Origin of the sequence: Promicromonospora kroppenstedtii (assembly GCF_044389675.1) — a bacterium.
Classification (GTDB): domain Bacteria; phylum Actinomycetota; class Actinomycetes; order Actinomycetales; family Cellulomonadaceae; genus Promicromonospora; species Promicromonospora kroppenstedtii.
Map to the genome: position 1 here is coordinate 1 of NZ_JBIRYI010000005.1, position 113,885 is coordinate 113,885.

Sequence of the window (113,885 nt, forward strand, 5' to 3'; positions counted from 1 at the left end):
AGGCCTCCTGGCAGTGAAGAACTAGACAGCTCCACTAAGCCAGGAGGCCTCCTTGCGTTACAAGCCGAACGTCACCAACGTCATGGCCGAGTACACCTAGGCGCGGGCGGCCCGGGCGTCAGACCTCGTCCTGCCAGCGGTGCTGCGGCGCGTAACCGAGCACCCGGCGGGCCTTGTCGATGCTCAGCAGGGTCTCGCGGCCCTGCAGCGGACGACGCAGCGGCACGCCGGGGAACTGCTCGGCCACCAGGTCCGCCGAGTCCCGCTCCATGACCGTGTCGTCGTTCGCGATGACGAACGCCTCGAACCCCGTGAAGTCCGCCTCCAGGGCGCGGCGCACGGCCTGGGCCCCGTCGCGCCCGTCGATGTAGCCCCACAGGTTCCAGCGCCGGGCCGCGGCGTCGTCCTGCCAGGACGGGAAGCGCGCGTAGTCCTCCGGGCGCATCACGTTGGAGAACCTCAGTGCCGCCACCTTGAGCTCCGGCTCCCAGCGCGTGAAGTGCCGGGCCATCTCCTCCTCGAGCGACTTGCCGAGCGAGTATGTGGACTGCGGCAGCACGTCGTACTCCTCGTCCACCGGGACGTACGGCGGCGGCACGTCGAACGGCAGGCCGAGCACGGTCTCGGAGGACGCCGTGACCACGTTCCGCACACCCACGACCTGGGCCGCGCGCAGCACGTTGTAGGTGCTCGGCACGTTGTTGCGGAACGTCGCGGCGTTGGTCGCCAGCCCGGGCGCGGGGATGGCGGACAGGTGCACGACGGCGTCGGCCGCGCGGCCCTCGTCCACGCCGGACAGCAGCTCGACCACCTGCCCGAGGTCGGTCAGGTCGGCGACCGTGAACCGGCCCGCACCGCCCTGCTCGGGCGGCACCCGGTCGGTCGCGACGACGTCGTACCCGGAGTCCACCAGGTGCTCCACCACGAACCGGCCCAGCTTGCCGCTCGCGCCCGTGACCACTACCCGCTGCGTCGTTGCCATGCGTCTGATCCTGCCAGGTGGTCCCGCCAGGCTCGACCACCGGAGCAGGCTCGGCCGCCAGGGCCTGGTGTCAGCCCAGGTTCTCGCGCAGCCAGGCGATGTCCGGCGCCATGTCGCCCTTGGTCTCGCAGATCACGGGGGCGCCCGCCGCGGCGATCACGCCGATCAGCAGGTCCTGGGGGATCTGCCCCTGGCCGAAGTTGGTGTGCCGGTCCGCACCCGAGCCCGCCTCGTCGCGCGAGTCGTTGGCGTGCACCAGGTCGATGCGGCCCGTGATCGCGCGGATCTGGTCGGCGGCCGCCGCGAGGTCGATGCCGCCGGCCCAGGCGTGGCAGGTGTCGAGCGTGAAGCCGACGTCAGCCCCGCCGTCCGCCTTGCTCACGGCCGCCCAGAGCTGCTCGATCCGCTCCAGGCGCCGCGCCATCGAGTGGTCGCCGCCCGCCGTGTTCTCGATGAGCACCGGGACGTCGGTCTCCAGCGCGTCGATCGCCTTGCGCCAGTTGTCGAAGCCCTTGGCCGGGTCGTCGTTCGCCGTGACGTGCCCGCCGTGCACCACGACGCCCTTCGCGCCGATCGCGCCCGCCCCGTCCATGATCTGCTGCAGCAGCTTGCGGCTCGGGATGCGGATCCGGTTGTTGGTCGAGGCCACGTTGATCACGTACGGCGCGTGCACGTAGAGGTCCAGGTCGGCCGCAGCGGCGTCGGCCCGGAGCGCCTCCGCGCCGCCCTCGTAGGGCAGGTCCGGGACCTTCCACGCCTGGGGGTCGCTGAGGAACACCTGCACCGCGTCCGCGTCGAGCGTCTTCGCCGCCCCGATCGCGTCGGCCAGGTCCACGTGCGCGCCGATTCTCACCATGGGCCCACCCTAGTTCTCCGTCGCCGCTGAACGTCTGATACGGGCATCACCGGCCGGTCGCGATCCGCGCCTCGCCGTGCGCCGCACCGTTCGCACCCGAGGATCTGTTCAGACCACGAGCTCCTGCCCGTGGGAAATGAGCTTGAAACGTTGCAACATCGTGGCTTGAACAGAACCTCGGACGTCAGCCGGCGGCGGTCGCGAAGCGACACCGACGTGGGTCAGCCCAGCCGGCGGACTCCCACCTGGGAGACCTCCAGCAGGTTCCCGTCCACCGCCAGCAGCATCGTGTCCAGCCGCTCCGTCAGCACGTGCGACGACGTCCCGTCCCAGACCAGCTCGCCGGAGGCGATGTCGAGCGAGACGAGCTCGGTGTCGCCCGACCCGCTCTCCAGGAGCATCAGCAGGGACTGCCCGTCAGTGAAGGCCTGAGAGACGTAGCCGCTCTCGTACGGCCAGTCGTACAGGCCGGACGCGGTGCGCCAGGTCCAGCGCACGGCACCCGTGGCGAGGTCCATCCCGCGGACGTCGCCGGTCCAGGTCGTGGTCACGACCGTGTCGTCGACCTGGGCGAGGTACTGCGCGGAGCCGTCCCGCACCGCGACGTCCCAGCGCTGCGCGCCGTCCGGGGTGTACGACCGCAGCCGCCCGCCGGGCGGGTCCGTCGAGAGAAGCGTCGCCGTGGCGGGCGCATCGGTGGTCCGCGGGCGGTTCAGGCTTCCGGCCACCTGGGCGATGACGTCGCCGTCCGCGGTGAAGAGCGTGCTGTCCATCGTGCCGTCGGAGCGCTGGGCGACGGTCTGCGCGACGTACCCGCCCGTGTCCAGCCCGAACACCCAGCCGAACCCGGGCACGCCCGCCATCGGCAGCACCGCGCCGTCGGTGGTGACGCCGACCCGGAAGCCGCAGCCCCACAGCTGCACGAGGGCAGGCTCGATCCGGGCGCCGAACCCCTCGGCGTCGAGGCGCTCACCGGTCCTGACGATGTCGTCCGTCCGGTCCCAGGGCAGGGCGGGGCCGGCGCGGCAGCCCTCGGCCGCCATCGGGCGGAACGGCACGGTCGCGCGCCAGCGCTCCTCGCCCGTGGCCGCGTCCTCGGCGCGGACCAGCAGGTCCCGGCCGGCCGTCACCGTGCCGCTGCACTCCCCCTCGTCCGGGCACTGGGCGCCCTCCGGCGCCGTCGGCTCGGGGCCCACCCGCCGGGCGCGCAGCACGGTCCCGTCCGGCCCGGGCCGGGCGTAGCCGTAGCGCTGCTCGTCCTCCGCGCCGAGCACGCGCGGGTCGGAGGGCACACCGTCGGGTCCCACCGTGAAGACCTCGCGGGCGGCGCCGGAGCCCTGCAGGCAGACGAGGATCTTCGTCTCGACGTCCGACCAGCCGAGATAGCCGGTGGGCCCGCAGTCGGGGTCCGCGCCCAGGGGCACCGTCCACGCCTCCTCGCCGGAGGCGGCGCGCAGGGCGAGCAGGCCCCCGGCGGACTCGAACGCGAGCAGGGGGCCGAGGGCCGCGACCTGGTTGCCCTCGCCCTCGACGAACGCCCTGCGGGAGCCGACGACGCCGCTCCACTCCCACACCTCGTCGAGCGGTGCCGACACGTCCACCACGCCGCCGCGCACGTCCCGGATCTCCTCGGCCCGGGCGGCGTCGTGCATGGCGTCGACGGCGACGCCGGTGCCCAGCACCGTGGCCAGGACCGCCCCGGCCGCGAGCGCCCGCCGCAGCCCGACCGAGCTGCGCGCGGCGTCCGCCGGGTAGGCCGCGGGAGGGCCCTCCGGGTCCGGGGCGGCCCCCGGACCGGCCCGGTCCTGCAGCTCGGCGAGGGCCGGGGCTGGCGGCGCGTCCCGGTCCCCCTCGTCCTCGACGAGGTCGAAGACGAAAGCGTCGTCGTCCTCGTGACGAGCCATACGTCCGAGCGTATGCCGCGGAGGGCCGCGGCTCACCCAGAGCGCCGGGCCTCATCCGGTCCGGTCAGCCCAGCCCGCGGACGCCGGACGGCGTGACCTCCAGGAGCCGGCCGTCCACGGCCACCAGTGAGGTGTCGAACCCCTGGGCGAGGCCCCCGCCCTGCGTCGTGTCGCCGTGCTGCTCCCAGGCGACCTCGCCGGAGGCCGCGTCCAGCGCCACCAGACCCGTGCCGCCGGAGCCGTTCTCGGTGACCAGCAGCACCGACTCGCCGTCCGTGAAGGTCTGCGACACGTAGTGGTCCTCGCTGTGGTCGCCCGTGGCCCCGGTGCCGTCCCACCGCCAGAGCGGCGCGCCGGTCGCGGCGTCGAGCCCCCGGACGTCACCGACGCCGGTCATCACCAGCATCGTCCCGGCGACCTCGGCGAGGAAGCGCTGGCCGCCCGCCCGGGCGGCCGTCCGCCAGCGGAGCGTCCCGTCGGCGTCGTAGGCACGCAGGACGGCATCGGGGGAACCCACGGCGAGCAGCGTGCCCGAGCCGGAGCCGTCGGACACGGCCGGCTCCACCGCGTACCCCGGGACGTCGGCGACGACGCGGCCGTCGGCGTCGTACACGACGGTGCGCACCTCGTCGTCGAACATGACCTCGGTGAAGCCGCCCGTGGACAGGATGTCCACACCGCCCCTGCCCGGCTGCACCCCCGTGCCGACCTGTTCCCCGCCCGGGGTGACGGCGGACTCGATGCCGCAGCCGTACAGCTGCACCAGGTCGGGGTCGATCCGCGCGCCGAACACCCCCGGGTCGATCATCTGGCCGAGGTCGACGGCGTTGGGCGAACCGTCCCAGGACGTGCCGAGCCAGTTGTTGCACTGGTCGGCCCGGGTGGGCCGGAACGGGACCTCGACGCTCCAGCGCTCGGCCCCCGTGACGGCGTCCTCGGCGCGGACGGCGAGATCCTGGCCCGCCTCCACCGTCCCCTCGCACTCACCGGTGTCGGTGCAGCGGGCGTCGCCCCGGTCCACGGCGGACGCCGGGCCCGTGCGCCGCGCGCGCAGCACCGTCCCGTCCGGGCCGGGCCTGGGCTGCCCGTACCGCTCCGTGTCCGCGGGCGCGAGGCCCCGCGGCACCGAGACCCGGCCGCCCGGCCCGACGACCACGACGGACCGGTCCTCGGCGGGACCCGTGAGGCAGACCAGGGAAGCCGTCGCGATCCGCGACCATCCCGCGGCGCCGAGGGGCCCGCAGTCCGGGTCCTCACCGAGCGGGACGGTCCACGCCTCCTCGCCCGTCTCCGGGCGCAGCCCGACGAGCTCGCGGTCGGACCGCAGCACGAGGACGTCGCCGAGCACCGCCACCTCGCTCCCGCGCCCCTCGTCCACGGCTTCGCGGGAGCCCACGAGCCCCGCCCACCGCCAGGTCTGGCTCAACGGCGCGGAGACGTCGGCGACGCCGCCGTGCACGTCACGCATCCGCTCCATCCGGGCGTCGTCCCGGGCACCCTCGACGGCCAGGCCGGTACCGAGCACCACGGCGAGCACCGCGGCCACCGGCCCGAGGACACGCAGCCTGCGGTCCGGACGGCCCGACGGCGACCGGGGTTCGCCCGGCCCGGGACCGTCGGGGTCGCCGTCCCCGTCGGCAGCCGCCGGTTCTGCGGCGCGGGCGCGGACGGACGGCGTCGCCGGGTCCCCCACGTCGTCGTCGACCAGGTCGAAGACGATCCGACCGCCATCGCCCGGCTCGCGCACCATGTCGTCGAGGGTATGTCGCCCGGCGCGCGCTCTCATCCGAGACCGCGGACGCCGAGCGACCCGACCTCCAGCAGGTGCCCGTCCACGGCGATCAGGTCGCCGGTCACGCCCTGCCGCACGACGTCGCCGTCGTGCGGGTCGAGCGTGGTGCGGGCCCCGCCGGCCTCCTCCCAGAGGAGCTCGCCCGTGCCAGCATCGAGGGCCACCATGCCTCGCGCCACGGTGCCGCTGCCCTCGGCGAGCAGCAGCACGACCTCGCCGTCGGTGAACGCCTGGACCACGTAGGCGGTCCCGAAGTAGCCGCCGTCCGTCTCCTCGTCGGGGTCCGAGCCGTCCCAGAGCCACCGCTCCTCGCCCGTGGCCAGGTCCAGCCCGCGGACGGTCCCGGCGCCGCTGGTGATCACGGCCGTCTCGCCCACCTGGGCGAGGAACTCCTGCCCGCCGGACTGGAGCGCGATGTCCCAGCGCGCGGACCCGTCGGCGTCGTGGGCCGCGAGGCGACGCCGCGGCTCGTCGATCGCCAGCAGGGTGTCGGCGCCGGTCCGGTCCGTGGCCTTGGGCGTGATGACGTACCCGGCGACCTCCCCGACCGTCGTGCCGTCGGCGGCGTACATCAGGGTGCGCGCGACGTCGTCCCAGCTCATGCCGAGGTAGCCGCCCGAGTCGAGGCGGCCGACGACGCCGGACCCCGGTTCGAGCCTGCTGCCCAGCAGCACGCCCGAGGCCGTGACCGCCGCCTGGACGCCACAGCCCTCCACGTTCACGAGGTCCGCGCGCACGCGAGCGCCGAAGGCGTCGGGCGCGAGCTGGCCGATGAGGTGGATGCGGTTGCCCGAGCTGCCCCAGGCCGAGCCGAACGTGCTGGTGCACAGCGTGGCCTCGGTGGGGCGGAAGGGGATGGTCACCCGCCAGCGCTCCTCGCCGGTGACGGCGTCCTCGGCGCGCAGCACGAGGTCACGACCGTTCGTGACGCTCCCCGAGCACTCGCCCGACGTGTCGCACCGGACGTCGCTCGGGAGCCGCGTCTCGGGTCCCGTGCGCCGCGCGCGCAGCACCGTGCCGTCCGGCCCGGTGTGGGGCGACCCGAACTCCCTCGTGTCCGCGGCGTCGAGCAGCCGCGGGCGCGAGGCCGCGCCGTCGGGGCCCACCACGAACACCTCGGTGTCCCGACCCCGTTCCTGCAGGCAGACCAGGGCGGGGGTCACCGGGTCGTCCCACACGGGCGACACCGTGGGACCGCACTCCGCGCCCTCGCCGAGCCCGACCGTCCAGGCCTCCTCACCCGTGGCCGGGTCCAGCGCGACCAGCTCGCCCTCGGACTCGAACACCAGCGCGTCACCGAGCACGGCGACGTCGGTGGTGCCCTCGCCGACGTCGACCTTCCCGGACCAGGACCACACCTCGCCGAGCGGCACGGACAGGTCCGCGACGCCCCCTGGCACCTCACGCATCCGGTCCATCCGGGCGGCGTCGCGTGCGCCGTCGACCCCCAGGCCCGTGCCCAGCGCCACGGCGACGAGCGCGAGGACCGGCGCGGCCCGGCGCCACGTCAGTACCTGGCCGCCCGCCGCCTGCGCGCCCGCCGGGAGCCCGTCCGTGCCGTCGTCGTTCCCGTCGGCGCCGTCGGCCGGGCGGTCCCGGTCGTCGACGCCGACCGTCCGGGTCGCGCCGGCATCGGCCGCGTCGTCGTCGACCAGATCGAAGACGAACGCAGCGCCGTCGTCCGGATCGCGCGCCATGCGGCGAGCGTAACGCCGCGGGACGCCTCGGATCAGCCCCCTGCGGGCGTCAGTCCAGGCCGGTCAGACCGTCCTTGCTGATCTCCACGAGCTCGCCGTCGACGGCGACGGCGGTGCCCGCGACCGGTGCGATCCAGCGCTTCTCACCCGTGCCCAGGTCGAGCGCCACGATCAGGCCGCCGAGCTTGCCGTCCTGGGGCAGGTGCTCCATGGCCACGGTCCGCCCGTCGGTCAGCGTCCGGTAGCGGGCCATCCCGGTCGTGTCGCCGCCGTCCCAGGCCCAGACCTGGTCCCCGGTCTCGCGGGCCAGCCCGACCACCCGGCCCCCTCGGTCCGCGACCACCACGTCCCGGCCGACGAGCAGGATGCCCTGGCTCTTCCGGTCCGTCCAGGCCACCGAGCCGTCCCTGCGCACCGCGTCGAACCCGTAGCCACCGGTCCTGGTGACGAACCAGAGGTCGTCGGGGGCGTCGGGCGAGATGATGGTCTCGGTCCGCACCCACCCCGGCAGGGTCCGCAGGACCTGCCCCTCGTCGTCCACGACGAGGGTCTCCGTGGAGCCCGTCTCGACGGCGAACAGGCCCGCACCGATCTCGGTCACCCAGGCCGACGACGCCGGTACCTCGGCGCCCGCGTCACCCGCACCGCCGGTGTCGTCGCCGGACTCGCCGGCGAGGTCGAGCCGGACTCCCCGTGTCGACAGCGTCGCCGCGACACCACAGCCGTCCACGGCCACCGACTCGGCCCCGGTGCGCATCGTGACCCGGTACGTGTCGACGGTCGTCCGCCCGCTGTCGGCGACCTGCTGCTGGCAGTTGACGGTCTCCGTCGGCCGGAACTCGACGGTGGTGGCCCAGCGTTCCGCGCCGGTCGCGGCGTCCTCGGCCACGACGCGCACGTCCCGGCCCCGTTCCAGGACCGACGGCGTGCACGTGCCGAGATCGTCGCACAGCACCTCCTCGGCAGCGGCGCCGCCACCGGTGCGGGTGACCCGGACCAGCATGCCGTCGGGGCCGGGAAAGACCTGCTCGCCGTCCGCCGGGTCCGCCGGCCGGGACCGGGTGGCGCCGTCGGGCGCGACGGTAACCACCTCGCGGGCGTCCTCCGGGCCGTGCACGCACACCAGCGCGTCGACGGACATCGACGCGTCCGGGCTGGTCGGCCCACACACGGGGGCCTCGTTCAGGGGCACCCGCCAGGCGACCTCGCCCGAGTCCGGGTCAACCGCGACGACGTCGTCGAACCCGACCGGGACTGCCTCGGCCAGGCCGGTGAACGGGTCCACGGTGTAGCTCTGCGCGCTGCCCGGCGGGAGCACCAGCAGCCCGTCCATGGTCACGAGCGGCTGGTCCACGTACGCCTCGTCGCTCGGCGGCGTGGGGACGTCGAACGGCACGGTCCAGCCCCGCTCGGGCATCTCGGCCAGCGACGCCACCCCGACGGGCGAGGTGCGCATCAGCTCGGCGCGCAGGTGGCCCCGCACCAGGTCGACGGTGGTCGTGCCCGCCACGACGACGGCGACGACCGCCGCGGCGACCAGCCAGGTGCGGCGGGACAGCCGCGGCAGCAGGGGCAGGCGCCGCCCGGGGGAGTCCGCCGGGGGCGCGCCGACGGGCGCCGCCACACCGTCCGGCCCCTCGCCCTCGACCAGCTCGAAGACGACGGGTTCCTGCTGGTCAGGCCGCGGCATGGCCGGATCCTAGCCGCGTCATCCGCGAGTCACCCCAGTCCCACGACGCCCTGCTGGGTGATCTGCGCGAGATAGCCGTCCACGCTGACCAGCTGCGTGTACGGGGTGTCCTGGTCGATCTCCCAGCGCACCGAGCCGTCGCGCAGGTCGATCGCGACCAGACGCAGCCCCGAGTCGCCGCCGGCGGGGTCGCCGGACACCGGCAGCAGCAGGGTGTCGCCGTCCGTGAAGGCCCCGAAGACCAGCGAGCTCACGTCCCACGTCCCGTCGCCGAGGCCGAGCACGTCGGGGTCGAGCGTCCAGCGCTCCGCCCCCGTGCCGAGGTCGATCCCCCGCACCGGTCCGAGCTCGTCCACGACGACGCCGGTGCCGGCGACCCGGGCGAGCAGGTCGGTGGCGCGGAGCACCGGAGCGTTCCAGAGCTGCTCCCCGGCGTCGCGCCCTTCGGTGGACCGGGCCTCGGTGTGCACGCCCACCCGCTCCAGCAGCAGGCCCGGGTCCCGGCCGTCCGTGGCCCACGGCACGAGTACCTGACCGTCGAGCCTCAGGGTCTCGCCGTCGGGCAGGTGCACCACCTGGCCGGCCGTCCCGGCGGCGGCCGCCGCCGGGTCGGGCCCGGCCCAGCCCCCGTCGGGCAGCGCCGTGAACGATCCCGTCACCCCGCCCGCCGGTGCGTCGGTCATGTCCTTCGGGTCGTCGAGGCGCGTGCCGTCGAGCAGGAAGGCTGCCGAGACCCCGCAGCCGTCGATCTCCAGCACCCCGTTGCTCAGGTCGCCGTAGACCGAACCGGCGAGGTCCAGCACCGGGGTGGGGGTGTCGGGGTCCTCCGGACCGGAGGTGTACGTGACGCACAGGTTCGCGTCTGCTGGGCCGGCGGCGACGTCCGCGCTCCAGCGCTCCGCGCCGGTCGCCGCGTCCTCGACCCGAACCGTCAGGTCGGGCGCGACGAAGCCCTTGGGCAGGTGCGGCGTGCCCACCTTGTCGACCACGACCGGCTCCTGCTCGTGCTCGCCGCCCGCGAGCTCGAGGTGGATCAGGCCGCCGTCGGGCGCGGGCTGCACCATCGCGCCTGGGTCCAGCTCGCGGGTGGTCGATCCGCCGTCCGGCTCGATCACCGTGACGCCCCGGTCGCCGTCCTCCGACGTCGTGACGCAGACCAGCTTCTCGACCGGGAGCGCCCCCAGCGGGCCGCCGACGCCGAGCGTCCCCAGCGGGCCGCAGTCCACGGCGTCGGCGACGTCCACGGTCCACCGCACCTCGCCCGTCGCCGGGTCGAGGCCCTGGACCTTCGCGTCACCCACGACCGCGAGCACACCCGGCATCCGGACCAGGGTCGCGGAGATCGGGTTCTCCAGCTCGACCGACCACTGCTCGGTGGGTTTCTCCGCCAGGCTGCGGGTGCCGGACGGCGTGGCGAGCAGCGCGCGCTCGCGCAGCGCGCCGTCGACCAGCACCCCGGCCACGACCGCCACCACGACCACCGCGGCGGTACCACCCGCCAGCAACGCCCTGCCGCGGCGGGTGGCGGGCACCCGCCGGCGCACTGCCGCCCCGCCGCGCCGCACCGTCCGCCCGACGGCGGACCGCGCGCCCGCCAGCGCCACCGCCGCCCGGCCCGGCACGCGGGGCGCGGCCTCCGCCTCCGGCTCTGCCGCTGCGTCGGTGTCGGCGCCGTCGGTGTCGTCGGGTCCGGTGCCGTCCGGGTCCGCCCCGTCGCGGAACGCGCCCGGGACCTCGTCGATCAGGTCGAAGGTGTGCACCTTCTCGGGATCGGAGCTCCCGGGCGCGGCGGAGTCGGGCTGGGTGCGTTCGGTCACGCCCCGAGGGTAGTGCCCTTGTCCGGGGCCAGGGCGGACCTCCACGTGACCCGGCCACCGGTCTGCATCAGGGCGCCGCGGTAGGCGCGCTCGCTGAGCAGCACGGCTCCGAGGGTCGTGACCACGAGCACGAGGAGCGAGACGATCGGCTCCCACCACAGCGCGTCGCCGTTGAGCACCCGCACCGGCATGGACACGATGGACGCCGGCGGCACGTACGACAGGACCCGTTCGAGCACGCCGTCGGCCGAGAACGTCACGATGTAGACGCCCATGAGCAGCATCATCAGGGGGGTCGTCGTGTACTGGAGGTCCTCGGTGCGGGACGCGAGCGAGCCCGCGACCGCGTAGAGGGCCGCGACGGCGACGAACCCGACGGTGAAGAAGACGACGAACCAGATCATCGTGGCCGTCATCGCGGGCAGCACCGCCGACAGGTCGGTGAAGCTGAGCCCGATGAGCCCGATGCCGGCGAGCAGCAGGTTCTGCGCCAGCGCGATCACGGAGCTGCCGATGATCTTGCCCGCCAGAAGCTGCCGCAGCGGCACGGCGGTCGCGATGATCTCGACCAGCCGGGACTGCTTCTCCTCGATCACGCTGCCCGCGATCATGGCGCCCGAGCCGACCGCACCCGTGAAGAACAGGAACGCCAGCACGAACCCGGCGAAGAACACGACCTGCGGGTCCACGGGGTTGCCGTCGAGTCGCTCGGTCTCGATCTCGCTGCCCGCCGTGAGCGCCTCGATGGTGGTGCCGGCGCCGGCGGCCCGGTCGGCCATGACCTGGTCGCGCACCGTCGTCCCCAGCAGGTCGGCCAGGCCGCCGTCGGGCTCGCGCCAGCCGGACAGGGACCAGCCCGTCGCGGCGTCGTCGGCGGCGTCCGTCGCGCCGGTCGTGCCGGAGCTGAGCCAGGCGTCGGCGGTCTCGTCCTCGAGGGCGGCCTCGGCCGCCGCGGCGTCGTCCACGCGGAGGACGGTGAGCTCGATCCCCTCGTCCGCCGTCGCGGCCTCCTCGCGAGCCGACTCGGCGGCCGTCAGGGCCGCCTCGTCCCCGGTCACGACGGTGACGTCGAACGAGTCGGTGCGGCTGTCCATGTAGGCGCTGAAGCCGATCAGGCCGCCGATCATCGCCACGGTGACCGCGAGGCCGATCAGGAACCCCTTGTTGAGGGCCCGCACCACGATCTCGCGGGTCGCCACCAGCATCCATGCACTGCTCATGAGGTCACTTCCCGGTAGATCTGGGCCAGCGTGGGCCGTACGGGGGAGAACTCCTGGACGGCGCCGCGCTCCAGGGCGGTGGACAGGAGGCGGGTGGCCGCGGCGTCGTCGTACACCTCGACCAGGGCGGACGAGCCGTCGACGTCGACGGCGAGCACACCCGGCACGTCGCGCACGAACCCGGCGTCGCCCGCGAGCACGAGCCGGTGCCGGGTGACCCCCTTGGCACGCAGGTCGTCGGGGGTGCCGTCCGCGAGGACCTGGCCGCCGCCGAGGATGACGAGCCGCTCGCACAGCCGCTCCACGAGGTCGAGCTGGTGCGAGCTGAACAGCACGGGCACGCCGCGCCGGGTGTGCTCGCGCAGCAGGTCGGCCATCGCGTCGACGGCCGCGGGGTCGAGCCCGCTGAACGGCTCGTCCAGGACGAGTGCCTTGGGCTGCCCCATGACCGCCGCGATGATCTGCACCCGCTGCTGGTTGCCGAGCGACAGCTTCTCCACGTGGTCCTTGGCCCGTCCGGCCAGCCCCAGCCGCTCGAGGTGCTCCAGCACCTCACTACGAGCGGCGGGCGCGTCGATACCGCGCAGACGCGCCAGGTAGACGAGCTGGTCCAGCACGGGCTGCTTGGGGTAGAGGCCGCGTTCCTCGGGCATGTAGCCGAACTCGCGGCGGTCGTGACGGGTGACCGGAGCGCCGTCGAACAGCACCTCGCCACTCGTGATCGCCAGGACGCCCATGATCATCCGCATGGTCGTCGTCTTGCCGGCGCCGTTCCCGCCGACGAACCCCGTGAGCAGGCCTGACGTCGCGGTGAAGCTCACGCCGTCCACCGCCCGCCGGGGTGTGTCGCCCGAGGCGAACACGCGGGTCAGGTCCCGCACCTCCAGATCGCTCATGGCCGTCACGCTAAGGGGCCGACGGCGGCGGCGGGATCCGCCGCAAGGCGGAACCGCACTCCGCCCCAGGCCGGAACTGCGCTGGCGCGGGGTGCCCGCCCGAGACTCGGCTGATCGGCAGAATGTCATGTGGTCGGCATTTCGAGTTGCCGATCACCTGACATTCTGCCGATCAGCCTGCACGCCGTGACCTCTCCTGCGCGCTTTGACCTGGTATTACACGCCCCGGTTGCCGTTGACGTTCTGCCACGTATTGTCCCGTCCGGAACGCCGTTCAGCACAGAGCGGCGCTGAACTGTTCGAAATGCCCGTCCCCGCCGGAATACGTCACACATTCCGGCGGAGGACGCGCACCCGGTCCCCACGGACCGGAGCGTCCGGCCGAGGGGCACCGGGCAACAACTGAACCCGCAGGGGGAGCGAAGCGTGCGCAAGCGATTGTTCGTCACAGGGGCGGCGGCAGCCTTGGTGCTGACTGCCGGGATCATGGGTGCCGTCGCGGTGCAGCCGGCGGGCAAGGACCAGGGTCGGCTCACGTCGGCCGGGGCCGCACTGCCCGACACCACGCAGGGGCTGCCGCCGATGATGCTGAAGCGCGAGCCGGTGGCGAGCTCCGGCGAGAAGGGAACCGTGGACGTCCACGGCAAGCCCGCGGCGCAGGGGAACCCGTTCACCTACACGCCGCCGCCCGCCCGCGAGCCCGCGCAGGAACCCGTGCGGGAACGGCCCCGCGAGACCTACCGGCCCCCGTCGTTCGCGCCCGGGCAGGGCGGCGGCAGCGGCGGCGGGACCATCCCCGTCCGGCCGGCGAAGCCCACCGTCAAGCCCACGCCCGAGCCGACGGACCCGCCCACCCAGAGGCCGACGCCCACGCCGAAGCCCACGCCGACTCCGACCCCCACCCCGACGCCGGAGCCGACTCCCACGCCGGAGCCGACTCCCGAGCCGTCGGACCCGCCGTCGGAGGAGCCCACCGACCCGCCGACCGTCGAGCCCACGTCACGGCCGACCCCGGAGCCGTCGCCCACGCCGACGCCGTCGGACAGCCCGTCCCCGGAGCCCTCGGCGAGCCCGTCAGCGGAACCGTCGACGAGCCCGTCGCCGGAGCCTTCGGTCAGCCCTTCCGCGGAATAGGCTGAATAGTCCTTTTTTGGGAAATCGCCGGAAAGGTGAAAGCGGGGTCCGGTGGCGGACCCCGCTTTCATGATGACCTTACCGATCATCATGCCCGGGAATTGCCTGGGCCCCAGGAGCTTGCGCGGCCGGCTACACGGGTTTGAGGCTCCGGTTCAGGCCCGCGATGCCATCCTTGAACTGCTTGCGCACCGGAGCGCTGATCGCAGCGCCCGCCTCGTCGATCACCTGAGCGAATACCGCCGGGATCTCCTCCCACAGCTCTCGGCCGCGCAGGATCAGCCAGTCAGCATCGACTCCGAGGTCGACGGCAGCCTTCTCTACCTCGCTCCAGCCGATGCGTCGGATCTTGTACTCACCGCCAAGCTTCATGGCGAGCTTGCCCTGGTAGAAGACTTCCCGTTCGTCCATGACGAGCGCGGCGGACATCAGGTCATACAGCGGAGCGAGGGCAGTGATACCTCCTGCGTGGATCAGCGCGTAGTTCTTCGCGTGCGCGTCCGTGCCCGCGGTCAGCCAGTTGAACAGCACCGCCTCGGCGAACCTCTGCCTTGCGCGCCCGCGCCGCCGGGGAGCGACCACCGTTCCGAGCAGGGCCGCGATGTCCGCCACGGACGGACCCCCGTCAGCCTGATACTTGAGCGTCCGGGGCAGGCCAAGCGCTTGACACATGTCTTCCTGGTGGACTCGCCGGGGCGCAGCGCCCGGAGGCGCTGCCCCTGCCGAGTCCGTGCGATCGAAACGCTCGACGACGACGGCCAGCTCGTCCCCGAACCTGCAGAGCTCGGTCTCGGCAACGAGCAGGCCCAGCCTCCGCGCCGCCTGCATGGTCACGTACTCGGCGGCGTCGCTGCTGTCGAGGCGCGCGACACCGACCTTGAAGATGTGGGTACTGGGCGAGCGGCCCGTTGGCAGCCCCCACCCGCCATCGACACCCCGGGCCAGCGCGAACTTGCCCTGCTGACCACCGAGCGACCACCTGCCGCCGGTCTCCTCAAAGTCCCATGCACTGTCGTCCCGCCGGAGCGCCCGGAGGTGCGCCGCGATCTCGCCGTCGTCGAGCGGGACGAAGTCACCGGCGCTGTCGAACGTCTCGCCGTCACGCAGGAACTGAACCGCACCCGCACAGTCCACCCCCATGTGCTTGAGCAGGTTGAACGCCGTGACGCGGCGCTCGTCGAACTCCCGTGCCCATCGGACACGCACGTCGTCGTTGTCCGGCAGCAGGTTGTCGATCCAGGGTCGGACACTCGCATCGGCATGGTCCTGGACGAGGAGAGGAAGCGAGACGGACAAGGGAGTGGCTCCCGGCGCGGACCGATACACATCGTCATACCGAAACCGGAGCGACCCGTCGTCCGCCTGATCCAGCGTTCCGATGAAGGTGCCGTCGAACCAGACGGTGAGCCGCTCAGCCATCGCCGTCACCGATCAGGCGATCGAGCTGCGCGGACGCCTCGTCCGGGGAGACATCCACCACCAGGTCGACCCACTGAAGCGCACGCAGCACGAGGTCGAGCCGAGCATTCGGCGACCCCGACTCCACGGCCACCACCCACGCCCGGGAGGTCCCGACCGCATCAGCGAGCTGGGCCTGTGTCATCCCCTGGCGTGTTCGACCCTCGCGCAGCAGCGCACCCACGTCTGCGGCACTCGCGACACGCATCCGAGCCTCCCATGTCAGCGATCGGTGACATCCGCAGTGTATGTCACCGATCGTTGACATGCCCTCACCATGTCAGCGATCGGTGACATCAGTTCAGACCAGGCCCACCCGGTGGGCCAGGACCACCGCCTGGACCCGGTCGCGCAGGTGCAGCTTGGACAGCACGTTCGAGACGTGCGTCTTGATCGTCGCCTCGCCGAGGAACAGGGTCGAGGCGATCTCGGCGTTCGACAGCCCGGTGCCCACGAGCTCCAGCACCTCGCGCTCGCGCGGCGTGAGCTGGGCGAGGCCCGGGGGCGCCTGGTCCGGCGTCGGCCTCGCGGCGCCCGGCACGCCCGCCGGGCCGGCTGCGCCCGCCGGGCCCGACGGCGCCCGCTCGCCCGCCACCATCTGCTCGATCACACGCCGCGTGACCTGCGGGGCAAGCAGCGCGTGACCGGCGGCGACCGTCCGCACCGCCTCGACGAGGTGCTCCGCGTCGGAGTTCTTCAGCAGGAACCCCGAGGCTCCGGCCGCGAGCCCGTCGAACACGTACTCGTCGTGGTCGAACGTCGTCAGCACCAGCACCTTCGCCAGGTTCTCCGCGACGATGCGGCGCGTTGCCTCGATACCGTCCATGACCGGCATCTGCACATCCATCAGCACGATGTCGGGCCGCAGCTCACGGGTCAGCTCGATGGCCGCCGCGCCGTCACCGGCCTGGCCGACCACCTCGAAGTCGTCCTCCACCGAGAGGATGAGGGAGAAACCGGAGCGCACCAGGGCCTGGTCGTCGACCAGCAGCACGCGCGTCATCAGGCCACCTCCGTGCGGGCCCCGGTCCGGACCTGTGGCCGGACGGACGCCGCCGCTTCCTCCGGGGCGGGCAGCGGCAGCCGCACGCGCACCCGGTACCCGCCGGTCGCCCGCGGCCCGATCTCGACGACGCCCCGGTGCGTCGAGACGCGTTCCCGGATGCCGAGCTGCCCCAGCCCGGAGCCCGACGTCCCGTGGCGCGGCCGGCCGTCGTCGAGCACCTCCACCTCCGCGAACCCGTGCGCGAACCGCTCGTCCGCGAGCATCTCCGGGCTGCGCACCACGCGGAGCGTGACCGTCGCGGACCGGGCCGTCGAGTGCTTGCGCACGTTCGCCATCGCTTCCTGGGCGGTGCGGTAGAGGCTGAGCCCCATGGGGTCGGGCACGTCGCGTGCGGCGCCCGGGGGCTCCTCGACCTGACGGAACGTGGTGTCCAGGCCGTCGTGGTCGGCGGCGGCCAGCGCCGGGAGGTCGGCCAGCCCCGGTTCCGGCGCGCGGGAGGCGGTGTCCGGGCCGGTGGAGCCTCCGCCGTCGGGCACCGACCGCAGGGTGCCCACCAGGTTGCGCATCTGCGTCACACCCTCGCGCGACTCGCGCTCGATGGTCGCGAGGGCCTCCGCGGCCAGGGCGGGGTCCCGGTCCAGCACGCGCCGCGCCGCCGCCGCCTGGATACCGATGACGGACACGTGGTGCGCGACGACGTCGTGCAGCTCGCGTGCGATCCGGACCCGCTCGGTGACGACGGCCTGGTCGGTGAGCGCGGCAGCCTGCCGCTCGATGGTGACGGTCTGGTCGGCCAGCAGCTCGCGCCTGCACGCGGCGTTCCACTGCATCTGCCCCGCCAGCACCGCGCCGCCGAAGAAGGCGATGTTCATGATGACCTGGTAGATCGCGCTGGCGAGGTACGGGTCCACCTGGCCGGGCCAGTCGGCGGGCGTCGGGAACTCGTCCAGGATGGTCTCGATGCCCTGCTGCACCGCGAACATCCAGACGACCCACCCCAGCATCACCATGGTGCAGGCGCTGACCACGATCAGCATGGCCCGCCGGTCGCGCGCCCACGCCACGGCGGTGAACATCGCGACGAAGTACATGATCTGCATCGGCATGAGCATCGTGACCGCGGGGATGGTCAGCCCGAGCGCGAACCATGCCGCGTAGACGAGCACGAGCGAGATCAGCGGATAGCGGCGCCGCCACGCGAGCGGGACGGTGCTGGCGACGCCGAGGACGAAGACCAGCCAGATCGGCAGGTCGATGTCCTCGAACATGCCCATGCTGTGGCCGAGCTCGATCGAGAGGGCCGCGAACACCGCGAAGCCCGCACCGAGCAGCAGGTCCCGGCGGTAGGCCCGCTGCCCTGCGGGGACCCGCTCCCAGTCGGCGTCGACGCCGAACCACTCGGCCAGCCGGCCGAGGGCGCTTCCGGCGGGCACGCCGTCGGCGGCCCGTGCGGACGAGGCATCGGCGGGGCGTCCGGCGTCGGGCTGCCCGGAAGCGGGTGGTGGTGGTGGTGCTGCGGCCATGCCCCCAGGGTAGGAACCTGGGAGCCCAGGCGCTTCCGCCTTGAGGCGGAGTCTTATTGCTGGACATGACCGGCCGGCTGGCGCAAGGTGGCGAGCACCGGTCCGACGAAGGGAAGTCCGACGATGACGTTCTGGATCTGCAGCACCTGCGGTGTGGAGCACGACTCCCGGCCCGCGGTCTGCGCGGTCTGCGCCGACGAGCGGCAGTGGGTGCCCGCCGACGGGCAGCGGTGGACCACGCTCGACGAGCTCGCGGCCAACGGCGAGAGCATCGCGGTCGAGGAGCTCGAACCCGACCTGTTCGGCCTCGACACGGTGCCGGACGTCGGTATCGGACCGACCGCGAAGATCGTCCGGACGGCGGCGGGGAACCTGATGTTCGACGTCCCTGGCTACCTCGACGACGCGGCCGTCGCCGCCGTCCAGGATCTGGGCGGGCTGGCGTACATCGTGGCGAGCCATCCGCACATGTACGGGGTGCAGGTCGAGTGGAGCCGACGCCTGGGCGGTGTCCCGATCCTGGTCAGCGAGGCCGACGCCGGCTGGCTCGCGCGGACCGACGAGGCCGTCGAGCTGTGGAAGGGGGACCGCGAGATCCTGCCGGGTGTGACGCTGACCCAGCCGGGCGGGCACTTCCCGGGGTCCGTGGTGGCGCACTGGGCGGCCGGTGCGGAGGGCAGGGGTGTGCTGCTCAGTGGTGACACGATCTTCGCGAACCCGGACCGGACGTCGGTGTCGTTCATGCGCAGCTACCCGAACCGGATCCCGTTGTCGGGGGCGGTGGTGCAAAGGGTGGCGCGGCACGTGGCGCGGTTCGAGTTCGACCGGCTCTACAACAATTTCCGGGGCGTGATCCCGGTCGATGCCCGGGCGGTCGTGCTGCGTTCGGCGGACCGGCACGCGGCCTGGACCAGCGGCGCCAACGACCACCTCACGTAGGGAGCGCTGGCGGGCGCGGCCGGCGGGTCGCGCGATCACAGTGGTCGGTAGAAAGTCAGGTGGTCGGCAACTCGGGTTGCCGACCACCTGACTTTCTACCGATCACCCGCCCGACGGCGGAAGCGCCCGCTCACCGGCTCAGCAGCAGCGGGCGCCTGGGTCGGCGTCCTGGGCCGCGTACCGGTCCCGCCAGAACTCCCCGACGGTCGGCACCGCGGCGTCCGGGTGCACGCGGCGCAGGTGCGCCACGTACCGCTGGTAGTCGCTCTCGCCCAGCACGCCGGTGACGTACCAGGTCAGGGCGCGCCAGCCGCGGCGGAGCGAGCTCACGCGTGCGTCCCCGTCCTGAGCTTGTCCGGGTTCTCCTCGTAGTAGGCGGCCCACTGGGCAGCCACCTCCTTCTCGGCATCGGTCGGGATCAGGCCCGACGGCGCGAACGTCGCCGACCTCGCGTCCGGTTCCTCGGTGGTGGGCAGGCCGCCCGCCCGGATCGCCTTGACGCACACCCACAGCGCCACCAGGGCGACCACCAGGACGAGCACCGCGAAGACGATCGACAGCGTGCCCTGGAGGAACGTGTTGCGGATGACGGCGTCCATGGCGGCCGGGTCGGCCGCGGTGCCGAACGACGTCTCGCCCGCGGCCCGCGCCTCGCGGAACGCGTTGTGCTGCGCCCAGTACCCGAGGCTCGGTTCGGGCGAGAAGATCTTCTGGTACGACGCCGTCATGGTCACCGCGAGGTCCCACAGCAGTGGCACCGCGGGGATCCAGGCCCACCTGAGGTATCCCTTCTTCACCACGACGACGGTCACCAGGGCCAGCGCCATGGCGGCGAGGAGCTGGTTGGCGATGCCGAACAGCGGGAACAGCGTGTTGATGCCACCCAGCGGGTCGGTCACGCCCATCAGCAGGATGGCGCCCCACAGGCCGCAGACCACGATCGAGCAGATCCAGGCCCCCACGCGCCAGGACGGGTCACGGAACTTCTTGAGCGGGCCGCCGAGGTTGCCCAGGGTGTCCGACAGCATGAAGCGGGCCACGCGCGTACCGGCGTCGACCGTGGTGAGGATGAACAGCGCCTCGAACATGATCGCGAAGTGGTACCAGAACGCCTGCATGCTCGCCCCGCCCAGGAACGAGCCGAGGATCTGCGACATGCCGAACGCGAGCGTGGGGGCGCCGCCGGTACGGGAGATGATCGACTCCTCGCCCACGCCGTCGGCGGCGGACTGGATCTCCTCGCCCGTGACCGGCGGACCGGCCAGGCCGAGGCCGTTCACGTAGTCCGCCGCGGAACCCGGCTCGCCGCCCGTGAGCGTGGCCGGGGCGTTCATCGTGAAGTACAGGTGCTGGTCGATGGAGATGGCCGTGACCAGCGCCATGATCGCCACGAACGACTCGGTGAGCATGCCGCCGTAGCCGATGAGCCGGAGCTGGCTCTCCTTCTCGACCAGCTTGGGCGTGGTTCCCGACGAGATCAGGGCGTGGAAGCCGGACAGGGCGCCGCACGCGATGGTGATGAACAGGAACGGGAACAGCGAGCCGGCGAACGCCGGGCCGTTGCCCTCGACGGCGAAGCTGGAGACGGCCGGCGCCTGGACGGCGGGCTGCGCCACGATCACGCCCACGGCGAGCAGGATGATGGTGCCCACCTTCATGAACGTGGAGAGGTAGTCGCGCGGCGCGAGCAGCAGCCACACCGGCAGCACGGAGGCGAGGAACCCGTAGCCCACGATCAGCCAGGCGACGGTGACCGGCTCCAGCGTGAACGTCTCGGCGCCCCAGGGGGTGTCGGCCACCCAGCCGCCCGCGACGATCGCGAGCACCAGCAGCACGACGCCGATGATCGACACCTCGGACACCCGTCCCGGACGGATGTACCGCAGGTAGACGCCCATGAACAGGGCGATCGGGATGGTCATGCCCACGGAGAACACGCCCCACGGCGACTCTGCCAGGGCGTTGACCACCACGAGGGCGAGGACCGCAAGGATGATGATCATGATGACGAAGACGCCGATCAGGCCCGCGGCACCGCCGACCGATCCCATCTCGTCGCGGATCATCTGACCGAGCGAGCGGCCGCGACGGCGGGTGGACAGCCACAGGACGAGGTAGTCCTGGACGCATCCGGCGAGCACGGCGCCGATGATGATCCAGATGGTGCCCGGCAGGTAGCCCATCTGGGCCGCGAGCACCGGTCCGACCAGCGGGCCGGCGCCCGCGATGGCCGCGAAGTGGTGGCCGAACAGGACCCGGCGGTCGGTCGGGGCGAAGTCGCGGCCGTTCTCGTGCTCCTCGCCCGGCGTCGCGCGGTCGTCCCGAGGGCGCACCACCTTGTACTCGATCAGGCGGGCGTAGAAGCGGTACGCGACCACGTAGGTGCCGACGGCCGCGACCACGAAGTACGCGCCGTTGACCGACTCCCCGCGCACGAACGCGACCAGGGCCCACGCAACCGCCGCGACGACCCCGATCGCGGCGAAGATCAGCTTCTTGCTGGTGGTCATGGGTCTGCGGTCGATGACCGCGACCGGGGGAAGGTCCGGATTGTTCCGAACGAGCTCAACGTGCTCGGGTGAGCGCACGACGGCCTCCTTGCCGGGTGGCCGGCCCGTGGCGGGCCGGATGCTGGGTGAATCCTGACTACCCGCCGACTCTAGTTGTCCCGGAACACCAAGTACCAGGCCCGATCACTCGGAATCGACGTGTCAGACGTACAGATCCCTCCCGTGACCAGTACGTCTGACACGTGAGGTGTGGGAGTCTCGTCCCCGTGACCCTCACCCTGCCCACGCCGCTGGTCGGCCCGGCACGCCTCACGGCCGCCTTCCTCGTGTCCGCGTCCGCGATCCTGCTGTTCGCGATCCACATCCGGCCGATCGCGTACCTGCCGCTGGTGCTGGGTATCGCGCTGGGCCTGTGGGCCGACCGGGCTCTCGGCCGCGACCTGGCGCTGATCGGCGTGGGCATGGGGATCATCTCGCTGATCTCGTTGAAGGCCGACCTGTCCGACGCCGGGATGCTGCGCTTCACGCTCGCGCTCGGCGGGTCGGTGCTGGTGCCGTGGGCGCTGTCCCGGTTCGTGTTCCAGCAGGACACGATCCGGTTCCCTGTGGCGACCGGACAGCGCTGGAGCCGCGGACAGTGGATCTACCTCGCCCTCGTGGTGATCATCGGCTACCTCCTGCTGCCGTTCTACTTCCTGGGCTCGGGCGCGTACCTGAACTGGCCGGACCTGGAGGGCTCGCAGGACATCTGGCGGCTGTTCGTCGGCGTGAACGCCGTGGGCATCTGGGACGAGCTGTTCTTCATCTGCGTCGTGTTCGCCCTGTACTGCAAGCACTTCCCGATGTGGCAGGCCAACGTCCTGCAGTCGATGATCTTCGTGTCGTTCCTGTGGGAGCTCGGCTACCGCGAGTGGGGGCCGCTGCTGACCGTGCCGTTCGCGCTGGTCCAGGGCTGGATCTTCGCGAAGTTCAAGTCGCTCAGCTACGTGGTGGCGGTACACCTGCTGTTCGACGCCGTGGTGTTCGCCGTCCTGGTGCACGGGCACCACCCGGAGCTGTTCGACGTCTTCGTCACGGCGCCCTGACCGGGGCGACGACGCCGGCCTGGTCAGGGCGCCGTGGCGCCGTCCGGCTAGCTCGTCTGGTCGTTCGTGGAGCCCGGCCCGCCGACGGCGGCCAGCAGGTCGCGCACGTCCTCGACCTCGACCCGGATCGCGTCCGCCTCGGACTGCGCGAGCGCCACGGCCTCCGCGTCCGTGCCGCCCTCGATCTCCTCGTCCGCTGGCTGCAGCCCGCCGTAGTGGTGCTCGACGAGGGCCGCGAGCAGCGCGATGTCGAACTCCGAACCGTCGAGCCGGGCCATGGCGTCGATCTGCTCGTCGGTGAGCATGCCGTGGTTGCCGCCCTCGTGCGAGTGCGCGGTGGCACCGGCCCGGGGGCCGCTGCCGTCGTCGGGCACCTCGGTCTTCAGGCCGCCCTCGGCGAGTGCCAGCGCCTCCCGACCCGCCGCGGGGACCGGGATGTCCCGCGCCTCCAGCCAGGCGGCGAGCTCGTCGACCCGGCCCGCGGATGCCTCGCCGACCTCGACAGCCAGGGCCAGCACGTCGTCGTCGGTGGACCGCCCCGGGGCGAGCGCCGCGAGCTGCACGGCCTGCGCGTTGTGCTCGATCGCGACGGCGGCGTAGCCGGAGTCGGCCTCGGAGTACCCGGCGGCCTCCTGCTTGGCCGGGACGAGCACGCCGAGCCAGAGCAGCAGCGCCAGCACGACGGCGAGTCCGCCGGCGAGCACGGCGCCCATGATCCGCAGCCTGCGCCCCAGCCCGTAGGCCGACGACGGCGTCGTCGGCTCCTGGTCGGAGACCTCGCCCGACGGCGGGGCGGTGTCCTCGGTCGTCGAGTCCTGGGGCGTCATGTCCGGGAGGTTCCCATACAAGGCACCGTCCGCGCCATCACGGAAAACCCTCATGTGGTTTGCCGTCAGCAACGACCGGGCCTGACACTCCCCTTCACTCCCCTTCGAAGCCTAAGTTTCTCCGCTTTGAGCCAGTCGAAAGCGAACAAACTTAGGCCTCGAGAGCGAGGGCCGGGTACGGCCGAGGCCCACCGGCAAACGATCTGCCGGTGGGCCTCGGGGGTGTCAGACGTCGGAGACGGCTCTCGGGTCAGCGCCCGAACGACTCCTGCATCTGCGGGTTGAGCGACTTCTGCTTGACCCGCTCGGCCTTGCCGTCGATCGAGTCGTCGATGTCGAACGTGTCGAAACCGATGCCGAGGTCGTTCGAGTAGGCATAGCCGTTGTAGTAGTACGTCGACCAGGTGCCGCCGCTGCTCACGCCCTCGCCGCGGTCGAACCAGGCGAGCTCACGCGGGTTGGACGAGTCCGTGAAGTCGTACACCGAGACGCCGCCCTGGTACCAGGACTGGACCATGATGTCCTTGCCCTTGACCGGGATGAGCGAGCCGTTGTGCGCCACGCAGTTCTCGTCGGCCGTGTTGATCCGCGGGATCTTGTAGTACGACTTGAGCTCGAGCTCCTTCTTGCCGTGGCGCCCGCGCTCGATGTCGTAGATGCCGTTGGCGCCCAGCTCCGGCGCGTACTCGCCGGTGCAGGTCGCGAGACCGCCGCCGCCGAGCTCGTCGGTGAAGACCACCTTGGTGGCGTCGTTGTTGAACGTGGCCGAGTGCCAGAACGCGAAGTTCTCCGTGTCGCGCACCTGGCTGATCACCTTCGGACGCTCGCGGTCCTTGATGTCCATGAGGATCCCGTCACCCATGCACGCACCGGCCGCCAGGTCGTACTTGGCGTAGGTGGTGATGTCGTGGCAGCCGCTCGTCGTGGAGGCGCGGCGGTCGGGGTCACCCTCGTAGCCGCCGTCCGGGAAGAGGACGGGCGTGGAGACGACCTTGGCCGACGTCGGCTTCTTCAAGGGGATCTTCACGATCGAGACGAAGTCGTGCGGCGGCTGGCAGTCCGGGAACGTCGCGTTCGGCGAGTACGACGAGACGTAGGCGTACAGGTTCCGGCCGTCCTTGGACGGCGCGAGCGAGTGGGTGTGCGAACCGCAGGAAGTCTCGACCGACTTGATGTACTCCGGGGCGAGCGGGTTCGAGATGTCCCAGATCTTGATGCCTTCCCAGGCCGACTTCTCAGTCGCCGGGAGGGACGTCGAAGCACAGGAGTCGTCGCTGCGGGACGAGTCCGTGGACAGCACGAGGATGTCCTTGTAGACCGAGACGTCGTTCTGGGAACCGGGGCAGTAGACCTGCACGACCTGCTCCGGGTTCTCCTTGTCGGAGAGGTCGTACACGGTGAAGCCGTCGTAGTTGCCGGCGAACGCGTACTTGCCCTGGAACGCGATGTCCGAACCGGTGCCCTGGAGCGCACCGTTCTTGGGCTGGTTGCTCAGGTGGGTCATGTTCTCGGACGCGGTCTCGCCCGGCGGGACGTCCGGAGCTGCGACGTCCGCGGCGACGGGCGCCGCGAAGGCCGTGGCCGCGATCATCGCGGCCAGGGCGGCGCCTGCGGCGCCCCGCACACGAGGTCGGGTAAAGGTTGGACGACGCACGGGCGTCACACCTCCTAGGTCGGTTGTGGGCAGTGTTGCTCACAGGGACCTCTCAGGACCAGGAGTTTCGGGATCTTTAACATGGTGGTGACAAAGCGCCACCTAGTGGCGCGGAAGCGACATCGGGCTTGGTGTCCGCATGTGATGACCTGTTGGTAGATTCCGGCGCTAACGTCCTCCGATGGTCTGCGGCCACCCCGCCCATGACCGAACGATGACGCGGACTTCAGCCCGTACGAGAGGATCCGCCCGTGAAGACGCTGACAGGTGCCGGACGACGATCGCTTGTCCGGACGGTCGCGATCGGCCTGGCCGTGCTGGCGCCGGCCCTTGTGCTGTCCGCCTGCGGGCCCGACGAGGAGCCCGAGGAGGTCTCGACGCCGAGCTCCGTCGTGGTGCAGCCCGGCAAGCCCGGGGAACCGGCGCAGACCATCGCGCCCGAGGACTACGAGGGGGCGCCCAACGCCGAGGCGCCGTTCTCGAAGGCTGACGCCGAGTTCCTCACCGACATGATCTGGCACCACGGGCAGGCGGTCGACATGTCGGTGCTGGCGCCGGAGCGCGCGGAGTCCGAGCAGATCAAGACCTTCGCCACCCGCATCGACGTGGTGCAGGGCAGCGAGATCAAGCTGATGTCCGACTGGCTGGAGGAGAACGACTACCCCGTGCCGGTGACCGCCGAGAGCGGTGACGGCTCGGGCCCGCGAGCGCCCGGGCACGGGCACGACGCCGAGATGCCCGGCATGCTGAGCGAGGCCGAGATGGCCGAGATGGAGGACGCGTCCGGGGCCGAGTTCGACCGGCTGTACCTGGAGGGCATGATCAAGCACCACGAGGGTGCGCTGGCCATGTGCAAGGACGTCGCCGGGGCGGGCAGCGAGGAGCGGGTCCTGGAGCTGGCGAACAACATCGCGGCCGACCAGATGGCGGAGATCGACCGGCTGGACGAGATGCTCGACGCGCTCTGACGCGCTGACCGGGCTCGCCGACCCGGGACAGGACGATCGCCGGGAAACGGAGCAGGTGCTCCGTTTCCCGGCGATCAACGGAGGTCGGCGGCGGCCCCACCAGCCGCCGCCGACCGGTCAGATGCGGCGCCGACCCAGCAGGATCAGGCCCGCGACGGCGGCCAACGCACCGAGCGCTGCCGCGATGATCACGCCGACGCCGATCGCCCCTGTTGGTGCGCCGTCCACGCTGGATCGGAGCACACCGGTGCCGTCGGACAGCTGCGCCGTACCGGACGCGACGTCCGACGTGCCCGCGGCGAGCTTCACGGAACCGTCGGCGAGCTGCTGCGTGCCGTCGGCGAGGGTGACCGCACCCGCGGCCAGAGTGTGCGTGCCGTCGTCGACGGCACCCGTGCCTTCGACCAGGTCGCCCGCACCCTCGCGAGCGTCCTTGAGGCCGTCGCGCACCTTGACCGACCCGTCGGCCAGCCGCTGCGACTTCTCGACCTTGGGGACGACGCGGTCGCGCACCTCGATGATGCCGTCGAGAATCTGGCCGGAGCCGTTGTGAAGCTGGCCGACGCCGGAGACGAGCGCCGGCGTCTGGCCCGCCAGCGTGGCGTTGCCGTCGGCGAGCCGGTTCGCACCTGAGACCAGCTTGGGCACCCCACTCTTGAGCGCGTCAGCACCGGCAGCGAGCTCAGCGCTGCCGGCCGCCGCGCGCTCAGCGCCTCCGACGAGCCGTGAGCTTCCCGCGTAGGCCGAACCGACGCCCGCCACATACTGCTGAATTCCGGGAACAAGCTTTCCGGTGCCAGCATGCAGATCTGCCGCACCGCCCTTGAGCTGCTCCGAACCCGCTGCAACACGAGCCGCGCCCACGGCGAGCGGCTCGAGCCCATCGGACACCAGCTGAACGCCGCCGGATACCTGCGCAGCGCCTGCGGCCACGGACTGAGCGCCGTTGGATACGCCCGTCGCCCCCGCAGACAGGGTGCCGAGAGACGCGGCGAGACCGCCTGCGCCGTCACGAGCCTGCGCCGCTCCGGCGCTCACCTGCCCGGCACCGTCAGCCAGGCTGCCCGATGACGCAGCGAGCGCCTCGAGCTGCGCCTTCAGGGCCGGGTCGTCAGCGGCGCCGGCAAGCTGCGTCAGCTTCTGCTGCAGAGCTCGGTTGCCACCCTGGACCTGGTCCGCCCCGGAGACGAGGCCACCGATCTTCGTCGAGAGAGTGTCCGCACCGCCCTGCGCAGCAGCAACGCCCCCGGCCACCGCGGCCGCGCCGTCGGCCACGCTCTTTGCTCCTGCCGCCGTGTCGCCAGCGCCCTTGACAAGCGCGGGAGCGCCCGCCTTCAGTTGCTGAGCGCCCGCAGCCACCTGGTCCGCTCCCTCGTCCAGAGCCACAGCACCCGTCGCGAGGGCACCTGCGCCTTCCTGGACCGAACTCGTCCCGCCAAGAATCACCTTGTTGTTGGCGGCAAGCTGCGACAACCCGGAGTTGAGCTCCTTGTTGCCGCCATAGAGCTGGGCGTTCCCATCGGCGAGCCGGTTCGCCCCGTCGATCAGCTTGGGCGTCCTGCCGCTCAGCGTCATCAGACCGGTCTGCAGCTCCGCGGACCCGTCCGCGAGCCGCTCCGCACCTTCCGCCAGCGCCGGCGCCTTGGTGTTGAGCTCGCCGAGCCCGTCGTTCAGCTTCGTCTGACCAGCGGTGAGCAGCAGCGACGCGTCGGCCAGGTCCGCGACGTCCGACGCGGTCTCGGCCGTGCCGTCGGCGATCTGCTTGGACCCGTCGTGCAGCTTGATCACACCCGCGCGCAGCTTCGCGGCACCTGCGTCGAGCTCCTCGGTCCCGTCCGCGAGCTTCTCCGCGCCCGGCACCACGTCGTTCTGCACGCCGTTGTTGAGCTCGGTGGCGCCGGCGCTCAGGTCGCCGACGCCGGAGACCAGCTCAGCCTGGACGCCGTCGTTCAGCGTGCTCGCGCCGTCGTCGAGCTGGACCGCGCCGTCCGCGACGCTGCCCTGGAACAGGAGCATGAAGGCCGTGGCCACGATGGCGCCGACCAGCAGCATGGCCACGCCAACGGCTGCGAGGATCGTCGGTCCGGGTCCTGATCGTGGTCTCGGTGATGCATGAAGCTGCGTCATCGGTTCGCCTCTCGCTCTGCGGGCTTCGTCGCCCCGCGGAAGTTGTCGGACCGGCGCCCCTGCCCGCCGGGCTCGCCGCCGTTGGCGAGCACGAAGCCCGTGATGGTGGGCATCTGCGCAGAAGTTACCCGCGCGTTCAGTCCTGCGGAACGCTTTTACTGATCACAACTCAGTAAAGGAGAGAAGATCACCCACTCGCCCGAAACGGTTCTACTGATCCGAAGTCAGCCGAGCCGCGCGTCGACCGCGTCGGCCGAGAACCGGTCGTCGACGGCGACCCGCGCCAGCCCGACGAGCACGGCGTCCGCCCCCAGCGCGGCGGCCCGGATCCGCAGCCGGGCGGTTGCCCGCGGTTGCGCGCCCGCGTACACGCCCGCCCGGATGCCCGCGATCATGGCCGGCACGGCCAGCTCGCCGGCCACGACGAGGTCGGCAGGGTTGAGCACCCCGACCACCACCGCCAGCACGCGCCCGATCAGCCCGGCGGCCCGTTCGAGCTCGGCCGTGACGAGCGGGTCGCCGCCCTCTGCGAGCGCCCGCAGCTCGGCCAGGGATCCGACGTCGGACCCTGCCTCCCCGAGCCGGCGCAGCAGCGCCGTGCCGCCTGCCTCCGCGGCGAGACAGCCCCTGCGGCCGCATCGGCAGACGGCGTCGCCACCCACGTCGACGTGCCCGATGTCGCCCGCCCCACCGTCGGTCCCGCGATAGGTGCAGCCGTCGATGACGAGGCCTGCCCCGAGGAACCGTGACACCTTGACCAGCACGAACGGCTCTGGCCGACCGGTTCGGCCGGAGCCGAGCTCGGTGAACTCGCCGTACGCCGTCGCGTCGGCGTCGTTCTCCAGGTGCACCGGCACGTCGAAGCGGGCGCGCACGGCCTCGACCACGGGCCACGCACCCCAGCCGGGCATGACCGGTGGGTCGGACAACCGGTGGTCGTGCGGGTCCACGGGACCGGGCACCGACAGCGCGACCCCGCCGACGGAGGCCGGTTTGATCCCGGCGTCGGCAAGCAGCGTGTCGAAGCCGTTCAGCAGCTCGGGCAGCACGGTCTCCGGCCCGGCGGCGAGGTCGACGGCCAGCGGCATCCGTGCCAACAGCGTCCCGTGCGGGTCGACGACGGCGAGCACCGCCGCGTCCGAGGTGTGAGCGTGCGAGTCCCCCGAGTGCGCGGCATCGTGCGCGGGCTCGCCGAGCTCCAGCGCGGCCACGAGCACCAGCGAGTCGGCCGGGTCGAACACGAACCGCTCCGAGCGCCGTCCGCCGGTCGCGCCCGCGTCCCCCTGGGCGCGGACGATGCCCGCCGCCACCAGCGCGTCGATGCGCTGCGCCACGGTGACCCGGGACAAGCCCGTCGCCTCCAGCACCTGGATGCGCGTCGTCGCCCGCCCGCTCCGGATGAGCTGCAGGATCTCGCCCGCGCCTGCTGCCACGTTCTTCCTCAGTTCTTTCCCGGGCCGACCAGCCCTCACTCGTGCCGGGCGGATCAGCCCTTGTCGGCCCCCGCGGTCAGTCCCTCGGTGAGGGCACGCTCGGCCACTCCATACAAAATCACGATCGGGACGGTGAGGAGCACGCTGCCCGCCATGAGAACCGTCTTCGACACCTCCTGACCGTCCGCGAGGCGGGTGAGGCCGAGGGAGACCGTCCACAGGTCCTGCTTGGCCGACAGGAACAGCAGCGCGAACAGGAACTCGTTCCAGGCGATCATGAACGAGTACAACGCTGTCGACATGATGGTCGGCATCGCGAGCGGCACGGTGATGCGGGTCATGATCTGGAACCGGGAGGCGCCGTCGATCACGGCCGCCTCGTCGATCGACTCGGGGATGCCCGCGAGGTAGTTGCGCAGCATGTGCACCGAGACGGGCACCGTCAGCGCGATGTACGCGATGACCAGCCCCACCAGCGACGAGCCGAGGCCCAGCACCTGGAACCCGACGAACACGGGCACCGCGATGATGATCGTCGGGAACAGGTACACGGCCAGGAACAGCCACGAGACCTGCGAGCGCCCGGCGAACCGCAGCCGGGTGAGCGCGTAGGACGCCGGCACCACGAGCGCCACGGTCAGCGCCGACGCCGCCACGGCGACGACGGCGGAGTTTCGCATGAAGCGCCCGAACCCGTACCCGCCGTCCTCCTCGGAGGCCAGCACCGCACGGTAGGTCTCGGTGGTGATCCGGTCGAGCTGGGGCAGCACCCGCAACGGGTCCCGCAGCAGGTCGTCGATGCGCACGAAGCTCAGGCTCAGCATGTACACGAACGGGAGCACGGTCGCCGCGACGAGCGCGACGATGACGACGACGCGCAGCACCCGCAGCACGCTGCTCTGGACCGACACGGCGCTCATCGGTTCTCCTCCCGCTGCCTGGCCGTGAGCCGCAGGTAGATCGCCAGCGCGACCCCCAGGAACACGGCCATCACCGCGGCGGTCGCGCTGGCGCCGCCGATGTCGCTCGACCCGGTGAGCTGCTCGAACACTCGCACCGAGGCCACCTGCGTCCCGGCGGCGCCGCCGGTGAGCAGGTAGACGTCGTCGAACTCGTTGAAGGCCATGACCATGCGGAACAGCACCAGCAGGGCGATCGTGGGCAGCAGCTGGGGCAGCACCACGAACCGGAACTTCTGCAGCGGTGTGGCGCCGTCGACCACGGCGGCCTCCTCGATCTCCTTGCCGAGGCCCGTCAGGGCCGCCCCGAGAAAGAGGAACGCGAACGGGAAGTACCGCCAGATGTCGTAGACGATCACGGTGCCGAGCGCCGTGGGCGCGGCGGAGAGGAAGCTGACCGGGTGCTCCCAGCCGAGCACCTGCGTGCCGAACGCGTTGACCACGCCGTACTGCGGGTTCAGCGCCACCTGCCACACGAACGTGGTGGCCACGACCGGTGCCACGTACGGCAGGAGCATGACGGCGCGCAGGGGCGCGCGGAACCGGAACCGGTCCCGGAACGCGAGCGCCGCCACGAGGCCGACGGTGATCGACCCGACGGTGGTCGCCACGGAGTACTGGACCGTGGTGACCAGCGCCCGCCAGAAGGCGGGCGCGGTGAGCACGTCGGCGTAGTTGTCGAGCGTGAGCTCGTTGAACAGGCCGTTGCGCGCCACGTCCACGTAGCGCGCGTCCTGGAAGGACAGCACCACGGTCCAGACGATCGGCACCACGATGATCGCGGCCACGACCAGCACCACCGGCGCGACGAGCGTGATCCCGTCGCGGTTCTCCCGCCCGCGTAGCTTCGAGGTCGCCCCGCCCGACCCCGGGCGGAGACGACGCTCTCTGACCCGCGCCATGGGTCAGTCCCGGCCGGCGATCTCGGCCACCGCTTCCTGCATGGCGGCCTGCGCCTGCGCGGCGTCCACGCTGCCCGACCCGAGGTCGGCCGCCGCCTTGGCGAGCGGCAGCTCGCTCGTGATCGGGCCCAGGATCGCGCCCTGCCCCTGCGGCAGCGCCCAACGGTCGGCGGACGCCGGGGCGGCGGCCAGGGTGTCGGTCACCTCGGCGGGCCAGACGTCGGAGAACGTCTGCCGGGAGTCGATGCCGATCTCCAGCCCGGACCAGGCGTCCGTGTACTCGGTCGGGTTCTCGGCCGTGCCCGTCCGCACGGGGACCTTGCCCTCGGGCGCCATGGCCAGCCAGTCCACGTAGGCGTCGGACATCATGTACTCGACGAAGTCCGCGGTCTCGGGGTCCGCCCCGTCGGTGATGCCCCAGGACACGAACTCGACGTAGCCGGCGGCGTCCCCGCCGTCGCCGCCCGCCGACGGCCCCTCCACCACGGGTACCACACCGGTGTTCTCGGCGAGCCAGCCCGGGTCGTCCGCGCACTCGTCGCACGACGGTGTGAACTCCTCCCGCAGGCCGGCCATCTCGTCCAGCAGGAACGACGACCAGACGGTCATGGCCGCCTGCCCGGCGAAGTATGACGCGCGGGTGGACTCGACGCCCTGCGAGCCCTCCGGCGAGAAGTCGGCCGCCAGGGCCCCGTACAGGTCGATCGTCTCGGTGCACGCGGGGCTGTCGAGGGTGGCCTCCCCGGCGTCGTCCACGAGCTCGCAGCCGTTGCCCTGGGCCAGGAACTCCAGCGTCTGCTGCGTGAACGGGTCGGCCGCGTCCGTGGACAGCGTGATCCCGTACCGCCCGTCGGCCGACAGCTCCTCGGCTGCGGCGCGCAGGTCGTCGTACGCGGCGGGCGGCTCCAAGCCCGCCTCCTCGAAGAGGTCGGTGCGGTAGTAGACCATCATCGGCCAGGCGTCGGACGGGACGGCCAGCAGCTCGTCGCCGTCGCTGGTCAGCTCCAGGGCCTCGGGCGTGAAGGTGTCGGCGCCGAGCGCGTCGACCACCTCGGCGGCCGCGTCCCGGTCGAGGTAGCCGTCCCGGTCGAAGGACCGGACCAGCCCCGGGCTGATCGCGTTGACGACGTCGGGCATGTCCTCGCCGGAGAGCGCCGCGGCGGACAGGAGCTGGGAGACCTGGTCCTCCTCGACCGGCACCAGCTCGGTCTCCAGACCGGAGTCCTCGGCCCAGACGTCCATCGCGGCCTGCTGGATCGCGAGGCGCTCGGGCTGGGTCTCGACCGTCCAGACGGTGACCGTCCCGTCCGACTCAGGGCCTCCGCTGCCGCAGGCGGTGAGCGTGACGACCACTGCCACGGCGGCGCCCGCCGCGATCGTGAGGCGGGCCGTAGCCGCGCGATGGTGCCGGAGCATGACTTCTCCTCGTCGTCGAGTGAGTAGATCCGCACTTATGTCTAGCCTACTGTCGAAAGATGTACAAGGACTTTGAGGAAGATGCGGCCGACGCCGCCATCCGCGTCCTGAACAGCAACTGGACCGGCCGGCACACCGTCCCGGCGACCGGGCTGTACCCCCACCAGTGGAGCTGGGACTCCGCGTTCGTCGCGATCGGGACGCGGCACCACGCACCGGCGCGCGCTCGGGCCGAGCTGGTCACGCTGTTCGACGCCCAGTGGGCCGACGGACGGGTGCCGCAGATCGTCTACGACGTCGGTCGTGACGACGACTACGCGCCCGGGGCGGGGTTCTGGGGTGCGGCGACCTCCGGACTGGTGCAGCCGCCCGTGCACGCGTGGGCCGCATGGCTGGTGCACTGCGCGGACCCGGCCGGGTCCGCGCGGGAGGGCTTCCTCGCACGGTTGTACCCGCGGCTCACACGCTGGCACGGCTACCTGCACGGACCTCGCCGGGGCGGCGTCGGGCTGCCGGTGACCAAGCACCCGTGGGAGACCGGGACCGACAACTCGCCGCTGTGGGACGCCGCGCTCGAACGGGTGCCGCCCCGGTCGCGCACGCCCGTACGACGACCGGACCTGCGGCACGCCGGCACCGGCGAACGGCCAGGGAGCCGCGACTATCGCCGCTACTACGGGCTCGCCGAGACCTACCGCGACGCCGGCTGCGCCGACGACGCGCCGATCGGCTTCGGCATGGTGTGCCCCCTGTTCAGCACGCTGCTGGCGGTCTCGGAGCTCGCTCTCGGCCGCATAGCGGCCACGCTGCCCGACGCCGGACGTGGGCCCGGTGTGGACGTGGGGGGCGCGGCGCACAGGGTGCCCGGCGCGCACGAGGCGGCGGCCGCCCGCGTGGCCGTCGCCATGGACGAGCATCTCTGGGACGAGAATCTGGGTCTATACGTCGCGCTCGACGACACGACGGGGCGGACGGTCCGGCGGGCGACCGTCAACGGCCTGGCCCCGTTGCTTCTCGCCGGCGTTTCGACGCGCACCGGTGCCAGCACGACGACAGGTGCAACTGCGGACAGGAGGGCGGGCACCGCTGCGGGCGGACGGGCGGGCCTGGCGCCGGGCCGCAGCGAACGGCTGCTCACGACGCTCGCCGGACCGGGGTTCCTCGGCGGCGGACCGTACCTGCCGAGCACCTCGCGCGACGACCCCGCGTTCGACCCAGCCCTGTACTGGCGGGGGCCAGCGTGGTTCAACACGTCGTGGCTGCTCCTGCGCGCCGTGCAGGCTCTGGGCCAGGACGAGCCAACAGCCCGCCTGCGCGAGCACTTCGCTGTGGCCGCGCCCGGGAAGTTTCCCGAGTACGTGGACCCCGACACAGGGGCCGGCCGCGGGACCCACCAGTTCTCGTGGACTGCGGCACTGACCCTGGACGTGCTGCTCTCGGACGAGTCAACGGTGTTCCCAGGCCCCGGACGCTGAACCATCACGGGAGGCGCGAGATCGCCGGACGGCGACCTCATCGGTCGCGGCACGCCTGGGGAATCTCCAGCGAGTCCGGCGAGGCACCTCCGAACGGAGACAGCTCGTAGGTGTGGCACGGGTCGTAACCGTCGGGGGCTTCGAGATGGACGACTATCCGGTACCCCTCGCCGAACTGCCCTCCCCACTCGACCGGTGACGTGTTGCTGAAAACCGAATCGATATCCGACTGCTCCAAACGGCCCTGTGCCGCACGAGTCTCCAACTCGTACTCAAATTTGTCGATCAGGTTCTCGTAGAACTGGACGTTGTATCCATCACTGGGGTTCGTCATCCCGAGACCGGGCAGGAACTGCATCAGCAGCACCACGCCCAGGACCCCGGCGAGGACGAGCGAAAGGAGCACCACGATCGCCCATTCCGGCCAGCCAAGCCTCATCTCGCGACGACGGGTCACGGCACCACACTCTCCAGAGATTCGATCGAAGACGCCTATACCTGGCCGCAGGTGGGACATCTACCCAGCGATTGCGCCCGAAAACAGCCGTGCTTCGGGCGCAATCGCTGGGTAGAAGCGCACTTTCTGCGACCTCGCCGACTCGCCCCGGCACAACAGAAAGCCCCGGCTCCCACAGGGGGAACCGGGGCCTTCTCGCGATCAGGCGATCAGCCGAGCGATGCTCAGCCGGCAACGACCTGGACGCCGATCTTGGCCGACACCTCGGGGTGCAGGCGGATCGACACGGTGTAGTCACCGGTCGTCTTGATGGACTGACCGATCTCGATCTTGCGCTTGTCGACCGACGGGCCGCCGGCGGCGGCAACCGCACCGGCGATGTCCGCCGTGGTCACCGCGCCGAACAGACGGCCACCGGGGCCGGCGTTCGCCGTGACGACGACCGGCTTCGCGGACAGCGAGGAGGCCAGGGCCTTCGCGTCGTCCAGCGAGGCGATCTCGCGGGTCTTGCGAGCCTTGCGGATCGCGTTGATGTCGGACTCGGCGCCCTTGGTCCAGGGGGTCGCCAGCGAACGCGGGATGAGGAAGTTACGGGCGTACCCGTCCTTCACCTCAACAACGTCGCCGGGCTCGCCCAGGCCGGTCACCTCGTGGGTCAGGATCAGCTTTGCCATTGTTCTCGATCCCTTCCTCAGCGAGCCGTCGACGTGTACGGCAGCAGGGCCATCTCGCGGGCGTTCTTCACGGCCTTCGCGATCTGACGCTGCTCCTGGACGGAGACGCCGGTGACGCGACGGGCGCGGATCTTTCCGCGGTCGGAGATGAACTTGCGCAGAAGCGCCGTGTCCTTGTAGTCGATGTTGGCGATCTTCGCGGACTTCAGCGGGTTGATCTTCTTCTTGGGCTTGCGCACCACAGGCTTCGCCATGGTGTTGCTCCTTCGTCAGGTGCTGCTCACTTCGCCTGGCGGGCTGTATGAGCACAAAAGGTGAACTGGGTGGTAACGGTTAGAACGGCGGGTCGTCCGAGAACGAGCCGCCCGACGACGCCGGGCCTGCCGTGGCCCACGGGTCGTCATTGCTCTGACCGCCACCGGAAGAGCTGAATCCTCCGCCGGAGCCGCCGCCCTGCTGGCCGCCGCCTCCGTTGTAGCCACCGCCGCCGCCGCCGAAGCCGCCGCCACCGGACCGCTGGGCCCGGGTGACCTTGGCCGTGGCGTAGCGCAGGGACGGACCGATCTCGTCCACCTGCAGCTCCACGACGGTGCGCTTCTCGCCCTCACGGGTCTCGTAGGAGCGCTGGACCAGGCGACCCTGCGCGATGACGCGCGTGCCCTTGGTCAGCGATTCCGCGACACTCTCCGCGGCCTCGCGCCAGATGGAGCAGCGCATGAACAGGGTCTCCCCGTCCTTCCACTCGTTGCTCTGGCGGTCGAAGGTCCGCGGGGTCGACGCCACCGTGAAGTTGGCGACCGCCGCACCGGAAGGGGTGAAGCGCAGCTCCGGGTCCCCGGTGAGGTTCCCGATCACTGTGATGACAGTTTCACCAGCCATGCCAATTCCTCGATTCAGTCGACGTTCCGTACGCGGTGTCCGGGCTCGCGGTGAATGCAACCACGAACCACTGACACTCGCGCGGGCGTTGGAGGTTCAGATCCGACGACTCACTTGTCGCCGGTGCGCAGGATCTTGGTACGGAGGACGACCTCGTTGAGGCCGAGCTGCCGGTCCAGCTCCTTGGCGGTGTCCGACGTCGAGGTGAAGTCGACGACGGCGTAGATGCCCTCGGACTTCTTCGCGATGTCGAACGCCAGGCGGCGGCGGCCCCAGATGTCCACCTTGTCGACGGACCCACCCTCGGTCGTGATGACCGACAGGTACTTGTCGAGCGACGGGGCAACGGTGCGCTCCTCGACCTCCGGGTCCAGGATCACCATCAGTTCGTACTGACGCATGTGTATACCCACCTCCTCTGGTCTCAGCGGTCACGGTCGTTCCGTGACAGGAGGGTTCACAGCAAGGGTCAAGCCTACCTGGCATGTGCGCGACGACCGAAACGAGCGCGGGAGACGCCTCTCACACCCCCGGCGGACCGACGCGTGCCACCCCGCCCGAACCGGGCAGCCCCTCGGGAAACGGCCGAGGGGCCGTCCCCCGCAGGAGACGACCCCTCGTTCATCGGCGGCCGGACGGTTACGGGCTGTCGTTCCCGTTGCCGCCACCACCGCCGCCGCCCCCGCCACCGGTGGGCTCACCGGTCGGAAGGCCGACCTCGGGGCCGGACGAGACGATCAGCCGCACCTGGCTGCCCGCTTCCGCCGGACTGCCCTCGCCCGGACTCACGTCGATGACGGTGCCCTGCCGGACGTCGTCGGACGGCTGGTACTCGACGACCGGTTCGAGGTTGGCGCCCTGAACCTTGCCGCGGGCACTGCCCTCGCTGCTGCCGATCAGGCCGTTGGGGACCGTGGTGGCCTCGGGCTGCTCGGGACCGGTCGAGACCTCGACCCGGATGCTCGAGTTGCGCGGCACCTCCTGCCCCTCCTTCTCCACGGAGAGCACGGTGCCCGGCGGCTGGTCGCTCGGGACCTCCACGAGCTGCGGGTTCACCCCGGCGCCCGAGAGTGCGGCAGCGGCGGCCGCGAACTGCTGGCCCACGAGCCCGGTCGGGACCATCACCTTCTGCTCCTCCGACGGCGTCGGCGACGGGGTGGGCGTGGGCGACGGCTTGGGGGCCGGCGGCACGTAGGGCGGGAACTCCTCGACCTCCATGCCCTTCGTGACCTCCTGCATGTACTGCGTCCAGGCCGCGACCGGCCAGGTGCCACCGGTCAGGCTGCCGCCGGCCCACTGGCCGAAGGGCGTGATCGAGGCCTGCGCGACGCCGTCCTCGGCAGACTGGTACAGGCCCACGACGGTGGCGAGCTGCGGGATGTAGCCCGCGAACCACGCCGACTTGTTGTCGTTCGTGGAGCCGGTCTTGCCGGCCACGGGGCGCTGCTTCCCGTCGGGGCCGAGCAGCTCCTTCGCGGGGACTCCGGAGCCCTCGTTGACGACCTGCTGCATCGCGTAGGTGGCCTTGGCCATCACGACGGGGTCGATGATGTCCTTCTTGGTGTTCTTGCCGCTGAACTCCCAGACCGTGTCCTCGCCCTGCTTCACCGAGGTCAGGATGTGCGTCTCGTGCCGCGTGCCCTGCGCGGCAAACGTGGCGTACGCGCCCGCCAGGTCGACCGGGTGCACGTCGGAGGTACCGAGCACGTTGGACAGGGTGTCGTTGGTGGCGTCCTCGGGGATGCCTGCCCGGATCGCGACGTCCTGCGACTTCTTCGCCCCGATGTCCACGTTGAGCTGTGCGTAGACGGTGTTCACGGAGTTGGCCGTGGCGTCGACGAGGTCGATGTCACCGTAGGACTCGCCACCCGCCTGGGTGCCGAAGTTGGTGAGCTTCACCTCCTCCTCGACGCCGGTCTCCTTGTTCCGGACCGTCCAGCCCGGGATCTGCATCGGGCTGTTGCCGTTGTAGTACTCGTTGAGCTCGTGGCCGTCCTCGAGCGCGCCGATCAGGGTGAACGGCTTGAACGTCGAGCCGCCCTGCGCCTTGCCGTCGGTGGCGGCGTTGAACTGGACCTCCTCGTAGTTCTTGCCGCCGTACAGGGCGCGGATGGCACCGTTCTTGGGGTCGATCGACACGATCGAGACCCCGAGCCGCTTGGAGGCAGCACCATCGCCCTTGTACGGGATGGTGTTCGCGGCCTTGACCGCCGCCTTCTGGAACTTCGAGTTGATGGTGGTGTGGATCTCATAACCCTTGGTCATGAGCTCCTCTTCGCTGATGTTCGCCCCCTCGGGGTCGGCGAGCTCCTTGCGGACCTCCTCGAGCAGGTAGCCCACCTGGCCGGCGCGCGAGGCCGGCTTGTACTCGATGGGCTCGGGGAAGGTGGCGGACTTGCGCTCCTCCTGGGTGATGTACCCCATGTCGGCCATGTTCCGCAGGACGCGGCCCCACTTCTCCTGCGCGACGGCCTTCGACTCCTCGCCGAAGCGCGGGTCCCAGTACGACGGTGACGGGATGATGCCCACCAGCATCGCCGTCTCCGAGACGGTGAGCTCGGCCGCCGGCTTGTTGAAGTACGCCTTCGCCGCGGCCTCGAACCCGTAGGCGCCGCGGCCCAGGTAGATGCTGTTGACGTAACCCTCGAGGATCTCGTCCTTCGACTTCTCCTGGTCCACCTTGAGGGCCAGGATGATCTCGCGGAACTTGTCCGCGTAGGACGACTGTCCGGGCTGGAAGTAGGTGTTCTCCACGTACTGCTGCGTCAGCGTCGACGCGCCCTGGCGGCCGCCGCCGGTCGCGTTGCTGATGGCCGCCCGGACGATGCCCAGCGGGTCGACGCCCATGTGGTCCTCGAAGGCCTGGTCCTCGGACGCGATGACGGCCTGGCCGATGTACGGGGGCAGCTCGTCGAGCGGGCGGATCGTGCGGTCGATGGCCGCGAACTTACCCATCACCTTGTTGTCCGCGTAGTAGACCGTGGTGGTCTCCGAGCCGATCTCCGCGCGCTCCTTCGGTACGGCCCAGCCGATCCACCCGGCGGTGAACACACCGACGCCGAGCGACAGCAGGGTCAGCCCGGTGCCGACGACCACGCGCCACGACGGGATCCACGCGCGCAGGCCCGTGCGATGCGGCCGCGGGTAGTTCCAGATGCCACGCCGGCGTCGGGGCGTCTGCGGCCAGATCGGAATCGGAGAGGGACTCCTGTTCGCCACGTCTTCCTCGTTCCTCGAATCAGTCCAGTGGGCGCACTGAACCGTCGAAACGATAGAGGATCGATGTTCGCAGCAAGTAGCACAAACGCGGTTTCTCTGTGTACGGCCCGTGTCCGCGACACGGGTCACAAAGGCTGCCGCCGGCGCCGATCGGGCCTTTTCACCCAATATTTCACCCGGCGCCGGCCGAGCCCTCGGAGACCGCTATCCGAAGATTCCACCGCCATCCTCGGACGGGTCGTCGGTCGGGTCGTCACCCGGCCCCGTGGAGACCACCAGGGTCACGTCGCTGCCCGTCGGCACCTCCGTGCCCTCGCCCGGGTCCACCGAGATCACCGAGCCCTCCGGCACGGTGTCGGACGGCGCCTCCTGGACGACCGGATTGAGCTCGGCGTCCTGCAGCGCCTGCTCGGCGTCGCCCTGATCCTGGTTGGTCAGACCCCACGGCACCTGCGTGGTCTCCTCCTCCTCGGCGCCGGAGCCGTTGGAGACCTGGACCTCGATGCTGGAGTTCCGGTCGACCTCCTGGCCGGCGCGGTCGACCGCGAGCACCGTGCCGGACGGCTCCGGGCTGTCCACGTCGACCTGCACCGCGACGAGCTGGAGGTTCGCGAGCGCGGCGGAGGCCTCCGTGAACTGCTGGCCCACCAGGTCGTCAGGCACCACGACCAGGTCCTCGGCCTCCTCGGAGGGGCTCTCGGACGGCGTCGGCGAGACGGAGGGCTCGGGGACCGGCATCTCGTAGGGCGGGAACTCGACGACGTCCATGCCCTCGGTGGCCTTGGACATGTACTCGGCCCAGGCCGTCACCGGCCAGGTACCACCGGTCAGGCCGGTGAGACCCATCTGCTTCCACTCCCCGAAGGGCGTGATCTGCTGGTACTCGCCCTTGCCGTCGCGGGCGTCACGGTCGTACTGGTACAGCCCGACGACGGTCGCCAGCTGCGGCACGTAGCCGGCGAACCAGGCCGACCTGTTGCTGTTCGACGTGCCGGTCTTGCCCGCGACCGGGCGGGGCGTGACGCCGTCGGGGCCCACGAGGTGGGAGGCCGGCTCGCCGGAGCCCTCCTGGACCACCTGGGTCAGGGCGTACGTGGTGGCCGCCATCACCTCGGGCTCGAACTCCGTCTCGGAGGGGCCGCTCCACTCGTGCAGCAGGTCTTCGCCGTTCCTGACCTCGGCCACGAGGTGCGGCGTCGTCCGCGTGCCCTGCGACGCGAAGGTCGAGTAGGCGCGGGCGATGTCGATGTTGTGCACGCTCGCGGTGCCGAGCACGTTGGCGAGGTTGGGGGCGACGATCTCGTTCCCCGCGGCGTCCGTCTCGGGGATGCCCGCCCGGATGGCGACCTCCTTCGTCTTCGCCGGGCCCACCTCCTTGTTGAGGTGGACGTAGGCGGTGTTCACGGAGTTGGCCGTGGCGTCGAGCAGCGAGACGTTCGGGTAGCTCTCGCCGTAGGGTGCCTGGCCGAAGTTGGTGAGGACCGCCTGCTCCTCCTCGCCGGTGTCCGCGTTCCAGTTGGTGTAGCCCTCGATCTCCTGCGGGGAGGTGCCGTCGTACGTCCTGGTCAGCGGGATGTCCTGCTCCAGGGCCGCGACCAGGGTGAAGGGCTTGAAGGTCGAGCCCGCCTGGGCGATGTCCTGTGTCGCCGAGTTCGTGGGGTACGTGCCGTAGTCCGGGCCACCGTAGAGGGCCTTGATCGCGCCCGACGCCGGGTCGATCGAGGTGAGCGACGCGCGCGTGTTCTCGTCGGCGTCCTTGGGCAGCGCCATCGCCTCGGCCGCGGCCGCCTGCATCTTGCGGTCGATCGTGGTCTTGATGGAGAACCCGCCGGTGGTGAGCTGGGCCTCCTGGATGTTCGCCCCCTCCGGGTCCGCGAGTTCCTTGGCGACCGCCTCCAGCAGATACGCGGTCTGCGGGTTGCCCGAGCCCTGCGTGTACTCCTTGAGCTTCGGGAACTCCGCCGCCATGCGGTCGTCCTTGGTGATCACGCCCGACTCGACCATGAAGTTGAGGGTGCGGCCCCAGCGCGCCTTGGCCTGGGCCTGGGCGGCCTCGCCCTGCCGCGGGTCCCAGTAGGTGGGGTTCGGGATGATGCCCGCCAGGAACGCCGACTCGGAGATGGTCATCTCCTTGGCCGAGTGCCCGAAGTACGCCTGGGACGCGGCCTCGATGCCGTAGGCCCCGCGCCCCAGGTAGATGGTGTTCATGTACCCCTCGAGCACCTCGTCCTTGGACTGCTCCTGGGTCACCTTGAGGGCGAGGATCGCCTCGCGGAACTTGTCCGCGTAGGTGGCCTCGCCCACGCCGACGTAGTAGTTCTCCACGTACTGCTGCGTGAGGGTCGACGCACCCTGCTGGGCGCCCCCGGTCACGTTGTTGAGCGCGGCGCGGACGATACCCAGCGGGTTGATGCCCATGTGGGTGCGAAAACTCTGGTCCTCCGACGCGATCACGGCCGCGGACACGTACGGCGGCAGGTCCGCGAGCGGCACGATGGTGCGGTTCTCGGCCGCGAACTTCCCGAGCGGCTTGCCGTCGGAGTAGTAGACCGTCGTGGTCTCGGAGCGCACGGTGTCCAGCTCGGCCGGGACGGTCACGTCCACCCAGGCGGCCAGGATCACTCCGGCGGCGAGCGACGTCCCGGTCAGCAGCGTTCCCACGACGAACCGCCACGACGGGACCCACGCCCGGATCCCGGTGCGGTGCGGCCGGGGGTAGTTCCAGATTCCCTGCCGACGCCGGGGCGTCTGCGGCCAGATCGGAGAGGGACTCCAGTGCGACACGACAGCCTCTTCCTCGTTCGGACTCGGGATCCGCCCGTGTGCGATGGACGCACCTGCCGGTCGGACCACCCGAAACCATAGGGGATTCACCCTCTGGCGCAGTAGCCACATCTGCCGCACCGACGCAACCGGAAGATTTCGACGCATGGTCAACGCAGTCCGTCTGCCCTCACTTCACACTTTTTTCACCTCGCTGATGGAACCCCGGGTACCAGCCGTGGATTGCGGGCCGCCCGGAGGGTGCTTATCCTCTCGATGTATCGACTCGATACATCGTGGTGAAGTATCCAACCCGGCCTGCCGGGTCATCCGGGAGGGAGGTCACCGTGCGTAGTCGGTCCGATGTGCTGGAGACCGCCGTCCTCGGCCTGCTCAACGAGTCCCCGCTGCACGGCTACGAGCTGCGCAAGCGGCTCAACCTCGTGCTCGGCTCGTTCCGCGCCTTCTCCTACGGCACGCTCTACCCGGCCCTCAAGGGCCTGGTCACCCGGGGTCTGATCGCGACCACCGAGAGTGACCCGACGCCACCGCCCCGCAAGGGGAAGACCGGGATTCCCGGCCGGACCGCCAAGCCCATGCCCCTCGGCCGCCGTCGTGTGGTCTACGAGCTGACCGCCGAGGGCAAGGAACACCTCCAGTCCGTGCTGGCCACCGCCGGCCCCGCAGCCTGGGAGGACGACAACTTCGACGTCCGGTTCGCCCTCTTCGGGCAGACCGACGCGGATACCCGCCTCCGGGTGCTGGAAGGCCGGCGCACCCGGCTGACCGAGCGCCTGGAGGCCTTCCGGGAGTCGACGACGCATCCGCGGTCGAGGCTCGACGAATATGCGCTGGAGCTGCGGCGCTTCGGGCTCGAGAAGGTCGAGCGCGAGGTGCACTGGCTCGACGGCCTCATCTCCACCGAGCGGGGACGCGCCGCGGCGCAGAGCCGCTCACCACAGCAGGAACAAACGAAGAAGGAGCGAGGATGAACTCCATCCGCGTGGGTATCGTCGGCGTGGGCAACTGCGCCTCGTCCCTGGTCCAGGGAGTGCACTACTACCGTGACGCCGACCCGGCGAGCACCGTCCCGGGCCTTATGCACGTGCAGTTCGGCGACTACCACGTGTCGGACCTCGAGTTCGTCGCGGCGTTCGACGTGGACGCGAAGAAGGTCGGGTTCGATCTGGCCGAGGCCATCAACGCGTCCGAGAACAACACCATCAAGATCGCGGACGTCCCGCCGACCGGCGTGACGGTCCTGCGCGGCCCGACCCTCGACGGCCTGGGCGACTACTACCGCGCCACGATCGACGAGTCCACCAAGGAGGCCGTCGACGTCGTCGCAGCCCTGCGCGCCGCAGAGGTCGACGTGCTGGTCTGCTACCTGCCGGTGGGCTCCGAGGAGGCCGCCAAGTTCTACGCGCAGTGCGCCATCGAGGCGGGCGTCGCGTTCGTCAACGCCCTGCCCGTGTTCATCGCGTCCGACCCCGAGTGGGCCGCGAAGTTCGAGGAGGCCGGCGTGCCGATCGTCGGCGACGACATCAAGTCGCAGGTCGGGGCCACCATCACGCACCGCGTGCTGGCCAAGCTGTTCGAGGAGCGCGGCGTCGTCCTGGACCGCACCTACCAGCTCAACGTGGGCGGCAACATGGACTTCAAGAACATGCTGCAGCGCGACCGCCTCGAGTCGAAGAAGCTCTCCAAGACGCAGGCCGTGACGTCCAACCTCAGCGGGCCGCTCGCGGGCAAGAAGGAGGACCGCAACGTCCACATCGGCCCGTCCGACTACGTGGCCTGGCTGGACGACCGCAAGTGGGCCTACGTGCGTCTCGAGGGTCGCGCGTTCGGCGAGGTGCCGCTCAACCTGGAGTACAAGCTCGAGGTGTGGGACTCCCCCAACTCCGCGGGCATCATCATCGACGCGGTGCGGGCCGCCAAGATCGCGAAGGACCGCGGCGTCGGCGGGCCGATCCTCTCGGCGGCGACGTACTTCATGAAGTCGCCGCCCGTGCAGATGGAGGACACCGCGGGCCGCGCCCAGCTGGAGGCCTTCATCCGCGGCGACATCGAGCGCTGACCCGCCGCCGGGGTAGAACCAGGGCGAACTGGAACCGCAGCGGGAGAGAACTGCAGCGCACCCCGCGAGGGATGCGCTGCAGTTCTGCTTCGCCCTGGTTCTACTGGGGGCGAGGTCGCCGGCCCCCGGTGACTACTTGATCGGGTCCAGCTCGAAGTCGGTCACGACGTTGGTACCCGCCGTCACCTTCGCGGAGCCGACCTGCGGGACGTACCCGTTGGACGTCGCGATGATCTGCGCCGTCCGCTCCGACTTGTCGAACCAGTACTCGTAGACGCCGTCCGACCCGGTGACCAGGGTGACCGCCGAGAGCTTCCCGTTGATCTGGACCACGGAGTCGCCGAGCGACACCACGCCGTCCGGCGTGAAGCCACCCACGGTGCCGGACAGCTTGCCCCAGCTCTTCGGCGGGTTGACCGTCAGCGAGACGTCGACCGACGACGTCTCGTACGGCGTCTCCGCGTCGGCCAGGAGCGAGGCCGTGAAGGTGCCGGGCTGCGCCACGACGCCGCTGAGGCTCGCCGTGATCGTCTTGCTCTGGCCCGGCGCCAGGGTGAACTCCGTTGGGTCCACCGACAGCCACGACAGGTCGCTGCCGCCGCCCGCGACGTCACCGGAGACGTTCATGACGATGTGCATGTCAGGCCAGCCGATGGAGTCCGTCGTCGCCGGCTCCGCGAGACCGCAGTCGGTGGCGGAGAGGTACGACGGTGCGGACTGGCCCGCACCGTTCGAACCGATGTAGAAGACGCCACCGTTCGACTGCTGGTTGGGCGACACGACCTCGACCACGAGCGTGGCGCCCGCGGGCACCTCACCCGTCACGGGCACCGAGACCATCGTCAGGGTCGACGCCGGGATGGCCAGGTCGGCCGTCCCGATCTCGGTGAGGTTGGCGAAGGTGAGCGCACCCTCCAGCGTGTAGAGGTTGACCGTGAGGGTCTGAGCGGTGGCCTCCTCGATACCGAAGGACACCTCCGAGACCTCGAAGTCGTCCTCGATGTCGAAGTCGCTCAGCGTGAACGTCCGGAAGAAGTGGTTCTCCGTTGTCCCCGCCAGGCCACCGCAGGAGGCCGAGTTGACCGCCACGATCTCCTGCGACGCCGAGTGGGTGATGGTGGTGGCGTTCGGCGAGACCGGGATGGACTCGGGCGTGACGCCCTCGCCCGCGGTGCCCTTGCCGGCGGCCTGCAGCTTCGACTTCGAGCCGCCGACGCCGGAACCGCCGAGCTTGACCGACGGCTTGGTGGACTTGACCTCGGTGGCCTCGCCCGTCGGGTGCTGGATGGCCGCGAGGCCGTCCGTGCCCAGGATGTCGAAGCCGCCACCGGTCGCGGTGAGGTCGACGTCGGCCGGAGCCGAACCCTCGTTCTTCACGGTGAACCGCTTGGTAGTGGTGCTACCCAGCGGGAGCGTGGCGGCGAGGGAGTCGGTGCTGACGGTGACCAGGCCGGCCGCGAGCGCCGCGTCGAACGTGCCGGTGGCCTCGGGGTCGAGGGTCACCGTGCCCGACTCGGACTCGTAGTCCGGCGCCGTGACCTCGACCGTGTAGTCACCCGGGAGGGCGATGGCCGAGTAGGTGCCGTCCTCCCCGGTGGTGGCGGTGCGGGTCGCCGCGTCGGACGTGGCCGTGACCGTGGCGCCCTCGACGGCGTCACCGGTGTTGAGGTCGGTGACCGTGCCCTCCAGGAAGGAGAGGACGGGCGCCGTGTAGGTGATCGACAGGTCGGAGGAGATCGCCGGGGTGCCGTTCGAGTACTGGAGGCCGACGGTGCCGGCCTCGTTCTCGATGCCGACCGACGCCGAGTCGCCCTTGGCCGAGCTGGTGTCGGTGACGTCGCCGTAGCCGAAGATGACCGTGCCGTCCGCGACGAGCGTGACCGAGAAGCTCAGGCGGTCCGTCGCCGGGCTGTACTTGCGCACGTTGCGCCACTCGACGACGAACGCGTCCTCGCCGTCGACCGTCGTCTCGCCCGTGTACAGGCCCGACTCACCGTCGAGGACCAGGTCGTCCCAGAAGGGGAACAGTGCCGCGTTCGGCACCGCGCTGTTCGGGATGGCCCCGTTCGCGTACGACGTGCTGGCCGCCAGGAAGTTCAGGTGGCCGTTCGACGTGACGAACGCGGAGTCGTAGCCCTCGCCGTAGTACGGGAACGTGAAGGGCAGGTCGAGCGAGGTCTGCACGTCGTCGCCCGTGAGCGAGGACTCGGTGTCGCCCTGCAGGTACTCACCGGTGGTGGTGGCACAGGAGTAGCCGAAGTCGTCGGTCACCGCGGTGATCTCCACGGGCACGTCCTCCGCGCCGTCGACCACGACGTCGCCCGCGTACGGAGCGGCGCAACCGCCCGTCTCGACGCTGAGCGTGTAGGTGCCCTCGGGAACGTCGGCGAAGGCGAACGTGCCGTCCGCGCCGGTGGAGACGTCCTCGAAGTGGCTGCCGAGGCTGACCGGGACGCCCACGACCGGGTCGCCCGACCCGGCGTAGGTGACGGTGCCGGTCACGGCGTGCGACGGCGCGGCCTCGAGCGAGATCGGCACGTCGACGGTCCCGTCCTCGGTGACGGCAGCCGGGGCCGGCGTCGAGGGCAGGTAGCCGAACGCGGACGCCGAGACCGAGTAGTCGCCGGTGGCGACGCGCGCGGAGAAGGTGCCGTCCGCGTCGGTGCTGACGGTGCGGTCGCGGTCGCCGTCGATGGTGACGTCGGCCGAGGCGATCGGGTCGCCGGCGGCGTCGGTCACGGTGCCGGTGACGTAGCCGGTCGCGCCGATCGGGGCGGCGTCGATGAGCGCGGCGAGGTCGAGCTTGCCCTCGCCCCACACGTTGTTGTTCTCGGCGGTACCACCGCAGGTGGTGTCGTCCGTGTCGACGGCGGCCTCGTTGAGCAGCGCCTCCGTGCCCTCGATGTCACCGACGAGCGCGGGAGCGGCGCTCCACAGCACGGCGACGGCGCCCGCGAGGTGCGGGGCGGCCATGGACGTGCCGTTGAAGGCCGCGTAGCCGTCACCGGGGACGGACGAGCGGACGTTCACGCCAGGAGCGGCGATGTTGGGCTTGACCAGGCCGTCTTCGCCGGCACCACGCGACGAGAAGGCTGCGATGTTGCCCGAGGCGTCGAACGCGCCGACCGAGTACGAGCTCGTGTTGGCACCCGGCGACGAGGTCGTCTGGCAGCCGGAGCCCGAGTTGCCCGCGGACCAGGCGCCGAACACGCCGGCGGCGGCCCAGGCAGCGGTGGTCTCCTCGTACCAGTCGTCGATGAAGCCCGCGGCGGTGTAGCCCCACGAGTTGTTGACGATGTTCGGGCGCTTCGACGGGTCGGGGTCGGAGCCGTCGACCTTGGTCGGGGCGACGATCCACTGGCCCGACTCGAGCAGCGCGGAGTCCGAGCAGCTGTCACAGCCGTTCGTGGCGATCCACTCGGCGTCGGGGGCGACACCGATCTGGTTGCCCGCGCCGTCGTCACCGACCATGGTGCCCATGGTGTGGGTGCCGTGGCCGTTGTCGTCGAACGGCTCCGGTGCGGAGCCGCTGGTGTCCTGCCAGTTGTAGTCGTGCACGACCGAGCCGTCGGACTGCACGCCGCGGTACTGGTCGGCCAGCGCCGGGTGGTCGAACTGCACGCCGGTGTCGATGTTCGACACGACGATGCCCTGACCCGTGTAGCCCTGCTCCCACGCCTCGGGGGCGTTGATGAAGTCCAGGCCCCACTCGACGGCCTGGGGCGCCTTGTCGCTGACCGGGGTCCGCTTGACCGGGTCGACCAGCTCCAGCTTCACGGTCTCGCGGATGGCCTCGACCTTGGTGCTCGCCGCGAGCTCGTTGGCGAGCTCGAGCGTGCCGTCCTCGACCAGGATGCGGTTGCTGATCCAGTAGCTCTCGTAGTCCGCACCGGCGGCCTTGAGCTCCTTGACCAGGCTGGCCTGCGAGGTCTTGGCCGTGGTGGTGAGAGCGTCGTAGACGTACTGACCGCGCTCGTCCCAGTCGGCGATGTCCTTGGCGGCCGTCAGGTTGGCCTCCTCCGCGAGCACGACCCAGAAGTCCGCGGTCTTGCGCTCGGTCAGCATCTCCCGGGCGAAGCTCGTGAACTTGTCGTCGGGGTCGGCCGCGACGGTCTTCGTCGTGGTGACGGGCAGTGCTGATGTCGGGGATGTTCCTGCGAACGCTGCCGGAGCAACGCTCAGTGCTGATGTCGCGACGAGCGCGATGGCCGCTGTTGCGGTTGTCGCGCGCTTCGCGAGCACGGTTCTGCGATGCATGAACCCTCCATTACCCGGCGCGCCCACGGGATCGGGCGCGCTTGGACGGACCACGGTCGTGGGCCGTGCCCAACCGTCGTTTGCACAGGTCAGGGCAACAAGGTCAGATCAGGGTCAGGCATGGGTCACTTCTCGGTCAAAATGCGGTCATGTGGCCCTCGACAACTTTGTCAAGGGCGTCCAGGAAACTTCACCCGGCTTATTCGCCGCAATTTCACCCCTTAACCTGCCACGAGTGGCGGAAAACCGTCAAGCAGGCGGGATTGTGTCATTTTGCCCACGCAATGGAAAGGTAACGAAAAATTGACCCGAGCGGTACGACACGGGGGCAAACTGGCGCGCGCTGGCCAGGTTTAACCCGGTCCGCGACCGAACGGTCGACCATGGAGGGTGAGGCACGTGACGCACGACCCCGCACCAGGATCCACCCCAGGCCTCGTCGTCTGCGTGGGCCTCCCCTCGGACCAGATCATCGAGATCGCCCGCCTGCTGCGCGGGCAGGCGACGGTGCTCGCCACCCCGGACGTGGACGGCGCCCGCGCCGTCCTCGGCAACCAGGGCGCGCCCCGCCGGCCCGGAGACGTCCCGTGGCACGGCCTCGGGGCGCAGCCCGAGCGGTTCGACAACCCCGGTCCGGCGGACGAGCGGCCACCCGGCCGCCACCTGTCCGAGCGCCCCGCCGACCGACTGCCCGACAACCCCACCGGGGCGGCGGGGCGCGTGACGACCGACGTCCTGGCCACGCCTCTGGTCGCCGACCTGCCCCGTCCCGGCACGGGCCCGCTCCCCACCGTCACCGGTTCGATCCCGATGGTCGCGCCGCCCACGCTGGACCCGCTGGTCGCGGGGCCGCTGCTCGTCGACCTGGCCGGCCGCGAGGTCACTGCGCTGGGCCGGCGCGTGTACCTGTCGGCGCGGGAGTTCGACCTGCTCGCGACGCTCGCGCTCGAGGCGGGGCGCGTGTGGTCGTTCGCCGAGCTCACCGCGCGGGTGTGGCGGCTGCCCTACCTCGGGGACTCCGACCCGGTGACCTCCGCGGTCAAGCGGCTGCGCAAGCGGCTGGCGCCCGTGCGCGACGTCGAGGTCGCGTCGGTGCGCGGGGTGGGGTACCGGCTCAAGATCTGGGCGTGAGCGGGAACCGGGCGGCCGGGCGCCGGGCCCCGGAGCGCCTCACGCCCCCGTCACCAGCCAGCGGTCGCCCCGGGCGCGCCAGCCGGTCGTGACGGCGCGGGCGGCCATGAACACGCCGGCGAACGCGAGCCAGAGCCAGGCGAGCCCGTGCGCGCCGTCGGGCGCCCAGACGCCGACCGCCAGCGCGAACGGCAGGTAGACCACGAGCGTGGCCATACCCGCCCAGGCGAGGTAGCGACCGTCGCCGGCGCCGATGAGGACGCCGTCGAGCACGAAGACCCAGCCCGCCATCGGCATCAGCACGCCGCACACGGCGATGCCGAGGGCGATGGCGACCCGTACGTCGGGGTCGGGCGAGAAGAGCGGGGCGATCCACCAGCCGGCCGCCGCGAGGAGGAGGCCGATCGCGCCGCCCGCGCCGACGCCCCACTGCAGGCACCGGCGCAGCACCTGGCGCACGTGGCCGACGTCGCCGGCCCCGAGGCCGTGCCCTACCAGGGCCTGTGCCGCGATGGCGAGCGCGTCGAGCGCGAAGGCCGCGAGGCCCCACAGCGAGCTCACCACCTGATGACCGGCGAGCGCGACGTCGCCCAGGCCGGTCGCGACGACGACGGTCACCAGGATCGCGGCGCGCAGGCTGAGCGTCCGGATCACGAGAGGGACGCCGGCCCTGGCGCCCGACAGGATGCCCGCTCGGTGCGGGCGCAGGCTCGCGCCCCTGGCCCGGGCGCCGCGCACCACGATCACGCCGAGCACGACGGCCATGAGCAGCTGCGTGATCGCCGTGCCCAGGCCCGAGCCGGCGATCCCCAGACCCACGCCGTAGACGAGCGCGATGTTCAGCACCGTGTTGAGCGCCGCTCCCCCGGCGGCGACGACGAGCGGCGTACGGGTGTCGCGCAGCCCGCGCAGGACACCGGTCGCGGCCTGGACCAGGAGCATCCCCGCGAGCCCCGGCGCGGACCACCGCAGGTAGGTCACGGCGTGCCGCGCGACGTCGCCCTCGGCGCCCAGCGCGGACACCGTGAGCGGGGCGGCGAGCAGGAGCACGACGACGAGCACGGCGCCGATCCCGAGGGCGAGCCACATCCCGTCGACGCCGGACTGCAACGCCGCCCGCTCCTTGCCCGCGCCGGTGAGCCGGGCGACCGACGCCGTCGTCGTGTACGCGAGGAAGACGCACAGCCCGACGAGCGTGAGGAGCACGTTGCTCGCGAGCGACAGGCCGGCGAGCTGGGCGGTGCCCAGGTGGCCGACCACCGCGCTGTCGACGAGGACGAAGACGGGCTCGGCGATGAGGGCACCCAGGGCGGGTACCGCAAGGGCGAGGATCTCCCGGTCGATGGACCGCGGGAGAGCGGGGGTGTGGCGAGGCTCGCCCAACTTTCTTTCCTCCACAGGCTGGGGGTTGCGTATACGCAGGTCAGAGGCCATGTCGATGTTTTACACAGGGGTTATCCACAACTGGGGACAGGGTTGTCCACCCAGTTGTGCACAGCCTGGGCCACCTTTCCACATGGATGTGCACAGGCCCGTCCACAGGTCTCGTTGCACTCGGGTGCGCGGAGGCTTAGCGTCAGCGGAGCTTGCTTGCTGGTCTGATGTCCGTGGGGACTGTCGTGCACGACACAAGGGCGTGTCGCACGTGATGTCCCGAGAGTGTCGGTGGCGAGGAGTAGAACAGGTGTAGGACATCGGTCCGACCGCACGCCCGACGTGTGACCGGACCACACGGATCAGGAAAGCGGAGGCGCGGATGTCGATCGAGGAGCTCGAGTCGAGCTACTCCGGCGGGAGCCCCGGCCTCGACCGTACGCCGCCGCAGGACGTCCCGGCGGAGATGAGCGTGCTGGGCGGCATGCTGCTGTCCAAGGACGCGATCGCCGACGTGATCGAGCAGATCCGCGGCAACGACTTCTACCGGCCGGCGCACGAGGCCATCTACGACGCGATCATCGACCTCTACGGTCGCGGCGAGCCGGCTGACGCCATCACCGTGGTCGCGGAGCTGCAGCGCCGGGGCGAGCACGCCCGCGTGGGCGGCGCCCCGTACATCCACGACCTCATGGCGGGCGTGCCCACGGCCGCCAACGCCGGGTACTACGCCAAGATCGTGCGCGAGCGCGCCATCATGCGCCGCCTCGTCGAGGCCGGCACGCGCATCGTGCAGATGGGTTACGCCACCGACGGCGGCGAGGTCGACGACGTCGTCAACAACGCGCAGGCCGAGGTCTACGCGGTGACCGAGCGGCGCGCGTCCGAGGACTACCTGCCGCTGGCCGAGATCATCGGCCCCACCTTCGACGAGATCGACGCCGCCCAGGGTCGCGGCGAGGGACTCACCGGCGTGCCGACCGGGTACTCCGACTTCGACCGCCTCACCAACGGCCTGCACGGCGGCCAGATGATCGTCGTCGCCGCACGACCCGCTGTCGGCAAGTCCGTCCTGGGCATCAATGTCGCGTCTCACGCGGCCATCCACCACGAGATGGCCTCCGTCATCTTCTCCCTGGAGATGAGCCGCAACGAGATCGTCATGCGAATGCTCGCCGCCGAGGCCCGCGTACCGCTCACCAAGATGCGCAGCGGCAACATGGACGACGGCGACTGGCAGAAGCTCGCCGCCACCATGGGCAAGGTCTCCGATGCCCCGCTGTTCATCGACGACTCGCCGAACATGTCGCTGATGGAGATCCGCGCCAAGTGCCGGCGCCTCAAGCAGAAGCACGACCTCAAGCTGGTGGTCATCGACTACCTCCAGCTGATGTCGTCCGGCAAGCGCGTCGAGTCGCGCCAGCAGGAGGTCTCCGAGTTCTCGCGGTCGCTCAAGCTGCTCGCGAAGGAGCTCGAGGTGCCTGTGATCGCCATCTCGCAGCTGAACCGTGGCGCCGAGCAGCGCAGCGACAAGAAGCCGCAGATGTCCGACCTCCGTGAGTCCGGCTCCATCGAGCAGGACGCCGACGTCGTGATCCTGCTGCACCGCGAGGACGCCTACGAGAAGGAGTCGCCGCGCGCCGGCGAGGCCGACCTGATCGTGGCCAAGCACCGTAACGGCCCCACCGACGTGATCACCGTGGCGTTCCAGGGCCACTACCAGCGGTTCGTCGACATGCAGGTGTGAGCCGCGGCGTCAGCCGAACTGCTGGAGGCCGACGGTCGCCAGGAGCTCGACCTGTCCGGCGGCCTCGCTGCCGGGTGCGGCCGTGTAGACGAGCAGGCGCAGGTCGCTGTCGCGGACGGTGAGGATGTCGCAGTCCAGGGTGATCGGCCCGATGTCCGGGTGGAGAAAGGTCCGGCTGACCGGCGCGGGCTGCGGCGGTACCCGCTGCTCCCACAGCTCCGCGAAGTCGGGGCTCACCTCCTGCAGCTCCGCGATGAGGCCGCGCAGCAGGGTGTCCTGCGGGTAGCGCACCCACGCCTCGCGCAGGTCGGCCACGACCTCCAGCCGCAGGAGCCGTTCCTCCGCGTCGGTCCGCACGTACCGGGTGGGCGTGTTCATGAACGTCGTCCACGCGAGGTTCTGCTCCCGCAACGGGAGCATCGTCGTGTCACCGGTCAGGGCGTAGCCCATGGCGTTGGAGAGCACGCACTGCCACGACGCGTCGACCACGGTGACGGGGGTGTCGGTCAGGCGGTCCAGGATCCGCTGGACGCTGGGTGTGATGTGCCGCTTGATCTGCCCTGGCAACGGCTCGGCCTGGTCCGCCAGCCGGAACAGGTGCGCGCGCTCCTGGTCGGACAGCCGGAGCACCCGGGCCAGCGACATCAGCACCGAGCCCGACGGCTGCCCGGCGCGGCCCTGCTCGAGGCGGGCGAGATACTCGACCGAGAGACCCGCGAGCTCCGCCACCTCCTGACGGCGCAGGCCCGGGACGCGGCGTCGTGGACCCGCGGTCAGGCCCGCCTCGGCCGGCGACACCCGGTCGCGCCACACGCGCAGGCTGCCGGCAAGCTCCTGTGAGTTCACGACCACGTCACCAGTCGTACCACGCGGCCGCGCGGTTCAGGGTAGCCCTGTCAGTACGCCCCTCGTGCGGTCCCTTTTGCCGCGACGGGCGCGGAGCAAGACTCGTCGGCATGAGCACTGACACGACAGGAACGGCTCCGCGGACCGCAGGGATGACCCCCGACGAGCTCCGCGACTTCTACCGCCGGTACATCGAGCTGGCGAACAACCGCGACTTCGACCGCATGGCCGAGTTCGCGCACGACGAGGTCATCATGAACGGCACCCCGGTCTCCCGGGACGACATGGTGGCGGAGTTCCGCAGGCACACGACCGCCGTCCCCGACCTCTCCTGGGAGGTCCAGGAGCTTCTCGTCGACGGCACCCACGTGGCGGCCCGCCTCGTCGACACCGGCACACCGGTCGCCGAGTGGAACGGCCTCGCACCGACCGGGGCGACCGTCACCTTCGCCGAGACCGCGTTCTACGAGGTCGTCGACGGCCGGTTCAAGCACATGTGGTACCTGATGGACGGGGTCGCGCTGCAGGCACAGCTCACCGCGTAGGCCGAGGGCGGGTGGGGACGGACGGGGCGCGAACCGCGACCGTCCCCGCCGGCTCAGCCGCCGAAGTACCGCCACTGCCCCTTGGAGACGACCTCCACCGCGTCGTCGGTCACCGCGATGGCGGTGTCGTCGTCGATCGCATACGCCGGACCGCCAAGCCCCGCCGCCCATCGTTCTGCGGCCGCCATCGTGTTCTCCGGCAGCATCGGATGGCCGACGTGCGGGAAGATCGAGAAGTCGACGACCCCGAGCGCGGCGTCGTCGCCCGACGGCGGCGGCCACTCGACGAAGTACTCCCCGACACGCGGGGCCATGACCATGCTGCCCGCACTCATCCCCACGTACACCGTCTCGGTCAACGACGGCAGGAGCTCGGCCAGGCCGGACTCCCGCATCCAGTGGTTCAGGTACAGGGCGTCGCCGCCCGACACGAGCAGGACGTCCGCCTTCTTGACCAGCGGCACCCAGTACTGCTCGTCGATCGAGGGCAGCGCGGTGAGCTCAAGCACTCCCACGGACTTCCAGCCCAGCTCGGTCATGGGCTCGTCCGACCGGCCGGCGATGAACCTCCACGCCCCGGCTCCCGGTCCAGCCTGGGGGTGCCCGTACATCGCCGTGGGTATGCAGAGGGCATGACACTCGGAGACCGGACGATCCAGAAGCCCGAGCAGAGCCTCGTAGATGCTCGGGTTCTTGATGCCCGCTGAGGTGAGCAGCAGCCGCATGGCGCCTCCTGGGTCGCATGGGAATGGGACCACCCGTAGACCCGTCTCGGCAAGGAGAGTCATCGGTCCCGTCGCGACCTGGGCGTGACCGCACTAGCGTCGGCACGGCTGGTACCAGCCGCACAAGGAGGACAGACGATGGGTCTCTTCGGCCGCCGCACACCGCCACCCGCCCGCCCGGGTGTCCAGCAGGCGCCCGCCGCGCCGGCCGTGCCCGCCGAGAGCAGGTCGTCCCGGCTGTGGTCGGACGGCTTCGGCCGGGTCGGCACCCGGTCGCTGCAGGTCCTCGCGATCCTCGCGGTGATCGCCGTGGTCGGGTACGTGGGCACGCGCCTGACCCTCGTGGTGATCCCCGTGCTCATCGCGCTGGTGCTGGCGGCCGCGATCTTTCCGCTGGTGTCGTTCCTCCGCCGCCACGGCTGGCCGTCGCTGCTCGCGACGTGGACCTCACTCCTGGCGCTGGTCGCGCTGCTCTCGGGGATCGTCTGGCTCGTGGTGCGCGCCGTCGTCGACCAGTGGGGCGAGCTGCAGGCGCAGGCGCTCGACGGGTTCGACTCCCTCCAGACCTACGTCCAGGACCTGCCCTTCGACATCGGCGACGAGCAGATCGCGTCGGTGCGCGATGCCGCCGTGAGCTTCCTGCAGTCCGACGCCGTGGGATCCGGCGCCATCGCGGGCGTCTCCCAGACGGCCGACTTCATCGCGGGCTTCTTCATCATGATCGTCGTCCTGTTCTTCTTCCTGAAGGACGGCCCGGCAATGTGGGAGTTCCTGCTGCGGCCCTTCGAGGGCCACCGGTACGAGCGGGGGCAGCGTGTGGGCGCGGCGACCGTCAGCACGTTGGGCGGCTACGTGCGCGGGACAGCGATCGTGGCGCTGGTCGATGCCGTCGGCATCGGCGTCGGCCTGGCGATCGTGGGCGTGCCGCTCGTCATCCCGCTGTCGGTGCTGGTCTTCCTGCTGGCCTTCATCCCCCTGGTGGGCGCCACCGTGGCCGGCATCCTCGCGGCCCTGGTGACGCTGGTGGCGGTCGGGCCGATCGAGGCGCTGATCGTGGTCGCGATCGTCGTCGCCGTGAACCAGCTCGAGGGCGACTTCCTCCAGCCGATCGTCATGGGCCGGACCCTGCGGCTGCACCCGCTCGTCATCCTGTTCGCCCTGACGGCGGGCACGGTGCTCGCGGGCATCACCGGCGCGGTGCTCGCGGTACCCGTCGCCGCGTCGATCTGGCGTGCGATCCAGGTGTGGGACGGCCCGGACCTGCCGGCCCGGTTCGCCCGCCAGAAGCGGGCCGAGACGGTCTGACCACCTCACCCTGACCGGAGTCGCGCCACCACGCTGGCCGACTCCCGAGGTTCTGTTCGAGCCACGATGTTGCGACGTTTCAAGCCCATTCCTACGGGCAGTAGCTCGCGGCTTGAACAGAACCTCAGGAACGACGGTCAAGCACTCTGCGGCATGCGGATCACGAACCAGCTGGTGACGCCCATATCGGAGATCCAGCCGCGAGGGAGCGCTACGCCCCGCCGAGCTCCTTGCCGAAGAACTCGGTGAGCCGCTCCACCGCCGGACCCACGTACTCGGGCCGGTCGTAGAGGTCGACATGGCTCGCGCCGTCGATCCAGTGAAGCTCCTTGGGCTCGCGTGCATCGGCGAAGGCCAGTGTGCCCATGTGCCTGGTGACGGCCTCGGTGCCCTGGATGAGGAGCAGCGGCCGTGGCGCGATCAGGCTCACGAACCGGAACTGGTCGGACGTCGCGATGCGGTCGACGCTCGACCAGGTGAACTCCTTCGCGGAACGCGGGTGCGCCCCGCGCCCGGTGCGGTAGTACTCGAAGCCCTCGAAACCGTGCCGGCCGCCGAGCGCCCGGGCCTCCTCCACGGTCTCCGGGAAGACGGGGAACATGCCCACGGGCTCGCCGTGCGCCTCGGCGGTGCGGGCCGCCGCCGCGGCGTCGAGCATCCCCTGGACCACGGCCGGGTCCTGGGAACCGTCGGCTCCCTCCCGGAACTGGCGTCCGACGTCGACGCCGCTGACGGTGGCCAGCGCCCGCACGCGGTGGTCGCCCGCCGTCGCCGCGATGCCGTAACCGCCCGAGGCGCAGATGCCGAGCATCCCGATCCGCTCGGGGTCCACCTCGGGGTGCGTGGTGAGGAAGGAGACGGCCGCCTTGAGGTCCTCGACGCGGTGCGCCGGGTCCTCCAGCCCGCGCGGCAGGCCGCCGCTCTCACCCTGGTAGGCGGCGTCGAAGGCGAGGGTCACGAAGCCCCGCTCGGCGAGGCGGGCCGCGTAGGTCCCGGCAGTCTGCTCCTTGACCCCGGTGCCGGGGTGGCCGACGACGATCGCCGGCAGCGGCGCGGCGGTCTCGGGAGCGGGAAGGTAGAGGTGGCCGGCGAGGAGGATGCCGGCGCTGTCGAAGGTGACGTCCGTTCGGTTCATGCGACCAGGTTCTGGCGGCGGCCCGCGGCGCAACAGCGGCGGGTTCTTCCCCGGGAAGGATCCTTCCCTCCCGCACGCGGTCGGACGCTCGCAGAATGGTCGTCATGACCCCGCATGTCGACCCCGACGAGCTCGGCGCGTTCCTCAGGGCGCGCCGGGCCGAGCTCAGCCCATCCGCCGTCGGGCTCCCCGAGTCCACCAGGCACCGCAAGGTGCCCGGCCTGCGTCGCGAGGAGGTGGCCCAGGTCGCCGCGATCAGCGTCGACTACTACACGCGCCTCGAGCAGGGCCGGGTCGCCGCCTCCGCGTCGGTGCTCGCCACGCTCTCGGCCGCGCTGCGACTCGACGAGGACCAGCAGCGCTACCTCTACGAGATCGCCGGCAAGGCCGACGCCCGGCCCCGGCGACGGCGCGCCCGGCAGACCGTGCGCCCCGCCATGCGGCGGCTGCTCGACCGGCTCACCGACACCCCGGCGATCGTCCTCGGCAAGCGCATGGACGTGCTCGCCTGGAACTCGGCGGCGGCCGCGCTCTTCGTCGACTTCGGCGCGGTCCCCGCAGCGCGTCGCAACTACGTCCACCTGCTCTTCGCCGATCCGACCATGCGGGCGCTCAACGTGCGGTGGGAGCACGACGCGCGCGACGCCGTCGCCGCCCTGCGCATGGAGGCCGCGGCTGATCCCGACGACCCCGAGCTGGCCCGCCTCGTGGGCGAGCTCGCGGTGCTCGACGAAGACTTCCGGCGGTGGTGGGCCGAGCACCGCGTGAACAGCGCGACGTACGGCACCAAGCAGTACCGGCACCGTGTGGTCGGCGACCTCACGCTCGACTGCGACACCTGGTCCAGCCCCGACGGCAGCGGCCAGCGCCTCATGGTCCTGACCGCGGAGGCCGGCTCGCCGTCCGACGAGGCGCTGCGCATCCTCGCCTCCTGGACCGCGACCGCACCAGACACCGCCACGGAGGCGACCCGATGACCCCCTGGACCCCGTCCACGCTGGCAGCGCTCCGGGACACGTTCTCGCTGTACCTCGCCGCCGGGCCCGCCGGCCCGGACACACCGGAGGTCGAGGTCGGGATGGTGCTCGCCGACGGCGACCTGTACGTGCGTCCGCAGCGGGGCACGACGTCGCAGTGGTACCGCGCCGCCGTCAGCCATGGCATCGGGCACGTCCGCGTGGCCGGCGAGGCCGTCGCGGTCCGCTTCGAACCCGCCGGGCCGGAGGTCCGCGCCGCGGTCGACGCCGCGTACCGGATCAAGTACGGCGAGCTCGCGTCATTCGCGGTCAGCACACCTTCGCGTCTGGCGACGCTGCGCATCACGCCGGCATGACGCCGCGGCGTCGACCTCCGGCTCAGCCCGCTGCGGGCGCCTCGCTGACGGAGGACCCGACCGCCGGGCCCGCCGCCAGGCCGGCCAGCACCTCGGCCGCTGCACGCGGCCGGGCCAGCCACGACAGGTGGCTGGACTCGAGCGTGTGCACGTCGTACGGGTTGTCGGGCGTGAGCGCGTCCGCCTCCCGGATCATCCGGTCCTGCATGGCGGGCGGGATGCTCGTGTCCTCGCTGAGCCGCACGTAGGACCGGGGGATCGTGCCCCAGGTAGCCGCCTGGACCCGGTCGTCCGGCGTACCGGCGTCAAGGTTCTCGTCCGGCTGGAACGTGTTGAGAAACGTGCGGAACTCGTCGTCGGTGCCGTCCGCGTGGAACGCCGCCTTGAGACCGGCCAGCACCGCCGGGTCCGCCGTGCGGAAGTTGCAGCGCAGCAGACCGAGCGCGGCCGGGTCGCCCGCGAGCACGGCCATGAGCGCCGCCATGTCCGCCGAGGCCATCTCGGGCTCGGCGTTGTACTCACCGGCGTCCAGGTCGACGGGCGCCCACGCGGAGACGTAGACGATCCGGTCGACCAGGTCGGGGCGCGCGTTGCCGACGGCGGTCAGCGTGATGCCGCCCCGGCTGTGGCCGACCAGGATCACCGGGCCGTGCTCCTTGGCCCGTTCGAGGACCGCTACGACGCGCGCCACGTTGTCGGCGAGCGTCACGCCCTTGATGCTGCCGGGCGTCGTCGCGAGACCCGCCGGGTCCTGCGGCGCCTGGTAAGCAGCCGGGTAGGTCGCCTCGAACCCGTGGCCGGGCAGGTCGACCGCCGCCGAACGGTGCCCGAGCAGGGCGAGCTCGGCCTGCAGCGGCGCGAACGAGAACGAGTTGGCGAAGGCGCCATGGACCAGCACGAACGTTGGTGACATGGCGCCCGATGCTAGTCGAGCCGGGTGCCTCAGCCACCCGGATTTTCGAGGAACGACTCCAGCCCGCCGCCGTCCGCGAGGCCGATGATGTTGCCCGCGGGGTCGGTGAACCAGGCGCCGTCGCCGCCCTCCATGAAGCCGCGGACGATGCCCTTCTCGTCCTGGTCGAACCCTTCGTAGTGCTGGAACGACACGCCCTTGGCCGCGAGCTCGTCGACCACCTCGTCGACGTCGTCGACCGTGAGGTGCATGACCGTGAACGGTGCCGGGACGTGGTCGTCCTTCTGGTAGATGAACACGGCGGCGCCGTCGCCGAGGTCGAGCACGAGGCCGGCCCCCTCGTCCAGGGTGGACACGCTCATCCCGAGTGTGTCCGCGTAGAACGCGCGCACCGCGTCGATGTCGCTCGCCGCGAACGTCGGCAGCACATTTCGTACGTTGACCATCGCTGTCTCACTCCTTCGTGATCACCGGCCACTGCGCGGCGGGGCCCGTCGGGAGCGCCGGTCACTTCCAGGTTGCCACCGCCAGGCGCGGGCGCAAGGGCCCGAGGACTTTCGGCGTGGACATCACCCTCGGCCCCTTCGGCACGTTGGGGGGACGCCGCCTACTGGCCCACGCGCCCGTCGACGCGCTCGCGCAGGATGTCGGCGTGGCCGCAGTGCCGCGCGTACTCGACGATCTGTCCCAGGACAGCCTCGCGGAGCTGGAGGTCCGCGCCCTCGGGTCCGAAGTCGGAGACACCGGCGTTCCCGGTGCCGAGGTCGGTGACGCTGTCGAGGTAGCGGTCCGTCGCCTCCGTCTCGGTGCGCCAGTGGTGCCAGGCGTCGTCGACGACCGCCGGATCGGCGACGGCGCCGGTCCAGTCGGCCTCGCGGTCGTCCTCGGTGCGGTACAGCTCGGGTGCGTCCTCACCGGTCATGACGCGGCGCAGGTGCCGTTCGCCGGATGCCAGGTGTCGCAGCAGCCCGAGCAGGGACATGGTGGACGGCGGGGCGGAGCGGCGGGCGAGCTGTTCGGCGTCGAGCCCCGCGCACTTCATCTCCAGCGTGAGCCGGTAGTAGCGCAGGTATTCGAGCAGCATGCTGCGCTCGTCGGTGACCGGGGTGTCGTTCTCGCGCGGGTCGTCGTCGGGGTCGGTCCACATGTCGGGGAAGACGGTGGCGCTGGTCCAGCGGGTCGTCTCGGGCTCTTCGGCCTGTTCGTGGGGTTCCATGCGTCCAGGGTGGACCCGGCCTCGGCTTATGAGCCACGGGAATTCCGCGTCGTCAGCCCCGGGGAGCCTCGATGTAGGTCACCGATCCACCGCACTCCGCCAGGACCTGGCCGTCAGCGAGCAGCCGGACGTCGATCCACGGCTGGTCGTCGAGCGCGGCGAGCGCGGCGTCGGCGTCGGCGTCGGTGATGTTCACCTGGACGTCGTGCGTGTCCTCGTCCGCCGCGATGGTCCGGTCGTGCGTGTACCCCTCGTTGTCCGACCAGGAGTCGAGGTCGCCCGAGCCGATGTCCCAGGACCGGGAGATCGCCACGTCCTCGCCGCTCCCCGGCCGGGCGTCGAGCTCGACGCGGTAGTCGGTGTCCCGGACCGACGGCTCGCTGGTCCACGTGAGGACCGCACCCGGGTGCGTCGTGCGCGTCTCCCGGACCGTCCACAGCCGACGGTCCCGGTTGATCGACACGGACCCGGCAGGCCTGATCTCCCCGGCGACGAGCGTGGGCTCGGGTGTCTCCACCGCGCACAGGGGCGAGTCGTCGGCCACGTCGGCCGCGCTCCCGCTGCTGATCGGCACGTACCCGTAGCCGAGCCCGAGCACGCAGACCACGATCGCGGCGGAGTACGCGACGATGCGCGGCCGCCGCGGGAGGTCGAGCACCTCGCGCAGCACGACGGTCCGCACGATCGAGTCGGCGAACGTCTGGCGCTTCCGGTGCCAGATCGGGCGCAGGTAGCCGATGAGCAGGATGGCGTCGAGCAGGTGCAGCACCCAGCGTGCCAGCGTCCGTCCGAGCCCGGCCGTGTGGTGCTGGTCCTCGCGGACCACACGGATGCCGGTCACCAGCTTGCCCGGCGTCCACCCGGTCAGGCCCTGCAGCACCAGCAGGACCACGAGGGCCGCGATCGGCACCAGGACCAGCGGGCCGCCGGCCCGGGCGGCCTCGGCCGACGTGCCCCACCCCGGGGTGAGGCTCGGCACGGTGACCCCCGCGCCGAGCGCCAGCCAGGTCACCCCGGCCAGGATCGCGTTGTCCAGCAACGCCGCGAACACCCGCTGCCCCCACGAGGCGTAGTCGGGCCCGACGACGGCTCCCGCCCCCGGACCGTCGACGTCCGGCGCGACCACCACGCCGGACGTCGTTCCCTCGTCGGCCCCGGACCCCACGCTGCGCACCATCGGTGGAGCATGACAGCGCGGGCCGGGCCCCGCCAGCAATCAGCCCTGGTAGCGGTACGCGTCCCACGCGCCGAGCAGGTACTGGATGCCCAGTGCCCGGTCGTAGAGGCCGTAGCCGGGGCGAGGCTTGTTGGTGGTGTTCTCGTCCCAGAGGTGCCGGCCGTGGTCGGGCCGGATGTAACCCTGGTAGTCCGCCTCGGCGTACGCCTTCATGATCCCGGTGGTGTCGACGCTGCCCTCGCACGCGCGGTGCGCCACCTCGGTGAAGTCACCGCCTGCGAAGTGCTTGATGTTGCGCACGTGCGAGAAGTGGATGCGGTCCATGAACGTCCGCACGGCGTCGACGGGGTCCTGCTCCGGGTTGGCCGAGAAGCTGCCCAGGCACAGCGTGAGTCCGTTGTACGGGCTCGGGTTGAGCTCGAGCACCCGCGCGATGCCCTCCTTGGTGGAGACCACCCGCGGCCAGCCGAACACGTCGAAGGGCGGGTCGTCCGGGTGCACGCCGAGCTTCACGTCGACCTCCTCGCAGGTGGGGATCACCGCGTCGAGGAAGTACTTGTAGTTGGCGTACATGTCGTCGTGCGTCACGCCCTCGTAGGCGGCGTTGAGCTCGTGGAAGCTCGCCAGCCGCTCGGGCTCCCAGCCCGGGAGGGTCAGGCCGTGGGTGTTGGCCTCCATGTCGGCGATCAGGCTCTCGGGCGACATCTTGTCCACCACGGCCTTCTCATAGAACAGCGCGGTCGAGCCGTCGGGCAGCGGGTGCCACAGGTCGGTCCGCAGCCAGTCGAAGACGGGCATGAAGTTGTAGCAGACCACCTTCACGCCGGACTGCCCGAGGCGGCGGATCGTCGTGATGTAGTTCTCGATCGCCTCGTCGCGGCTCAGCCCGAGCACGGTGCGGCCCAGCTTGATGGACTCGTGCACGTTGACGGACTCGACCACCTCCGCGTCGAAGGTCTTCGTGACGCCCTTGGCACGTGCCTCGTCGGACATGCCGGTGATCTTGGCGATCTCGGCGTCGATCTCCGCCTGCTCCCACACCTCGCCGGCCTGCTTGTGGTGCAGGCTCCACACGATGGTCTCCACGCCAGGGATCTGGCGCACGTGATCCAGCGTCACGGTGTCGTTGCCCTCGCCGTACCAGCGGAAGCCCATCTTCACAGCGGTTCTCCTCGTCGTCGTTGTCCAGCCGCTCTTGTATACATCATGCCCGCCCCGGCGAGCGGGGCGGGCACGATGCTCACCCAGTGGTTCGTGAGGTGCGGCTCAGAGGGCCGTGAAGCGCAGCCGCATCCGGACGGGCGCGACGTGCAGCTGGGCGTTCGGCAGCACGCCCGGACCGCAGGCAGCGCTGCCGACGCCGTGCTGGGCGGCGTCGAGGTGCAGCCACAGCCGGCCGTCCGGCACGAGCTCGTGCGGGTGCGCCGCACGGTCGAGTGCCTCGTCGGACCACGGGCGCAGCGACAGCTCGAAGCCGACCTGACGCCGGCCGCCGACCGTCACCTCGCCCGAGTCGATCCGCAGGCCCGAGCCGTCCGCGAAGGACAGGACAGCGCTCGTGACGCCGCGGCGAGCGCCGTTCTCCTGCGGGTGGGTGTACCGGGTCTGCCAGTCGGCGACCGAGTGCTGCCACGCCCCGCCGAGCGCGGCCGCCCTTGAGTCCGCGTACGACTCGTCCGGGCCGAGGCCGGACCAGCGCACGCCGGCGTCGGCCGCACGCGGCTCGTCGAGCGCGAGCAGCAGACCGAGGCGCGCGACGCTCTCCGGCCACCGGCCCTCCGGCTGGATGTCGACGAGCAGGTCGACGGCGTCCGGCGCGTCGGTGGCCGGCTGCCACGTGTAGCGCGTCGCGAAGCCCGCGCGTGTCGTCGGGCCCGCGATGCGCGCGTCGATCTCCAGCGCGCCGGCCTCGCTCACCGCGACCCCGGCCTTGCGCTCGGCCAGCAGGTGCATGCTCGTGCTGCGCCACACCTCGGCGTCGGACAGCCCGCGCCACATCCCCGCACGGCGGTCGTTGTCGGTCGGCGCCCGCCAGCCGTCCACCCGGAAGGCGTGCACGTCGCGGCCCGCGAGCGAGCGCAGGTCACCCCGGCGGTCGAACCGGGCCGGACCGGCGGAGTACCCGCCGTCGGTCTCCACGGTCACGCGGCCCGACGGCGCCGCCAGGGGCGCCGGCTCGACGAGCATGAGCTGCCCCGCGCCGAGCACGAACCCGGTCTCCAGCCAGGGCTCCTCCAGCGCGTCCGCCTTCTCCTGCACGGCCCGCAGCGTCCACCAGACCGGCGCCTCGCCCGGCTCCGGCAGGGTCAGGTGGGCCGGCGGGCTGACGACGGCCTCGGTCCCGGCCTCCAGGACCAGGTCGAGCGTGCCCGTGGCGAGCTCCTCCTCGCCGCGGTGCAGCGTCCAGCGCAGCTCGGCGTGGCTCGTGTCCCGGAACGCGTAACGGTTACGCACCAGCAGTGTGCCGTCCGGCTGCGCGTCGATCCGGACCGGCGCGAACACGGCCGCCGTCTCCAGCAGGCCCGGCGACGGCGTGCGGTCGGGCAGCAGCAGGCCGTCGGCGATGAACGTGCCGTCGTGGAACCGCTCGCCGAAGTCGCCGCCGTACGCCGAGAACAGGTTGCCGTCGGCGTCCGTACGAGTCAGGCCGTGGTCGATCCACTCCCAGATGAACCCGCCCATCAGGCGCGGGTACCGGTCGAACAGCGCGTCGTAGTCGGACAGCCCGCCCGGGCCGTTACCCATGGCGTGCGCGTACTCGCACTGCAGGAACGGCATGCCCCGGCGGCGGGCGTCCGCATCCGCGCGCTCCAGCGCCGGCTCGATACCCTGCCCGATCAGGTTCACGTGCTCGGTCTCGGCGTACATCCGCGAGTACACGTCCACGTGCTCGCTGGACCAGTCGCCCTCGTAGTGGATCGGCCGGCTCGGGTCGAGCGCGCGCACGGCGTCGGCCATCGCGGGGACGTTGATGCCGCCGCCCGCCTCGTTGCCGAGCGACCACAGGATGATGCTCGCGTGGTGGCCGTCGCGGCGCACCATCCGGGTGACACGGTCGACGAGCACCTCGGTCCAGTCCGGATCGTCGACCGGGTTGCCCTCCCAGCCGCGCTCGTCCTCGAAACCGTGCGTCTCCAGGTCGTTCTCGTCGATGACGTAGAGGCCGTACCGGTCGCACAGGTCCAGGAAGTGCGGGTGCGGCGGGTAGTGGCTCGTGCGGACCGCGTTGATGTGGTGCCGCTTCATGAGCAGCACGTCCTCGAGCATCCGCTCCGGGGTCACCGAGCGCCCGCGCAGCGGGTCGAACTCGTGCCGGTTCACCCCGCGCAGCTTGACCGCCCGGCCGTTGACCAGGAACACGCCGTCCTCGATCGAGACGGTACGGAAGCCGACGGCGAGCGTCACCGTCTCGGTGTCCGTCGTGACGACGACGTCGTAGAGGCGCGGGCGCTCGGCGCTCCACGGCTCGACGGCCACCTGGACCTCCTCGCCCGACGCCGCGTCGACGCCGAGCTCCGGAACCGTCACGCGGGCGGCGACGGCGTCCCGGCCGGTGCCCACGGACGTGGCGTCCACGCGCAGCGTGCCCGTCCCGGTCGTGTGGTCGTAGGCGGCGTGCACGCGGACGTCGTCGAGCGCGCCGTCGGGGCGGTGCTCCAGCGACACGCTGCGGAAGATGCCCGAGAGCCACCACTGGTCCTGGTCCTCGGCGTACGACATGGCCGACCACTTGGTGACGCGTACCGCGAGCAGGTGCTCGCCGCCCCGGGTCAGGCGGTCGGTGAGGTCCACCTCGGTGGGCAGGCGCGAGCCGTGCGACGTGGCGAGCAGCTCGCCGTCGAGCGCCACCTGGAACCAGGAGTCCACGCCCTCGAAGCGCAGCAGTGTGCGGCCGCCCTCGGGCCAGTCGGCCGGCAGCCGCAGCGTGGTGCGGTACTCACCGGTCGGGTTGTCGTCGGGCACGTGCGGCGGCTCGATCGGGAACGGGAAGGTCACGTTGTTGTACTCGGGCACGCCGTACGGCCAGGCGTGCGGGGCCTGGGCGAGCTGCCAGTGGCCGGGCACCGACAGGCGGTCCCAGTCCTCGCCGGGCTCCGCCCGGTCCACACCTGTGTCCGGGTGCGGGAACAGCCGGAACCGCCACTCGCCGTCGAGCGACACGGCCGCGGCGCTCGACGCGCCCGCCGGCGGACGGAACCGCGGTGCGACGACGCCGTCCGGCACGGCAACGGTCTCGTGGGTGATGGTCATGACTCCTCCAGGCGGCGTCGGTCGGGGAAGCGCACGATCGAGAGCGCCGGTCGCGACGCTACCCCGCATCGTGGTGCCGACTACGCCGGCCCGTCAGATCATGGACAGATGGCCAGCCTGCTGCACGCCGCCCGCTCCCTTGTCGCACCGCTGACGCGCACGCGGGTGTTCCGCGCCGTCGGTCCGGTGGTGCTGCCGTCCGCCGAGCGGGCGCTCGCCTGGTGCTCCGGCGGGCGGCTGCAGATCAGCGCCCTGCTGGTGCCGTCGCTCGTGCTGCACACGGTCGGGGCGCGGTCGGGCCGGCAGCACGACACCTACCTCATGTACACGCCTGAGGGGCGCGGCCGGGGGATCGTCGCGGGCTCGTCGTTCGCGCAGAGCCGGCATCCCGCGTGGACCTACAACCTGCTGGCCCACCCGGACGCGAGCATCAGCGTGCACGGCCGCCGCATCCCGGTCCGCGCCACGCTGATCGAGGACGACGAGCGCGACGCCGTGTGGGCCCGGATCGAGCGGCAGTGGCCGGGCTACCGCCAGTACGAGCGGACGTCCGGCCGGGTGGTGCGCCTCTTCCGGCTGGAGCGGCGGGAGCAGGCGTAGCGTCGGCGGCATGGCATACGACCTGGTCCTGGCCGACGAGATCCGGCACGCGCTGGCCGGCGAGGACGGCCTGTCCGAGAAGCGCATGTTCGGCGGGCTGTCGTTCCTGGTGGGCGGCAACCTCGCCGTGGCGGTACGCGGCGACGGACTGCTGGTCCGGGTGGGTGCCGACGCCGCCGACGAGCTGGCCCGGACCACGGCCGCGTCGCGCGCGGTGATGGGTGCCCGGACCATGGCGGGCTGGCTGGACGTCCCGGCCGACGCGCTCGGCTCCGAGGCCGAGCTCACCGCGTGGGTGCGACGCGGGGTGGCCTGGGCGCGGACGCTGGCGGCCAGGTAGCGCGTCAGCCCCGCTGCCGCCCCAGCATCTCGCCCAGCACGCGCGCCCCCTCAGGGAACGCCCCCGGGTTCGGACCGGCGTAGTTGAGCCGCAGGTAGGCCCCCGTCGGCTCGGCCGGGAACCACTCGTCGCCCGCCGCGATGATCACGCCCGCCGCCTCGCAGTCGCGGACCAGCCGTTCGAGGTCGGTCGTGTCGGGCAGCCGCACCCAGAGGTTGAGGCCGCCCCGCGGCACCGCCTCGACGCGCGCCTCCGGGACGCGCTCGCGGAGCGCTCCGAGCAGCAGGTCGCGGCGTCCGGCGAGCTGCTGGCGCAGGCCGCGCAGGTGGGCGCGCCAGGCGGGCTGGGTCACGACGTCGAGCGCTACGGCCTGGAGCAAGCCGCTCACGTACATGGACTCGGCCTGGGCGCCGGCGAGGATGCGGTCGCGGGCCGGGCCTCGTGCGACGAGTCCGGCCACGCGGACCGCCGGGGACACGCTCTTGGTCAGCGAGCGCAGGTAGACCACGTGCCCGGCGTCGTCGCGGGAGGCGAGCGGCACCACGTCCTCGGTGATGCCGAAGTCGTGCGCCCAGTCGTCCTCGATCACGTACGCGCCGTGCTGCCGGGCCAGCCGGAGCACCTCGTCGCACAGGTCGGGGGACCAGCGGCCTCCGGTCGGGTTGGCGAAGTGTGGCTGCGCGTAGAAGGCGCGTGCCCCGGTCTGCTCGAATGCTCGCGCGAGCGCCTCCGGATCCGGGCCGCCGGGACCGCTGGGTACCGGCACCACCTGCACGCCCACCTGCTCGGCGGCGAGCAGGGCACCCCAGTACGTGGGTGACTCCACCAACAGGGGCCGGCCCGCGCCCACCAGCGCGCGGAACGTGATGCTGAGGCTGCTCTGGCTGCCGGGGAAGACGACGACGTCGCTCGGTGCGGGCGGCGCGACGCCGACGGGTGCGGCGCCGCCGACCTCGGCCGCGAACCAGGCCTGCAGCTCGGGCATCCCGGCGGCCGGCGACCGGGTCACCGCGGCGTCGGTGCGCGCCGCCCGGGTGAAGGCGGCACGGACCAGGCGCTCGGGGAGCAGCTCGCGGTCCGGGTAGCCCGAGTGCAGCGCGACGACGTCGTTCGGCGCGGTGTGCTGCGCGCGGGAGAGCTGCTGGGCGGGCTGCGGCCGGGGACCGAGCGCCGCCGTCTGCCAGCCGTGGTCGTTGGGGCGCGCCACCCGGACGGCCCGGACGAACGCACCGACGCCCGGCCGGGTCTCCACGAGGCCCTGCGCCACCAGGGTGCGCAGCGCCTTCTGCACGGTGACCGGGCTCGCGCCGTACCGCGTCACCAGCTCTCGGCTGGAGGGCAGGCGCGCGCCCGGTGCCGCGCCCGCGATCCAGTCGCGCAGCCCGGCGACGATTCGACCACTGCTATCGTCATACATGACAGCCAACAGTAGCGCTATCGTTCCTGTGCGCACTCCGCTATCGACCTCTCGCGCCGGCCCCGGGTGGGGGCTCCTGGGGGTCCTGGCGTTCTCGTTAACCCTCCCGTTCACCCGGGTGGTGGTCGGCGGCGGTGCCATGTCGCCGCTGTTCGTGTCCTGCGGACGCGCCGTGGTCGCGGCGGTGCTGGCCTCCGCCGCTCTCGCCATCACCCGGCAGCGCCGACCGCGCGGCGTGCAGTGGGCGCGACTCGCGGTGGTGGCCGCCGGGGTGGTGGTCGGCTTCCCGGTGCTGACGTCGTTCGCGCTCACCACGGCGCCGGCCGGCCACGCCGCAGTGGTGGTCGCACTGCTGCCCGCGGTGACCGCGGTACTGGTCGTGCTGCGCGGGCACGAGCGGCCCCGCGCGTCGTTCTGGGTCATGGCGGCGCTGGGCGCGGTCGCGGCGATCACCTTCGCCTCGGTACAGGGCGGCAGGCTCGGCGGACTGACCGGGTCGGACCTGCTGCTGCTCGCCGCCGTGGTCGCCTGCGGGCTCGGCTACGCGGAGGGCGGGCTGCTCGCCCGCGAGCTCGGCGCGTGGCAGACGATCTCCTGGGCGCTCGTCCTCGCCGCCGCGCCCATGGCACTGCTCACAGCGGTCTCGGTGGTGCGGCAGCCGCCGTCGGGCAGCCCGCTCGACTGGGCAGTGTTCGGCTACCTGGGCACGGTGAGCATGTTCCTGGGCTTCGTCGCCTGGTACCGCGGCCTGGCGATCGGCCCGATGGCGCAGGTCAGCCAGGTGCAGCTGATCCAGCCCGTGCTGGGCATCTGCTGGGCCGCGCTGCTGCTGCACGAGCAGGTCGGCTGGTCCACGGTGCTCGGTGGGGCGGCCGTGATCCTCTGCGCTGGTGTCGCCGTGCGGTCTCGGCTGCGGCAGCCGGGCTGAGGCCCACCGTCCGGCGTCGGGCAGACTGGGCGTACGTCCCGCCCCGCCTCCGGAAGGAACCCCGCATGCCCCCGATGTCCCGTCTGGGCCGCCTGTTCGCCGTCGTCGCCTGGATCGAGGCGTTCACCTGGGCCGGACTCCTGGTCGGGATGTTCCTCAAGTACGTCACCGAGACCACCGAGGCAGGTGTGTGGCTGTTCGGCCGCCTGCACGGTGGCGCGTTCGTGCTGTTCGTCGTGGTCACGCTGATCGCGGCCGTGCGGCTGAGGTGGGGCTGGTTCCGCACGCTCGTCGCGCTGGCCTCGGCGGTCCCACCGCTGACCACGCTGCTCGCCGAGTGGTGGCTCAAGCGGACGGGCCACCTCGCGCAGCCGGCCGAGCGGGAGGCCGCGCCGTCGCCGGACACGGAGCTCCAGCCCACGCGCTGACGCCACTTGAACCTCACGCCGCGTGAGGGCCCAGCCTGGGGTCATGATCGACACCTACCCCGCTTTCGATGTCAGCCCCGTCCCCGTTCCCGGCCCGGACGCCCGGGCACCCGAGCCCTTCCACGGCATCTACGGCATGCCGATGTTCGTCTCGGTGCCCACCGCCGACCTGGCGGCGTCCACCGACTTCTGGGTACGGGGGCTGGGCTTCTTCGAGCTCTTCTCCGTACCCGGCCAGGTGGTCCACCTGCGCCGCTGGACGTTCCAGGACGTCCTCCTGGTCCCGACGGGGCGGCCCGCCGAGGCGCCCGCGCTGACCGTGAGCTTCTCCTGCGTGCTCGACCAGGTCGCGGGCATCGCCGCTGCCTGCGAGGAGGCACGGCCCGGCAGCACCACGGGGCCGCGGACGATGCCCTGGGGCTCGGTCGAGCTCGAGGTGGTCACACCGGAGAACGCGCGGGTGGTCATGACCGCCGCCCGACCGTACGACCCCGACAGCCCCGAGGCCCAGAACCTGCGGGACATGGGGATCGAGGGACCCGGGGAGTGACGCGCCTGCGAGACTGGGCCGGATGACGTACGCGAGCGCCACCGACGCGGTGCCGCCGGACGGGCTGACCGTCGGCGGTGCCGCGTCCGTCGTGGGCGTCACGGTGCGGACGCTGCACCACTGGGACGGTCTGGGCCTGGCCTGCCCGTCGCAGCGCACGGCCGGCGGGCACCGGCTGTACGACGCCGCCGACGTCGCCCGGCTGCACCGGGTGCGCCTCTACCGCGAGCTGGGCCTGCCACTTGCTGAGATCGCGGCGCTCCTGGACGCGCCCGCCGACGACGCCGAGGAGTCCCTGCGCCGGCAGCGGGACGAGGTGCGCGAGCACCTCGCGCGCCTGCAGCGGTCGGCGGACGCGCTGGACCGCATGATCGAGGCGCGCCGGTCCGGGGTGCTGCTCTCCCCCGAGGAACAGGTGCGCATCTTCGGAGAGCAGTGGCGGCCGGAGTGGACGGCCGAGGCGCGGGAGCGGTGGGGCGACGGCGAGCAGTGGGCGCAGTACGCCGAGCGCGCGGCGGACCGGGGGCCCGAGGACTGGCGCCGGATCACGGCGGACGTCGAGGCTCTCCACCACGACCTCGCCGTGGCCCTCCGTGCGGGCGTGCCGCCGGGCAGCGCGACGGCGAACGACCTGGCCGAACGGCACCGGGCGTCGGTCGGCGCCTACTTCGACTGCACCGTCTCCATGCATGTCTGCCTGGGTCGCACGTACGTGACCGACCCCGGCTTCCGGTCGTTCTACGACGACCTCGAACCCGGTCTGGCCACCTGGCTCCGCGACATCATCGACGCGAACGCCCGCGGGCGCGGCGTCGACCCGGAGACCGCCGTCTGGGTGTGAGGCGGGACGCACCACAAAGCACGTGTGCCGCGCGTGGCCCGTGTGTAGCATCGAGAGGTCGGCCGTGCGGCGCAGCCGCGGCGGACCGGCCATCAGATGCGACAGCGGCATGAGGAGCGAGAGATGCGGGTACACACCGCGGGATGCGGGGCGGCCGCAGCGGCCTGCTCGGGCAGCGCCCGGACCCGCGTCACAGCTCTCTGATCCCGGCAGCACCGCCCCCTGCACGGCCTTTTCCACAAGGCCTTCCACAGGGTGGTGCGCGCTGTCGGAGGGCGGGCGCGGCATCGTCCCCTGCCCTGCCGCCAGCCGGCCCGGTGACCGATCCGTTTCGGTGACCGTGGCGCCGTCGTGCACTCGCGCGACCACGAACGCCGGCCGGTGGCCTCCGCACGACCGGAAGCCGAGAAACCTGATGAACCCCATGACCGAGAAGCAGATCCGCGCGTCCTTCCTGAACGCGAGCAAGCGGGAGGCCGCGCAGGCGACCCTGCCCGACCTCGACGGCCTCGACTGGGAGCGCCTCGACTACCTCGGATGGCGCGACCGCAAGGCGCCGCTGTCCGCGTACGTGGTGCTCGAGCTCGACGGTGAACCGACCGGGGTTCTGTTGCGCTCCACCGACGCCAAGGCCGGCGGCAAGCGCACCAAGGGCGTCTGCGCCTGGTGCGAGGACGTCGTCGTCACCGAGGACGTCTCCATGTACGTCGCCAAGCGGGGCGGCGCGTCCGGGCGCAACGGCAACACGATCGGCACGCTGATCTGCACCGAGTTCGCCTGCTCGCGCAACGTGCGGCGCACGCCCACGTTCACCGAGGCCGGCAACGACCCGGCCATGCGTGAGCTGATCACCGACCGCCGCATCGCCGGTCTGCGCGAACGCGCCGCTCGGTTCGTGGCAGAGGTCGGCAGTACGCGCTGATCCTGGCGTCGGGCGCACAGGTCCCCTGGGCCTGCGCGTCCGACATCCGCGGGTGGGGCCGGGGTGTCTGCGCCTGGGTGCACCACCTCCGCCTCACGCCGCGGCGCCGCTCTCGACCCGCAGACGCGCGGCCGCCGCTATCGCGGCCTCGCACCACACGACGGCGGGGCGGTCGACGGCGCCGCGCATCACGATCTGGCGGCACAGCTCGCCCAGGCCCTCGGTCGCGGCGCGCTCGGCGTCCACCCCCGGGAACATCCGGTGCACGGAGAAGACGACGGCGCGCCGGTGCGCGGCCCACTCCGAGGGGTTCGATGCCAGCCCGTAGGTCCTGCTCTTCGTCGCGGTCATGCACTACAGACGCGGCGACCCCGCCGATGTCACAGCACTTCGCGAAGCTGATCCGGGTCAGTTTTTCCGGGAGCACGACGTAACCTCTCGGCATGCCCCTCTCCGACCGCGAGCCGCGGCTCGACTCCGCCGAGACCCCGGTGCTCTTCACCGCCTACCTGGACTACTACCGGCAGGCCGTGGACCGGAAGCTGCGCACCCTGTCCGACGCCGAGCTGCGCACCTCCCGGCTGCCGTCCGGCTGGTCGCCGCTGGAGCTCCTGATCCACCTGGTGCACATGGAGCGGCGCTGGTTCCGCTGGGGGTTCCTGGGCGAGCAGGTCGACGACCCGTGGGGCGACCACGCGGAGCAGGACCCGCACGGGCCGTGGGCCGTGCCCGACGGCGTGGACCTCGCCGAGCTCCTCGACCGTCTGCACGCCGGGGGCGAGACGACGCGCGAGGTGCTCGCCGCGCACGACCCGGCGGAGCACGGCGCGCTCGGCGGCCGGTTCACCGAGGACCCGCCCACGCTCGCCTGGATCTGCTTCCACGTGCTGCAGGAGTACGCGCGGCACGCGGGCCATCTGGACATCGCCGCCGAGATCACGGGCGGCGCGACGGGCGAGTAGCCGTCCGCACACGACCTGCACGTGTGTCGGCCCTGGCGCGCGGATCCCGCCGCTAGCCTCCGGTCATGCGAACCCCCTTCGAGCGTCGTCCGCCCCGGTCGGCACCACGCACAGGCGTGCGCACGGCCCTGTGGACGACGGCGGCCGGGGTCGCCGTCGTCGTGGTCCTCGGCGTGCTCGTGGCGACCGGGACCGTCTGGCCGAGCCGGCTGCCGGCCGCGGCCCACGACGTGCGCGGCGTCGACGTCTCGCACTACCAGGGCGAGATCGACTGGGACGTGCTCGCGGCACAGGACCTCGACTTCGCGTGGATCAAGGCAACCGAGGGCGCGTCGCACACCGACCCCCGGTTCGCCGAGAACTGGGCGGCCGCGAACCGCACGGACCTGCTCGTGGGGGCGTACCACTTCATGAGCTTCGAGAGCCCGGGCGCCGAGCAGGCCGCGCGGCTCGCGCGCGAGGTGCCCGCGACCCCGGGCACGCTGCCACCCGTGATCGACCTGGAGTTCTACGGGCGCTACTTCCAGGACCCGCCGGCGCCCGATCAGGTGCGGGCGATCCTCGACCCTCTGGTCGCGGGCGTCGAGGAGCACTACGGCGTGCCGCCGATCGTGTACGCGACCGGGGACGCGTACGACCTGTACCTCGCGGACCGCTACCCCGACCTGCCGATCTGGATCCGGTCGGTCGCCTGGACGCCCAGGCTCTCCGACGGCCGGGACTGGACGATCTGGCAGTACTCGAACCGCGACCGGCTGCCCGGGTACGACGGCGTGGAGCCGTACATCGACCTCAACGTCTTCGCGGGCACGCGCGCGGAGCTGACGGCGCTGACCCTGCCCTGACCTCGGCCGGCCCGGAACGCCCGGCCGGGGTCAGGGCAGCGTGATGCTGCCGAGCAGGCCGTCGTCGTGCTCGACCACCTCGAAGCCGATGCGCTCCAGCGACCGGCGCGCGGCGGGGCTCGCCACCGTGCGGGCCACCAGCCGCCGGGCCTCCATGGTCTGGGCGGCGGCCACCGCCCAGTAGGCGACCTCGCCGGCGATGCCGTGCCCGCGGTACGTCTCGCCGAGCCAGAGACCGACCTCGCGCGCGTCCGGGTCGCCGTCGACCAGGGCGAGGCGGGCCGCGCCCACGATGCGGCCCCCGGCCATGACCGCCCAGGTCACCTCGGGGACAGGTGCGGTCACGCTGAGCCGGCAGCGGCGGTGGTACTCGCGGAAGGCTGCCTCGCGGAGCTCGGTCCACGTGGTGCGCGCCTCGCCGGCCGGCTCGCCGGGTGCGGGCGGCATCACCTCGCCGGGCTGGGCCTCGGCCACGGCCAGGGCGAGCAGGTCCTCGAGCACGTCCTCGCCCACCGGTACGAGGTCAACCATCATCTGCGATGTCACGTCGCGGATGATAGCCCGATTTCACGACCCTCTAGATTACTGAAAGATTCAACCACTTCGGGCGTAGTCGACGCGGCCCAGCCCCAGCCACGCCGCGAGCTGCTCGACCTCGGCGTGCACCGCGTCCGTCGTCGCACCGTCGAACGGCAGGTCCTCGTGCACCGCGAAGACGCACAGCACGCCCTCCTTGCGGTCCGCCTTGGCGTCGAGCTTCCCCACGAACCGCTCCCCGTGCAGGATCGGCAGCGCGAAGTAGCCCCAGCGCCGCTTCCCCTTCGGCTTGTACATCTCGAGCGTGTACTCGTAGTCGAACAGGTCGAGCAGCCGTGGCCGGTCGGCCACGAGCGCGTCGAACGGCGACAGCAGGGCGGTGCGCGGTTCGAAGTCGTCGTCCGCGTGGTCCAGCAGCTCCGGGTCGACGTGCCACTCGCCGTCGCACCCCTCGACCTGGACGACCTCGCCCGGGAGGTCGACCCACCAGGCGCCGTCGCCCGAGCGGCCCTGCGCCCGCTTGCGGGCGATACCCTCCGCGGCCAGCCGCCGGTCGACCCGCTCGCGCAACGCCTCCTCCAACGGGACCGCCTCGACCTGGGGATACACCCGCTCGGCGAGGTCCCAGAGGCGCTGGCGACCCTTGCGCCCCACCATCGCCAGCTTGCCCTGCATGTTCAGCGCCTCGAGCATCTCGGCCACGCTGCGCCGGCTGCTCCAGCCCTCGGCGCCCCACGTGTAGGGCACCCGGGCCGTGTCCGGCACGTCCTTGGCGAGCACCGGCCCCTCTGCCTCGACCAGCGCCAGCACCTCGCGCTCGAACTCCGCGTTGTCCGTGAGCCACTGCCGCATGGTCTCGTTCTGCGGCCACTGGGCCATCTGCTCCAGGTACAGCGGCAGGTCACCCATCGAGCGCACGGTGCCGCGGAGCTGGAAGAGCATGCGGTCGGTGATCGCGTCGTCCACCGCGCCGATCCAGTACTCGTTCCCGAGCCGCGACCAGGCCACGAGGTCCACCGCCGGGGCCACGGCCGACGTCGGGTCGACGGCGAGGTAGGTGAGGTCCTCGACGAGGTGCACCAGGTCGACCGGCCGGCGGGCGTCGAGGAGCTGGGCGCGGAGCGCGATGCGGCGCGCCTGCTGCACGGTGAGCCGGTGGGTGGCCATGCCAGCGAGGATACGGAAGGCCACCGACACGCCGTCGGACCTACCGCTCAACCTTTCGCTGCCCTCGACCGTGAAGGAGGCATGAGCATGCCAATGGTCGCGGGGCGCTCGAGCCCCGACCCGGTCCACGCCCCCGGCGCGGCCCACGGGACCGAAGCGGTCGAGGTCGTGGTCGCGGGCGACACCGAGGCCGAGTTCGCCGCCTTCATGTCCCGGTCCACACCGGCGCTGGCCCGCACCGCCTGGTTGCTGTGCGGCGACACGCACCAGGCCGAGGAGCTGGTGCAGCAGGCCCTGATGAAGACGTACCTGGCCTGGCCCAAGGCCCGCAAGGGGGAGCCGCTCGCCTACGCACGGCGCGTCCTGGCGAACCTGCGGGTCGACGGGTGGCGCAGGCGGCGCCGGGAGGTCCTCATGTCCTCCGACGCGCTGCCCGAACGGCCGCAGGACGGCCGGAGCGCCGCCGACGTGCACGCCGAGCGCGACCGCCTGGTCCGCGCGCTGCGGCTGCTGCCCACCAAGCAGCGCCGGATCGTGGTGCTCCGGCACCTGGAGGGCCTGCCGGAGCGCGAGGTCGCCGACGCCGTCGGCGTCTCGGTCGGCACGGTCAAGTCCACGGCGTCCCGTGGCATCGCCCGCCTGCGGGAGATCCTGCAGGCCGACGGCACGAGCGACGCGGCGGCAGCCGGCGGCGCGGAGTCAGCCGGCGGCGCGGCACAACACACGAACCACGAGAGGAGCGGGTCATGAACGACGAGGAGCAGTTCGCCGAGAGCCTGCGTACGCAGGTCACACGCGTCGCACCGAGGATCGACGTCGACGTGACGCGCGTGGTCCCGGCCGCCCGACGGCGACGGGCGGCCCGGGCGGGCGGCGTCACCCTGACCCTGGCGCTGGCCCTCGGGGGCGGGGCCTGGGCGGCCACCACGCTGGAGCCCCCGGGAACGACCGTTCCCGGCGGCTCCATGACGATGGAGGTGGAGCCGTCGCCAGCGCCCAGCGGGCCGCCCGTCACATCGAGTGAGGGCGACCGGCTGGGCGACAGCACGGACAACCTGCCGTATGGACCCGTCATACCGCCGGAGGGCTGGCGGGACGCGACGTACTTCCACGTCGTGACCCGGGTCGACGGCTCGAAGAAGGGGGAGGAGCCCGAGGACGACTCGCCGATGGGCATCGAACGCTGGTACGGCGAGGGTGTGAGCTTCGAGCTGCTCAGCTTCGGCCCGGCCATGAGAGACACCGTCGGTTACCTCGTCATGGAAGGCAACGAACCCATCAGCTTCACGTGGGCGGACATCGCGGCGTTGCCCACCGAGCCGGGTGCGCTGCACGACGCGCTGCTCGAGAAGTTCGAGCCCACGGGCGTGGCAGAGGACGCGGCGCTGTTCAACGCGGCCCACCTGATCACCGATGCCCCGGCCCCGCCGGCGGTGCGCGCCGCGGGATGGGAGCTGCTCACGAGCCTGACCCCCGTCGAGGTGGAGCAGGACGTCCAGGACGCGGAGGGCCGCACGGGCAGCAGCGCCACGTTCGAGGTGTTCGACCGGACCGTCACGGTGATCTACGACGTGGAGCGGAACGTCCCGCTCCAGCTCGAGGACTCGATCGGCAAGATGCACTCCCGCACGGTCTTCCTCACGACCGAGTTCGTACCACTCCCCGAGGAGGTCGCCGACAGCGCCATCGAGGTACCCGACCTCACCGCGATGACCCGCGAGGACGTCGAGGTCGTCTGCCTGCAGGAGCACCTGGCCTGCACGTTCACGGAGGAGGAGTCGGAGACTGCGCCGGAGGGGACCGTCATCTCGTCCGACCCGGCCGAGGGTGCGCTCGTCACCTGGGGCGCCCCGGTCACGATCGTGCTCTCCGCGGGTCCCTGACCAGGCCCCTCACCCGAAGGCCCGCCACGGGCCCCGGACTGCACCGGATGCCTCCCGGCCCGGCGTAGCCTGGGGCCCGTGGCTCATACCTATAGCACCAGCGTCCGGGTCGAGGCACCCGCCGACGTCGTCTGGCAGGTTCTGTCCGACGTCGAACGCATGCCCGCCTGGACCGGCGCCATGAGCCGCGTGACGCTCCTGGGCCCCGAGCGGGCGATCGTCGTGGGCTCGCGCGTCGAGATCGAGCAGCCCGGGCTGCCGGCGGCGACCTGGGAGGTGGACGGCCTCACCGAGGGGCAGGGCTTCTCGTGGTCGAGCAGCGGCACCCCCGGCGTGCGGACCGGGGCCGCCCACCGGATCACCCCTTTGCCCGGCGCGGGGCCGGACGGCAGTGCCGCGTGCGACGTGACGACAGTCGTGGCCCGGAGCGGGATGCTCGCCGGGCTGACCGACCTGTCGGCGGGGCCGAGAGGTCGCGAGCTCGCCGACGCCCTGCTGGCCGACCTGAAGTCGGAGGCGGAGCTCCGAGCACGGAACAAGCCGTGACACACCGGCGGAGAGCCGCGTGTCGCAACATTTCGTCCGCTGTCTTTTCATAGCCGTCAGGACTGCATTTCGGCGCTAAAAATAGTCCTTACGCTGGGAAAAAGCATCTAGTCGAAAAGTTACGCGCGATTCGGACAGCCCGTTACTTCACGACAACTGTTATCTGATCGAGACAAGGTGGGTACCCGTATGTAGCGTCGGTTTCGCTGCGCCACCGGAGGCACAGCCGCGGGCCCCATTCCCCAGACCGGTACGGGACCGCGCAACCGGCGACTTGGAGAACTTCGGTGAGTACCACCGTCCGACGCGGTCGACACCGCGCCGATCACGCTCCTAGCACTCACTTCATGTCCGTGACCCGCAGCGCAGCCCGTTCGGGCGCTGTGATCGCGGCATCATCCGGACTTCTCGCAACAGCGTTCGCCCCCGGCGCACACGCGGTCGTGGGAGAAGGTTCGAACCGGCTGGCAAAAGAGGTCGCGACAGCACCGGCGGTGCAGGTCGCGAACGACGCACGGCTCAAGATCGAGAGCAAGGCCGTCAAGGTCACCCCCGCTCCCGAGCCCGAGCCGGAACCGGAGCCAGCCGTGGAGACCACAGCCTCGGTGACCGCGACGAGCACCGCCGACGGGGCCACACCGGACTACAAGTCCGACGGGTCCATCGGGGCCCAGGCCATCTCGATCGCGATGCAGTACATCGGCATCGCCTACGCGTACGGCGGCAGCTCGCCCGCCACGGGCTTCGACTGCTCAGGCCTGATCAAGTACGTGTACGCGCAGCTCGGCGTCGAGCTGCCGCACTCGTCGTCGTCCATGGTGGCGACCGGGTACCAGGTCTCCTCGCCGATCCCCGGCGACATCGTCTGGACCCAGGGCCACGTCTCCCTCTACGCCGGCGACGGCATGGTGGTCGAGGCCGCCAACTACGGCAGTCCTGTGCGCTACACCGAGCAGTGGCAGGACTACGCGGTCTACATCCGGCCGTACTAGTAACCAGAGCACAGGAGCACCGCGGCGCGGGCCGCGGTGCTCCTGTGCGCTCGGCGCCACCGGCGCCCGGGATCAGTACGCGACCGCGGCTGCCGCGTCGAGGATGCCGTACCCGTACAGCGGCGTCCACAGGCCCCGCAGGCCCAGGAGCGGGTCGCGGGCCGTGTACAGGACGGCCGCCTCGACGTCCGCGAGGGACCGCCCCTGCGCGAACAGCAGCGCCGCGACCCCGGCCACGTGCGGCGTCGCCATGGATGTGCCCGCGTAGGCGTCGTAGCTGCCGCCCGCGCAGGTGTCGGAACCGGTGCCCTCGGGCACCGTGGACCAGACGTCGCCGTCGCATCCGGTCAGCCCACCCGACCCGCCGGGCGCCGAGACGCTCTTCAGGTCGAGCTTGACCGGCAGCTCCGAGTAGTAGGAGTGCAGGCCTGCCGAGTCGGTGGCCCCGACGCAGATCGCGGCGCTGGTGAACGCCGGGTCGCTGCAGAGCGGGGTCGACGAGTTGCCGGCCGCCGCCACCGTCAGCGCGCCCTGCTCGCGGGCGTACGCGATGGCGTCGCGCATCAGGGTGTCGACGCCGATGATCGTCAGCAGCTGCCCGCCCAGGCCGGAGCCCAGGGAGAGGTTGATGACGTCGGCGCCGTGGTCGGCCGCCCAGCGGATGCCGTCCGCGATGTCCCGCGACGACCCCGTGCCCGCCTCGAGCACCTTGACCGGGAGGATCTCGGCGTCCGGAGCGACGCCGGCGACGCCGATGCCGTTGTCCGTCGCGGCGGCCACGATGCCTGCCACGTGCGTGCCGTGCTCGTCGCCGTCGTTGGCGCCGTCGGGGCCACGGAAGTCCCCGTCACCGCACGGGCGGACGTCCACGCAGCCGGTGAAGGTGGCGCCCGGCAGAAGCTGGCCGGCCAGGTCGGGCTGGTCGAGGTCGACACCGGTGTCGACCACGGCCACCACCACGCCCTCGCCGGTGCTGGCCCGCCAGGCCGTCTCGGCGTTGATCTGGTCCAGGCCCCACTGCCTGTCCCGGAGAGGATCGCTCGTCGCGGCGTGCGCGCCCGGCGCCACGGCCGTCAGGGCCACCACGACGAGCGCCGCGGAGGTGGCGGCGCCGACGAAGGACTTCCTTTTCATGTATGCCCCCATTGCTCGCACAGGGGCTGATTACCCCTGAACTGGGGCAAACCTAGGGTGAGGCGACCGATGCCGAACAGGGCCAATGTCCGGTTGTGGGTGAAATTTACCGAATCGAAATCAGCAGGGTGCTGCGGGTCAGGCCCAGGCCTCGGACAGCTCGCTCTCGTCCCCGGCCTCCCGGGACAGCCGCAGCGCCGCGATGGCCGCGCCGAGCAGCAGCGCCACCACCCAGGCACCGAGCTGGTGCCCGTCGGTCGTCAGAGCGGCGGAGGCGATCTCGCGGCCCGCGATACCGGCGGCCGACAGCGGGTTCTCGGTGAGCGCCGAGCCCGGCCAGATGTTCTCCTGCACGGTCAGCAGGGCGGGGCCGGCGGACTGCAGCACCCACACGGTGCCCGCGGCCGGCAGCCAGCCGAGCAGGTCGAGGGGCTTGCCGTCCACGCAGAGCCCGAACGCCACGCCGAGCGCCGTCGCGAGCACCCACCACGAGCCGATCGGGGAGACGTCGTTGCCGGGCAGGAGGCCCCAGAGCCAACCGTCCAGGAGCACCACCGGGAGGGCGAGCGCGACGCCGCGCAGCGCGGCCGGGCCGATGCCGGCCAGGAGCCCCGCGGCAAGGCCCACGAGCCCCGAGCCGACCGTGACGACGAGCATCCCGAACGGCATGGCGTCGCCGGGCACGGTGGCGCCGGCAGCGAGCCACCAGGAACTGCCGGCCGCGCCCGCCATGCCGAGCAGGGTGCCCGCGATCGCGGCGCCCGCACCCGCACCGGCCGAGGCGGGGAGGCGGGCCGTGACGCCGGCGAGCAGTCCGCCCATCAGGGCCATGACGACCAGGCCGACCACGGCGCCGTCGGCCGTGAAGGGGAGCGGCCGGATCCCGGCCGCCGCGGCGTCGGACGCACGGGCAAGGCCCGTGACCTGGTACGACAGCTGCGCGATCCAGGGCAGAAAACCGCAGGCCCACCAGACGATCGCACTGATTGGAAGCACCCACCACGCGGAGATGCGGTGCTGCGTTTCGGCCATGACGCCGAACGCTAGCCGATGTGTGATGTCGGTCATAACCGTGAAGACCGGAACGGCGTAAATCTGCTTCTTCGTTGGGTCAGACCGTAATGCGTAACCCGATCGTGACTTTTCCCGTGAACGTGTGTACTTTGACTTCTGCTCCACCGCGACGGTGGAGTCGTGAGCCGGACGCCGAGTCCTGTCACCGGCTCATGACTCAGACGTTCAAGACAGGAGCGGGGGACCCATTCCCGGGCGACAGCAGGATCGTCGCCCTCGGGGTGAAGCCGGACGGAAACCCCCCAGTAGCCGTGCGGCCGGGTTGTACTCCTACCCGAACCCGACAGCTCACCTCGCAGGCGGTACAGGAGACATTAGGTGACGAACTCCATCCGCGGACGGCATCGTGACAGCCGCCCGGCCCAGACACCACTGACTATCCTCGCTCGTACCGCCACCGAGAACGCCGGCACCGTCGCCCGCCGTGGCGCCATCGCCGCAGCCGCAGGCGGCGTCCTCATCTCGACCATCGCGACGACGGCCCACGCGGCCCCGGCGATGGACCTCAAGACCGAGGTCAAGACCGCGAAGCTGAACTCGGTCGACCTCAACTCCCTCACCGCGGTGGCCAAGCAGTCCGTCGCCGCCGCGCCCACCGTGACCGTCCCGGCCGACGCGAAGATGCCGATCGAGATGGAGACCCTGGGCACCACGAAGGGCGCCGACGGCGAGAAGGGCCAGGCCCCCGCCGTCGTCTCGGTCGACGCGCCGGACCCGGTCCCGGTCGGCCAGCAGGCCGTCAACATCGCCTTCAACTACCTGGGCATCACCTACGTGCTGGGCGGAAACTCGCCGGCGGAGGGCATGGACTGCTCGGGCCTGATCCAGTACGTGTACGCGCAGCTCGGCGTCTCTCTGCCGCACTCCTCGAGCGCGATGCTCGGCTCCGGCTACCAGGTCACGTACCCCGAGCCGGGCGACATCGTCTGGACGCCCGGCCACGTGGCCCTCTACGCCGGCAACGGCATGATCATCGAGGCCTGGGCCGCCGGCATGCCGGTGCGCTACACCGAGATGTGGCAGAACAGCCCGACCTTCATCCGCGTCGTCTGAGCCGGAGGCGCAGCGCAGGGTGAGAGCCGAGGTACGAGGCACTCGCCCGGAGCGGAGCCGCAGGCTCAGGCGACAAGAAGCCCGAGTCTGAGCCGGAGGCGCAGCGCAGGGTGAGGGCCGAGGTACGAGGCACTCGCCCGGAGCGGAGCCGCAGGCTCAGACGACAAGAGGCAGAGTCTGAGCTCGAGCCGGACGCTCACCGTAGTATCAGCACTTCGCGAGGCGCCGCCTCCGCGCCGGGTCCCGACCCGATGCCGGAGGGGGCGCCTTCCGCGCGTCTCCGGGACACCGGACTACTCCGGCCAGTCGCAGCTGTCCGCGATGAACGCGAACAGGTCGGCACGCGCCGAGTCGGGCATGGGCACGTAGATGACGTGCTGCGCCTCGCCGTCGACACTCGCCGAGACCGGCAGGAACGTGCCGCGCTTGTCCTCGCCCACGGCGTGGGCGTCGCAGCGGGCGGGGACCACCGGCAGCGTGATCGCGCCGGCCCGCTGGCCGTCCAGCGCACGCCCGGTCCAGCCGGAGCCGTCGCCGCCAGGGTCGGCGTTGTTCATGATCGTGGTCCCGGCGATCCGGTCGATCGTGACCTCAGGCCCACCGTCCACTGCCTCGACCCGTAGCGTCACCAGTGCCGTCAGCTCACCGTCGCGCGTCTCGACCGGAATGTCGGGCTCGACGGTGAGCTTGGCTCCCGCGGCGACGGCGGCACCGGCACAGTCCACGGCGTGGTTGCGGCCGAGGTGACCGCCGGGGTCCTCGACCTGCTCGACGACGACGTCGGTGGCCGGCCCGAGGTCGTCGTGCTCGCCGAGGGCGAGCCTGATCGTGGCCGACGGCGCAGCGTCCGGCCTGGGCTCCGCAGGGCCGGCCGGGGCGCCCGCACACTCCGCCTCGCCCAGCTGCAGATAAACGTCACGCGTGGTCCCCGGTCGGAGTGCCGGGGTGTGGTTCTCCTTCGTGGGACGCGACGGCCCGAAGCCGTCGGCGTCCAGGGCGCCCGACAGGAGCGTCATCGTCTCGTCCGAGTCGTTGGTGACCGCGAGGACGATCTCCCGGGCGGCGTACTGCGTGCGCCCCTGGTCCACCTGGACGGTGAGGTGGTCGGCCACGGCGCCGGGCACGGGACCCAGCGTCGACGTGGGCTCCGGCGGGCCGCCCGAACATGCGACCGCGGCCGCACCGACCAGCATCGTCAGGACGACGACGCCGGCGGTGCGGCCGCGGGCCACAGCGGTCAGGCGGTCTTGCGCCGACCGAAGATCGCCTGGGCGATCAGGATGACGATGACCGCGCCGATCACCGCGAAGAGCCAGGTCGACCACGACCAGAACTCGTCGAAGCCGATGTTGAAGATCAGTCCGCCCAGCCAGCCGCCGAGCATGGCGCCGAGCACACCGAGAAGCAAGGTGACCCAGAAACCGCCCGGCTGCTTGCCCGGGATGACGATGCGAGCGATGACACCGGCGATCAGTCCGAGGATGAGAAAGGCCCAGAAGCCCATGGCATTTTCCTCCAGTCTTGTTGCTTGCTTGTGCTCTACTCAAGCACTGATTTAGTTCAGTTGCCACCGGACCCGCCGATTAGGTCCATATCGGGACATTGCGCCCGGGCGGAGCGGGGCACACCACCACGCTAAAGTTCGCCCGGGCATGGGGCCCGAGGCACTGCCGGAGCACGGGCTCCGGGCACGGGAACGTTGAGGAGAGACCGGATGGACCAGGAGATCGGCACGCAGGCGGTACCGCGGACCGGACGGGAGCGGCTGCGGGCCTTTCTCGACCAGAAGTGGGTCACCAACCTGGTGCTCGGGGTGATCCTGGCGAACGCGCTGATCCTGGGCGCGGAGACGATGGTGACCGGCGCAGCCCTCGACGTCCTGGTCAAGATCGACCACACCATGCTCGGCTTCTTCGTGCTCGAGCTCGTGCTGCGGATCGTCGCCTACGGCCGGAAGTTCTTCCGCGACCCGTGGAACATCTTCGACCTGCTCGTCGTCGGTGTCGCGGTGCTCCCCGCGAGCGAGTCCCTGTCCGCGCTGCGTGCCCTGCGGGTGCTGAGGGTGCTGCGCGTGATCACCGTGGTGCCGTCGCTGCGTCGCGTCGTCGACGGCCTGCTGCGGGCCGTGCCGGGGATGGGCGCCGTGGGGGCCCTGCTGATCCTGGTCATGTACGTGTCGGCGGTCATCGCGACCGGCCTGTTCGGAGCGTCGTCCCCCGAGTACTTCGGCAGCCTGTGGATCTCCCTGTTCACGCTCTTCCAGGCCATGACGGGCGAGGCCTGGCCCGACATCGCCCGCTCGGTGATGGAGACCCATCCGGCCGCGTGGATCTTCTTCGTGCTCTACATCCTGGTCGTCAGCTTCGCCGTGCTGAACCTGTTCATCGCCGTCATCGTCAACGGCATGGAGGAGATCGCGGAGGAGGAGCGTCATGACGACGAGCAGAAGGACGAGCGGCTCGACGCCCTGGCCGCGCAGAACCGCGAGATCCTCGTCGAGCTCCGCGCCCTGCGGGCGAAGCTCGACGAGGAGGACGGCGAGGACGACGACGGCGCGGCCGCCTGACCGTCAGGCCGGTGCCAGCACCACGTTGACCAGGTGCGGCGGGCGCACGACGACCCGCCGCACCGCCCGGTCGCCCACCGCGCGGGCCACTGCCGGCCGCGCCAGGGCCGCTCGCTCCAGGTCGGCCGCCGCGACGTCCGCGGGGACCGGCAGCCGGTCCCGCACACGGCCGTCCACCTGGACCACGGCCTCGACCTCGGCGGTCACCAGGTACGCCGGGTCCACGTCGGGCCACGGCTGCGCCGCGACCGCCGTCGTGCGGCCCAGCCGTTCCCACAGCTCCTGGGCGGTGAACGGGGCGAACATGCCCAGCAGCACCGCGACGGCGGCGACGGCCTCGCGGTACGTCTCGTCGTCGGTGTCCGACGCCGCCCGCCGCACCTCGCCCACCAGCTCCATCAGCCGGGCGATCGCGACGTTGAAGCGGCCGGCCTCGACCAGCCCGTCGACGTCGTGCACGGTCCGGTGCACCGCCCGGCGCAGGGCATGCCCGCCCGCCGGTCGAGGTTGTCGAGACCCCAGCCGCAGCGCACGCGCCAGGAACTTCCCCATGGCCTCCGGCGACACGTCTGCCCAGTCGACGTCGTCCTCCGGCGGCCCCGCGAACAGCATCGCCAGCCGGACGGCGTCCACCCCGTGCCGGTCCAGCTCGGCGGCCAGGTCCACGCCGTTGCCCAGCGACTTGCTCATCGCGCGGCCCTGGTTGACCACCTGACCCTGGTTCATCAGGCGGGCGTACGGCTCGGGCGACGGCACCAGGCCCATGTCGAACAGGACCTTGGTGACGAACCGCGCGTACAGCAGGTGCATGGTCGCGTGCTCGACGCCGCCCACGTACAGCGCGGCGGGCATCCAGCGCGCGGCGTCCTCCGGGCGGAACGGGCCGCCGTCGTACCCGGGCGACAGGTAGCGCAGGAAGTACCAGGACGAGTCCACGAACGTGTCCATGGTGTCGGTGTCGCGCTCGGCGGGTCCACCGCAGCGCGGGCAGGTGGTCTCCACCCAGTCGCGGGCCGCGGCCAGGGGCGAGACGTCGCCGGGGGCCAGCCGGTCGCCCGCCAGGTACGGCAGCTCGACGGGCAGCTGGTCATCGGGCACCAGCACCTCCCCGCACGCCGGGCAGTGGACCACCGGGATCGGGGCGCCCCAGTACCGCTGCCGGGAGACCAGCCAGTCGTGCAGGCGGTACGTGCGGCCGTTCGGCCCCTCGGACCGGCCGATCCAGTTGCGCTGCATGGTCAGCACGTGCGCGGGCCAGCCGGGCTCCAGCAGGGACATGTCGTCCAGCAGCCGGTCCGCGTAGGCCGTCGTGCGGAAGAACCACTGCGTCAGGCTGCGCGCCACGACGGTGGCGCCGCAGCGTTCGCACGCGCCGTCGACCACCTGCTCGTTGGCCAGGACGGTGCGGTCCTCGGGGCACCAGTTCACCTCCGCCGCCGCCCGGTAGGCCAGGCCACGCTCGTGCAGGCGGGCGAACAGCCACTGCGTCCAGCGGTAGTACCCGGGCTCGTGGGTGTGCAGGCGCCGCGTCCAGTCGAACGAGACGCCGTAGCGCCGGATCGACGCCGCCTGCGTCGCGATGTTCGCCTCCGTGAACACCGCCGGGTGCTCGCCGCGGCGGATGGCCGCGTTCTCGGCCGGCAGCCCGAACGAGTCCCAGCCCACCGGGTTGAGCACGTCGAAGCCCTTGGCGCGCCAATATCGGGCCTGGACGTCGGTGATCGCGAACACCTCGGCGTGCCCCATGTGCAGGTCCCCCGAGGGGTACGGGAACATCGTCAGCAGGTACCGGCGGGGCCGGACGCCGTCGTCGGACGCCGCGAACCCGGCGGCCTCGGCCGGGCCGCCGCCGGTGGGTCCAGGGGTGGTGCGCTGCTCGCTCATCGCTCTCGCTCTCCGGTGCGTCGATCGGGTTCCGGGCACGAAAAAGCCCCTCGCAAGGAGGGGCGGCCGCACCGGGTGTGCCCGCTCGAGGGCGGAACCGGTGCGGCTAGGTAAGCAGCGAGCGTGTCGTGCGCATGGCCCCACCGTACGTGGACCTGCCTGGCCGGTAAAGGGAAGCGGGACGGCGGAAACGCCGTGTCCGAGGGCACGAGCGCCGGATCGGTCCGCCGCCAGCGAGGTCCGAGCCGGCGCTCGCGCCGAAGAACGGGAAGCCGTGGCTCGGCGTGCCCCCAGCGCACTCCGAACCACGGTTCCCGCCCGACGCGACGGAGCTCGGCCCGCCCCCAGCGAGGTCCGAACTTCGTCCGCGTCACAGAGAAGACGCGGGCACGTCCCGGATGTCACAGCACTTTTCGATGCATTCACATGTGGCCTGGATCACAGGCCTACCGGATGAAATTTGATCGCGCGCGTCGAACGGTGCCCTGGGCACCCGTTTCGGACCTCTCTCCGCGCCGGAAACGGACGCCACGGAACAATCCGAAGAAATTTCCAGAAGTGCTGTGACATCCGGCCGGCTCGCGCGTCTGGGCTGTATGGAACACACCGAGCACCCCGAACTTGTTCGTCTGGGCGCCCAATACCTGCGCGCGTACGCGGAGGGTGACGCGGTCAACCTCTACCGCCTCGCCGACGCGTGGGGAGCCAGCGACCTGATCGCCGCGACCTGTGAGGTCGCCCTCGCGATCATCCACGCGACGTCCGGACCGCAGGGTCTGGACGTCGTGTCGACCACGTTCACGACCACCCGGAGGTGAACCCCTGATGGACTTGACCAGATCCGAGCCCGAGCCGCCGCTCGGGCCGCCCTCCGAGCCCGTGCCGGCCGCGCACCCCAGCGGCGCCGCCACGACAACCGATCACCCCGGAAAGTTGCACAAACGTGGATCTGTGGTGCGATCATTGCCGAGCGAGTCGAAACCGGACACTATGCGCAGAGGGGAACGGGTTCGCGTGACGACCACAGGTGACCTGCGTATCGACGACTGGGTGGTGCACCGCCCCAACGTCGTACGCTCCGTCGCGGCACGCGTACCCGGCATCGACGCCGAGGAAGCCACCAGCCGCGCCCTGGAGAAGATGGTCCGCATCGTCTCCACCGGCGGCACCATCGACGACCCCGCCCCCTACTGGCGACGCGCCGCGGTCAACGAAGCCATCTCCATGACCCGCGAAGCCGGCCGCACCTACGCCGTCGAGGACGACACCCTCGACGGCCTGACCCCACCCATGGCCGGAGCAGAGCTCGACGCCGAACGACAAGCCGACGTCTCCATGCTCCGCACCGCCCTGTCCGACCTCGCCGACGACGACCGCAAGATCCTCCTGGACCGGCACGTGCACGACATGGCCGTGACCGACATCGCCACCGGCCTCGGCGTGCGCCCCCACGCCGTGACCATGCGACTACGCCGCGCCGAGGAACGCCTCGCCGGCGCGTTCGCCGCCGCCCACGCCCAGAACGTCAACGAACCCGAGTGCCGCACCACCCGCGCCGCCATGCACGACTACCTCAAAGGACGCCTCCTGCCCCGCCGGCAGCGACGCCTGGAGGTCCACATGGACGGCTGCGGCGAATGCACCCGCGCGTTCATCGACGTACGCGAGGTCTCCTGGATGCTCCGCGACCTCGGACAACACCTCATCGCCGGCGGACTGCTCACCAGCGCCGCCGGCGCCGCGGGCGCGGGCGCCGCGGGCACGACCAAGCCGCGCTTCGGCAAGAAGGAGACCGCGGTGGCGGCGGGCGTGCTCGCCGCGCTGGCCATCGGCTCCGGCGCCGCCGCGATGATCCTGAACCAGCTCGACGACCCGCCCGTCCAGGCGGTCGAGGAGGCCGGGGCCGCGGGCGGCGGTTCCGGCGCCGGCGGGGCCGGCGGCGGCTCGGGTGGCGGTGGCGGCGACGGAGACGACTCGTCGTCCACCTCGGACAAGCCGTCCTCGGACGAGAAGCCCCCGTCCATCCCGCCCGAGGACCCCCGGCCGCGCCCCGCGACCACCCCGAAGGAGGACGCGGCGGCCGCGCCGGTCGACCCGCCCCCGGTGGTGGCCGAGCCGGCTCCGGCGCCGGAGTCCGACGACGCGCCGGACGACACCACGAAGCCCCCGTCCTCCGGCTCCGACTCCGGGTCGAACCCGGGTGGCGGCACGGACGCGCCCGACCCGCCCGAGGAGCCCGAGGAACCAGCCGAGCCGCCGACCGAGCCGGAGAACCCGGCGGAACCGCCGGAGGTACCGGAGGAGCCCGAGGCTCCCGCGACACCGGGCCTCGGCAGCGCGCTGGACGAGCTGCTCGCCAGCCTCGGCCTCTCGGACCTCCCGGGCATCGATCTCGCGACCACCACGCTGGACGAGATCTGGAACCTGCTCTTCGGCACGTTCTCGGACGCCGCCGACGACGCAGAGTCTGCGGCCGGGGACTGATGGGTGTGCGGGCCTCCTACCAGGCCCGCATCTCCTCGATGCTGTGCGGACGCACAGGCCTTCTGGGCGCGAGCCCAAGATCGTCCCGTGATCACAGAGGCGCCTTCCATGCGCATGCATTCTTTGCGAACATGCACGCCCGGGGGCACGCGCGACGTGGTGTCACGGGGTGTCACGTCGCGTGCGGGAGGGGGGCAGCGTGACCGTCACGAGTGCCGACCTCAGCCTGTGGGCGGCTCACCGCCGCGCCGTGGTCTTCACGGTGTCCCGGCGGGTTCCGGGCGTCGACCCGGAGCTGGCCGCGAGCTGCGGCCTCGAGCTGCTGTGCGTGGAGCTCCTCAAGCAGGGCGACCTCGCCGACCCGCTCGCGTTCTGGAGCACCGCGGCCGTCGAGGTGGCGATGCGGATGACCCAGGAGGGGGAACCGGCCGTCGGCGGTCCCGCGGGCGAGCCCGCCGCCCTGGCGCCGGTGCGGCACGCGCTCGACTTCGAGGTGCTCAACCTGGCCATGGAGCGGCTCCCCGCCAGTGAGCAGCAGCTCCTCTGGGACCACCACGTGGCGTCCCGGCCCGTGTCGGCGATCGCCGACGAGATCGGCGTGCTGCCCTACGCCGCCAAGCGCCGGCTGCGCCGGGCAGAGAACCGGCTCGCGAGCACGTTCGCCACGGCCCACGCCGGAACCACCGCCGACCTGGAGTGCCGGTCCACCCGGGCCGCCCTCCACGACTTCGTCCGGAACCGCCTGCTGCCGCGCCGACGCCAGCAGGTCGAGGACCACATGGTCGGGTGCTCGGGCTGCACCCGGGCGTTCGTCGACGTCCGCGAGTCCTACTGGATGCTGCGCGCCGGTGCGCCCGTGCTGTTGCTCGGGACCGTGACGGCGGAGTCAGGGCTGGCGAGCGGGGCCGGCGCGGCGGGTGCGGCGGCGGCCGGAGGGGCTGCGGCCGGGGCCGGAGGCTGGCTCGCCACCGTCGGGGTCCGCGCGGCCGTGACCGCCCGGACGTTGCTGACCGACCCGGTGAGCCTGACCGCTACCGTCGCCGGCGGCCTGTTCGTGACGACCGCGGTCACGACGGGCATGGTGGGCAGCGTCGAGGCCACGGCGCCTTCGTTCCACGAGACCAGTACGGTCTCGGTGTCGGCCTCGGCACAGGACCGGCCACCGGCCGCCGCCCGTCATGCCACCCGGTCGGTCCAGGAGGATCCGACCCACGTTCCCGACCTGACCGGCACGACGTCGACGGAGCACAGGCCGCCCGGCCAGGCGAAGAAGGACGGCGTCCCGCCGGGTCTCACGAAGTCGGACGGCGTCCCGCCGGGCCTGTCCACGTCGGACGGCGTCCCGCCGGGCCTGACCACATCGGACGGCGTCCCGCCGGGTCTCGCGAAGTCGGACGGCGTCCCGCCGGGGCAGGCGAAGAAGGACGGCGCCCCGCCCGGTCAGGCGAGAAAGAACAACGCCCCGCCCGGTCAGGCCAAGAAGGATGTTCCGCCCGGTCAGGCGAAGAAGGACGGGGAGGGCAAGGGGCAGACGCCGCCGGGTCAGGCCCGTTCGAGGAGTACCAGCACCTCGTAGTGGGAGGTCTGCGGGAACATGTCGAGCAGCCGCGCCCGGACCGGCCGGAGCGACGGCATGGCGGCGAGGTCCTTGGCGAGCGTGGTCGCGTTGCAGCTCGAGTACAGGACGTGGTCGATCCCGGAACCCTCCAGCCACTGCGCGAGGTCGGTGCCGATACCGCGCCGGGGCGGGTTCACGATCACCATCTCGGGCAGCCCGGGCGCCTGCGGCCCGACGGCGAACGCCGTCGCGTCGCCCGCGGCGAACGAGACGTCCCGGAACCGGCCGGCCCCGTCGCCGTCGCGCAGGCGCTCCACCGTGCCCGACGCCGCGACGACCGCCTCGGCGCTGATCTCGATACCCGTGACGGACCGGCCGGGCGCGGAGCAGTGCAGCGCGAAACCGCCGACCCCGCAGTAGAGGTCCCAGAGGCTGTGCGGGTCCACCTCGTCGACCCAGGTGCGGGCCTGCCGGTACAGCTCGGTGGCGACCGCCGTGTTGGTCTGGAAGAAGCTCTGCGGTCGCAGGTCGAGCGTGATGTCGTCGATGCGCATCGGGAGCGTGGTGCGCTCGGTCAGCGGGATCTCGAGGTCGCCCTCCAGCACCGCGGCGTGCGCGGGCTGGATGTTCGCCGAAGCGACCGCGAGGGTCGGGAGGTCGGCCAGCAGCGCGGGCAGGTGCTTGCGGATCCGCGCGATCGACTCCTGGGAGCGCAGCACGAACCGGACCATCAGCTCGCCGTCGGGCGACAGCGTGACCAGGAGGTACTTGAGCTCGCCGCGCTGCTGCGCGCGCTTGCCCGTGCCCGAGACCTGGTACGGCTCCAGGTTCGCGCGCGTCACGAACGCCGCCAGCGGTCCGAAGGACGCCTGGAGCTCGTCGGGGTAGAGGCCGCAGTCGGTCAGGTCGACCCCGTGGCCGGCCCGGTCGAGGATGCCCAGCACAGGCTCGGCGACAGTGCCGCTGACGACCATCTTCGCCTTGTTCCGGAAGGCGGACTCGACGCTGCGGACCGCCGGGAGCCAGGTCAGGCCGTCGGAGACCGGGTCGAGGAGCGTGGCGACCTGCCGCTCCTTGTCGAGCACCTGGGTGGGGTAGTCGATCTCCAGGAGGGTGCAGGAGTGGCAGCGGCCGGCGTCATAGTGAGGGCACTGCACGCCCCCCATTATCCAGTGCCCGCGCACCACCGTGGTCGACGGCGGCGCGCGGGCACCGGACGGGCGGCGTCAGCCCTGGTACTCGAAGTGCCAGGGCTCCTCGCGACCACCGCCGGCCCGTGCCCAGTCCGGGTGCTCCCAGCCGAACTTGGGCCCGTTGGCCGCGAGCCACTCGAACTCGGGCTCGCCGAAGCGGAAGCCGTCGTCCACAGGCACGTCCACAGCAGCGGCCCAGCCGTGGTTGGAGGTGCCGGGCTCGGCGACCTGGCCGGCGCCGAACTCGGCGAGCGCCTGGAGCTGCCAGTCGTAGGGGCGGTAGCCGTACTCGACGCGCAGCGGCTTGCCGAGCTCCGCCTCGAACGCCGCTGCCAGCTTCGTCCAGTCCTCGGCGGCGTCGCACCGCAGGTACTGGTCCTGGCCCTCGGGACCGAGCCCCATCTTGCACAGGTCCTTCTGGGCGATCCGCCCGTTGCTGCCGTCCGCCAGCGTGGCCCGCACCGCCCAGGCACCGTCCTCGATCGCCACCCGCGCGGTCTCGCGGCGGTCCAGGAGGTCCTGCACGGCAGCGAGGTCCTTGGCGTCGGCCCGCGCCGCGAGCGCCGCCGCACCCTCCTTGCGGTGCGCCAGGAGGGTTTTGCGGGGGCCGGTGGGGCCGTCCAGACCGGCGGCCCAGTCGAGGGTGTACTGCGAGTCCCGCACCGAGATCTTGAGCTGGTCGGTCGTGGTCGACAGGGACTTCAGGGCCTTGTCAAGCTGCTCGGCGGCCTGCGCCGCCTCGTCGGCGGCCGCGTCTGCCTCGGCCTGGGCGTCCTTGCGGTCCTGCTGCCACTGCCGGTAGGACTCCTGCACGTCCTCGGTGGCGGAGGTGAGAGTGGTCGAGGCGGTGCGCATGGTCATGGCCCACTCGGTGGCCTGCGCCTCCAGGGCGTCCAGGTCCGCGGGGGCCTCGAGGCCGGCGGCCCCGGCCTCGGGGATCGACGGGGGCTGCTGGTCGCCGAGCTTCTTGGCGGCGGCGACGCGCGCGGCGAGCTCGGCGCGGAGCGCGCCGTCGACCACCTTGCCCTTCGAGGCGACGAGCGTGCTCTCGGCGGTCTCGATCTGCGCGGCCAGCCCCTCCTGTGCGGCGCGCCCCTCGTCGACGGCCTGCACGACGTCGGCCCGCGCGTCGGCGAGCTGGTCCAGCCCGCGGTCGTTCGTGACGTGCACGAGCGCGAACACGATGCTGCCGATCAGCGCCACCGCGGCGACGATCAGGAAGACGAACAGCGGTCGCATGGAGCCGCTGTCGCGCCGCCCGCCCGGCCCGCTCGGCGGGATGTCGGACCTACCGGCCGCCACCTCGGCTCTCGGTGCGGGGCGTGCGGGCTTCGGTGCTTCGGCGAGGGCGGGTTCGGGCGCGGGCCCGGAGGATGTGGACGGCTCCACGTTGAGGGGCATGGCCCGCAGTTTGGCGAATCTCGGACGCGGGCGCTAGTTGCCCGCCCCCTCGGCGAGCTTCTTGAGCTTGTCGACGTACACGGCCATCTGGTCGCCCTGCCAGTCGGGGATGTTGGTGTTGCCCGCGTAGAGCCCCACCGAGCTGTCGGTGAGCTCGCGCAGGATGTCCGCGTGACCGGCGTGCCGGGCGGTCTCGTCGGTGACGTGGACGATGATCCGGAACAGCGTGACCTCGCGGTTCTTCCACCACGGCACCCTGCCGACGGTGCTGAGCGGGAGGGTGTCTATGGTCTCGTCGCAGAACGCCCAGCCCCGCTTGTAGAGGTCCACGACGGAGGCGACGGTCTCGTCCGCGGTCGCGTACCAGTCGGCCTGCGGGTCGGTCTCGAAGATGTCGTCGGGGACGAGCTCTCCCGGGTTGGGCCACTGCCGCCCGAAGACCGGCCCGAGATAGCCGATCTCGGTGTTGGCGCAGTGCTTCACGATGCCCAGGAGGTTGTTGCCCGAGGGCACCAGGGGCCATCGTGCCTGCTTCTCCGTGAGGCCCTCGAGCTTCCACACGAGGGCCTCACGGGTCTCCTGGAGGTACTTCTTCAGGATCTGCTTCTGCTCGAGCTCGGTCGCGTCGCTCGCGGCATTGCTGGTCGTCTGTGACATGAGGACAGTGTGTCCCGAGCCACCGACACTCACCGAGGCTTTTGCACCCGGGCCCGCCCCTTCGGCCTGCGGTGCAGCCACCACTCGGCGAACAGGAGGTTCACGATCCAGGACATCCACGCCGAGGCCACGGCCGCGCCCTCGATCTCCGGGGCGCCGAACCCGATGTCCGGGTTCGCGAGTGCCCCGGGGACGTAGATCGCGATGAGCACGGGTGCCCAGAACCGGTTGGCCACGATGGAGAACGCCAGTGCGGTGCTGCGGACCATCCACTCGCGGTGGTCCGCGAACCGGTGCTGCCGCACGGCGCGGTAGCCGAGCAGCGTGAACGTCAGGAGCAGCACGGCGAGCATCGTGTTGCCCACCTGCTGCCCCACGCCCGCGCTCGGGAACTGCGAGGTGACGAGCGCCCCGACGCCGGAGACGAGCGCGGAGACCACGTAGACGCGGCCGCTCCACCGGTGCACGCGCGGGTGGTTGGCCCGCAGCCACGGCCAGAGCTGCAGCACACCCGCGGTGAGCATCACCGAGCCGGCGAGGATGTGCGTGACCAGGGCCGGGTAGAACGCCGGCCCGCGGTCCGTCGGCACCAGGGACAGGGTCGGGTCGAGGCCCACGTAGCGGGGCAGGGCGGTCGCCAGGAACACCCCGGTGACCACGGCGAGGGGCGCGATCCAGGGACGGCGCCACCAGCGGGTCGCCGCCCGCCCCCGCTCAGCGCCGGGCACGGAACGCCAGCCCTGCTGCGACGGCGAAGACCAGGCCGAGGCTCACGCACCAGGTGATCGCGAGCGCCGCGGTCCCGCCCGGGTCGGCCAGGCCGGGATTCCCGGCGACGTCGCCCGTGAGCAGCCCGCGGACCGTCTCGATCACGGGTGTGACGGGCTGGTGCTCGGCGAACCCCCGTAGCCAGGCCGGGAGGGTGTCGACGGGCACGAACGCGCTCGACACGTAGGGCAGGAACATCACGAAGAACGAGAAGCCGCCCGCAGCGTCGGGTGAGCGGACCAGCACGCCGACGAGGGTGGCGAGCCAGGTGATCCAGCCGACGAAGAGCAGGATCATGCCGACCGCGGCGAGCCACTCCAGCGCGGTGGCCTGGGGCCGGAACCCGAGCAGGATGGAGACGCCGAAGACGATCGCGGTGGTGGCGAGGTTCTTCACGAGGCTCGCCACGACGTGCCCGGACAGCACGGTCCAGGCGTTGACGGGCATCGAGCGGAGCCGGTCGACCATGCCGCCCGACATGTCGCGCTCCACCGCCATGGCGGTGTTCGCGGCGCCGAACCCGGCGGCCAGCAGGATCACTCCCGGTGTCACGTAGTCGATGTACTCCGTGCCGGTGTCCAGCGCCCCGCCGAACACGAGCACGAACATCAGGAGGATGATCACGGGCAGTACCACCGCGGTGATCATCGCGTCCGTGTCGCGCGCGACGAGGCGCAGGCCGCGGGTGGTCATGGTCGAGACGTCGCTCAGCACGTGGGTCATGCCGCCACCCCTGTCGTGGTGGCCCGGCGGTCCTGGCCGGCCCGGCCCGCCGTCCCGGCCTGTCCGGTCAGCGTCAGGAAGACGTCGTCGAGGCTCGGCGCGCGCACCTCCCAGTGCTCGGGCGCGATTCCGGCGGCCTCGACCGCCGACAACACCGACCGCACGTGCCCGACCGAGCCGTCCGTGGCCACGCGCACCCGCGCGCCGTCGACCGTGGCGGCCGCGAGCGCCGGGGCGACCCGGGCGGCGTCGGACGGCGTGGCGAAGGCGAGCTCGACGCCGGCCTCGCCGACCTCGCGCTTGAGCTGGGCGGGGGTGCCCTCGGCGACGACGCGGCCGCCGTCCACCAGCGCGACGCGCTGGGCGAGCCGGTCGGCCTCCTCCAGGTACTGGGTGGTCAGGAGCACGCTGGTGCCGTCGGCCACGACGCCCCGCACGACGTCCCACAGGGCCTGCCTCGACCTCGGGTCGAGGCCCGTGGTGGGTTCGTCGAGAAACATGACGCGGGGCCGGGTGAGCAGGCCGGCGGCGAGGTCGAGCCGACGTCGCATGCCGCCCGACCAGGTGCCCACGTGCCGGCTCGCGGCGTCGGCCAGGTCGAAGGCGGTGAGCAGCTCGGTCACGCGGTCCCGCACCACGCGGCGGGGCAGGTGGGCGAGGTGCCCCATCATCGTCAGGTTCTCGGCGCCGGACAGCTTGTCGTCGACGGCGACCTGCTGCCCCGTGAGGCTGATGATCTCGCGGACGCGGCGCGCGTCCCGCACCACGTCGAGCCCGCCGACGGTCGCACGACCCGCGTCGGGCCGCAGCAGCGTGGACAGGATGCGGACCGTGGTGGTCTTGCCGGCCCCGTTGGGCCCCAGCAAGGCCAGCACCGTTCCCTCCTCGAGCTCCAGGTGGAGCCCGTCCAGCACGGGCGGGCTCGTCGAGCCCCGCCTGGCGAAGGACTTGCCCAGTCCTTCGGCCGTGACGATCGCAGCCATGGTCGTTTCCTCTCGGATCCAGTTACTGTTTACGTCCTACGCGTTTTAGTGTGGGGCGTAAACAGTATGTGGTCAAGAGGGTTTCGGGTCGGATCACCCCGGCTGGGCAGGGCAGGATGGAACCGATGCGCACAGACGACACGTCCGGGCCGGCCGAGCAGCCGCCGAGCACCGGCCAGGAGCACGAGCTGCCCGCCGTCGTGCAGCGCCTGTGGGGGGACACCGCGCCGCGCCGGCGCGGGCCCAAGCCCGCGCTGTCCGCCGCGCGGATCGTGCAGGCCGCCATGGAGCTGGCCGACGCCGAGGGCCTCGCCGCCGTCTCGATGGCGCGGGTCGCCGAGGCCGTCGGCTACACACCGATGGCGCTGTACCGGCACGTGTCCGGCAAGGACGAGCTGCTGATCCTCATGTCGGACGCCGTGGCCGCCGACCTGCCCGAGATCCCGGCCGGCTCCGACTGGCGGGCGGGGCTGGAGGCCTGGACACGGGCGCAGATCGACATGGCGCTGACCAGGCCGTGGATGCTCGATCTGCCGCTGTCGGCCACGCCGCCCGGGCCGAACCGGGTGCGCTGGATGGACCAGGCGTTCGGCGTGATGCGGGAGGTGGACCTGCCCGCGGACGAGAAGCTCGCGGTCGTCGGCCTGCTCGCCCAGCACGTGCTGGGCGAGGCCCGGGTGCACGTGGAGACCCACCGCGCAGCGGTGCAGAAGGTACGGCGGGACGCCGGGCTGCCCGACGACACCCCCGAGGCCGAGCTCGACCCCGCCGCGATCCATGCGGCCGACCCCTACGCCGACTTCGAGGTGGTGCTCGGCCGCTACGCCGGCCCGGACACGTATCCGCACATCTTCGCCTCGTTCGCGTCGTGGTCAGGGCCTGCCGTCGACGGACCCGGCGACGACGACATCGCCTTCGGGATCTCGGTGGTGCTCGACGGCCTCGAGGCGTACCTGCGGCGCCGTGGTGCGATCACGCCCGAGAGCTCCTGAGTCCCTCGGCACGGCGCCGCAACGGTTCCGGCGCGACCACAGGCAGCGGTTTTCGGACGTCGTGCACAGGCAGGCTGCCGACCGGCGCGGAGTGTCGGTGACGTGAGTCAGAGTGGTCCCGTGACCACCGAACACGGGACAGACATCAGCACGACGGCGGACGTCGCCGGCTCGGCAGGGCGCTGCTTCGGCGACGGCGACGCGCTCTACTCGGCGTACCACGACGAGGAGTGGGGCGTGCCCGTGCACGGCGAGCAGGCGCTGCTGGAGCGCATCGCCCTGGAGGGCTTCCAGTCCGGGCTCTCGTGGATCACCGTGCTGCGCAAGCGGCCGGCGTTCCGCGAGGTGTTCGAGGGCTTCGACCCGGAGCGGGTGGCCGCCTTCGGCCCTGACGACGTCGAGCGACTGCTCCTCGACGCCCGCATCATCCGGAACCGCATGAAGATCGAGGCGACCATCGACAACGCGCGCGCCGTGGTCGCGCTGCACGACTCCGGGCGCACGCTCGACGAGCTCTTCTGGTCGTTCGCACCAGACCCGGCCGGGCGCGTACGGCACGCCACGTTCGGCGACGTGCCGGCGACGACCGCCGAGTCCAAGGCCCTGAGCAAGGCGCTCAAGAAGGAGGGCTTCCGGTTCATCGGGCCGACGACGGCGTACGCGGCCATGCAGGCGTGCGGCCTGGTGGACGACCACTTGGCCACCTGCCCGGTGGTGCTGCGCCGGGCCGGCGCGGTGCGCCGGGCCGGCGCGGTGCCTACCGGGACGGCCGGAGCAGCCGCCCCGGCCGGCTGAGGGTCACAGGTCGGCGCACGGCTCCACGACCGGCAGCACCGCGTCGCGCACCCACTCCGCGAGAGAGGTGCCCGGCGGCCGCAGGATCACGGTGTCCACGCCGTGCACGGCGAAGCCCCGCATCTCCTCGACGAAGGCCGCGGTGTCGCCCGGCCGGATCGGCGTGCCGCGGTGCAGCATGGTGATGCGGATCTCGGCGGGGTCCCGGCCCACGTCGGCACAGTGGGCGTGCAGCACGTCGAGCAGGTGGCGCAGACGCTCCGGCGTCTCGGCGAACAGGTTGCACGCGTCGGCGTACTGCGCCACGAGCCGCAGGGTCTTCCGCTCGCCCGACCCGCCGATCATGATCTCCGGGCCCGACAGCGGCGGCGGGTAGCAGAGGGTCTCGGCGAGCTGGAAGTGCTTGCCCTCGAACGGCCCGTCCTGCTCCGGGTCGTACATCTGCCGCGCGATCCGGACGGTCTCCTCCAGCATCTCGAACCGCTCCTTGACCGGCGGGAACGGCACCCCCAGCCCCGCGTGCTCCTTGTCGTACCAGGCGGCACCGATGCCGTACGTCGCCCGGCCGCCGGAGACCACGTCGAGGGACGCCACGATCTTGGCCAGCAGGCCCGGGTAGCGGTACGTCACCCCCGTGACCAGCGCACCGAGCTGCACCCGCTCGGTCACCCCGGCCAGGTAGCCCAGGGTCGTGTACGCCTCCAGCATCGGGTCCGATGCCGGGAAGCCCTGGTGCTCCATCTGGAAGTAGTGGTCCATCACGGAGATCCACGAGACGCCGCCCTCGTCGGCGTACCGGGCGGCGTCCGCCAGCTCGGTACGCATCCGGGCGGGCTCCATCGAGTCGAAACGCATGAAGTGGGTGCCGATTCGCATGCCTCGATCCTCCTCCGCCGACGCGGCGCGTCAAGCCATGGATCGGGTGCGGCCCCGGGCGAGCCCGGCGGCGAGCGGTCAGACGCCCGTGCCGACCAGCTCCTCCGTGCGCCCGAGCACGGACGCCACCAGCCACGTGATCGATCCGGCCGTCTCGCGCGGGGCGGCCGTCGGCTGCATCACGTGGCTCAGCGCCGAGCGCACCATGATGTCGATGACCGCCGCGATCCGCTCGGGCGGCAACATCACCTCGTACTGGTCCACCCGGTCCTGGACGACCACCTTCACGGTGCCCAGCAGCGACTCCGAGTGCGTGGTGAGCAGCGGCAACAGCTCGGTGTCGGCGCCGTGCGTCGCGGACACCACGGCGCGGAGCAGCGCATTGCCCTCGGCGAACGTCAGCGTGTTCTCCACCGCGTCGTGGATCGCCGCCAGCAGGTCGTCGGGGTGCCGGTCGAAGGCCTCGGCGATGTGGAAGATGAACTGCGCCGACTCCGTGAGCACCATGGCCTCGGCCAGGTCGTCACGGCTGCCGACCGCGTTGTAGACGGTCTGCCGGCTCACGCCGGCCTCGGCCGCGAGGCGGCCCATCGTCACCTTGGACCAGCCGTGGGCGCAGGTCAGGCGCGCGGCAGCAGCAATGATCCGGTTCCGGTTGGAGATCGGGTCGTCGTCGTGTCCGGCAGTCGCCTCGGCCATGGCCAAATCCTAGGCAACGGGTGAACTTCTGGGCCCTTCAGGAAGGGTGTGGGCCGACCATTTCACCCCCTCGCCATTTCGCCCTGCGGATCGCCCGTCCGGCGCGGCTCCGGACCCCGTCCTCCGGCAGACCCCCTAGAGTGGCGGGCATGGATCTCGAGGAACGCCTGGCAGTCTTCATCGACTACGAGAACCTGGCGCTCGGCGCCCGGGAGCACCTGGGCGGGATGCAGTTCGACTTCGGACCCATCGCCGACGCGCTCGCCGTGCGCGGGCGGGTGGTGGCGCGCCGCGCCTACGCGGACTGGTCGTACTTCGACGAGGACCGGCGCATGCTGACCCGGCACCAGGTCGAGCTCATCGAGATGACCCAGCGGATGGGCGCCTCCCGCAAGAACGCCGCCGACATCAAGATGGTGGTCGACGCCATCGAGATGGCCTTCGAGCGGGACTACATCTCCACGTTCGTCATGTGCACCGGCGACAGCGACTTCTCGCCGCTCGTCCACAAGCTCCGTGAGCTGAACAAGCGCGTGATCGGCGTCGGCGTCGAGAAGTCGACGTCGCGCCTGCTGCCCGCCGCCTGCGACGAGTTCCTCTTCTACGACCGCCTCGAGGGCGTCGAGGTGCCCGACGAGGACCAGGGCGCCCCGGCCCACAAGCGCGGCTCCCGCACCCGCAAGGCCGGCGCGACGGCGGAGCGTGCCACCGCGCAGAAGGCACCGGCCGCCTCGCGCCGCACCAAGGCCGCCGAGGCGGTCGCGGAGGCCGTCGCCGAGGCGAACGCGCCCGAGACCCCGACCGAGCCCGAGGCCGAGGCCGGGGCCAAGCCCGCGACCCGGCGGCGCAAGAAGCCCGAGCCCGCCCCGGCGCCCGTCGAGGTGGCGACCGAGGCCGAGCCCGACCTGGACGTGAGCGAGCAGGACGAGGCGCCGGCGTCGAACGACGCGCCCATGGAGGTGCGGGTGGCGCAGACGCTCGGCGACCTGCAGTCGTCCACGAGCGGCCCGGTCACGGCGTCCGCCCTCAAGCGGACGCTGCTGCGCAAGGACGCCACGTTCAGCGAGTCGGACTACGGGTTCCGTACCTTCGGTGAGTTCCTGCGGTTCCTCGCGGACCGCGGGTTCGTGGAGCTCGCGCCGGGCCCGTCCGCGGGCGACCCCGAGGTGTCGTTGCCGGAGCAGGGTGACACCGACGCGGCGTTCGCGCTGCTGCGGGACGTGGTGCAGGAGTCCAGCGGTTCCGCCGCGCTGTCCGGGCTGAAGAACGCGGTGCGCAAGCGCCGCCCGGACTTCTCCGAGAAGGCGCTCGGCTTCCGCGGTTTCCTCCAGTTCGCCAAGGCGGCGGAGGCCGCAGGCACGGTGTCGCTGGCCTGGGACGACGACGCGGACGACTACCTGGTCACCGCTTGACGCTCAGGCGGAGACGGATGCCGCCTGAGCCCGTCGCGCCTCGCCCCGGAACGTCGCGGGCGACGACCCGACGACGCGGCGGAACGCGGTGCTGAACGCGCTCTCGGACTGGTAGCCCGTCGCCTTCGCGAGCTCCGAGATCGACAGGGTGTCACGGGCGAGGGCGTCGCGCGCGAGGCTCATGCGCCACTGGATCAGGTACTCCAGCGGCGGGACCCCGACGTGGTTCCGGAAGGCCTCGGCGAACGCGGACCGCGACATGTGGCTGATCCCGGCGAGCTCGTTGAGCGTCCAGGAGTGCGCCACGTCCGCGTGCAGTGCCCGCAGCGCGGCGCCGATACCGTCCTGGTTCAGGGCGCCCAGCCAGCCGGTGGGCCGGTCGGTCCGGCAGGCGTGCGCCCGCAGCATGTGCACGAGCAGCACCTGCGCGAGGTGGTTCTGCACCAGCGGGCCGCCGGGGGCGGTGGCCTCGACCTCGGCGGCCAGGAGCGTGATCAGCTGGCCCAGGTCGCCGCCGCGCGGGTCGTCGGCGCGGACGATCACGAGCGGCGGCAGGAGGTCCGTCAGCAGGGCCGCGTTGTCGTCGTCGAACCCGATGTGCCCGCCGCAGAGGTAGAGGTCGTCGTTGGACTCGGCGCCGATCCGCACCAGCCCGTCCGCGGCCGCCGCCCAGACCGGGTCCCCGGGACGCGGCCGCGCGTCGGGCGTACTGGCCAGCACGTAGGGCGGTGGGTTGCCCAGCATGAAGGTGTCGCCCTCGCGCAGGAGCACCGGCTCGTGCCCGTCGAGAATCAGCCAGCACCTTCCACGCACGAGGCCGCCCACCCGCACGTGCGGGAACGGCTCGAAGCGCAGCGCCCACTCCCCCGTGGCGCGCAGGCTGGGCCCGATCACCGTGCGGGGCCGCAGCAGGCCGATCGCGTCCGCCATCGGGTCCTGAAAACCGAGCACGGTAGCCCCCTGGACGATGTGTAAGGAATCCCGGACTGTACGCGATGGATCGTACGCCGCGACGCGCGCAGGATCGATGTCGCACCAATCGACACGAGAGAGCGACGGAGACATCCACATGGGACAGCTGGAAGGCAGGACGGCGGTCGTCACCGGGGGCAGCACCGGCATCGGACTGGCGACCGCGGTGCGGCTGGCGGACGAGGGCGCGCACGTGTTCGTCACCGGCCGGCGCGAGGCGGAGCTGGAGGCCGCCGTCAAGACCATCGGCGCGGACCGGGCGACGGGCGTGGCCGGCGACGTCGGCGTCCTGGCGGACCTGGACCGGCTCTACGCAGCGGTCCGGGCACGGCGCAAGGGGCTGGACGTGCTCGTGGCGAACGCCGCGGTCGGCGCGTTCGTGACGCTGGAGCAGACCACCGAGGAGCACTTCGACCAGACCTTCGGGGTCAACACGCGAGGTGTCCTGTTCACCGTGCAGAAGGCGTTGCCGCTGCTCAACGACGGCGCCTCCGTGATCCTGACCGGCTCGACGGCCGCCGACCACGGCATGGCGGCGTTCGGCGCCTACGCGGCCTCCAAGGCCGCCGTGCGATCCTTCGCGCGGACGTGGTCCACCGAGCTCAAGGACCGCGGCATCCGGGTGAACGTGGTCTCCCCGGGCTGGATCGAGACGCCCGGCGGCACCGCCATCAACGGCGGCGAGGAGGCCATGGGCGCCATCCGGGAGTACGCCGCCGGGACGGTGCCGAGAGGTCGGATGGGGGAGGCCGACGAGGTCGCCGCGGCCGTGGCGTTCCTCGCCTCGGGGCAGAGCAGCTACGTCGTCGGCGCGAACCTCTATGTCGACGGCGGGGCGAACCAGGTCTGACCCGCCGGGCCTGCCTGGTCCCGGCCCGAGGCCGGGTCCGGGCCGGGGTCCGGGTCCCGTTCCGGGTCGGCGAGCACACCGGGCACGACGGCCAGGCGGCGGGCGAGCTCGTCCCCGTCCCGGCCGGCCACCGTCGGCACGGGCGACTCGCCGATGCCGGACCCCGCCTCGCCGCCCCGCGACCCGCTCCCGGCGAGCGCACCGCTACCGGCATGCGACCCGTTCCCGACGTGCGGCGCGTTCCCGGCCAGCACCTGCTGCCCGCCGGTGAGCTGCCGGATCGCCACGACCCGCACCCGGTCGGGCCGACGGCGCGCGGTCTCCTGGTAGATCACGACGTCGTGCTGGCCGTCGTCGCCGATGAGCACCCACCGCACGTGCGGGAACCACGTCATGAGCAGCTCGAGGCTCGCTCGCTTGTGCGCCTGGCCGCTGCGGAACCACCCGGTGAGCGTGGGACCCCAGTCGGTCAGCAGCAGCGGGCCGGGCGGGTACGCGTGGCGCGAGAGGAACGCGCGCAGCGTGCCCGCGGTGTTCCAGGCGCCGGTCGACAGGTAGAAGAAGGCGGCGTCGGGATGAGCCCGCTGGAGCGAGCGGTAGAGCTCGGGCATGCCGGGCACGGCCCGTCGCGCGCTGGAGTGCCGCACGAAGGTGTTCCAGGCCGCGAGCAGCGGCCGGGGCACGGCGGTGACCATGGTCGTGTCGTCGATGTCGCTGACCACGCCGAACCGCGTGCGCTCGTCGAGCACCCGGATCGGGGCCTCGGCCTCGGTCGGTTCGGGGACGTCGAGGCAGGTCAGCAGCGCGGTGTGCCAGCCGTCGGAGAGCGGGGCACCGGCGGGGAGCTCGACGTCGACGTAGCCGGCCCGGTCGCTGGCCACCTCGGAGGTGCTGCCGCCCACGTCGATCCGCACCCGGCGGTGGGGCGCGGGCACGGTGAGGAAGTGCCGGAACCCGCGCCGTCCGGCCCGGACGGCATCCCGGTTCGGCGTGCCGGGACGCCGAGGCGAGAGCACCACGCGGGCGAGCACCCGCACCTTGTCCGGCGTGCCGTACCCGGCGTACGGCTCCAGCCGGGGCTGCCAGCCGGCGCGGGCGAGCACCCACCCCGCCGCGGCGTAGAGGTGGTCCTCCACGACCGCGGCGAGGTGCGGGCGCTGCGAAGGGTGCGGGGTCGGAGTGGCCACACCCGATTGTCGCGTACTACTGCCCGCCCATGCCCGTGGTCGCGACACCCTGGACGATGCGGCGCTGGAAGAGCATGAACACCACGAGCAGCGGCAGCGCCGCGATCATCGCGGACGCCATGTTCTGCGCGTACTGCACGCCGTAGGCGTTCTTCACGGTGGACAGGCCGACCGGCAGGGTCATGAACTGCGGGTCGGTGGTGACGATGAACGGCCACAGGAAGTTGTTCCACGCGCCGATGAACACGAAGATCGCGACGGCCACGAGGATCGAGCGCGACAGCGGCAGCACGATGGTCCAGAACAGCCGCCACGTGCCGGCCCCGTCGATGCGGGCGGCGTCGAGCAGCTCGCTGGGGATGGCGTCGAAGAACCGCTTGAGGATGAACACCATCACGGGCGCGACGATCTGCGGCAGCACGATGCCCGCGAACGTGTCGACCAGGCCCATGACCTGCATCTGCCGGAACAGCGGCACGATCAGGATCTGGCCGGGCATCATGATCGACGCGATGGTGAGCCACTGGAGCAGGCTCCGGCCCTTGAACACCGTCTGCGAGAACGCGAAGGCGGCCATCGCGGAGATCAGGACGGTCAGGAGCGTGACCAGCCCGGCCACGACCAGGCTGTTCCACATCCAGATCAGCAGGTCGCTGTTGCTGAGCACCTGCTGGTAGGCGTCGAGCGTCCACCCCATGGTGGGCCACCACGACGCCGGGAGCGCGGCCTCGGCCTCGTGCTTGAAGCTGGTGACCGCGCCCCAGGCCACGGGGAGCAGCCACAGGGCGGCGAGGACGACGAGGGCGGCCAGGGAGGCGACGCGCACCCAGGGCGAGGGCCCGATCGTCAGCTTGGTGAGGGCCCGGTTCTCGGCGCGTTCCTGCTGCGCCCTCGTCCGGCGGTCTGCGACCAGTTCGGCGACGGACACGTCAGGCCTCCTTCCTGGACGGCAGCAGCCGCACCAGTGCGAACACGAGAATCAGGGCGAAGAAGACGTACGAGATCGCGGAGGCGTACCCGAGCCGGTAGTTGGTGAAGCCGGTGTCGTAGACGTACTCCAGGATCGGCCGGGTGCTCCCGTTCGGTCCGCCCGCGGTCAGCAGGTAGATCTGGTCGAACACCTTGAGCGAGGCGAGGAGCTGCAGCACCACGATCACGCCCGTGATCGTGCGCAGCTGCGGCAGCGTGATGGAGAACAGGCGCCGCCAGCCGCCCGCGCCGTCGATGGTCGCCGCCTCGTACTGCTGCTGCGGGATGCCCTGCAGGGCCGCCAGGTAGAGCAGGAAGTTGAAGCCGACGGTCCACCACACCGTGACGGCGGCGATGGAGAACATCGCGACGTTCTCGTCGGTGAGCCAGCCCACGGGCTGCAGGCCGAGGGCCGCGAACCACGTGTCGAGCAGGCCGATGTCGGGCTGGAACAGCCAGCTGCTCAGCGCGGAGACGACGGCGCTGGTCAGCAGGTACGGGGCGAAGAACGACATGCGCCACACCCACTGGCCCGGCAGGCCGGTGTGCACGAGCAGCGCCATCACCAGGGCCACGACCACCAGGGGGATCGTGCTGAGCACCGTGAACCACACGGTGTGCCACAGGGTCTGCCAGACCTGCGGGTCGCTGAAGGCCTCGGCATAGTTCGCGAAGCCGATGAACTCGCTGCCGGTGCCCGTCAGGCTCTGGTTCGTGAAGCTCATCCACAGGCCGTAGAGCGTGGGCAGCAGCAGGAACAGCCCGGTCGCGACCGCGAACGGTGCGACGAACAGGTATCCGGACCTGTCCCGCTCACGCAGGGACTTGCCGGTCGCGGCGGTGCGGGTACCGGACCGGCCGGGAGATCTCTTCGGGTCGGACGGCGCCTTTCCGGGGGGCGCCGTGACGCCGGCGTTCGAGACAGTCATCGTCGTCCTCTCGATCAGGCGGGGTTGGGCTGGGAGAGGAACCGGTCCATCTCGCTCAGCATGCGGGTCACGGCGGTGCGCGCCGGGGCCTTGCCGGCCAGGGTGTCGGTCATGGCGTCGGCCATGCGCGTCTGGAAGTCGCTGCCGCCGCCGGTGAACCAGGCGTCGGGGTCGAAGACGGCGATCTCGGCCGCGGGCGCGTAGTCGCGCTGCGGGGTGAGCTCCTGGTAGGCGGGCTCCTTGACGATGGGCTGGTAGGCCGGGATGTGCCCGGCCGAGGCCCAGGTCAGGCCCTCCTTGAGGAGGCCGGCGAGCACCCGGTAGGTCGCCTCGCGCCTGGCGGGGTCCGGCGTGCCCTGCTTGGGCAGCACGAACGCGTGCGAGTCGGCGTAGTTGGCCGGCGTGTCGAAGACCGCCGGGAACGGCGTGGCGCCGACGTCGGGGTTCGCGTCGCGGAACATCGGCAGGTCCCACTCGCCGGCGAACATCAGGCCGGTCCGGTTCGACATGAACCGGCCGGACGCCGCGTTGCCGTCCTGGTTCCTGGCAGCGACCTTGCCGTCCACCATGGCCTGCAGGAACTCGAAGACCTCGGTCGCGGCCTCCTCGTCGAGCTGGGCGGGGCGGCCCGGCGTCAGCTCGTAGCCGCCGCCGTTCTGGGAGTAGAGGCCCCAGAACATGCGCCAGCAGCCGGCGGGGTCGCGCTGGTAGCCCCAGCTCACGCCGGTCTCGCCCGTGACCTCGGCCATGGCGCGCCCGGCATCGAGGAACCGGTCGGCCCCGGCGACGGCGGACAGGTCGAGCTTGCCGTCCGGCCCCGCGAGGCCGGCCTGCTGCACGATGTCGGGGTTGTGGAACGCGATGTACGGGTGGGTGTCCAGCGGCAGCGCGTAGAGCTGGCCCTCGAACTGGGCCTTCTGCCAGACCGCGGGCGCGAAGTCGGCCTCGGTGATCCCGAGCTCGGCCAGCGCGTCGAGGTCGAACGGCTCCAGCAGCCCGCCCGGCGCGTAGCCCGCGAGCCGGGACATGTGCATGACGGCGGCCTCCGGCGGCCGTCCGCCGGACGAGGCCATCGCCAGCTTGGTGTAGTACGGCGGCCCCCACGCCAGCGTCGTCGTCTCGACGGCGATGTCCGGGTTGGCCGCGGCGACCGCGCCCGCCATCTCCTGCATGAGCGCGCCGTCACCGCCCGAGAACAGGTCCCAGACCATGACGGAGGTCTTCCCCGCGCCGGCGGCACTGGGGGTGGCGCAGCCGGCGAGCGCGCCGCCGAGTGCTATCCCGCCCGCCCCGACGAGGGCCGCGCGGAGCACGTCTCGCCTGCTCAGCCCTCCGGAACTGCCCAAGAGGCTGCGGGCTCTCGACGCGGCCTCGGGGCTTCCTTGGCCCGGAATGCCACGTCCTCGTACTACGGTCATCATCGACCTCCAATGGTGCAACGTTGCGCTCCAACGTTGGATCACGATGGACTAGGACGGGCGTCCAGTCAAGAGGCGCGGTGCGGAAGGAAGTGAAGGCTTGTCCGAGCAAGGTGGCCGACGGGTAGGGATCAAAGAGGTCGCGGCGGCGGCGGGGGTCTCGTGGAAGACCGTGTCCAACGTCGTCAACGACACGGGCCGGGTGGGGGACGCCACGCGGTCCCGCGTGGAGGCGGTGATCGCGGAGCTCGGCTACCGGCCCAACCTCGCCGGCCGCCAGCTGCGGCGGGGCCGCACCAACACGCTCGCCCTGGCGGTGCCGTGGGTGCACGCCCCGTACTTCTCGGTGCTGGCCCACGAGATGATCGACGTCGGGGGCGACCGGGGCTACCGGGTGCTCATCGAGGAGACGCGGTCCTCGCGCGAGACCGAGCTGGAGGTGGCGCGCGGGTTCGACGTGCAGGCGATCGACGGGATCATCTTCTCCCCGCTGGAGCTGAACCCGGCCGAGATCGACGAGGTGCGCGGCACCGTGCCCCTGGTGCTGCTGGGCGAGCGGGCCGACCCGGACCCCACGCGCGAGCGCCGCACGGACCACGTGAGCATCGACAACGTGGATGCCGCCGCGCAGGTCACCAGGCATCTGCTGGAGACCGGACGGCGTCGGCTGGCCTTCCTGGGGGCGGAGCCGCCCGGCGCGGGCCGGACCGGCGCGCAGCGCGTGCAGGGTTTCCTGGACGCCCACACCGCGGCCGGCCTGGAGGCGGACGAGCGCTGGGTGCTCCAGTGCCCGCAGTTCTCCCGCCCGGCCGGCGCCGCCACCGTGGAGTCGGTGCTGCCCCGGATCGACCAGGTCGACGGGATCGTGTGCGCCAACGACGAGCTCGCCCTCGGCGCGCTGTACGCGCTGCGCCGGAACGGGGTGCGGGTGCCCGACGACGTCGCCGTCACCGGCTGGGACAACACCGAGGACGGCCGGTTCTCGAACCCCACGCTGACCACGGTGGCGCCCGACCTGCGCGCGATCGCGGAGACTGCGGTGGACCGGATCATCGCGCAGCTCGAGAACCGCTCGGTCGAGCCGGTCGACGAGGTGGTCCCGTACCGCCTGCTGGTCCGCGAGAGCAGCCGCGCGTGACCTGATGACGCCCCTGGTCGGAGGCATCGCCGGGGCGTCCGGTTGATACAACGTTGCATTCTTGGCGGAAGACGTGTTGAATCACCGCGCACCTGTCGTAGACGCAATGGAGCAGCTGATGACTTTCCTCGACCGCTTCTCGCCGGACGGGGCGCCGACGGCCACCCCCGTCCCGCGCCCCGAGTACCCGCGGCCCCAGATGGTCCGGGACCGCTGGCTCAACCTCAACGGAACCTGGCAGTTCGAGATCGACGCGGGCGACTCCGGTCTGGAGCGCGGCCTGGTCGAGCGGCCGCTCCAGGCCGAGATCACCGTGCCGTTCGCCCCGGAGTCGGAGCTGTCCGGCATCGAGAACACCGACTTCCTCGAGGCAGTCTGGTACCGCCGCGAGATCACCGTGCCCGCGGACTGGTCCGCCGTCGGCGACGACCCGCACGTGCTGCTGCACTTCGGGGCCGTGGACCACGACGCGACCGTGTGGGTCGACGGCACCGAGGTGGTGCGGCACCGCGGTGGCTTCACGCCGTTCGTGGCCGACCTGCACGGTATCGCCGCCCCCGGCGACACCGTGACCGTCGTCGTCCGGGCCCGGGACACGCGCCACGGGCCGCAGGCCCGTGGCAAGCAGTCCAACCGCTACGCCAACTTCGAGTGCAACTACACGCGCACCACGGGGATCTGGCAGACGGTCTGGCTGGAGCCCGTGCCGGCCGTGCACGTGCGCCGCCCGCGGATCACGCCCGACCTGTCGAGCTCCGCGTTCGACGTCGTCGTGCCGCTCTCGGCGAACCGTCGGGGCCACACGGTCTCCGTCACCGTGACCGACGCCGACGGCGAGGTCGCGAGCGCCACCGCGCGCGCCGACCTCGACCTGGCGCCCGCGCTGCGCGTCGTCGTCCCGGCGGACCGCGTGCGCACCTGGGGCACGACGGACCCGCACCTGTACGGGGTGGACATCGAGCTGCGCGACGTCGACGGCGCCGTGGTGGACTCGGTGCGCTCGTACGCGGGCCTGCGGTCCGTCTCGATCGACGGTCAGGCGATCAAGATCAACGGCGAGCACGTGTTCCAGCGGCTCGTGCTGGACCAGGGTTACTGGCCGGAGTCGCTCATGACGGCGCCGTCCGACGCCGCGCTGGTGCGCGACATCGAGCTCGGCCTGGAGGCCGGGTTCAACGGCGCCCGCCTGCACCAGAAGGTCTTCGAGGAGCGCTACCTGTTCCACGCGGACCGGCTCGGCTACCTCGTGTGGGGCGAGTTCGGCGACTGGGGCGTCAGCGGCTACGGCACCCCGCAGGACGGCCAGCGGCCGACGACGTCGTACGTGGCCGAGTGGCTGGAGGCGCTCCAGCGGGACCACAACCACCCGTCGATCATCGGCTGGTGCCCGCTCAACGAGACGCACCAGGACCTGCACGACCGCATCACGCAGCTCGACGACGTGACCCGCAGCATGTGGCTGGCCACCAAGGTGGCGGACCCGTCGCGGCCGGTGCTGGACGCCAGCGGCTACTCGCACCGCGTGCCCGAGACCGACGTCTGGGACTCGCACCTGTACGAGCAGGACCCGGCCAAGTTCACCGAGCTGGTGGGCGGCCTGGCCGAGGGCAAGCCGTACGGGAACGAGCGGGACAACGGCACGCCGATCTCGCAGCCGTACAACGGTCAGCCCTACTTCGTCAGCGAGTACGGCGGCATCTGGTGGAACCCGGAGACCGCGGCCAGCGCGTCGGGCAGCTCGCCTGACTCGTGGGGCTACGGCCAGCGCGTCGTGGACGAGGAGGAGTTCCACACCCGGTTCGCCGGGCTGACGGACCCGCTGCTCGACGACCCGCGGATGTTCGGCTACTGCTACACGCAGCTCACGGACGTGTTCCAGGAGGAGAACGGCATCTACCGGTTCGACCGGAGCGTCAAGCTCGACGTCGACCGCGTACGCGCCGTGCAGGTGCGTCCGGCCGCCTTCGAGAAGGGCGGCGACGAGGCCTCCTGACCTCGCGAGCCGACGTGTCAGACGTACAGGTCACCCGGGTGACCTGTACGTCTGACTCGTCTACCGGACTGTGCACCTTGTAGGTCTCTTTAGTATTTTTCACCACATAACACCCCGTCCACAGCGGCGCTTGGGGGGTGCACAATAGGCCGGTGACGTACCGGTTCCTCAAGCTCATCCTCTCGATCCTCGTGCTCGTGCTCCTGCGCCCGCGCGTGACTGGGCTGCAGAACATCCCGAAGCGTGGCGCCGTGATCCTCGCGAGCAACCACCTGTCGTTCATCGACTCGCTGCTGATCCCGATCATGGCTCCGCGGCACGTCGCGTTCCTGGCCAAGGCCGAGTACTGGACCGGCAAGGGCATCAAGGGCCGCCTGTCGCGCTGGTTCTTCACCAAGATGGGCGACATCCCGGTGCAGCGCGACGACCCGCGCGCCGGCCAGCGGTCCCTGGAGGACGCACTGGCCGTGCTCCAGCGGGGCGGCGCGTTCGGCATCTACCCCGAGGGGACCCGCTCCCGGGACGGCAAGCTGCACAAGGGACACACGGGCGTCGCGTGGCTCGCCCTGACCGGCAAGGCCCCCGTGGTCCCGGTCGCGCTGCTGGGCACGGACAAGGTCAAGCCCATCGGCAAGATGCCGCGGTTCGCGCGGGTCGAGCTGCACTTCGGCACCCCGATCGACCCCTCGCGGCAGATCGCGGCCGGTACGAAGCCCGCCCAGGCGCGGCGGGAGCTGACCGAGCAGGTCATGCAGTCCATCCAGGCGATGAGCGGCCAGGAGCGCGCCGACTGAGGCCGGTGCACACGTGTCAGACGTACAGACCGCCCGGGTGACCTGTACGCCTGACACGTGGTGGGTCAGAGGCGCGTGACGCGGATCGCGTCCGCCACCACGTACGCCGTGCCCTGCGTCCAGCGGCTGACGGCGACGACGGTCCGCGTCCCCGCCGTCATCGCGTAGGTGCCGAGCGAGACCCAGGCCCCGCCGCCCGCGGACTGGTCCACCCGGATCGTGGACGACCCGGTGCCCGTGTAGACGATGAACGGCGTCGACGTGTTGTAGCCCGCGACCCCCGGGAACCACGCCTCGACACGGTAGGAGCCGCTGGACGGGATCGTGGCCGAGTACGTCGCCAGGTCGCTGACCTCTGCGGGCGTCGCGTACCGGTAGTCGGCGCCGTACCGCTCGCCCGAGAACGACGACGCCAGCCACGCGGAGCCCGCGGAGAAGCCCGCCGAGGTGTTGTCGACGATCACCGACCAGCTCGTGCCCGCCAGGGCCGCCGCCACCTCGGAGCGCAGCTGCGGCAGCATCGAGTACAGGACATCGCCCGGGCAGGCTGTCGCCGTGTAGTCCCGGTGCCCGTAGATCTGCGTGGGCGCGATGCCGTACCGGTCGCAGATGTAGGCACACAGCTCGACCAGCCGGCTCCAGAGCTGCGCGGGCGGCGTGGCGCTCGTGTAGGTGCCCTGGTTCTCGATGCCGATCGCCTGGCTGTTCTGGCCGGGAGCGTGCGCACCCACGACCGTGCCGCTGCCGCTCTGCAGCCGCGACAGCGAGCCGTGCCGCCCCTCCATGACGTACCCGCCGCGGCTCACCGTGAGGTGCTGGCCGGTGTCCACCCAGCCGTTGGCGAAGTGCCACTGCTGGATGTCGCGGGCGATCTGGTACCCGGCGGCCTGCGAGTAGTCGGTCACGTTGGCCGACGCCGTGTGGTGGATCAGGATCTTGTTCGGGTTGGTGGTGACGGTGTCGATGGTCCCGCGGGCAGCGGCGGCACCCCAGGTGGCGCAGCTCGCGATGGTCGGTGCGGCCACCTCCACGCCCGCCAGCGCGCCCGGCGGCGCGTCGGCGGGTGCCTCCGGGTCCGGGGCCAGGGACGGCGGGGCGTCGGCGGCCGCCTTGCCCTGGGCCGCGGGAGCCACAGCGGCCGCCGCCGCGGCCGGGGCGGCGATCGTCGCGCCCGCGGCGCCGATGCCGAGGACGACGGCGCCGCGCAGCAGCTCGCGCCGCCCGAGCGAGGTGCGGCTGTCAGGACTGCAGTCGGTGGAGCTGTGGTCGTGTTCGTGCACGGTGGGGCCTCCACGGGTCGGTCGCGCTGGTACGTGCCGATTTTTCATCCGTAGTATCGGCCGACCTGACGACCCCGGGGTACATCACATCCGGGCCATACCCTGCGCACGATGCCGGTGCGCCCCTGCCGCCCCGCACATGTCGGACGCCCGGGTCACCGGGGTGACCCGGGCGTCCGACGCCGCGAGCGAGGGCTACTGCTCGATGGTCTGGCGCCCCTCGGACGAGCCCTGGCCGATCGGCGTCGACCCGGCCGAGTGGGCCACGTCGATCTTGCGCGGCTTCGCCTCCTCGCTGACCGGGATCGTCAGCGCAAGCACGCCGTCGGCGTACGACGCCTCGATCCTGTCGAGGGCGAGACCGCGGCCGACGGTGAGCTGCCGGGCGAACGTGCCCGTCGGCCGCTCGCGCACGAGCCACTGCGCGCCGTCGTCCGAGCGCTGCGTACGCTCCGCACGGACCGTGAGCGTCCGGTCCTCGACCGAGACGTCGATGGTGCCGGGGTCGACACCGGGCAGGTCCATCGAGAGGACGTAGTGGTCCCCGGTGCGGAACAGATCCATCGGCATGGCACCGGACTGTCGCGTGCTGCCGGCGAACGTGTTGAACATCCGGTCCATCTCCTGGAACGGGTCCCAGTAGGTAGCCATCGCGCACCACCTCCTATGACGATGCGGCCCTGGCCCCTCCAGGGCCGCAGCGATCGGCGACGACCTCGGCCGCCGCCTGGCTACGCTCCAATTCTGGCACTCGACACCCGAGAGTGCCAACCCTTCGTCCGCGATCCGTCAGGCTGCCGCGCGGCCCGTGAGGCCCACCCGCTCGAGCAGGTCCAGGGCGGGCCGGT

103 protein-coding genes and 1 riboswitch (1 of these 104 running past the window's edge) are annotated in these 113,885 nt (G+C 71.7%); of the genes, 38 read left to right on the forward strand and 65 right to left on the reverse strand.

What is annotated here, in order from left to right:
• Positions 1-118: 118 nt before the first annotated feature.
• The 9 genes from ACH47X_RS09200 to ACH47X_RS09240 all read right to left on the reverse strand — a co-directional run bounded on the left by ACH47X_RS09200 (position 119) and on the right by ACH47X_RS09240 (position 12,854).
• Positions 119-982, reverse strand: coding sequence for an NAD-dependent epimerase/dehydratase family protein (locus ACH47X_RS09200; protein ID WP_397403502.1), 864 nt, complete (start codon positions 980-982; stop codon positions 119-121).
• Positions 983-1,052: 70 nt separating this feature from the next.
• Positions 1,053-1,838 (reverse strand): deoxyribonuclease IV, encoded by a 786-nt coding sequence (locus tag ACH47X_RS09205; RefSeq protein ID WP_397403504.1) that lies wholly within the window; start codon positions 1,836-1,838, stop codon positions 1,053-1,055.
• Positions 1,839-2,059: 221 nt separating this feature from the next.
• On the reverse strand, positions 2,060-3,742 hold the full coding sequence (locus ACH47X_RS09210; protein WP_397403506.1) for a hypothetical protein: 1,683 nt from the start codon (positions 3,740-3,742) through the stop codon (positions 2,060-2,062).
• 64 nt (positions 3,743-3,806) lie between these two features.
• The gene (locus tag ACH47X_RS09215) at positions 3,807-5,492 is read right to left on the reverse strand and encodes an outer membrane protein assembly factor BamB family protein (RefSeq protein ID WP_397403509.1); all 1,686 of its coding nucleotides are present in this window, start codon (positions 5,490-5,492) and stop codon (positions 3,807-3,809) included.
• 32 nt (positions 5,493-5,524) lie between these two features.
• Positions 5,525-7,231: an outer membrane protein assembly factor BamB family protein gene (locus tag ACH47X_RS09220; RefSeq protein ID WP_397403511.1), complete on the reverse strand. Its 1,707-nt coding sequence runs from the start codon at positions 7,229-7,231 to the stop codon at positions 5,525-5,527.
• Between the two features lie 49 nt (positions 7,232-7,280).
• A complete protein-coding gene (locus ACH47X_RS09225; RefSeq protein ID WP_397403513.1) occupies positions 7,281-8,921 on the reverse strand; it encodes an outer membrane protein assembly factor BamB family protein in 1,641 nt (546 codons plus the stop codon).
• A gap of 29 nt (positions 8,922-8,950) precedes the next feature.
• The gene (locus tag ACH47X_RS09230; protein WP_397403515.1) at positions 8,951-10,738 is read right to left on the reverse strand and encodes an outer membrane protein assembly factor BamB family protein; all 1,788 of its coding nucleotides are present in this window, start codon (positions 10,736-10,738) and stop codon (positions 8,951-8,953) included.
• A complete protein-coding gene (locus ACH47X_RS09235) occupies positions 10,735-11,958 on the reverse strand; it encodes an ABC transporter permease (RefSeq protein WP_397403517.1) in 1,224 nt (407 codons plus the stop codon). The genes ACH47X_RS09230 and ACH47X_RS09235 overlap by 4 nt, the downstream gene beginning before the upstream one ends.
• Complete coding sequence (locus tag ACH47X_RS09240) at positions 11,955-12,854, reverse strand: ABC transporter ATP-binding protein (protein WP_397403519.1); 900 nt, start codon at positions 12,852-12,854, stop codon at positions 11,955-11,957. The genes ACH47X_RS09235 and ACH47X_RS09240 overlap by 4 nt, the downstream gene beginning before the upstream one ends.
• A gap of 426 nt (positions 12,855-13,280) precedes the next feature.
• Here ACH47X_RS09240 and ACH47X_RS09245 point away from each other — a divergent pair, with 426 nt between their 5' ends.
• Positions 13,281-13,988, forward strand: a complete 708-nt coding sequence (locus ACH47X_RS09245) for a hypothetical protein (RefSeq protein WP_397403521.1) — start codon at positions 13,281-13,283, stop codon at positions 13,986-13,988.
• Between the two features lie 132 nt (positions 13,989-14,120).
• On the opposite strand, the gene ACH47X_RS09250 is transcribed toward ACH47X_RS09245, so the two are convergent.
• The 4 genes from ACH47X_RS09250 to ACH47X_RS09265 form a co-directional block, all read right to left on the reverse strand.
• Positions 14,121-15,407 (reverse strand): type II toxin-antitoxin system HipA family toxin, encoded by a 1,287-nt coding sequence (locus tag ACH47X_RS09250; RefSeq protein ID WP_397403523.1) that lies wholly within the window; start codon positions 15,405-15,407, stop codon positions 14,121-14,123.
• Positions 15,400-15,654 carry a helix-turn-helix domain-containing protein gene (locus ACH47X_RS09255; protein ID WP_397403525.1) on the reverse strand — a complete coding sequence of 85 codons (255 nt, stop codon included), beginning with the start codon at positions 15,652-15,654 and terminating at the stop codon, positions 15,400-15,402. Before ACH47X_RS09255 ends, ACH47X_RS09250 begins: the two co-directional genes overlap by 8 nt.
• 93 nt (positions 15,655-15,747) lie before the next feature.
• Entirely contained in the window at positions 15,748-16,449 is a 702-nt protein-coding gene (locus ACH47X_RS09260) for a response regulator (protein ID WP_397403527.1), read from the reverse strand.
• Positions 16,449-17,975: a sensor histidine kinase gene (locus ACH47X_RS09265; RefSeq protein WP_397403529.1), complete on the reverse strand. Its 1,527-nt coding sequence runs from the start codon at positions 17,973-17,975 to the stop codon at positions 16,449-16,451. The genes ACH47X_RS09260 and ACH47X_RS09265 overlap by 1 nt, the downstream gene beginning before the upstream one ends.
• Positions 17,976-18,098: 123 nt before the next feature.
• Between ACH47X_RS09265 and ACH47X_RS09270 the strand changes: the two genes are divergently transcribed.
• Positions 18,099-18,914, forward strand: a complete 816-nt coding sequence (locus ACH47X_RS09270; protein ID WP_397403531.1) for a hydrolase — start codon at positions 18,099-18,101, stop codon at positions 18,912-18,914.
• 138 nt (positions 18,915-19,052) lie between these two features.
• Here the strand turns inward: ACH47X_RS09270 and ACH47X_RS09275 are convergent, their stop codons facing one another.
• A complete protein-coding gene (locus tag ACH47X_RS09275; RefSeq protein WP_036964294.1) occupies positions 19,053-19,244 on the reverse strand; it encodes a YbdD/YjiX family protein in 192 nt (63 codons plus the stop codon).
• Positions 19,241-21,424: a carbon starvation CstA family protein gene (locus ACH47X_RS09280; protein ID WP_397403533.1), complete on the reverse strand. Its 2,184-nt coding sequence runs from the start codon at positions 21,422-21,424 to the stop codon at positions 19,241-19,243. The genes ACH47X_RS09275 and ACH47X_RS09280 overlap by 4 nt, the downstream gene beginning before the upstream one ends.
• A gap of 266 nt (positions 21,425-21,690) precedes the next feature.
• On the opposite strand from ACH47X_RS09280, the gene ACH47X_RS09285 reads away from it, so the two are divergent.
• Positions 21,691-22,509, forward strand: coding sequence for a CPBP family glutamic-type intramembrane protease (locus tag ACH47X_RS09285; protein WP_397403535.1), 819 nt, complete (start codon positions 21,691-21,693; stop codon positions 22,507-22,509).
• Positions 22,510-22,556: 47 nt separating this feature from the next.
• Here the strand turns inward: ACH47X_RS09285 and ACH47X_RS09290 are convergent, their stop codons facing one another.
• Positions 22,557-23,336 (reverse strand): DUF305 domain-containing protein, encoded by a 780-nt coding sequence (locus ACH47X_RS09290; RefSeq protein WP_397403537.1) that lies wholly within the window; start codon positions 23,334-23,336, stop codon positions 22,557-22,559.
• Positions 23,337-23,586: 250 nt separating this feature from the next.
• Positions 23,587-24,960: an LVIVD repeat-containing protein gene (locus ACH47X_RS09295; protein WP_397403539.1), complete on the reverse strand. Its 1,374-nt coding sequence runs from the start codon at positions 24,958-24,960 to the stop codon at positions 23,587-23,589.
• Between the two features lie 281 nt (positions 24,961-25,241).
• Between ACH47X_RS09295 and ACH47X_RS09300 the strand changes: the two genes are divergently transcribed.
• Positions 25,242-25,958 (forward strand): DUF305 domain-containing protein, encoded by a 717-nt coding sequence (locus ACH47X_RS09300; RefSeq protein ID WP_397403541.1) that lies wholly within the window; start codon positions 25,242-25,244, stop codon positions 25,956-25,958.
• Between the two features lie 117 nt (positions 25,959-26,075).
• Here ACH47X_RS09300 and ACH47X_RS09305 read toward each other — a convergent pair whose 3' ends face one another.
• The 5 genes from ACH47X_RS09305 to ACH47X_RS09325 form a co-directional block, all read right to left on the reverse strand.
• The gene (locus ACH47X_RS09305; RefSeq protein WP_397404019.1) at positions 26,076-28,010 is read right to left on the reverse strand and encodes a hypothetical protein; all 1,935 of its coding nucleotides are present in this window, start codon (positions 28,008-28,010) and stop codon (positions 26,076-26,078) included.
• 299 nt (positions 28,011-28,309) lie between these two features.
• Entirely contained in the window at positions 28,310-29,518 is a 1,209-nt protein-coding gene (locus tag ACH47X_RS09310) for an ROK family transcriptional regulator (protein WP_397403543.1), read from the reverse strand.
• Positions 29,519-29,571: 53 nt separating this feature from the next.
• Positions 29,572-30,438 (reverse strand): carbohydrate ABC transporter permease, encoded by an 867-nt coding sequence (locus ACH47X_RS09315; RefSeq protein ID WP_121384661.1) that lies wholly within the window; start codon positions 30,436-30,438, stop codon positions 29,572-29,574.
• On the reverse strand, positions 30,435-31,379 hold the full coding sequence (locus ACH47X_RS09320; RefSeq protein ID WP_397403545.1) for a carbohydrate ABC transporter permease: 945 nt from the start codon (positions 31,377-31,379) through the stop codon (positions 30,435-30,437). The genes ACH47X_RS09315 and ACH47X_RS09320 overlap by 4 nt, the downstream gene beginning before the upstream one ends.
• Before the next feature lie 3 nt (positions 31,380-31,382).
• The gene (locus ACH47X_RS09325) at positions 31,383-32,795 is read right to left on the reverse strand and encodes an ABC transporter substrate-binding protein (RefSeq protein ID WP_397403547.1); all 1,413 of its coding nucleotides are present in this window, start codon (positions 32,793-32,795) and stop codon (positions 31,383-31,385) included.
• Between the two features lie 59 nt (positions 32,796-32,854).
• Between ACH47X_RS09325 and ACH47X_RS09330 the strand changes: the two genes are divergently transcribed.
• Positions 32,855-34,270, forward strand: coding sequence for an MGH1-like glycoside hydrolase domain-containing protein (locus ACH47X_RS09330; protein ID WP_397403549.1), 1,416 nt, complete (start codon positions 32,855-32,857; stop codon positions 34,268-34,270).
• Positions 34,271-34,307: 37 nt separating this feature from the next.
• On the opposite strand, the gene ACH47X_RS09335 is transcribed toward ACH47X_RS09330, so the two are convergent.
• From ACH47X_RS09335 to ACH47X_RS09365, 7 genes are all read right to left on the reverse strand, one after another.
• Positions 34,308-34,727 carry a hypothetical protein gene (locus tag ACH47X_RS09335; protein WP_397403551.1) on the reverse strand — a complete coding sequence of 140 codons (420 nt, stop codon included), beginning with the start codon at positions 34,725-34,727 and terminating at the stop codon, positions 34,308-34,310.
• A gap of 224 nt (positions 34,728-34,951) precedes the next feature.
• Entirely contained in the window at positions 34,952-35,401 is a 450-nt protein-coding gene (gene rplI, locus ACH47X_RS09340) for a 50S ribosomal protein L9 (protein ID WP_020013531.1), read from the reverse strand.
• Positions 35,402-35,418: 17 nt separating this feature from the next.
• Entirely contained in the window at positions 35,419-35,655 is a 237-nt protein-coding gene (gene rpsR / locus ACH47X_RS09345; RefSeq protein WP_020013532.1) for a 30S ribosomal protein S18, read from the reverse strand.
• Positions 35,656-35,734: 79 nt separating this feature from the next.
• Positions 35,735-36,280, reverse strand: coding sequence for a single-stranded DNA-binding protein (locus ACH47X_RS09350; protein ID WP_036964287.1), 546 nt, complete (start codon positions 36,278-36,280; stop codon positions 35,735-35,737).
• A gap of 110 nt (positions 36,281-36,390) precedes the next feature.
• Positions 36,391-36,681, reverse strand: coding sequence for a 30S ribosomal protein S6 (gene rpsF / locus ACH47X_RS09355; RefSeq protein WP_397403553.1), 291 nt, complete (start codon positions 36,679-36,681; stop codon positions 36,391-36,393).
• Between the two features lie 238 nt (positions 36,682-36,919).
• Positions 36,920-39,499 (reverse strand): transglycosylase domain-containing protein, encoded by a 2,580-nt coding sequence (locus ACH47X_RS09360; RefSeq protein WP_397403555.1) that lies wholly within the window; start codon positions 39,497-39,499, stop codon positions 36,920-36,922.
• A gap of 204 nt (positions 39,500-39,703) precedes the next feature.
• A complete protein-coding gene (locus tag ACH47X_RS09365) occupies positions 39,704-42,160 on the reverse strand; it encodes a transglycosylase domain-containing protein (RefSeq protein ID WP_397403557.1) in 2,457 nt (818 codons plus the stop codon).
• A 449-nt stretch (positions 42,161-42,609) separates the two neighbouring features.
• Between ACH47X_RS09365 and ACH47X_RS09370 the strand changes: the two genes are divergently transcribed.
• Both ACH47X_RS09370 and ACH47X_RS09375 read left to right on the forward strand, forming a co-directional pair.
• The gene (locus tag ACH47X_RS09370; protein ID WP_397403559.1) at positions 42,610-43,254 is read left to right on the forward strand and encodes a PadR family transcriptional regulator; all 645 of its coding nucleotides are present in this window, start codon (positions 42,610-42,612) and stop codon (positions 43,252-43,254) included.
• Positions 43,251-44,342 (forward strand): inositol-3-phosphate synthase, encoded by a 1,092-nt coding sequence (locus ACH47X_RS09375; protein WP_397403561.1) that lies wholly within the window; start codon positions 43,251-43,253, stop codon positions 44,340-44,342. The genes ACH47X_RS09370 and ACH47X_RS09375 overlap by 4 nt, the downstream gene beginning before the upstream one ends.
• Positions 44,343-44,474: 132 nt before the next feature.
• On the opposite strand, the gene ACH47X_RS09380 is transcribed toward ACH47X_RS09375, so the two are convergent.
• Positions 44,475-48,599 carry a S8 family serine peptidase gene (locus tag ACH47X_RS09380; protein WP_397403563.1) on the reverse strand — a complete coding sequence of 1,375 codons (4,125 nt, stop codon included), beginning with the start codon at positions 48,597-48,599 and terminating at the stop codon, positions 44,475-44,477.
• 399 nt (positions 48,600-48,998) lie between these two features.
• On the opposite strand from ACH47X_RS09380, the gene ACH47X_RS09385 reads away from it, so the two are divergent.
• Positions 48,999-49,730, forward strand: a complete 732-nt coding sequence (locus tag ACH47X_RS09385; RefSeq protein ID WP_397403565.1) for a winged helix-turn-helix domain-containing protein — start codon at positions 48,999-49,001, stop codon at positions 49,728-49,730.
• 39 nt (positions 49,731-49,769) lie between these two features.
• Here the strand turns inward: ACH47X_RS09385 and ACH47X_RS09390 are convergent, their stop codons facing one another.
• Positions 49,770-51,113, reverse strand: a complete 1,344-nt coding sequence (locus ACH47X_RS09390) for an MATE family efflux transporter (protein WP_397403567.1) — start codon at positions 51,111-51,113, stop codon at positions 49,770-49,772.
• Positions 51,114-51,486: 373 nt separating this feature from the next.
• Here ACH47X_RS09390 and dnaB point away from each other — a divergent pair, with 373 nt between their 5' ends.
• On the forward strand, positions 51,487-52,851 hold the full coding sequence (dnaB, locus tag ACH47X_RS09395; RefSeq protein WP_020013540.1) for a replicative DNA helicase: 1,365 nt from the start codon (positions 51,487-51,489) through the stop codon (positions 52,849-52,851).
• Between the two features lie 9 nt (positions 52,852-52,860).
• Here dnaB and ACH47X_RS09400 read toward each other — a convergent pair whose 3' ends face one another.
• A complete protein-coding gene (locus tag ACH47X_RS09400) occupies positions 52,861-53,697 on the reverse strand; it encodes a helix-turn-helix transcriptional regulator (protein ID WP_397403570.1) in 837 nt (278 codons plus the stop codon).
• 110 nt (positions 53,698-53,807) lie between these two features.
• On the opposite strand from ACH47X_RS09400, the gene ACH47X_RS09405 reads away from it, so the two are divergent.
• Entirely contained in the window at positions 53,808-54,242 is a 435-nt protein-coding gene (locus tag ACH47X_RS09405) for an ester cyclase (protein WP_397403572.1), read from the forward strand.
• Between the two features lie 53 nt (positions 54,243-54,295).
• Here ACH47X_RS09405 and ACH47X_RS09410 read toward each other — a convergent pair whose 3' ends face one another.
• Positions 54,296-54,967, reverse strand: a complete 672-nt coding sequence (locus ACH47X_RS09410) for a Type 1 glutamine amidotransferase-like domain-containing protein (RefSeq protein ID WP_397403575.1) — start codon at positions 54,965-54,967, stop codon at positions 54,296-54,298.
• Between the two features lie 138 nt (positions 54,968-55,105).
• Here ACH47X_RS09410 and ACH47X_RS09415 point away from each other — a divergent pair, with 138 nt between their 5' ends.
• The gene (locus ACH47X_RS09415) at positions 55,106-56,272 is read left to right on the forward strand and encodes an AI-2E family transporter (RefSeq protein ID WP_397403577.1); all 1,167 of its coding nucleotides are present in this window, start codon (positions 55,106-55,108) and stop codon (positions 56,270-56,272) included.
• Between the two features lie 211 nt (positions 56,273-56,483).
• Here ACH47X_RS09415 and ACH47X_RS09420 read toward each other — a convergent pair whose 3' ends face one another.
• Positions 56,484-57,407, reverse strand: coding sequence for an alpha/beta hydrolase (locus tag ACH47X_RS09420; protein ID WP_397403579.1), 924 nt, complete (start codon positions 57,405-57,407; stop codon positions 56,484-56,486).
• A gap of 104 nt (positions 57,408-57,511) precedes the next feature.
• Here ACH47X_RS09420 and ACH47X_RS09425 point away from each other — a divergent pair, with 104 nt between their 5' ends.
• Positions 57,512-58,384, forward strand: coding sequence for a helix-turn-helix domain-containing protein (locus tag ACH47X_RS09425; RefSeq protein WP_397403582.1), 873 nt, complete (start codon positions 57,512-57,514; stop codon positions 58,382-58,384).
• A complete protein-coding gene (locus ACH47X_RS09430; RefSeq protein WP_397403584.1) occupies positions 58,381-58,740 on the forward strand; it encodes a DUF2255 family protein in 360 nt (119 codons plus the stop codon). The genes ACH47X_RS09425 and ACH47X_RS09430 overlap by 4 nt, the downstream gene beginning before the upstream one ends.
• Positions 58,741-58,762: 22 nt before the next feature.
• Here the strand turns inward: ACH47X_RS09430 and ACH47X_RS09435 are convergent, their stop codons facing one another.
• From ACH47X_RS09435 to ACH47X_RS09460, 6 genes are all read right to left on the reverse strand, one after another.
• A complete protein-coding gene (locus ACH47X_RS09435; protein WP_397403586.1) occupies positions 58,763-59,653 on the reverse strand; it encodes an alpha/beta fold hydrolase in 891 nt (296 codons plus the stop codon).
• A 29-nt stretch (positions 59,654-59,682) separates the two neighbouring features.
• Entirely contained in the window at positions 59,683-60,099 is a 417-nt protein-coding gene (locus tag ACH47X_RS09440; protein ID WP_036964276.1) for a VOC family protein, read from the reverse strand.
• A 161-nt stretch (positions 60,100-60,260) separates the two neighbouring features.
• The gene (locus ACH47X_RS09445; protein WP_397403588.1) at positions 60,261-60,869 is read right to left on the reverse strand and encodes a DinB family protein; all 609 of its coding nucleotides are present in this window, start codon (positions 60,867-60,869) and stop codon (positions 60,261-60,263) included.
• A 52-nt stretch (positions 60,870-60,921) separates the two neighbouring features.
• A complete protein-coding gene (locus tag ACH47X_RS09450; protein ID WP_397403590.1) occupies positions 60,922-62,046 on the reverse strand; it encodes an RDD family protein in 1,125 nt (374 codons plus the stop codon).
• Positions 62,047-62,085: 39 nt separating this feature from the next.
• On the reverse strand, positions 62,086-63,201 hold the full coding sequence (locus tag ACH47X_RS09455) for a mannonate dehydratase (protein ID WP_397404021.1): 1,116 nt from the start codon (positions 63,199-63,201) through the stop codon (positions 62,086-62,088).
• A gap of 111 nt (positions 63,202-63,312) precedes the next feature.
• Positions 63,313-66,297, reverse strand: coding sequence for a glycoside hydrolase family 2 TIM barrel-domain containing protein (locus ACH47X_RS09460; protein ID WP_397403592.1), 2,985 nt, complete (start codon positions 66,295-66,297; stop codon positions 63,313-63,315).
• Between the two features lie 108 nt (positions 66,298-66,405).
• Between ACH47X_RS09460 and ACH47X_RS09465 the strand changes: the two genes are divergently transcribed.
• Both ACH47X_RS09465 and ACH47X_RS09470 read left to right on the forward strand, forming a co-directional pair.
• Entirely contained in the window at positions 66,406-66,897 is a 492-nt protein-coding gene (locus ACH47X_RS09465) for a nitroreductase family deazaflavin-dependent oxidoreductase (protein ID WP_397403594.1), read from the forward strand.
• A 10-nt stretch (positions 66,898-66,907) separates the two neighbouring features.
• On the forward strand, positions 66,908-67,237 hold the full coding sequence (locus ACH47X_RS09470; protein ID WP_397403596.1) for a TfoX/Sxy family protein: 330 nt from the start codon (positions 66,908-66,910) through the stop codon (positions 67,235-67,237).
• Positions 67,238-67,241: 4 nt separating this feature from the next.
• On the opposite strand, the gene ACH47X_RS09475 is transcribed toward ACH47X_RS09470, so the two are convergent.
• Positions 67,242-68,654, reverse strand: coding sequence for a PLP-dependent aminotransferase family protein (locus ACH47X_RS09475; protein WP_397403598.1), 1,413 nt, complete (start codon positions 68,652-68,654; stop codon positions 67,242-67,244).
• On the opposite strand from ACH47X_RS09475, the gene ACH47X_RS09480 reads away from it, so the two are divergent.
• The 5 genes from ACH47X_RS09480 to ACH47X_RS09500 all read left to right on the forward strand — a co-directional run bounded on the left by ACH47X_RS09480 (position 68,653) and on the right by ACH47X_RS09500 (position 72,323).
• On the forward strand, positions 68,653-69,582 hold the full coding sequence (locus ACH47X_RS09480) for a DMT family transporter (protein WP_397403600.1): 930 nt from the start codon (positions 68,653-68,655) through the stop codon (positions 69,580-69,582). The two genes, ACH47X_RS09475 and ACH47X_RS09480, sit on opposite strands and share 2 nt — an antisense overlap.
• Before the next feature lie 65 nt (positions 69,583-69,647).
• On the forward strand, positions 69,648-70,010 hold the full coding sequence (locus ACH47X_RS09485) for a DUF3817 domain-containing protein (RefSeq protein ID WP_397403602.1): 363 nt from the start codon (positions 69,648-69,650) through the stop codon (positions 70,008-70,010).
• A gap of 43 nt (positions 70,011-70,053) precedes the next feature.
• Entirely contained in the window at positions 70,054-70,560 is a 507-nt protein-coding gene (locus tag ACH47X_RS09490) for a VOC family protein (RefSeq protein WP_397403604.1), read from the forward strand.
• Between the two features lie 22 nt (positions 70,561-70,582).
• Positions 70,583-71,401 carry a MerR family transcriptional regulator gene (locus ACH47X_RS09495; protein WP_397403606.1) on the forward strand — a complete coding sequence of 273 codons (819 nt, stop codon included), beginning with the start codon at positions 70,583-70,585 and terminating at the stop codon, positions 71,399-71,401.
• 415 nt (positions 71,402-71,816) lie between these two features.
• Positions 71,817-72,323 (forward strand): FBP domain-containing protein, encoded by a 507-nt coding sequence (locus tag ACH47X_RS09500; protein ID WP_036966348.1) that lies wholly within the window; start codon positions 71,817-71,819, stop codon positions 72,321-72,323.
• A gap of 93 nt (positions 72,324-72,416) precedes the next feature.
• Here the strand turns inward: ACH47X_RS09500 and ACH47X_RS09505 are convergent, their stop codons facing one another.
• Complete coding sequence (locus tag ACH47X_RS09505; RefSeq protein WP_142031929.1) at positions 72,417-72,674, reverse strand: hypothetical protein; 258 nt, start codon at positions 72,672-72,674, stop codon at positions 72,417-72,419.
• 92 nt (positions 72,675-72,766) lie between these two features.
• Here ACH47X_RS09505 and ACH47X_RS09510 point away from each other — a divergent pair, with 92 nt between their 5' ends.
• Together ACH47X_RS09510 and ACH47X_RS09515 are read left to right on the forward strand one after the other, a co-directional pair.
• Positions 72,767-73,285, forward strand: a complete 519-nt coding sequence (locus ACH47X_RS09510; protein WP_397403609.1) for a DinB family protein — start codon at positions 72,767-72,769, stop codon at positions 73,283-73,285.
• 65 nt (positions 73,286-73,350) lie between these two features.
• Entirely contained in the window at positions 73,351-74,130 is a 780-nt protein-coding gene (locus ACH47X_RS09515) for a GH25 family lysozyme (RefSeq protein WP_397403611.1), read from the forward strand.
• Between the two features lie 30 nt (positions 74,131-74,160).
• On the opposite strand, the gene ACH47X_RS09520 is transcribed toward ACH47X_RS09515, so the two are convergent.
• Together ACH47X_RS09520 and ACH47X_RS09525 are read right to left on the reverse strand one after the other, a co-directional pair.
• Positions 74,161-74,676 (reverse strand): GNAT family N-acetyltransferase, encoded by a 516-nt coding sequence (locus tag ACH47X_RS09520; RefSeq protein WP_397403613.1) that lies wholly within the window; start codon positions 74,674-74,676, stop codon positions 74,161-74,163.
• A gap of 48 nt (positions 74,677-74,724) precedes the next feature.
• Complete coding sequence (locus tag ACH47X_RS09525; protein WP_397403615.1) at positions 74,725-75,834, reverse strand: DNA glycosylase AlkZ-like family protein; 1,110 nt, start codon at positions 75,832-75,834, stop codon at positions 74,725-74,727.
• Between the two features lie 81 nt (positions 75,835-75,915).
• On the opposite strand from ACH47X_RS09525, the gene ACH47X_RS09530 reads away from it, so the two are divergent.
• The 4 genes from ACH47X_RS09530 (at position 75,916) to ACH47X_RS09545 (ending at position 79,255) form a co-directional block, all read left to right on the forward strand.
• Positions 75,916-76,584, forward strand: a complete 669-nt coding sequence (locus ACH47X_RS09530) for a SigE family RNA polymerase sigma factor (protein WP_397403617.1) — start codon at positions 75,916-75,918, stop codon at positions 76,582-76,584.
• Entirely contained in the window at positions 76,581-77,717 is a 1,137-nt protein-coding gene (locus ACH47X_RS09535) for a PASTA domain-containing protein (RefSeq protein ID WP_397403619.1), read from the forward strand. Before ACH47X_RS09530 ends, ACH47X_RS09535 begins: the two co-directional genes overlap by 4 nt.
• Positions 77,718-77,795: 78 nt before the next feature.
• Positions 77,796-78,263: an SRPBCC family protein gene (locus tag ACH47X_RS09540; RefSeq protein WP_397403621.1), complete on the forward strand. Its 468-nt coding sequence runs from the start codon at positions 77,796-77,798 to the stop codon at positions 78,261-78,263.
• Positions 78,264-78,757: 494 nt separating this feature from the next.
• Positions 78,758-79,255, forward strand: a complete 498-nt coding sequence (locus tag ACH47X_RS09545; RefSeq protein WP_397403623.1) for a C40 family peptidase — start codon at positions 78,758-78,760, stop codon at positions 79,253-79,255.
• Between the two features lie 72 nt (positions 79,256-79,327).
• Here ACH47X_RS09545 and ACH47X_RS09550 read toward each other — a convergent pair whose 3' ends face one another.
• Both ACH47X_RS09550 and ACH47X_RS09555 read right to left on the reverse strand, forming a co-directional pair.
• Entirely contained in the window at positions 79,328-80,389 is a 1,062-nt protein-coding gene (locus ACH47X_RS09550) for a S8 family serine peptidase (protein WP_397403625.1), read from the reverse strand.
• Between the two features lie 138 nt (positions 80,390-80,527).
• Entirely contained in the window at positions 80,528-81,421 is an 894-nt protein-coding gene (locus tag ACH47X_RS09555; protein ID WP_397403627.1) for a hypothetical protein, read from the reverse strand.
• Between the two features lie 194 nt (positions 81,422-81,615).
• Positions 81,616-81,780: riboswitch (cyclic di-AMP (ydaO/yuaA leader) on the forward strand.
• A 1-nt stretch (position 81,781) separates the two neighbouring features.
• Here ACH47X_RS09555 and ACH47X_RS09560 point away from each other — a divergent pair.
• On the forward strand, positions 81,782-82,516 hold the full coding sequence (locus ACH47X_RS09560) for a C40 family peptidase (protein WP_397403629.1): 735 nt from the start codon (positions 81,782-81,784) through the stop codon (positions 82,514-82,516).
• A 293-nt stretch (positions 82,517-82,809) separates the two neighbouring features.
• Here ACH47X_RS09560 and ACH47X_RS09565 read toward each other — a convergent pair whose 3' ends face one another.
• On the reverse strand, positions 82,810-83,748 hold the full coding sequence (locus tag ACH47X_RS09565) for a hypothetical protein (protein ID WP_397403631.1): 939 nt from the start codon (positions 83,746-83,748) through the stop codon (positions 82,810-82,812).
• Positions 83,749-83,753: 5 nt separating this feature from the next.
• Positions 83,754-84,020, reverse strand: a complete 267-nt coding sequence (locus tag ACH47X_RS09570) for a GlsB/YeaQ/YmgE family stress response membrane protein (protein ID WP_377232254.1) — start codon at positions 84,018-84,020, stop codon at positions 83,754-83,756.
• Positions 84,021-84,230: 210 nt separating this feature from the next.
• Here ACH47X_RS09570 and ACH47X_RS09575 point away from each other — a divergent pair, with 210 nt between their 5' ends.
• Entirely contained in the window at positions 84,231-85,082 is an 852-nt protein-coding gene (locus tag ACH47X_RS09575; protein WP_397403634.1) for an ion transporter, read from the forward strand.
• A 3-nt stretch (positions 85,083-85,085) separates the two neighbouring features.
• On the opposite strand, the gene ACH47X_RS09580 is transcribed toward ACH47X_RS09575, so the two are convergent.
• Positions 85,086-86,966: a class I tRNA ligase family protein gene (locus tag ACH47X_RS09580; protein WP_397403637.1), complete on the reverse strand. Its 1,881-nt coding sequence runs from the start codon at positions 86,964-86,966 to the stop codon at positions 85,086-85,088.
• A gap of 596 nt (positions 86,967-87,562) precedes the next feature.
• On the opposite strand from ACH47X_RS09580, the gene ACH47X_RS09585 reads away from it, so the two are divergent.
• The 3 genes from ACH47X_RS09585 (at position 87,563) to ACH47X_RS09595 (ending at position 91,026) form a co-directional block, all read left to right on the forward strand.
• Positions 87,563-87,784 (forward strand): hypothetical protein, encoded by a 222-nt coding sequence (locus ACH47X_RS09585; RefSeq protein WP_036958673.1) that lies wholly within the window; start codon positions 87,563-87,565, stop codon positions 87,782-87,784.
• A gap of 196 nt (positions 87,785-87,980) precedes the next feature.
• Positions 87,981-89,450: an RNA polymerase sigma factor gene (locus ACH47X_RS09590; RefSeq protein WP_397403639.1), complete on the forward strand. Its 1,470-nt coding sequence runs from the start codon at positions 87,981-87,983 to the stop codon at positions 89,448-89,450.
• Positions 89,451-89,649: 199 nt separating this feature from the next.
• Positions 89,650-91,026: a sigma-70 family RNA polymerase sigma factor gene (locus tag ACH47X_RS09595; protein ID WP_397403641.1), complete on the forward strand. Its 1,377-nt coding sequence runs from the start codon at positions 89,650-89,652 to the stop codon at positions 91,024-91,026.
• Here ACH47X_RS09595 and rlmC read toward each other — a convergent pair.
• The 6 genes from rlmC to ACH47X_RS09625 form a co-directional block, all read right to left on the reverse strand.
• Entirely contained in the window at positions 90,993-92,165 is a 1,173-nt protein-coding gene (gene rlmC, locus ACH47X_RS09600) for a 23S rRNA (uracil(747)-C(5))-methyltransferase RlmC (protein ID WP_397403643.1), read from the reverse strand. The two genes, ACH47X_RS09595 and rlmC, sit on opposite strands and share 34 nt — an antisense overlap.
• Positions 92,166-92,234: 69 nt before the next feature.
• Positions 92,235-93,602 carry a M15 family metallopeptidase gene (locus ACH47X_RS09605; protein WP_397403645.1) on the reverse strand — a complete coding sequence of 456 codons (1,368 nt, stop codon included), beginning with the start codon at positions 93,600-93,602 and terminating at the stop codon, positions 92,235-92,237.
• Between the two features lie 33 nt (positions 93,603-93,635).
• Positions 93,636-94,259, reverse strand: coding sequence for a DinB family protein (locus ACH47X_RS09610; protein WP_397403647.1), 624 nt, complete (start codon positions 94,257-94,259; stop codon positions 93,636-93,638).
• Between the two features lie 29 nt (positions 94,260-94,288).
• A complete protein-coding gene (locus tag ACH47X_RS09615) occupies positions 94,289-94,987 on the reverse strand; it encodes a DUF2306 domain-containing protein (RefSeq protein ID WP_397403649.1) in 699 nt (232 codons plus the stop codon).
• Complete coding sequence (locus ACH47X_RS09620; RefSeq protein WP_397403651.1) at positions 94,974-95,750, reverse strand: ABC transporter permease; 777 nt, start codon at positions 95,748-95,750, stop codon at positions 94,974-94,976. Before ACH47X_RS09620 ends, ACH47X_RS09615 begins: the two co-directional genes overlap by 14 nt.
• The gene (locus ACH47X_RS09625) at positions 95,747-96,733 is read right to left on the reverse strand and encodes an ATP-binding cassette domain-containing protein (protein WP_397403653.1); all 987 of its coding nucleotides are present in this window, start codon (positions 96,731-96,733) and stop codon (positions 95,747-95,749) included. Before ACH47X_RS09625 ends, ACH47X_RS09620 begins: the two co-directional genes overlap by 4 nt.
• A 125-nt stretch (positions 96,734-96,858) precedes the next feature.
• Between ACH47X_RS09625 and ACH47X_RS09630 the strand changes: the two genes are divergently transcribed.
• Positions 96,859-97,725, forward strand: a complete 867-nt coding sequence (locus ACH47X_RS09630; protein WP_397403655.1) for a TetR/AcrR family transcriptional regulator — start codon at positions 96,859-96,861, stop codon at positions 97,723-97,725.
• Positions 97,726-97,845: 120 nt separating this feature from the next.
• Positions 97,846-98,520: a DNA-3-methyladenine glycosylase I gene (locus ACH47X_RS09635; RefSeq protein ID WP_397403657.1), complete on the forward strand. Its 675-nt coding sequence runs from the start codon at positions 97,846-97,848 to the stop codon at positions 98,518-98,520.
• A 3-nt stretch (positions 98,521-98,523) separates the two neighbouring features.
• On the opposite strand, the gene ACH47X_RS09640 is transcribed toward ACH47X_RS09635, so the two are convergent.
• On the reverse strand, positions 98,524-99,396 hold the full coding sequence (locus ACH47X_RS09640; protein WP_397403659.1) for an LLM class F420-dependent oxidoreductase: 873 nt from the start codon (positions 99,394-99,396) through the stop codon (positions 98,524-98,526).
• A gap of 78 nt (positions 99,397-99,474) precedes the next feature.
• Positions 99,475-100,095 carry a TetR family transcriptional regulator gene (locus ACH47X_RS09645; protein ID WP_397403661.1) on the reverse strand — a complete coding sequence of 207 codons (621 nt, stop codon included), beginning with the start codon at positions 100,093-100,095 and terminating at the stop codon, positions 99,475-99,477.
• A gap of 149 nt (positions 100,096-100,244) precedes the next feature.
• Between ACH47X_RS09645 and ACH47X_RS09650 the strand changes: the two genes are divergently transcribed.
• A complete protein-coding gene (locus tag ACH47X_RS09650) occupies positions 100,245-101,507 on the forward strand; it encodes an NYN domain-containing protein (RefSeq protein WP_397403663.1) in 1,263 nt (420 codons plus the stop codon).
• 3 nt (positions 101,508-101,510) lie between these two features.
• Here the strand turns inward: ACH47X_RS09650 and ACH47X_RS09655 are convergent, their stop codons facing one another.
• A complete protein-coding gene (locus tag ACH47X_RS09655; RefSeq protein WP_397403665.1) occupies positions 101,511-102,458 on the reverse strand; it encodes an AraC family transcriptional regulator in 948 nt (315 codons plus the stop codon).
• Between the two features lie 118 nt (positions 102,459-102,576).
• Here ACH47X_RS09655 and ACH47X_RS09660 point away from each other — a divergent pair, with 118 nt between their 5' ends.
• Positions 102,577-103,329, forward strand: a complete 753-nt coding sequence (locus ACH47X_RS09660; RefSeq protein WP_397403667.1) for an SDR family NAD(P)-dependent oxidoreductase — start codon at positions 102,577-102,579, stop codon at positions 103,327-103,329.
• On the opposite strand, the gene ACH47X_RS09665 is transcribed toward ACH47X_RS09660, so the two are convergent.
• From ACH47X_RS09665 to ACH47X_RS09680, 4 genes are read right to left on the reverse strand one after another with little or no spacing between them, the layout of a single operon-like run.
• On the reverse strand, positions 103,299-104,516 hold the full coding sequence (locus ACH47X_RS09665; protein ID WP_397403669.1) for an App1 family protein: 1,218 nt from the start codon (positions 104,514-104,516) through the stop codon (positions 103,299-103,301). The two genes, ACH47X_RS09660 and ACH47X_RS09665, sit on opposite strands and share 31 nt — an antisense overlap.
• Before the next feature lie 16 nt (positions 104,517-104,532).
• Positions 104,533-105,444, reverse strand: a complete 912-nt coding sequence (locus ACH47X_RS09670) for a carbohydrate ABC transporter permease (RefSeq protein WP_142031876.1) — start codon at positions 105,442-105,444, stop codon at positions 104,533-104,535.
• Between the two features lies 1 nt (position 105,445).
• Positions 105,446-106,414: a carbohydrate ABC transporter permease gene (locus tag ACH47X_RS09675; protein ID WP_397403672.1), complete on the reverse strand. Its 969-nt coding sequence runs from the start codon at positions 106,412-106,414 to the stop codon at positions 105,446-105,448.
• A gap of 14 nt (positions 106,415-106,428) precedes the next feature.
• Positions 106,429-107,727 carry an extracellular solute-binding protein gene (locus ACH47X_RS09680; RefSeq protein WP_397403674.1) on the reverse strand — a complete coding sequence of 433 codons (1,299 nt, stop codon included), beginning with the start codon at positions 107,725-107,727 and terminating at the stop codon, positions 106,429-106,431.
• Between the two features lie 205 nt (positions 107,728-107,932).
• On the opposite strand from ACH47X_RS09680, the gene ACH47X_RS09685 reads away from it, so the two are divergent.
• The 3 genes from ACH47X_RS09685 to ACH47X_RS09695 all read left to right on the forward strand — a co-directional run bounded on the left by ACH47X_RS09685 (position 107,933) and on the right by ACH47X_RS09695 (position 111,757).
• Entirely contained in the window at positions 107,933-108,970 is a 1,038-nt protein-coding gene (locus ACH47X_RS09685; protein WP_397403676.1) for a LacI family DNA-binding transcriptional regulator, read from the forward strand.
• Between the two features lie 118 nt (positions 108,971-109,088).
• Positions 109,089-110,963, forward strand: a complete 1,875-nt coding sequence (locus ACH47X_RS09690) for a glycoside hydrolase family 2 protein (RefSeq protein ID WP_397403678.1) — start codon at positions 109,089-109,091, stop codon at positions 110,961-110,963.
• A 152-nt stretch (positions 110,964-111,115) separates the two neighbouring features.
• The gene (locus ACH47X_RS09695; RefSeq protein ID WP_036958689.1) at positions 111,116-111,757 is read left to right on the forward strand and encodes a lysophospholipid acyltransferase family protein; all 642 of its coding nucleotides are present in this window, start codon (positions 111,116-111,118) and stop codon (positions 111,755-111,757) included.
• Positions 111,758-111,822: 65 nt separating this feature from the next.
• Here ACH47X_RS09695 and ACH47X_RS09700 read toward each other — a convergent pair whose 3' ends face one another.
• The 3 genes from ACH47X_RS09700 to ACH47X_RS09710 form a co-directional block, all read right to left on the reverse strand.
• Complete coding sequence (locus ACH47X_RS09700) at positions 111,823-113,037, reverse strand: golvesin C-terminal-like domain-containing protein (protein ID WP_397403680.1); 1,215 nt, start codon at positions 113,035-113,037, stop codon at positions 111,823-111,825.
• Between the two features lie 195 nt (positions 113,038-113,232).
• Positions 113,233-113,688, reverse strand: a complete 456-nt coding sequence (locus ACH47X_RS09705) for an Hsp20/alpha crystallin family protein (protein WP_397403682.1) — start codon at positions 113,686-113,688, stop codon at positions 113,233-113,235.
• A 138-nt stretch (positions 113,689-113,826) separates the two neighbouring features.
• On the reverse strand, positions 113,827-113,885 hold the 3' portion of the coding sequence (locus ACH47X_RS09710; RefSeq protein ID WP_397403684.1) for a methylenetetrahydrofolate reductase. Its footprint extends 853 nt past the window's final position; only the last 59 of its 912 coding nucleotides appear in the window; its start codon lies beyond the right edge, outside the window; it ends in the stop codon at positions 113,827-113,829.

Bases quoted from the DNA above. Each gene is read 5' to 3' on its own strand.
- ACH47X_RS09480 (WP_397403600.1), top strand. From the start codon at position 68,653: ATGACAGCCAACAGTAGCGCTATCGTTCCTGTGCGCACTCCGCTATCG.
- rpsR (WP_020013532.1), bottom strand. From the start codon at position 35,655: ATGGCGAAGCCTGTGGTGCGCAAGCCCAAGAAGAAGATCAACCCGCTG.
- ACH47X_RS09555 (WP_397403627.1), bottom strand. From the start codon at position 81,421: ATGGCCGAAACGCAGCACCGCATCTCCGCGTGGTGGGTGCTTCCAATC.
- ACH47X_RS09605 (WP_397403645.1), bottom strand. From the start codon at position 93,602: ATGCCCCTCAACGTGGAGCCGTCCACATCCTCCGGGCCCGCGCCCGAA.
- rpsF (WP_397403553.1), bottom strand. From the start codon at position 36,681: ATGCGTCAGTACGAACTGATGGTGATCCTGGACCCGGAGGTCGAGGAG.
- rplI (WP_020013531.1), bottom strand. From the start codon at position 35,401: ATGGCAAAGCTGATCCTGACCCACGAGGTGACCGGCCTGGGCGAGCCC.
- ACH47X_RS09410 (WP_397403575.1), bottom strand. From the start codon at position 54,967: ATGCGGCTGCTGCTCACCTCAGCGGGCATCAAGAACCCGAGCATCTAC.
- ACH47X_RS09200 (WP_397403502.1), bottom strand. From the start codon at position 982: ATGGCAACGACGCAGCGGGTAGTGGTCACGGGCGCGAGCGGCAAGCTG.
- ACH47X_RS09325 (WP_397403547.1), bottom strand. From the start codon at position 32,795: ATGCTCCGGCACCATCGCGCGGCTACGGCCCGCCTCACGATCGCGGCG.
- ACH47X_RS09505 (WP_142031929.1), bottom strand. From the start codon at position 72,674: ATGACCGCGACGAAGAGCAGGACCTACGGGCTGGCATCGAACCCCTCG.
- ACH47X_RS09580 (WP_397403637.1), bottom strand. From the start codon at position 86,966: ATGAGCGAGCAGCGCACCACCCCTGGACCCACCGGCGGCGGCCCGGCC.
- ACH47X_RS09630 (WP_397403655.1), top strand. From the start codon at position 96,859: ATGCGCACAGACGACACGTCCGGGCCGGCCGAGCAGCCGCCGAGCACC.
- ACH47X_RS09485 (WP_397403602.1), top strand. From the start codon at position 69,648: ATGCCCCCGATGTCCCGTCTGGGCCGCCTGTTCGCCGTCGTCGCCTGG.
- ACH47X_RS09435 (WP_397403586.1), bottom strand. From the start codon at position 59,653: ATGTCACCAACGTTCGTGCTGGTCCATGGCGCCTTCGCCAACTCGTTC.
- ACH47X_RS09455 (WP_397404021.1), bottom strand. From the start codon at position 63,201: ATGGGCTTCCGCTGGTACGGCGAGGGCAACGACACCGTGACGCTGGAT.
- ACH47X_RS09265 (WP_397403529.1), bottom strand. From the start codon at position 17,975: ATGGCCGCAGCACCACCACCACCACCCGCTTCCGGGCAGCCCGACGCC.
- ACH47X_RS09535 (WP_397403619.1), top strand. From the start codon at position 76,581: ATGAACGACGAGGAGCAGTTCGCCGAGAGCCTGCGTACGCAGGTCACA.
- ACH47X_RS09470 (WP_397403596.1), top strand. From the start codon at position 66,908: ATGGCATACGACCTGGTCCTGGCCGACGAGATCCGGCACGCGCTGGCC.
- ACH47X_RS09240 (WP_397403519.1), bottom strand. From the start codon at position 12,854: ATGAGCGATCTGGAGGTGCGGGACCTGACCCGCGTGTTCGCCTCGGGC.
- ACH47X_RS09225 (WP_397403513.1), bottom strand. From the start codon at position 8,921: ATGCCGCGGCCTGACCAGCAGGAACCCGTCGTCTTCGAGCTGGTCGAG.
- ACH47X_RS09220 (WP_397403511.1), bottom strand. From the start codon at position 7,231: ATGGCGCGCGATCCGGACGACGGCGCTGCGTTCGTCTTCGATCTGGTC.
- ACH47X_RS09610 (WP_397403647.1), bottom strand. From the start codon at position 94,259: ATGTCACAGACGACCAGCAATGCCGCGAGCGACGCGACCGAGCTCGAG.
- ACH47X_RS09445 (WP_397403588.1), bottom strand. From the start codon at position 60,869: ATGGAACCCCACGAACAGGCCGAAGAGCCCGAGACGACCCGCTGGACC.
- ACH47X_RS09570 (WP_377232254.1), bottom strand. From the start codon at position 84,020: ATGGGCTTCTGGGCCTTTCTCATCCTCGGACTGATCGCCGGTGTCATC.
- ACH47X_RS09550 (WP_397403625.1), bottom strand. From the start codon at position 80,389: ATGAAAAGGAAGTCCTTCGTCGGCGCCGCCACCTCCGCGGCGCTCGTC.
- ACH47X_RS09530 (WP_397403617.1), top strand. From the start codon at position 75,916: ATGAGCATGCCAATGGTCGCGGGGCGCTCGAGCCCCGACCCGGTCCAC.
- ACH47X_RS09495 (WP_397403606.1), top strand. From the start codon at position 70,583: ATGACGTACGCGAGCGCCACCGACGCGGTGCCGCCGGACGGGCTGACC.
- ACH47X_RS09350 (WP_036964287.1), bottom strand. From the start codon at position 36,280: ATGGCTGGTGAAACTGTCATCACAGTGATCGGGAACCTCACCGGGGAC.
- ACH47X_RS09380 (WP_397403563.1), bottom strand. From the start codon at position 48,599: ATGCATCGCAGAACCGTGCTCGCGAAGCGCGCGACAACCGCAACAGCG.
- ACH47X_RS09465 (WP_397403594.1), top strand. From the start codon at position 66,406: ATGGCCAGCCTGCTGCACGCCGCCCGCTCCCTTGTCGCACCGCTGACG.
- ACH47X_RS09215 (WP_397403509.1), bottom strand. From the start codon at position 5,492: ATGGTGCGCGAGCCGGGCGATGGCGGTCGGATCGTCTTCGACCTGGTC.
- ACH47X_RS09425 (WP_397403582.1), top strand. From the start codon at position 57,512: ATGACCCCGCATGTCGACCCCGACGAGCTCGGCGCGTTCCTCAGGGCG.
- ACH47X_RS09510 (WP_397403609.1), top strand. From the start codon at position 72,767: ATGCCCCTCTCCGACCGCGAGCCGCGGCTCGACTCCGCCGAGACCCCG.
- ACH47X_RS09270 (WP_397403531.1), top strand. From the start codon at position 18,099: ATGACGTTCTGGATCTGCAGCACCTGCGGTGTGGAGCACGACTCCCGG.
- ACH47X_RS09585 (WP_036958673.1), top strand. From the start codon at position 87,563: ATGGAACACACCGAGCACCCCGAACTTGTTCGTCTGGGCGCCCAATAC.
- ACH47X_RS09375 (WP_397403561.1), top strand. From the start codon at position 43,251: ATGAACTCCATCCGCGTGGGTATCGTCGGCGTGGGCAACTGCGCCTCG.
- ACH47X_RS09280 (WP_397403533.1), bottom strand. From the start codon at position 21,424: ATGACCACCAGCAAGAAGCTGATCTTCGCCGCGATCGGGGTCGTCGCG.
- ACH47X_RS09575 (WP_397403634.1), top strand. From the start codon at position 84,231: ATGGACCAGGAGATCGGCACGCAGGCGGTACCGCGGACCGGACGGGAG.
- ACH47X_RS09500 (WP_036966348.1), top strand. From the start codon at position 71,817: ATGAACCCCATGACCGAGAAGCAGATCCGCGCGTCCTTCCTGAACGCG.
- ACH47X_RS09405 (WP_397403572.1), top strand. From the start codon at position 53,808: ATGAGCACTGACACGACAGGAACGGCTCCGCGGACCGCAGGGATGACC.
- ACH47X_RS09690 (WP_397403678.1), top strand. From the start codon at position 109,089: ATGACTTTCCTCGACCGCTTCTCGCCGGACGGGGCGCCGACGGCCACC.
- ACH47X_RS09250 (WP_397403523.1), bottom strand. From the start codon at position 15,407: ATGGCTGAGCGGCTCACCGTCTGGTTCGACGGCACCTTCATCGGAACG.
- ACH47X_RS09305 (WP_397404019.1), bottom strand. From the start codon at position 28,010: ATGCTGCTGGTCGGCGCCATCGTGGCCACGGCCTTCATGCTCCTGTTC.
- ACH47X_RS09475 (WP_397403598.1), bottom strand. From the start codon at position 68,654: ATGTATGACGATAGCAGTGGTCGAATCGTCGCCGGGCTGCGCGACTGG.
- ACH47X_RS09260 (WP_397403527.1), bottom strand. From the start codon at position 16,449: ATGACGCGCGTGCTGCTGGTCGACGACCAGGCCCTGGTGCGCTCCGGT.
- dnaB (WP_020013540.1), top strand. From the start codon at position 51,487: ATGTCGATCGAGGAGCTCGAGTCGAGCTACTCCGGCGGGAGCCCCGGC.
- ACH47X_RS09515 (WP_397403611.1), top strand. From the start codon at position 73,351: ATGCGAACCCCCTTCGAGCGTCGTCCGCCCCGGTCGGCACCACGCACA.
- ACH47X_RS09490 (WP_397403604.1), top strand. From the start codon at position 70,054: ATGATCGACACCTACCCCGCTTTCGATGTCAGCCCCGTCCCCGTTCCC.
- ACH47X_RS09645 (WP_397403661.1), bottom strand. From the start codon at position 100,095: ATGGCCGAGGCGACTGCCGGACACGACGACGACCCGATCTCCAACCGG.
- ACH47X_RS09330 (WP_397403549.1), top strand. From the start codon at position 32,855: ATGTACAAGGACTTTGAGGAAGATGCGGCCGACGCCGCCATCCGCGTC.
- ACH47X_RS09460 (WP_397403592.1), bottom strand. From the start codon at position 66,297: ATGACCATCACCCACGAGACCGTTGCCGTGCCGGACGGCGTCGTCGCA.
- ACH47X_RS09705 (WP_397403682.1), bottom strand. From the start codon at position 113,688: ATGGCTACCTACTGGGACCCGTTCCAGGAGATGGACCGGATGTTCAAC.
- ACH47X_RS09675 (WP_397403672.1), bottom strand. From the start codon at position 106,414: ATGACTGTCTCGAACGCCGGCGTCACGGCGCCCCCCGGAAAGGCGCCG.
- ACH47X_RS09290 (WP_397403537.1), bottom strand. From the start codon at position 23,336: ATGACGCCCCAGGACTCGACGACCGAGGACACCGCCCCGCCGTCGGGC.
- ACH47X_RS09315 (WP_121384661.1), bottom strand. From the start codon at position 30,438: ATGAGCGCCGTGTCGGTCCAGAGCAGCGTGCTGCGGGTGCTGCGCGTC.
- ACH47X_RS09450 (WP_397403590.1), bottom strand. From the start codon at position 62,046: ATGGTGCGCAGCGTGGGGTCCGGGGCCGACGAGGGAACGACGTCCGGC.
- ACH47X_RS09660 (WP_397403667.1), top strand. From the start codon at position 102,577: ATGGGACAGCTGGAAGGCAGGACGGCGGTCGTCACCGGGGGCAGCACC.
- ACH47X_RS09620 (WP_397403651.1), bottom strand. From the start codon at position 95,750: ATGACCCACGTGCTGAGCGACGTCTCGACCATGACCACCCGCGGCCTG.
- ACH47X_RS09205 (WP_397403504.1), bottom strand. From the start codon at position 1,838: ATGGTGAGAATCGGCGCGCACGTGGACCTGGCCGACGCGATCGGGGCG.
- ACH47X_RS09625 (WP_397403653.1), bottom strand. From the start codon at position 96,733: ATGGCTGCGATCGTCACGGCCGAAGGACTGGGCAAGTCCTTCGCCAGG.
- ACH47X_RS09415 (WP_397403577.1), top strand. From the start codon at position 55,106: ATGGGTCTCTTCGGCCGCCGCACACCGCCACCCGCCCGCCCGGGTGTC.
- ACH47X_RS09440 (WP_036964276.1), bottom strand. From the start codon at position 60,099: ATGGTCAACGTACGAAATGTGCTGCCGACGTTCGCGGCGAGCGACATC.
- ACH47X_RS09420 (WP_397403579.1), bottom strand. From the start codon at position 57,407: ATGAACCGAACGGACGTCACCTTCGACAGCGCCGGCATCCTCCTCGCC.
- ACH47X_RS09650 (WP_397403663.1), top strand. From the start codon at position 100,245: ATGGATCTCGAGGAACGCCTGGCAGTCTTCATCGACTACGAGAACCTG.
- ACH47X_RS09430 (WP_397403584.1), top strand. From the start codon at position 58,381: ATGACCCCCTGGACCCCGTCCACGCTGGCAGCGCTCCGGGACACGTTC.
- ACH47X_RS09320 (WP_397403545.1), bottom strand. From the start codon at position 31,379: ATGGCGCGGGTCAGAGAGCGTCGTCTCCGCCCGGGGTCGGGCGGGGCG.
- ACH47X_RS09640 (WP_397403659.1), bottom strand. From the start codon at position 99,396: ATGCGAATCGGCACCCACTTCATGCGTTTCGACTCGATGGAGCCCGCC.
- ACH47X_RS09210 (WP_397403506.1), bottom strand. From the start codon at position 3,742: ATGGCTCGTCACGAGGACGACGACGCTTTCGTCTTCGACCTCGTCGAG.
- ACH47X_RS09235 (WP_397403517.1), bottom strand. From the start codon at position 11,958: ATGAGCAGTGCATGGATGCTGGTGGCGACCCGCGAGATCGTGGTGCGG.
- ACH47X_RS09255 (WP_397403525.1), bottom strand. From the start codon at position 15,654: ATGCGTGTCGCGAGTGCCGCAGACGTGGGTGCGCTGCTGCGCGAGGGT.
- ACH47X_RS09525 (WP_397403615.1), bottom strand. From the start codon at position 75,834: ATGGCCACCCACCGGCTCACCGTGCAGCAGGCGCGCCGCATCGCGCTC.